The organism is Chitinivibrio alkaliphilus ACht1, from assembly GCF_000474745.1.
GTDB classification, from domain to species: domain Bacteria; phylum Fibrobacterota; class Chitinivibrionia; order Chitinivibrionales; family Chitinivibrionaceae; genus Chitinivibrio; species Chitinivibrio alkaliphilus.
In genome coordinates, this window is the sequence record NZ_ASJR01000001.1 from 115343 (window position 1) to 230685 (window position 115343).

The following is a 115343-nucleotide window of genomic DNA, read 5'->3' on the forward strand; positions in this document are numbered from 1 at the left end:
GGAAATTTGACAGTGATGAGACGGTACAGGAAGCAAAGAAGCGTTTAGAAGAGCTTCCCGCGCAGATCCCTGAGATTTGCAAATTTGAAGCGGGGGTTAATATTAGTTCCCGTCCTGCAGCCCTGGATCTTGTTCTTTACTCATCCTTTAAAAATCGTGATGATCTTGCCACCTATGCAGAACATCCTGCCCATGTTGCTGTGGCCTCATTTATAAAAGCCCATGCACAGGAAACACGTGTTGTAGACTATGAAATCCCCGAGATGTGAGATAAGGAGAAACAATGGGACAGAATGTTGTTCAAAAGATTATTGACGCACATATTGTAGAAGGGGTTCCTCAGGCGGGAACCGAAGTTGGTATTACCATAGACCAGACCCTTACACAGGATGCAACGGGCACCATGGCCTATTTGCAGTTTGAAGCCATGGGCTTTGACCGCGTTCAGACAGAGGTCTCTGTATCCTATGTAGATCACAATACTATTCAGGAGGGGTTTGAGAATGCCGATGATCACGCCTATCTCCAGAGTATTGCAAAAAAATACGGAATCTACTATTCAAAACCAGGTAACGGTATCTGCCACCAGGTCCATGTGGAGCGATTCGGGGTGCCGGGAAAAACCCTCCTAGGATCCGATTCTCATACGCCCACGGGGGGAGGGATCGGAATGATTGCCATTGGTGCCGGCGGCCTTGATGTTGCTGTTGCCATGGGGGGCGGAGCCTTTCGTCTCACCTATCCGCGGGTGGTGAAGGTGAATCTCACCGGGAAACTTCAGCCCTGGGTGAGCGCCAAGGATGTTATTCTGAAGGTGCTTGAAGAGGTTTCCACCCATGGAAACGTGGGCACCATTATTGAATACGGCGGTGAAGGGATTGCCAATCTCTCTGTTCCCGAGCGGGCCACCATTACAAATATGGGTGCTGAGACCGGTGCCACCACCTCTGTTTTTCCTTCCGATGAGGTGACTCGCCTCTTTCTTGAGGCACAGGAGCGGGGCAGTGACTGGTGTGAGATTACCGCCGATGCCGATGCAGAGTATGACCGCATTATTGATCTTGATCTCTCCACCCTGGAGCCCATGGTGGCATGTCCCCATTCTCCGGGAAATATTAAACGTGTTGCCGATATCGCTGGTACCCCCGTGGATCAGGTATTGGTGGGTTCCTGTACCAATGGATCCCTGCGGGATATCTATGTTACGGCAGAAGCCGTTGCAGGAAAACATATCGCAGAGAATATCTCCTTTGGTATTGCCGCCGGTTCAAAGCAGGTGATGGAGATGACGGCAAAGGATGGTTCCCTGGCAAAACTTATTGCCGGGGGGGGGCGGGTCCTTGAAACAGCCTGCGGTTTTTGTATTGGAAACTCACAGGCTCCCAGGACAGACGCCGTTTCCTTTCGTACTTCAAACCGTAATTTTTATGGTCGAAGCGGAACCAACAGTGCCGATATCTATCTTGTATCCCCCGAAACTGCTGCGGCTATTGCCTTGGCTGGTACAGTGGTTGATCCCCGGGAATATTTTGCCCAAGAGGAGTATCCCCGCTTCAGTCTTCCTGAAAAGTTTGATATTGATGACTCCATGATTGTTGCCCCTGCTGAGGATGGTTCCTCCATTACAGTACAACGCGGCCCCAATATCGGAAATCCCCCTGATAAGGCCCCCCTTGATGAATCCCTGTGCGGTGAAGCGACTATCGTGGTGGGAGATAAGATCACCACGGATCATATTATGCCCGCGGGAAGCAGGCTCAAATACCGTTCAAATATTCCGAAATATTCGGAGTTTGTCTTTGAACGCAATGATCCCGATTTTTTCAAAAAATGTATGAAGAATAAGAAGGCCGGTGTGGATAATGTCATCATTGCCGGTGATTCCTATGGACAGGGGTCATCGCGGGAACATGCGGCTATCTGTCCCATGTACCTTGGGGTAAAGCTTGTTGTGGCCCGCTCCATGGAGCGGATTCACAAGGCAAACCTTATCAACTTTGGCATTGTGCCCGCAGTTTTTGAAAATCCTGCTGACTATGATACCATTTCACAGGGGAACACCCTCTCTGTGGAGCATATCCGTGATGCCGTGGAATCGGGATCAGAGCGTGTGTCCATGAAAGTGGGGGATCGGGAAATAGTCCTGAAACTCGAACTGACCGATATGGACAGAAAGCTTCTCCGTGCGGGGGGAAAGATTAATGCTGTCCGTGAGGGTATTTTATCATAACAATTCTTCGGGTACCTCAGCGTACCCGAATGCGAGTTTCAACGGTTCCGCGTGTAGTGTGAAATCGAAGAAAAAGTATTTGCGGCGAAATATGCGCTAAAGAAAGAAGTCTCCTCGGGGAGACTTCTTTCTTCATAATTCTTCTCCCTTTGACTGTGTACACTTCTACGGAGTGTATCTCCTTACTCGTGGTAAATAATTGATTATTATACCACAATATCTCATCTAAAAGGAGGAGCGGCTCATCCCGTGATCCATCTTTTCGAGCTGCGGCTTCCATAATAGCCTTTGCTACATCTATTTTGCCAGCTCCCCATGAATCATATGATGCATTCCGTGCTGGACCGGTATACTCATCTCGACGAGCACTTTCATACAGTATTTCGAGGATGGTTTCTCGCGAAAGGGTTGCGTCTATTTCCAAAAGAAGAGCTGCGGCTCCGCTCACAAAGGGCGTTGCCATGGAGGTTCCAGACTTTACCCCGTAGGAGTATGTTCGGGATTCATACGGTATACGTGCAACAACCTGCGAGCTGTCTGTATGGGTTGTATTAAAGGAGTTGTATGCCGATACAACGCCATGCCCAGGAGCTGTTATTTCAGGTTTGTTTCGCCCATCTATGGTTGGGCCAATACTGGTAAAGTGTGCCTTATCAAAGAGACGTTCGGGATGATTTACCTCCTGCTTTTTCCCAGCAGTATTTATAAAGGAATCTTTGGAAACCCACGCACCTACGGTAAGTGCTCCCGGACTGGTACCACCGCCGTCAATCAGGGTATGCACAGTATCACCTCTTTGATACCCCTCTTTACCAAGAGAGAGAAAAGAAGAGTAGTAGGCGTTCCATCCCATAATAGAACCGGCAGCACCCGTAATTGTGACGCCAAAATAATAGCGGGTATAGAGAGAGCTTTCATTATTCCGCAATAAAAATAGATAGTTCATCTTTTGATTAAAGGGGTTTTCCTTTTCATATCCTCCGAATATCTGCAGAGTATCATCCCCAGAAACAAGGGTGTCAGCGTAGGGGATACCCGGGGTAAACGGTTTAAGAGTATGTTTTCGTACACCATCCATAGTATACAAAGAGGGGGTTACTTCAATATTTGCACCCTCTTCAATCCAGAAATCAACATATTTACTCCTCCAGGGAAGTGGGGTTACGGTTTTAAAGGGGGTATCTTCCTTGACTCGCCCCTGCACAAAACGGCGATGATGCCCACTGTTTCCCGCAGCCGACACAATAATTCGTCCCGGTCCATTATATTTTTTATGCATCCGGTCAACAAAGGATGTTCCATCGTGGGGGCCAAAGGAAGAGCCAAGACTCAAATTTACCACCGCAGGAAGATTGAGACGTTCTGCCTCTGCAAAAATATACTCTACCGCATCTACAATACCTACTTCTGAAAAGTCTGTGGTAACAAAAACAAAGCCACCCTCCGGTGCAACACCTTGGTACGATTCTGCCCCTTTTACGAGAGAGCCTCCCATAATTGCAGCTACATGAGTGCCATGGGAACTTTCCCGTTGTGAATCGTGCTTGGCCGCACGTATTTCTCGTTCCCCACGGTATTCACTCCCGTATTCCCACGGGCTTGGGGTGGGGCCCTCGGTGCTTTGCTGGTCCCAAGCAGCAAGAATTCGCAGCTGGCCGGTTGTATCACGAAAGGCAGGGTGAGTGTAGTCAAAGCCCACATCGACAACACCAAGGACAACTCCCTTTCCCCCTAGGGGAGATTCTTTGTATAGCGGGGGCGTAGAAAGTTGTGTTTGGGCACGGGCAGAGTCGAGCAGCGGTTCCAAAAACCGTGCTGCTTCAAAATAGCTTTGGGGATGTATCGACCGTAGAGACGTTGTTGAAAACCACCCTGAAAGAGTTGAGTCATTTCTTCTACGTACGCGGGAATAATTCTCCTGCCGCAACGCGGGCGTCCTATGCAAAATGCCGGGCATGGGGTCTATTCCCATAGCTTCATACACTGCTGTCAGAGCAGATTTGCCAGCAAAGACATACAAAGAAATGAGTAGTATAATACAGACAGGTTTCATAGAATAGATCCTCCTTTAATAAAGTACGTTACGAATCATCATGAGTGTAACAAAAAGAGCCTATTACATTTTTCTGTGCAGAAGTATATTTTAGGGGGCAAAGGAGGTGTTATGAATAGGCAGGCACGGTGCTTGGTTCTTTTTTCCGGAGGACTCGATTCAGTCGTTGCAGCACAGGTAATGAAAGAACAGGGAGTCGAAGTTGAATTACTCCATTTTGTACTTCCCTTTGACTCGTACGCGGGAAATACCCATGAGTCTGTACGGACCTACGCGGAACAGTTACATCTTCCCCTTCATATTCTCATGGAGGGAGCTGAATTTCTCACCATGGTTCGGGAAAATCATTATGGCACGGGAAGCGCGGTAAATCCCTGCATAGACTGCCGGATCTTCCGGTTACGCCGGGCAAAGCAGTACATGAAAGAACACGGTTTTGACTTCCTAGTAACTGGCGAAGTTGTTGGCCAGCGTCCCATGTCTCAACGTCTTGAACTCATGCCACTAATTGAAGAACAGGCCGACTTACACGGATTGCTTCTGCGTCCGCTCTCTGCCCAGTATCTTGAGCCGACCATTCCCGAAAAAGAAGGCTGGGTAGATCGGAAAAGTCTTTTTGCTATCTCAGGACGCTCCCGCAAAATGCAACAGGAACTTCTCCGGAAATATGACCTTCGCTCTCAAACCCCCGGTGGTGGATGTATATTAACAGAGAAAGAATTTGCTCGTCGATATCATTATATTGAAAAGAACTTTGGTATGAACCTTCTTTTGTTTCAGCTACTCTCTGTGGGACGCTATGTTCTTGTATCGAAAGAGGTTTGTTGTATCGTTGGACGGGATGACCGTGATAATCAGCGAATTCTTGCCTACCTAGAAAGAAATGACGCCTCGTATCCGACACTTCGTATGGCTCACACGGAAGGACCCTTGGGGGTATTGATTTCTCAGATACCGCTTACAAAGAAGCTCTACGAGGAGGCTGGGGCCATTCTTGCACGGTATTCCAAAGAACGACAAAATACACAAACAGAGGTGTTAGTAGACACTCCTGAAGGTTCCTCAATGTCCTGTGTGGTCACCCCTGCCTCATCTCAGTTTTGCCAAGAGCGGTTGCTTTAATGGCACAGGAACGCACCCCCGAAAAAGTATTACTCTTTATGGGAGTTATGTATACCGATGCTTCCTGTTTACAGGACGGATTGGAAACATTAGAGTATCGCTTTGGAAAAATAAAATCATCCTGTGGCCCCGTCCGTTTTAGTAGCATTTCCCCGTATTATGATACAGAAATGGGGGGAGAGGTGTGGAAACGCTATTTCTTTTTTAATCACCTCATTGATCGTGATCAACTTCCTGATATTAAGGTTTACACTAATGAGATCGAGGGACAAATGAGCGTGAAGGGAAAACGAAGAATTAATCTTGATCCTGGATATCTCGCCACGGAAAAATTTGTCTTGGCATCAGCAAAGAATTTTTTTCACCGAATCTACCTTCGACGGGGCATTTTTGCAGAAGTTACCTTACATTTTCGCAATAAACGAGTGAAAGAATTTTCATGGACCTATCAAGACTACGTACTTCCGGAAGTACAAAATTTGATTCTTACGGAACGAAACAGCTTGTTGCAGAAGTAAACTCTTTTGTTCTCCCTTCTCTGTGCCCTCGTATTTCATACACCGTAAAGCCCGCTTCTTTTCTCACGATAGAACAGGTGGTAAAATACTGAAGGGCATATTCTTCATAGGGGAGAAAACTATTTGCCACCACATAGGCTGTACCCTCAAGGTCTAACAGGCGTTTCACCGCTCTCATCCACGGAGCAGCCATGGTATGTACGCAGGTTTTTCCCGTATGAAAGGGTGGGTTGGTCAAAATAACCGTGAAGGTTGTATCAATGGTGTTTCCCATGGTCGAAGGAGATGTTGTCATGGCAGCAGAGTGGGGAGAGACGTTTTTCTGCGTCATATCCAAGGCTACGGCGGAGATATCTGTCGCCCACACAGAGGCGGCATTTTTAATGAGGGCCGCACGGGAGAGAACACCGGAGCCGCATCCCAAATCAAGCACATATTTTCCTGTAAGTGTAATATCTTCAAGCACGGAGAGCAGTAGTTGCGTGCCTCGATCTACTTTCCCGTGAGAAAATAGCCCGGGACAGGTGACTACCTCTATGGATCTTCCAAGAAAAGAGTACGAAGTATGTGCATACTCTCGACAGAGGGCTGTGGGGGGCTCTTGAAGGGGAGCAAGGATTCTACCACCGCCACCAACAGCATGAGATTGACAGTTGAACTGTTTCGCAAAAGACTTTACTCCCCGGTTTGTTTCACCGACAACCCAGAGCTGAGATACAGGTCCGATTTCACAGAGGGAGGAATAGAGCTCTTTGTTGCGTCTGCTACACGGCGAAAGTATCAGGAGGCATGGTTCGGGAGAAGAGGGGCACGGAAAGTGGGAAAAAGAGGTTTCTACGTTGTGCTCTTGGGCATGGCATGATAAGGCAAAATTGCTTGTTTTGAGATTTATATGGGGAAAGATTTCCAGAAGCGCATTAAAAAGTTCGGGACGGTACTCTTCCATTATCAGGGTGTGTATATCCACATGGGGAAGCGCGTTTTTTCTCAGAAATCGAATAAATTTATCTTGAGCCACCTATGCTTCTCCTGAAAAATGATCCCAAGGTGATTCTTGCCAGGGAGTCCCATCTATTTGAAAGATACCGGGAGTATCGATAATATGGCCAATCTGCATGCAAGAGACTTCTGGCGGAGGTATAAATCCCGGAGCGGTTGCAAAAAGAAGCTCATAATCTTCACCTCCTGAAAGAAAGTAGTGTTCCGGTGCCTGCAGAGATTCCGGGTGCTGTAATTTCTTCTTGATGGTTGATGGCACATAGATACACGCACCTTTCCCACAGGAATTAGAGAGCAGACGTGCTTCCTTGGCAATACCGTCAGATACATCAATCATGGCATGAACATCATGGCACGCCGCAAGCAATTGCCCTGCTTTCACCTGGGGAGATGGAGAAACGTGAGCTCTCACCGCATGAGGAGCCAGTTTTTCTGCTTTTATGCGCCCGTGTCGCTGAAGAATATCAAAGCCGAGGCTGCTTAACCCCGGAGTACCTGTTACCCATAGTTCATCGCCGATTGTTGCCCCTTCACGATATACCACACGGGTGTTTTGCGTACCTACAATTGAGCAGGCAATAACCCAACAGGGGCCTCTGGAAAGATCTCCACCGGCAAGGGTGATTTGGTATGTTTCGCATAACTCATGAATTCCGGAATAGAGCTCTTTAATGGCGTCGGCAAGATTTTCAATGGGAGGGCAGACAAGCTGTATAGTAAGAGAGTCCGGTATTCCTCCCATGGCCGCAATATCGCTGATATTGACAGCAGCGGTTTTTCGCCCAATCTCGAAAAGAGTCATGTATGAGTGTGAAAAGTGCACATTCTCAACAAGTACATCAGCACTGTATAAGTGATACCCCCCGTCAACGGAACGTACAGCGCAATCATCACCGATCCGTTGAAGGAAAGGGGCTGAACCGGTGTCTGCAAATTGTGCAGATATTTGATCGATTACTTTCTTTTCATCTATCATGTAGTTTATATTAGGATAAATAGATTTTTTGTAATATATAAAAGGACCACAGACATGGGAATGGATCTCTCGGGAAAGTCAGAGGATATACAGGCTATTACAGGCGTCGGCGCAGCTCTTATGGACTATATCAGTGCAGAGTCTGAAGCATTTATTGAACATCACCGTATTACTCGGGGAGGAATGACCCTTGTGTCAAATGAAAGAATAGCTGAGCTCCTCGCTGCTACAGAGGGAACGGTACAAAAAAGTCCTGGCGGATCAGCATGCAATACCATAACGGGATATGCAAAACTAGGGGGAGCAGCTTCGTTTGTTGGATCAATTGGAAAAGACTCCACGGGAAGATTACTCACAGAGCATCTCTGCCTCCGTGGTGTTTCACCATGCCTCTTGGAGAAAGATACTCCCACGGGAAGAGTGCTTTCCATAGTAACCCCGGACGGTGAACGGTCTATGCAAACCTTCCTTGGGGCTTCAGCCGATACAGCCCCTGCTGATATTACAGAAAAGATGTTTAGCTCTTGTGGACTTGTACATATCGAAGGGTATCTCTTTTTTAACCGAGATCTCATTATTTCCGTAGCAGAAGCAGCCCGTCGGAAAAATCGACTTATTTCACTTGATCTAGCAAGTTTTACCGTTGTAGAATCAGATAGAGAGGCCTTCCAATACTTTGTTCGTACCTATGTTGATATTGTCTTTGCCAATGAAGAAGAAGCACGTGCCTACACTGGCGCAAAAGATGACGAAGCAGCCGTACGATCCCTATCAGAAGACACCACCATCGCAGTAGTAAAGCAGGGAAGCCGAGGGAGTCTCATTTTCACTCAGGAAACCCTCTACGATATTCCTCCTGTTACGATGTCACACGCTCCGGTTGATACCACCGGTGCAGGAGATCTCTGGGCTGCCGGTTTTCTCTATGCGTATTTGCATGGGGCATCAATTGATACAGCGGGAAGGCTTGGTTCTCTCTGTGGATATGAAGTATGTCAAGTACAAGGGGCGCAAATTCCTGAAGAGAAATGGGAGTACATTCGTCGAGAGTGGCGCGCTCTTCAAGGCGCTTAAGTATCTCCGTTCTCTTCAAGCATGGTAAGGTTCTCCTTCATGAGACGGATCACCGTACTAAACTTCTTCTCGTTCTCTGGGTCAATTTCTAAGAGCTTCTCATGAGAGTCTATCATAAGCTTTGCCATGTTAAGCTCGTTTTGCACCCCCGTATTTTCAACAGTGGTGAAATTCTCCGTAGAAACTTCAAGAGTATTTACCATTTTGAATACACGAGAAAACCCAATATCCTCAAGTATCTTTTGTATATCGCTTCCTTGTTTATACACAATAACCGGCTGGGGAGAGTCTTTTTTATTAATCTGATACAGAGCAATTCGTGCAAGCAAGCCGAGATCAGTGCTGTCAATGTAGGTACAATCACGCATATCAATCACGATATTATTAACTTCAGTTTTCGTTGAAAGTTCATCAATAAACTGTTCAAAGCTTGGTGCAACCGTGGCATACTTAATTGCACCGGAAAGCTTTATGACACATCCGGTTTTATCAAGAAAGGCATAGGAGATATTGGCTTCACTCATGGTGAGTACCCTTTCACTTCATCTTCTGTAATAGTATACGTTTTTTTGCAATATTCGCATTGAATTTCTACACAAGTATCACGATCAAAGATATCCGCAATTTCTGAAGATGGGAGTTGAGCAATTCGTTTAATCGATTTCTTTCTGTTACAAAGACATGAGTAGGTAACAGGTCTGGCTCCAAGTATGGTATACGGAACGGTTCCAAATATTTGACTGGTAAGCTCTTCCACTCCTGCACCTTGTCGTAACAGCTCTGTTACAGGAGGAAGTTTTTCTATAAACTCACTGATACTTTCTATTTCATCAGGGGCAACACGTCCTCCCTCGTTGGGAAGTGCTTGTACAAGGAACCCACCTGCTGCCTCCAAAGAAACTCCATCCACATCGGGTATTACCCCAACGGATACTGCCGATGGAATCTGTTCCGACTCTGTTAGATAGTGCGCAAGATCATCCCCAATCTCACCGGACTGAAGGGCTACACTACCCCGGTATGGTGTTTTAAGTCCCATGTCTTTTACCACAGAGAGTATTCCAGGAACGCCCAAGGAGGTACGAATCTGTTCATCCACGGCCGTCATGGAATTAAAGTCAAGGGAGTCGTTGTGAACAACCCCTCTGATATGCCCCTGTGCATCACCCTCTGTAACTATTTTACCGAGTGGCCCAGCACCTTCAAAAACCAGCCCCACTCGCTGTCCCGTTTTCATGGTACTTCCCATAAGGGCTGCAGCTGTGAGGGCCCTTCCCAGCATTATTCCTGAGAGAGTCGCAGGTTTTTGTTCCGCAAAGAGAGTGGTAATAGGGTCTGTTGTGTTTGCCACAATACAACGAACACCCCCCGATTGAGAGATGCTCGTAAGAAGTGTTCCTGCCATTTTAGAGATAATCCTGAGGAAGTTTTCTTACTGCTCCCATATCGGCAGATTGCGCGAAATATCCGTAGAGTTTTAAGGAGTCAGAGATCTTCCGTTCGCGCACCGGACGAAACGCTTCATCTCCCTTGGCGTCCTCTTCAGTACGGCGTTTTTGAAGCTCCTCCGCTGAAACATCAAGGGAGATGCGTCTCTCTTCAATGGATATTGAAATAGTATCTCCATCACGAATAAGAGCAATCGCACCACCTGAAACCGCTTCGGGAGAAATATGGCCAATAGAAAGTCCAGATGTACCGCCGGAAAAGCGTCCATCAGTTATGAGTGCACATTTCGACCCAAGCTGTTTTCCCTTTAAAAAAGAAGTGGGATAGAGCATCTCCTGCATACCGGGCCCCCCAGCAGGTCCTTCATACCGAATAACAACCACATCTCCTGCAGACACCTTGTCATCAAGAATAGCCTCACAAGCAAGATCTTGGGAGTCAAAGACACGAGCTGTCCCAGAAAAGGTATAGATGGATTCATCCACACCGGCAGTTTTAACAACACATCCCTTTTCTGCAATATTGCCGAAAAGAACCGCTAAGCCACCTTCTTTTGTATACGCATGCTCTACACTCCGAATACATCCATTTTCGCGGTCTTTATCAAGGCTTTCATAATAGGAATCTTGTGATGCCATGGTCCGGGAAACGGCTCCAGCAGGAGCTGCACTATATATTGCAAGGGCCTCATCAGAAACGGTATCACGCATAATATCGTAGGCATCTAAGGCTTCTGACAAGCTCATGCGATCTACTCGGGATGTGGTTCCATCTATAAGGCCGGCACGATCCAGCTCACCTAAAATACCCATGATACCTCCGGCTCGATTCACATCTTCCATATGATATATGGGAGAATTGGGAGCTACTTTACTCAGACATGGCACCTTTCGTGAAAGACGATCCATATCTTTCATGGTATAATCAACCCCAGCACTTTGGGCCATGGCAAGAAGATGTAGAACCGTATTTGTCGATCCTCCCATGGCAATATCGAGGGCCATGGCATTTTCAAAAGAAGTACGTGTCGCAATATTTCGTGGTAATACACTGGTATCACCTTCAAAATAGTATGCCTTGGCATTTTCAACAATTTGCCGAGCGCCCTTGTCGAGATACTCTCTTCTTTTTTTATGAGTTGCCACTACCGTTGCCTGTCCAGGCAGGGCAAGTCCGATAGCTTCTGTAAGGGAATTCATTGAATTCGCTGTAAACATACCAGAGCAGGACCCGCACGTAGGGCAGGCATTGGCTTCAATCTCTTTGAGCTCTTCTTCAGATACTGAAGCATCAGCACCACTGACAATTGCATCCACGAGATCAAGCTTTCGTTCTCCTGAACGCCCCGCCTCCATGGGACCACCGGATACAAAGATGGTAGGAATATTTAATCGCATGGCTGCCATCAGCATTCCCGGCACGATCTTGTCACAATTGGGAATACAGATAAGAGCATCTGCGCAATGAGCATTTGCCATGTACTCAACGGAGTCGGCGATAAGCTCTCGAGAAGGCAGGGAGTACAGCATTCCGCCATGCCCCATGGAAATGCCATCATCCACAGCAATGGTGTTAAATTCTGCGGCAAAACAACCAAGTTTTTCAATCTCTTTTTTTACATATTGCCCAACCTCATGCAAGTGAACATGGCCAGGCACAAATTGTGTAAAGGAGTTTGCTATGGCAATAACCGGTTTCCCCATTTGAGAATCTTTCATCCCGTTTGCACGCATAAGACTACGCGCCCCGGCCATTTTTCGTCCTTTCAAAATGGTATCGCTTCGTAATGTAAAGCCCATAAAAGCTCCTTGTTTTCGTAGATATTCGTTGTAGAGTAATATAATTATTTATTCAGTAAACCTGTTTATTAGCCAAGAAAAAGATAGATTGCCAAGATAAGCATAACTGCTGCAATAAGAAACTTTAAGAGCACCATATTTCCCTGGGTTCGTTGTGCAAGACTGCTCCAGGTCATTCCTTTGTATGTGGCGATCATAACCAGCTGTAAGGGGACAATAAACAGGAAGTTGTAGTAGGCGAGATACGCATACCCCTGTACACGATATTCCTCATGCGTCGGTAGGGCGCGCAGTATGGGAAGATAGGTTTGCGCTGTACACATGGTTTCGAAAAGGGTTACAAAGAAACCTGTTAAGGCAGCACCGATAAACAAATTGCGTCCTTGCAGATGCTTTTTGATAGCTCGGTGAATTTTCTGTTTGAGTGAGTTTGAAAGTTGTAATTTTATCTGGCCAATATCCCTCGTTCGGTGAAATACCATCCCATCCCGAATAGAAAGAGCAGCAATTGTGAGGCATAACACGATGGCTGTCCAACGAATCATCTCTGATATGAGATGAAATTGGTCAAAAAAACGAAGTGCATGAAATGCTCCTAAGCCTATAAAAAAGTATGTAATATAGACAGCCAGTACATAGGTTTGTCCCACAAGGAACATCTGTTTGAAAGAAAGCTTTTGCGTTGCAAGAAATGAAATAAGAAAGATCATTGTGGCAATAGCACAGGGGTTTACACCGTCAGCAAGCCCGGCAAGGGTTACAAGCCAAAAGGAGAGCCCCCGATACGCATCACCAAGTACATCATCCCTGGAGGAGAAAGATATGCCCTGGTGATTTGTAAGGAAGTGGTGAGTTTCAGGCTGTTCTATTTTTTCGGAAATAAGCTGAGCTGCTTTTATTTCAACATCCTGAAAACCGAGGAGAAAGGTATCTGCCACAAAAAGCGCAATGGGATGTCCCTCGTCAATAGCATGAATCCTTTCAAATCGCAGAAGTGTCTGTAGGGCGGTGTCCCTCTGGAGATCATGGTCTATAAAATGAATATCTTCATCATGTTTTTTCACAAGGGGGAGAAGTACGGTTTGTTTAATGCGATGACAATCCCTACAAGTGGCATCTCCAAAGAAGTGAACCGGCATTTTATCCTGCGGTACCTCTTCACCTATCAAGGAAGGAGAAAAAAACATGAAAAGGAAGAGTAGTAAGACGGAGATTTTCATGGGAGACCTCGTATTTCTTTCATAGAAACAGCATTGGTAATATATATTGTGCAGGCATGCTATTTCTCTCGATCATGCAGGGAATTTGCATTTTGCTTAAAACGGGTACTATTTTTGTCATAGAAAAGTAAGTTTCATAACAGTCGGAGGAAAAAATGTTGAAAGCCTGTATACTTCTATTGCTTTGTTCCACCCTTGCCTTTGCAAGTCGTCGTCAGCAGATCCGAACCTTGCAAACACGAGTGAGTGAACAAGAAGATACGATCTCAAAATTGCGACGGGAGAATGCCGATCTTACAGCTGATCTTGAGGAATACAAGCAATCTGCCGAAGAAGCCCGACGGTTACGTGAAGCAAAATTGACTCTTGAAAGCGAACTTGAAATACTGCAAGATGATAAGGAAGACAGCATACGCTATTACAGCCGTCTTACAGATAGCCTTCAGCAGATGCTGATGCGTTCATCGGGGGAAACCTCGCGTCCTCGAGAGTCTACGGAGACCCCACGGGAGACCTTTCCCATCACGGCAAATCTTCTGAGCAAACGTCACCACGATGATCAAAATATTGCTGCCAATATTGTATTTACCAATAACTCAGCAACTCATTTAGAACGTTTTACAGCGAATGTTGTTTTTTATGATAATTCACGACGACTTCACGAAGTTGTGATTGACGTGAACCAGTCAGTTCGTGCCGGTGAAAACGTGTCGTGGTTTGGTGCAATACCCTATGACCGAAATGATTCTGACCAAGCTCGTTTCTACAATGCAGACCATCGTGATATTGACGTAAAAGTTGAGGTCCGTGAAACCGTTGATAGCCAAGGTCGTGAGCGAAGTTACCGATAAGGAATAAAAAAACATGAGTAATATACGTACAATAACAAGAGCTCTAATTAGTGTTTCAGATAAACGCGATGTGCACACCCTTGCCGCCTTTTTACAGAGCAACGGTGTGGAAATCCTTTCTACCGGGGGCACTTCGCGTGTCTTAGGCGAAGAAGGTATCCCAGTACGTTCTGTAGACTCTTATACAGGACATCCTGAAATCATGGATGGGCGTGTGAAAACATTACATCCTAAAATTCATGGGGGCATCTTGGCAAACCGTGATATTCCCGCTCACCAGGAAGATATGCGCGCGAATTGCATAGAACCTATTGATTTAGTAGTGGTGAATCTCTACCCCTTTGAAAAAACCGTAGCACAAAGAGACGTTTCTTTCGTTGATGCAATTGAAAATATTGATATTGGTGGACCGACAATGGTCCGCAGTTCAGCAAAAAACCATGCCTTTGTGACCATTGTTGTCGATCCTGATGATTACTCCCTCGTGATGGACGAGCTCTCGAAGCATGGAGGCATTACCGAAAAGACCCGACAATACCTTGCTGTAAAAGCCTTTGCCCATACGGCCGCATATGATCGGGCTATTACAGACTATCTTCAGACAGTTATTGAAAAATAAAGGATTACCCTATGGCGTCAAATCTGGTTATTGTGGAGTCCCCAACAAAATGTAAAACCATAGGCCGATACTTGGGAAAAGAGTTTACGGTTATGGCAACCATGGGGCATATCGCCGACTTACCTGTAAAAAAGCTCGGTGTTGATATTGAGAATGATTTTACTCCTGAGTATGTTGTATCCCGAGACAAGAAAAAGGTCGTAAAAGAACTTAAGGAAGAAGTTGCCCATGCTGATACGGTGTTTCTTGCACCGGACCCCGACCGTGAGGGGGAAGCAATTGCTTGGCATGTAGCTCGTGTGTTAAAGTGTGATCCTGAAAAAATAAAACGGATTCAATTTAACGAAATAACGAAAAATGCCATTACCGATGCCATCTCTAATCCACGAACCATCGATATAAACCGGGTAAATGCGCAACAGGCACGGCGCATCTTAGATCGAGTTGTGGGGTATAAAATATCTCCGCTGCTGTGGAAGGTGCTTTATCGGGGGCTTAGTGCTGGACGGGTTCAGTCTGTTGCCTTACGAATTATTTGTGAACGAGAAGATGAGATTCGAGCCTTTGTCCCAGAAGAATATTGGACAATCACCGCACACTGCAGTTTCGATTCAAAAGACTTTCAAGCCCAGCTTCATTCAATAGATGGAAAAAAAGCGTCTTTAAAGAATGAGGAGGAAGCCAAGGCAGTTCTCTCAAGCATAGAGGGCAAATCTCTCTTTGTTGACAAAATTACCAAAAAGGAAAAGCGAAGAAATCCTTATCCTCCATTTATAACAAGTACCTTACAACAAGATGCTGCACGTAAGTATCGCTTTTCTGCATCAAAAACAATGATGGTAGCACAACAACTGTACGAAGGTCTTAGTTTAGGGAAAAAGGGGACCATTGGTCTGATTACGTATATGAGAACTGACTCTGTGCGTATCTCAAACGAAGCTTTGCAACGGGCCAAAGAATTTGTTGATGAGAAATATCCCACGGCGTATCACCTTAAAAAACCACGGCAATTTGGCACCTCAAAAAAGGCACAGGATGCACACGAGGCAATTCGTCCAGCACATATCGCCGGGGACTATTCACCTGAAGCTCTTGAGAAATACCTCAATGCTGACCAGTTAAAACTCTATACGTTGATATGGAACCGTTTTATTGCCTCACAGATGGCTCCTGCGCGAATTAATTCCACCAAAATAGATCTGACAGTTGATAACAAACTCTTTCGTGCCACTGGATCTGTCATCGCCTTTGATGGCTTTCTGCGCATCTATGAGGAGAGCAAAGACTCTGATGGAGATAGTGGGCAGGGTGGTCTTTTACCCGACCTTGTGGAGAAAACGTCCTTACCCCCTAAATCGATAGAGAGTAACCAACATTTTACCAAACCTCCGGCACGATATTCTGAGGCGCTGTTAGTCAATCAGCTTGAAAAATTAGGTATTGGCCGTCCTTCGACATATGCCCAAATTATTAAAACATTGAGTGATAGAAAATATGTTGAGCTTGACAAGCGACGCTTTTTTCCCACAGAGTTGGGGTATAAAGTAAAAGAAATTCTTACAGGAGAGTTTGAGAATATTTTTAATGTTTCTTTCACGGCAGAGATGGAAGAGCGGTTGGATACCGTTGAAACGGGTGAAGTTGACTGGGTCGAGTTGCTGAAATCCTTTTATTCAACCTTTTCAAAGCAGTTGGACAGCGTTCAGGAACATCTCACAGAATTGAAGAAAATGAATCAGGAAGAGACAGACCGCCTTTGTCCACAATGCAAAGAGCATAATTTAATCATTCGCTGGAGCAGAAATGGAAAATTTCTGGCTTGTCCGGGATTTCCTTCTTGTAAATATGCAGAATCCCTTGAACAGGACTATGAGGAAAGTGATGAAATATGTGACAAGTGTGGGTCTCCCATGCGAATTATTAAGCGTGGAGCCGGCCGTTTCCTTGGATGCAGTAACTATCCAACGTGTAAAAATATAAAATCATTCTCCACGGGTGTTCCCTGTCCGGAAGAAGGATGTGATGGTGATGTTGTCGAACGATCTTCCCGTCGGGGGAAAATATTCTACGGGTGTAGCAAATATCCAGACTGCAAATATGTCTTATGGGATAAACCAGTTGCAAAACCTTGTGAGACCTGTGGATTTGAGCATCTTGTAGAAAAAAACTCGAAGAAAAAAGGAACCTTTTGGCAATGCCCAAAGTGTAAAGCGGAGTATGCAACACATGACGGCGAGTGATGCAAGGGTTGCAATTATAGGGGCGGGGCTTGCAGGAAGTGAAGCCGCCCTTGTTTTAGCCGAGTATGGAATCTCTGTAGATCTTTTTGAAATGCGCCCTCATACCATGACAGAGGCTCATACCAGTAGTAAGCCGGCTGAGTTGGTTTGCTCTAACTCTCTCAAGTCAATGGAGCTTCCTTCGGCCCACGCCTTGTTAAAGGAGGAGCTATCTCTTCTGGAAAGTCCTCTCTTAGAGATAGCGAAGATGTCTGCTGTTCCTGCGGGATCGGCCCTCGCAGTTGATCGGTCTCTCTTTAGCGCTCGTGTGGAAGAGCGAATTCGAGCATCCTCAAAAATTACTCTTCATAGGAAAGAAATACAACGGCTTCCGAAGGGGTATGACTATACACTGATCGCAACGGGCCCCCTTACATCGTCTTCATTCTCAGACTATTTACAAGAGCTCTTTGCCAGAGATAACTTTAATTTTTATGATGCCATCGCTCCCATAATAGATGCTGAATCAATCGACATGTCGAAAGCCTTTTCGGCTTCGCGCTGGAGTGATGGACCGGGTGATTATATAAATTGTCCCTTTACAAAAAAAGAGTATGACCAATTTTATTCAGCACTCTTAGAGGCTGACGAGGTAAAACGCCATAGCTTTGAAGATGCGGCCTTCTTTGAAGCCTGTCTCCCCATAGAGGTGGTTGCACGACGTGGCTATGATACGCTTCGTTTTGGAATGATGAAACCTGTTGGTCTTGATCACCCCAAAACCGGAGAAAAGTTTTTTGCCGTGTGTCAACTGCGACAAGAAAATGTGCATGGAACAGCCTATAATATGGTGGGGTTTCAGACGCGCATGACCTTTGGCGAACAGGACCGTGTTCTTCGGATGATACCTGGATTAGAAGAAGCTGAATTTCTTCGGCATGGAACGATTCATCGTAACAGCTACCTCAATTCCCCAGATTTGCTTCAAAGAGATCTCTCATTCTTGGAATATCCGAATCTCTTCTTGGCTGGCCAATTAACGGGGAATGAGGGCTATACAGAAAGTATTTGCACGGGGCACTGCGCGGCGCAATCCATTGCAGGACGTATACATAACTATTCCCTTGATTTTCCTGGTAATGTAACTGCCATAGGAGGGGTGCTGGATCATATCACAACACCACCCTTGAAAGGTCGATACACTCCAACAAATATCAATTTTTCTCTCTTGGCTCCTCCAGGAAAAAAAATGAGAAAAGCGCAACGAAAAGCCTTTTATTGTGACCGTTCTCTCAAAGAGATGACTGTATGGAAACATGAACATGGATCTTTTTTCAAATTACGAAACCACCGATGAACTTACTTGTTACAGCATATACGGTATGATATAATAGTACTAACCGTAGAGATTACTAAATGAGGCAATGATATGAAACGACTTCTTCCTCTTGCGCTGCTCTGTATGTTTTCTGGTTCCTTGTTAGCATCCTTTGACATGGATAAATTACAGCAGCCACCACGTAGTGTTTCTCAAGATTCTGCCCCTGTAGATGCCACTTCTACTGTATCAGATACCCCGGAAGAGATCCCCATGCCAATTCTTATGGGCCGGATACTCTTTTCCCTGTCCCTTATCACGATTCTTATTGTTCTCCTTGTGTGGGGCCTTAAAAAAAGTCAACTATTTCAAAAAAGGGGTAATGAACAAACACCCAGTTTTGAAATTCTTGAGCAGATAAAAACAGGATCACAGGGACAGTCGGTGCTTCTTCTTCGATTCGAGCAGGAGGTGTTTCTTTTAGGGCAAACAGAGGGAAGTATGCATGTTTTACAGCATAAAAGCGGGGATACAGCCAAAGAAATTATTGCAGATAAGCGGGGAAGTGATACGGTTGGTCAATTTCAAACAAGCCTGAATCGTTTTGTAGATTCTCTGAGGAGCAATACACCCAATGAAGGCTAAAACCCTATTCCTATTCACTCTTATCATAAGTATCCCCCTTGGTGTGGTATGTGCTAATCCGACGCTACCATCACTCTCACTTTCCATGGGTACAACAGAGAATCCTCAAGATGTGGCTGATGTTTTACAGGTTGTCTTTCTCATCACAATACTTTCTATTGCCCCCTCTATTCTTATCATGACTACCTCCTTTGTACGAATTATTATCGTCTTCTCTTTTATTCGGCGAGCCCTTGGGCTTAATACCATGCCTCCCGATCAAATCCTCGTTGGACTTGCGCTTTTCCTCACTTTTTTTATTATGGCTCCGGTTTTCACCGAAATGAACGACTCTGCTTTGCAACCATATCTTGCAGAGGAAATATCGTGGGAAGACGGCCTTGATCGCGCCGCAGAACCTCTGAAAGCCTTTATGCTCCGACAAGTAAACGAACAGGATGTTGCTCTTCTTTTACATATTTCTGAAACTGAGATACCTGAACAGGCCGAAGATCTCAGTCTCACTATTCTAATTCCAGCTTTTATGATAAGTGAGCTAAAAACAGCATTTATTATTGGATTTATTATCTTTATACCCTTTCTTGTTATTGACATGATTGTTGCTTCGGTACTCATGTCCATGGGTATGATGATGCTTCCGCCGGTTATGATATCTCTTCCATTTAAGGTGATTCTATTTGTGTTAATTGATGGCTGGAATCTCATTGTACGAGAGTTGGTAATTTCATTTTTCTGAAAAGGTGTAAACAATGACTGTTACACAGGTAATACAAGTTGGTGTGGAAGCCGTTATCCTCGTGCTCCTCGTTACAGGTCCTCTTCTTATGGCTGCCTTAGTAGTTGGTATTATGGTTGGGGTTTTCCAGGCTGTTACTCAAATTAATGAAATGACCCTCACCTTTGTACCTAAAATTGTGGCAGTTTTCGGTATACTTATTCTTTTATTACCTTGGATGATTACCAAAATTGTTGAATTTGTCTATCAGCTTTTTAGTCGTATTCCAGAGTTTATCGCGTAGGTACATGGTATGCCCGAACTCACCATTATGGAGATTCAGGTATTTCTCTTAGCCTTTATTCGCATCACCATTTTTTTACACTTTATGCCCCTCTTTGACCAAAGCTTTATTCCCGTACAAGTTCGAGCTGGTCTCGCCTTTTTTCTCGTTGTTATTCTTTTTAACTCAATATACACCGTTGCTGATCTCCCCCTTGTGTCTTCCCTGTGGGAATTTGCCGGTATTGTTATTCGAGAAATGATTCTCGGTATGTTGGTGGGCTACCTGTTCCGTTCTCTCTTTGCAGCGGTAAGTTTTGCCGGTAGAGTCGTTGATATGCAGCTCGGTTTTGCCATGCTGCAAATTCCCGATCCTATTTTAGAAGGAGAGCAGACCTCCGCTACGGGAATGCTCCAGCTACTGGTTTTTGCCCTCGTTTTTCTGATTTCTCAAGGGCACTACTACCTTTTTCTTGCCATAGAACACTCCTTTCATATTATTCCTCCAGGGGAGATTGTCATGGCTGGAGACACCCTGTTTCAAATAGCTCTATTTACCATTGTTGCCCTTACCGAAATGGCGTTACGCTTAGCGCTTCCCCTTATGGCTATTCTCATGATCACCTCTATGACCCTTGGGGTTGTTGCCAAAACAATGCCTCAAATGAATGTATTTTTCGTGGGAATGCCCTTAAAAATTCTCATAGGCTTTTCAGTTCTTGTGGTATTACTTCCCATATTGACACAAATATTTCAACAGCTGTATATGCAGTTGTATCGTGATATTTGGGGGCTATTAAATCAACTGGGAGGGAGGTAAGCTGTGCCAAAAGAAGGTGAAGGCGGCGAAAAGACGGAAACCCCGAGTGCAAAGAAACGTCGAGAAACCCGAGAAGAAGGCAATGTTGCAAAAAGTCAAGAGATAGGCCACGTATTTGTCTTACTTGCCGGGACCGTTTTTCTCCGGCTGTATCTGCCAGAGGTATACACGCTGATCACAAACTTTATGCACCATACCTTTTCACAGGTACATGCGTATACGATCTCTTCGGTATTACGCGAAGCAAATTATATTCCTCTCTTTATTGAATCACTCTATGTATTTTTTCGAGCAGCCCTTCCTATTGCACTCATCATACTCGTAAGCGGTGTTATTTCAAATCTCATACAAGTGGGATTTCTCTTTACACTAAAACCACTTCAACCAAAGCTTTCGAAGATCAACCCTCTTAAGGGGCTTGCAAAGTTTTTCTCTCCTCGATCTCTCGTGGATACGGCAAAGAATATTTTAAAATTAATAATTATTACCAGCGTTGCCGTTAGTACCATTCGTGGAGTTTTTGATACCTTTTATTCACTCTCGTATGCATCTTTTGGCGATGCTTTAACTGAAATTCTTCTTATAGCATATACTGTAACGATCCGCATTGTCATTACCTTAATTATTATTGCACTCATTGACTATGCCTATCAGCGATATGAGCACGAACAAAACATAAAAATGACAAAACAGGAGGTGAAAGAAGAGAATAAGCAACAGGAGGGTGATCCCGAAGTAAAAAAACGAATCCGCCGACTACAACAAGAAGCTGCCAGCCGCCGTATGATGGATGCTGTACCTGAGGCTACAGTGGTCGTTACCAACCCCACCCATATCTCTGTAGCATTGAAATATAACGATCAAATGGAAATACCAATTGTCGTAGCCTCTGGAGCAGATCATATGGCACTTAAGATTAGAGAAATTGCGCGTGAGCATTCCATCCCTCTTGTGGAAGATGTTCCCCTTGCGCGGGGGCTCTATGGAACAACTGAGCCGGGGCAGGAAATCCCCGTTGAGTTTTTTGATGCCGTGGCAGAAACCTTGGCCTATGTATATAAACTACAAGGAACGATATAGATGATTATTGATACGTATGAAACCTTTCTATGGGATTTCAACGGAACGATTATTGATGACGTATGGCTCTGTTATGAAATTTACCAGGTCCAGCAAAGAAAATATAACCTCCGTCTGCTTTCACTTGAGGAATACCGATTTTATTTTACTTTTCCGGTGCAAGATTTTTATACATTCGCCGGCTTTACAGGTACAAAGAAAACCTTTACTCGCTTAGCAGGGGAGTTCATTGCGCTCTACAGAGAAAAACGCACAGAGTGTCAGCTTCATGAAGGTGTTCAATCTGTATTGCAGGAAATTCAAAACCAGCAGAAAACATCACGTATTATTTCAGCATACAACAGGAAAGAGCTAGAGGCTACCTTAGAAGAGTTTGGTATTCGGCAATACTTTTCCACCGTTCATGGGCTTGAATCTCAGACATCAGGATCTAAAATTGAAATGGCACGCGAGCTTTGTGACGTACACAATTGTGCACCAGAGAAAACCGTATTACTGGGAGATACGGTGCACGACTATGAAGTTGCTTGTGACTTAGGTATCTCTGCGGTATTAACGACAAAGGGGCATAATAGTCGTGAACGACTTATCCGCGATTGTCCAAAAGCCCGTATTGTGGAAAGTATATGTCACATGGATTAAAGGACCATTTTTACGGAGGGATGCTCCTTGAGGAGGTCGAAGTAGGCATACCGCTCTTTTTCACTGGCTACAATGAGCGTAATCTTAAGAGCTGCATATTTTGAAGTTGTGTTAGTCTCTTCAAGGGTGTAATTTGTATTGCCCAGTAATTGTTCTATCTCAGTTGCAAGAGATGCGCCTTTTTTTCCAATAATTCTATATTGCCATGATGTGGGATAGTGTATATCCGGTTTTTCCATTACTCCTCCATAAAAAAAGGAGAGAGTAGTGTACTCTCTCCACGGTGTTCATAGTGAGAACGTTTTAGCGATACGATCTAAGCTTACGACGCTCTTCACGTAGTCTTTTTCGCTCACGGGCATTCTTTTTTCTCTTAAGTTCCGCGCTTGGTTTTTCGTAGCGACGGTGACGCTTTACGTCGGAGAGTACACCGGCACGTTCACAAATTTTAGTGAATCGCTTTACTGCCTTTTCAAACTTTTCGTTATCCCGTACAACAATTCCGTTCATTATCTTTTACACCCACTTTCTCATGCTTTAAATTCTCAGTGGCTGTAAAATATATTGAGATCGGTTTCTTATGCAAACTTTATTAGAGAATACCCAAGGATCGTAGCGACTGCTTGCTCAACCCGTAAAATCCGTTCCCCTAATGAAACTCCTAAGAGATCGGCGTTTCCCAACAGCTCATACTCAAAATCAGTAAAACCACCCTCAGGGCCAACCATATATAAAACGGGTATTTGAGAGGGGGAGAGGGTATGGACAGTGTCGCGTGGATGAAAGAGGAACCCCTCTTTTCCTTTTAAGAGCCGAGGCAGCACATCCTCAGCAAAGGGGCGAAAACGGGGATAAGTGGAAATACGGGGAGGTACGGTATCTCCTGCTTGCGATAACGCATCACGGAGCAATTTTCCTGTTTTTTCTTCACCCAAAACAGGGCTGTGCCAGTAACTTTTTTCAACCTTCCGTGAGTGAAAAAAAACAAGCTCAGATACACCGAGAACAGTTGCATCATAGACAACTTTCTTATATGTTTGTGGGCGTGGCAAAGCAACGCAGAGAGTAATTGGCAATTTACGTGGTAAGGGCTTTTCTTGTTCCATCACTGTTAAAATAATTTCCTGATCGGAACAGACTGCTACCACTCCTGTATGACGCTTTCCATGGAGTACGCCTACGCGTAAGGTGTCTCCTACTGAAACACGCAATACATGACGCATGTGCTTGTACCGGTAATCTCCGCGAGGAATAGAAACAGTATTACGTGAGCAATAGTCTTGATTTGTCAGTAGAATAATATTCATGGATATAAAAGTGGCGGAGAGGAAAGGATTCGAACCTTCGGTAGGGAAAGAACCCTACAATGGTTTAGCAAACCACCGCCTTCAGCCACTCGGCCACCTCTCCGCAGTATCAAAGTCGTCACAAATATATATAAGGAGCGATAAAAGAGCAAGGGTAATTTATAACTTAATACTTTCGTCGATAAGAAGAATCGGTATATCTTTACGTATCGGGTAGAGTACGGTTCCGTCTTTGCGAATAAGCCCGCCATCAATTCGCTCTTTCACCGTCTCACCTCCACGGTTTTTTATTGCACCGTCACGGATAGAGCGGTTAATTTTACGAACCACATCTCGCTCTGCCAGGAGAAGCTCCTGCTTTGTCTCCGGGCAACAGATAATTTCCAAGAGCTCACTATTCATTTTCGTAATCCTTTCAAAAAAGTCATAGGAAAGATATATCATTGCACCGCGAAGAGCGGAGGGGAAATTCTCTTCGGTATTCTCTAAGCAGAGAAAGAGAAAGGCACGCGCGGACACACTCTGTATTTTCGGAACTTTCTTGTAAAATTTCTCCGCGAGGAGAGAGTATCATGCTCTGCCCTCCAAAATGATAGTTTTGCAAAACTCCGTTCTGATTAGCAGCCACAACATATACTTGATTTTCTATTGCTCGTGCAACGAGAAGACTCCTCCAATGATCAATGCGTTTTGCGGGCCACGCAGCAGATACAAAGAGAATATCACCACTGTAAGAAAAGAGGGTTCGTGTAAGCTCGGGGTACCGAATGTCGTAACAGAGGTGATACCCATATACCGCAGAAGCAGAGGAGTAAAGAGAGATGAAATCTCCCTGTCGGAAAAGGCGTTCTTCACCGGGAAATAGATGAGTTTTACGGTATCGAGGAACAATAGACGTCGCTGAAATCTCGAAAATGGTATTATAAATACCACCGTTTAGGTGCTCAGCTAATCCAAGAGAAACTACAGTGTTGCTACCGCTCAAAATATCCTGAAGGGGAGCAAAAACAGTTTGGCGACAATACGGTTTAACCTGGTCTGCCTGTAGGGTATACCCCGTGTCACTCAATTCAGGGAAAAGTATGAAATCATGGGCTCGTTCTTGTGTAACAATTTCAACGATACGAGAAATATTTTCCTCTATTCGCCCAGGGATAGGGGAAAAGGATACCGCACAAACACGCATCATTAGCTCTCCTGATTACTCAAAATTTCTTCAAAAACTGGATCTACTAATCGGATATCACAGGATACATCGAAGTAATACAAAAGTGAATCCGGCTCTTGTTCTTTGGGAGGTGATTTGCAGAAAACAAAGACTGGTAACTCTGTGGAATACCTATCCTGAAATCGTTTACGGCGTTTCTCAATAGAGGCATGATCTGAAGACTGATACTCACCAGTAGTACAGTAGATACAGAGATGTTCTATACACTCAGCATCCTCAAGGTCATCGGTCGAGTGTAAGATATTCAGCAGTATCCCACGGGAGTGCAGATACGGAAAAATAGGGAAGTATGCCTCCGTTGTCGCAGAACAAACAGAAACCGTTATATCTGATTGTACTGCGGGTGATTTGGTAATCTTTGTATTAAAAAATGAACTATAGAGGGATATTTTACGTTGCACCTCATCAAAAAACTCTTTCCCCAATGCCTGAGGAGAAAACCGAATATACGATAAAAGATCGTGAGGGAGGGGAGTAGTGAAGTGGTCACACTCACTTCCAAACCCACACGCCTTTGCAAGTTTTTCTGCCACAAAGAGAAGTACAGCAAAGGCTTGCTCTTCTGTAAGTTCCCCAGGTTTTGCCTCCCAAAGCGATGCATTATCCGCAAATTCTTTGTTCACCGTCACAGAGAGAGGGATTCCTTCAGTAATATCTGAGGGGAACTTCCACTGTTCAAAGAGTTTTTTGGTAATATCTAAATGGGTTATTAAGGTAAGGCGTCGTTCACTGTCCCAAAAAAGCCCCATCTTTTTTGAGGTCTCTTTTAGGTAGGTAATAAAGAGATCTGGAAAGCATTCATCAAGAAGTATAATACCAAAGCTGTGGAGCAAGCCAGCAAGAAATGCTTCTGACTTGTCAAGATGAGCCATTTTTTTTGCAAGCATGCTGGTTAATATTCCCATGCTAATACAATAGATCCAATATTTCTTACGATCAAACCCAAGGGAATTGGCATCACTTGATAAGGATTTCATAACTTGGATAGACATGGCGATGTTCTTGGTTTCGGAAAAACCGATTCGTACAATCGCATCTTTAATACTATTAATCCGCTGATTATTTCGATTTGCAAAAAAAACCGTATTAGCCATTTTAAGAATATTACTGGCAATTACAGGATCTGCCTCAATCACTTTTGAAAGATCTGCCGCACCACTTTGGGGGTCATTCGATATTTTTAACACGCGCATCACCGTGAAGGGGAATGCCATGATAGTATTAATTTCTTCTAGCATACGGCTAATCTTTTTTGTTGGCAATACTTTTTTATCCAAGAGCATGTCAAGATAGGATGATTCTTCCTTTCCTTCTTTTTTCCACACCAGTTTTTCTGAATTATTCTGTTGGAAAAAATTTTCTATGTACTTCATGGCAAGGGAAAATCGTATGGGGGTTAACAAATATTGCTGTACACCATTTTGGTGTAATGCGCCTACTTCAGGATCAGACAACTTTTTTCCATAGCCAATAATTAAAGTTTTTAGATTTTTAATATTACTGATATTTTTACAAAAATTGATGTGATCGTGGTAGTATCGGGGAAAACGAATCAGAACAATATCAGGTTTAAATTGAACCGCATTGATGTAGGAGCTTCGGTCCGGCTCTGCGTCAACGGTATCAAAACCGAGTTGCTCAAAGGCCATTAGAAGAATCCGTTTTTCGCGCTCATTATCAGATATTATAAGAATGGATGGCATGGCACACCTTTAAGTTTACATAATATATATTATGCGACATTCTATGTTGTATTCTATCTTCATTATACCATAGATGTATCATGAATACCACACTTACAGTAATAACAAGGAACTTCGCACAATATCAGCACCAAGGAGCAGTTCAAAGATTGATTCAATTGTAATGAGTGCGGGATTATTCAGCACATTTTTTTTAAAGCGCATGGAGATAATATAAATTCCAAGAAATATGTAACCATAGATGTTGAATCGTTCGACCGGAGAAAAAATTAAAAGCGGAAGAAGGGCCAACTGCGAAGAAGAAAAAAGAAGATATCTTTTCTCAAGAGGCGTCAAGGTCTGGACAATTTTTTCTTTCTCCGCATCTTCTTCCTGCTCTTCCATACGGCTCATTTTATTTGCAAAGGCGGATATTTTGGCAGGAAAAGTAATTACAATAGCTGAGGAGATCATTGAAAAAATACTAAAAAGTATCAGTAGATATAACATAATCTCCCCCTTTATCCTACAATGCTCGATGTCCAATGTCTGTACGATACTGCATGCCAGAAAACTTAATTTCAGAAACCCCTGCATAGGCACGATCTACTGCTTCTTGAAGCGTTTTGCCCGTGCCTGTGACGGTTAATACGCGCCCTCCGTTTGTGATAAATCGTCCTTCCGCATCGGTGGTTATTCCTGCAAAATAGACCTGGACATTATCCTGTGCATTCGCTCTTTCAATTCCATCGATAACCTGCCCTGGATCAGAGCTTTCCGGGTACCCCTTGGAAGCAACTACAACGGTAGCACAATACTCTGCACGTATGGAAAAAGAGACCTCTTCTACCCCACCAGTGGCGGCGGTATGAAAAAGGGTATACCAGTCGCAGTCTACAAGAGGAAGTACCGCTTCTGTTTCGGGATCTCCAAAGCGACAGTTATACTCAACCACCTGTGGACCATCTTCTGTAAGCATCAGACCAACATATAGTAACCCAGTGTAGGGACAACCTTCTGCAGTCATAGCTGAAAGTGTTGGTGCAATGATCTTTTTTTCTATATCAGCAAGCATATCCGAAGAGATTAGCTCTGCCGGGGCATAGGCCCCCATCCCTCCAGTGTTCGGCCCTGTATCGCCATCAAATATGCGCTTATGATCTTGCGACACAGGAAGGATCTTATAAGAATCACCATCTGTTATCACAAATACTGATGCTTCTTCACCATACATCATATCTTCTATAACCACTGTTTCACCGGCAGAACCAAAGGCGTTTGTATCAAAAACCACCGTGAGGGCCTGCTCAATCTCTTCCATGGTATCACAAACCATGGCCCCCTTTCCCGCTGCAAGGCCACTTACTTTTACTACGAGAGGAGCCCCTTTTTTTTGTACATACGAAAGAGCGCTTTGTTTATCGGAAAAAGCCTTCCAGGGTGCGGTGGGGATATGGTATTTTTCCATGAGCTCCTTGGAGAACAACTTGCTCCCCTCAAGACGTGCAGCTGCTTTAGAAGGACCAAATACAGGGATATTTTTACCGACAAAAAGATCTTTGATCCCCTCAACCAAGGGTTGTTCTGGGCCGATTATTGCGAGACCTATTCCTTTTTTTTGCGACCACTCTGCAAGTTCCTCCCAGTTTCGAACCTCCTTTGGTACGGCCAAAGCTCCTTCACGCACCGCCCCTTCATTACGAGGATAAATATAGACATCAGGTGCTGTATCTGATTTAAGAAGTGCTGTGCAGAGCGCATGCTCCCTGCCACCATTGCCAACAACAAGAACAGAGGCTGTATTCATTATGTCTCCTTACTACTCAAATGATCTCGAAGCAATTGTTTCATAAGCATTTCATACTCAATATTTTGTTCTACCTGTTCGGCATCACACGAAATACTTGATACAATATATGTTTTTCCACGTAAGGCCTCCGACTTGATTCGTTCGTACACAGTATAAAGACTGCGTGAATCAGTCATGGGGAGTATAAACAGGGTAATCTCCTTATTTCGTACCATTATCCGTCCAAGAATATCTAAGGTACGGAGACGGTCGCGTAGTTCCTCCACCAGCTGTTGTGCAGAAACAACTTCCGCATGATCGGAAACCGCAATAATTGAAAAAGGATGAGCATATCGTTGATACTCATCGATGTAACGCTTAATAAAAAAAATGGTGAGCCGGGGAGAAAGAAGATCGGGCTGTTGTGACATGGCGGAAGGCTTGCTTTGTGCCCCAACCTTTTGGAGAGCTTTCTCTACTTCTTCAACACTCATATTCCACTTCTGAGCATAGGTGGCTATTCCTTTTTTATACCGCTCTACATCTTGGGTTTTATCAAGGACCATGAGAAGTTTCTCAGAAAGATCTTCAACGCTCATGGAATCGGTTTGTGAAATGGTTGAAACAAGCCACTCCTCACGCATTTTTCTCAGAGTTTCAGGATATCGCTTTTTCATTTTTTCAGCCACACTCGAATAGAGCTTTGTGTCGTGTATATCATTCTTCAACTGACCCAGAAGACGATTTTCTATAGTAGATACAACCGTATCAAGAGAGCCGGGGCCATCTTTTGGGGATACCTCTTGCGCAACCATTTTCTCACCAGCTGCTTCAATGATATTTGCAATATATTCCGAAAGATGTTCTGAGTTGGTCATTGAGTCAAGCTCTGCTGATTGCACAAGAAGCTTCAGAGATTCCTCAGGATTTTGCGCAATTGCTTGTGCTAACTCATCTCGGTCAACACCAAATTCTTCAGCCGTTTTAAACAACTCCTCAGCCCCCTGTTCACCACGGGTATGACTCTCAATGTGTTCAAGCACAGAGGCATAAAAGGTTGGTGAAATATCATCCTGAGAAAGTTCGTTTTTTAAGAACGGAACCAATCGCTTAACCTCTGTTGCCGATGATGTCAAACGCTTTAGAAGAAAGGCCACCTGTTGTGGTGTATTGCTACCACTGCGATATTCATCACGCAGTAATTGAGCCATGGTTTGTAGGGTCTGCTTTTCTTGTGGAGTTAGGGGCTCATCTTTAAGCGTGTTTATTCCGGAAATCGCCTGCTCTTCCTGCTGCTTTCGTGCCGACATCTCCACAATATGGCTGAAGGCAGAATCTTCTTCTTGAGATGAAAGAGGGGGCTCCGACGCAGAATTAGGTACGGTATTCACTTGGGTAAAAAGAGAGTTTGCACCGAGGATAAACTGTTTTTCGAGTTCCGCATCATCAATGCCCTGAGAAGCCCCCTCCTCTACCACTGCTTGGTCTGCCCGTACTTCTTGTAGTGTCACATAATTAATAAGCATTGAAGAAATGTGTGCTTGTTCTAAAAGCGTAATCAAGTGGTTTGCCTCTTGGCCTTCCAAAACGGCAGTTTGATATAGTTTACCAAAATAGGCAACCTGCTTTGCCGTAACTCCCCTGCAGAATGAAAGCGACTCAATATGACATTTCGTAAACTGCTGTATTGTCCGTTTAGTATTTAAGTGTGAATCAACACAGACGCGATTAATATAAAAGGACTCCCCATTCTTAAGCAGGGTCACGGTTTCAGACACGTCACTACTGTTTATTAATTCAGCAACTTCAGTAGCGGCTTTCATTAAAGACGGATGTTCCGCACCAAAAAGGACGAGATTATTAAAGAGCAGATTGATTTTTACTGCCACCTGTATTGAAAACTGCTCCATCTCCATTAGGCGTGCTCAGAAAAAGGCGTTAAAAGTTGACAGAACTGATCAGAAGATTCAATTCTCTGGTCAGGGTCAGCGGCAATCGCTTTCAAGAGAACACCTTCGAGTTCTTTGGGTATATCAGTTCGTAACCGAGACAAATGGGGATAAATAAAACTGTCTGGTGACGCTATTTTGCATCGAACCACCTCTTCCGGAGATTTGAGTTGCGTTGGTATCAGCCCAAGAAGTAAGTAGACAAGAGTCATGGCAGTACTGTAAATATCACTTCGATGATCAACATCACCACCCCGCGCCTGTTCCGGAGAAAGATAGAGTGGGCTTCCCACAATAATTGATTCGTGCATACTGTCAACAAGCCCCGGTGCTTTGGCGATACCGAAATCAACAACAAAAAGACGATCGTGCTTTTTCTCAATAATAATATTTGCCGGTTTTATATCTCGATGAACCACGAACTCTTCGTGGGCATAGGAGAGAGCTTTCAGAACGTCACAGATGAGGGCTACAGCTCTTGAAACGGGAATAAAGCGCTTTTGTTTTATAGGATGACGCTTTCTTTTCTGCACCATGGAAACCAGATTGTCCCCTTCAACTAAGTGCATGACTTGGTAATAAAACTCATCTTCCTCCCCCATTTTATATATGGGAATGATATTGGGATGAGTAAGCCCCGCAACAATTTGTGCTTCCATGGAGAAACTATCAATTTCAGATTGCCGTGTCTTAATTTTTGGGAGTATTTTGACAGCCACCCGGCGTTTCAAATCTTCCTGAAAGCCACTAAACACCACCCCTTTTCCACCAGAACCAATAACATCTAAGAGGGTTATCGTGTCAAGTTTTCTGCCGATAAAATCGGTGTAATCAATACTGATATAATCAAATATAGACTTCATACGTTGTACTACCCTTTTGTTGCGTGTATAAAATATATATCACGTCATCGCGCCGAGGACAACGACAGAAAGAAAAAAAACATTCTCACAACGAATGGAGTATCACCCTCTCAACTTAAAAGAGACGACGTGCAATCCACTGCCATATTTCACAACTTTTAGACATAATGGGGGCACCCGTAAAGGGTGACTGAAGTGCACCAATCTCTTGGTAAAACAGTTCTGGATTGATACTATCTTCGTGCAATCTGATACCCTGTCCATACTGAAAGAGGTCTTTTTCAAGAGCGTCCTGTTCTACAAAATGGGTCCGCGGAAAGTAAAGTAAGGGTTTTTGTGCCGATAACGCTTCACAGACAAGGGAGTATCCCAATTTTGAGATAATGTAATCACATGAATATGAGTAATCTTGCAAAGAGTACGCGCCCTTTTGAATGGGGATAAAGTTTGGGGGAACGTCACTACTTGGTGGGTAATACCCCAAAAACGTACAATTTTTAAATGAGGAAAGAAGCTGATACGAAAGAGTGGAAATTCCATATTTTCCGGTGTATATGAGTATGAGTTTGTGAGAGAATGGGATAGAATATTTCTGCATGAGATGAGTTCGGATATTTTTTCCAGGACGAAACAAAGAGCATCCTTGTAATGACTCTTCCCCGGAAAAAGTGGAAACTGTCCCCGGCCACAGTTGCACCCAATAGGTGATTTGTGAGTAGTCTTCATACAAGAGGTTTAAAAGCCAGCTATATTGTTTATATACAGATACATAAGGAAGAAATATGTCATACCACGTAAAGTTTCCTATGCAGAAAGAAGGAAGACCGAGACGAAGAGCAATACGGCCGGGAAAAGAAGCTGAATCCGTAATAATTGCTACCGGCGAGAGTTTTTCAATACGACGACACTCTTGATGAAAGAGTTTTCTGTTTTTTCCTCTTGGCGGGCAGATTTTTCAAGAGTTGCCGTACGATCTATTTTTAGTGCATCAATCTGATGACAACCATAGTCAAAACTTCTTTGGTAATAGGTAAAGGGACGCTGTATTTCTTCTAAAAAAACGTTTTTCCACCAAAGAAGTTATGTGGACAGGGATGTGCGCAGGTATTTCATTAATTAAGATACTCTGACGCACCGCATGGCCGTGACCATGACCGGAAATATAAAATACAATGGTGCCCTTCATCAAATACTTTCAATAGATATACGATCAAGAAATGTTTCTAAATGATCATGACTCACTTCCCCAGGACCTCGATGAAGCGCATTAGAGACGCCGCAGGCAACAGATTTACGACACACTGTCTCAAAGTCATCGTGTCGTAACACAGATACTACGGCACCAGCAAGAAAGGCATCACCAGAGCCAACCGAATCGAAGGATTCAACCACGGGAGGAGTACAGAGATAGCATCGATCATCATGCAGAGCAATCACCCCATCTTTTCCTAAGGTGATAAACACATACTCCATGCCTTCATCAATCAGACGTTTTCCCCGGAGGGCGATATGACGAATTCCTTCAATTTTTTCGGCAAGGGTTTTTTCAAGTTCTGCAATATTTGGACTAATAATACAGGGTTTATACTGCATCGCATATTTAAGAGGAGTTCCCGTAGCATCAACAGCGCAGCTGCTGCCGTGAGAAGAACAAAGCTCCATGAGTTCTCCATAAGTACTATCAGCATACCCCGGTGCTAAACTGCCTGTAAAAACCCAGAAATTTCCGGCATATTTCAGTTTATTACGCACCATTGAAAGGACCTCTTCACATGCTTCGCGACTCACCACTCCCCCGGTACTACTAATATGGGTAACCATTTTCTTTTCCCGTTCAAGGAGGGTTGTATTAATGCGGGTTTCTCCGGATATGGGGATGAGGGTTGCCGTAATGCCACGACGTTTACAATATTCCTCAAATAAGGGAATATTGTTGCGTGCCACTCCGCCAACAAGCTCTACATCTTCTCCAAGAACACGGGCAACCTTCGCAAAATTCATCCCCTTTCCAGCAGGATAGGTGCGAGCGGAAACAGAGGTATACGTCTCTCCAAGAAGCAGCTCATCTAGCTCATAGAGTACATCAATGGAAGGGTTAAAAAGAGTCACGTAAATCATATTGCCTGCCTTGTAAGAATACGTAATATAGTATTTCCTCGATGACAAAGACAGATATTTACCGAAAAATTTCACGGAAAGAAGCCCCAATATTTCGAAACTCTGAGCGAATGACTCGACCATATATACCGCGTTCAGGGACCAGCTCCTGGTGAAGCGGAGTACCAAAGAGCTTTGCACGGAAATGACCGTAAGTATCTGCACTTTCTGCATTCAAGGCCATTCGGGTTAGGCGTGGAAGTTGGTCTGCAACATCATGGACAACTTCACCCTCCATTTCAAAATAAAATCTTCCGTAACGATTCAAATTGCCCCACCCTGTAAATTCAAGCAGAGGACCGTGAGCCGCTACGGAGCGCATGTGTAAACGTCCTCCGTCATGCAAGTCAAGAGGATTCAAGACAATGCGATCAAAATACACCTGTGAAAAAGACGGAGCAAAACGCTGAATCGTTTCCCCTTTTTGGATAGGAAGATTCTCGACACGTACATTATGCAATTGCAACGAGAGGCGTTCTCCTTGGAAGGTTGTAAAATCGGCCATATCACCTTTCAGACGTCCCCGAAAATAGCCGCCCCCGCGAAGACGAACATCACTCTCAGGAAAATAGAGCCGTTCTATTTGCGAAAGTTTGAAATTTTGTACTTCCAGAAATAGTTTTGCAGAAAAGGGCGGTGAAAGAGCAATTTCTCCTTCATACAGAAAGAGACGGGTGTTTTCATCTGTTACAGCCCGCAGGTCTGTTACGATAATATGGGAATCACTCCACCGCAATTGGCCCGATATCTCTGCAAGATCGTAGGTGAATTCTACCCCTATATCACGGGCTGAAAACGAGTAATCACGATCTTCCCTTTGTACGGAAAGGTGGCGCAGTATGGGCTGTTCAGGAGCACGCAAGAGGGTTGCAATCTCGACTAAGGCAGTATTGGCAGTATAGGCATCTGCGTTCTTGACATACTGATCTATTTCATGATTGAGGAACGGCATAATATCTTCAACCGAAGGAGAGGGTAATTGTGCAAAACGTGTGCTGTCCAAAACAAGACGTGCAACACGAGCTGAATGAATCTGATGAGATGTATCTATGCGTAGATATGCCTCTTCAATAACTGCATGATTTTTCCATTCTAAGAAATCCAAGGTTATCTCCGGCAGGGCAGTGGCACGGTTTAGTTCCACACCTGCACCACGCAGATTCTCCCCCTCTGAAAAACTGATATCCACATCCTCCAAAAAGAGAGATTTTGCCGGAAAAGACTGGGCACGAGTAGCGGCGGATGAGCTCATAGCGAAGGGAAGCATTGCCGAAAACGAACCGAGATGCAAATCTCTAAATACGTACTCCTCTTCAGCATCGAGAGTGCCCATACCATGGTACAGAGAAATGCTGTCTCCATAGGAAAAGTGATGAAAGGATACGGTTGATCCGGAAGAATTCTTTTCATGAAGGTCGAGAGAATCTACCGCCCATGCCCGATCTGTTCCTTCATTAACACGTATACGGCCTATTGAAACGGCAGCGGGCAAAGAGATTGTCTGTAACACCCCCGTATCCGTTGTATCCGTGAAAAAAGAATATGGAGAAAGCGTTTCCATTTCATAGGGAAGGGAAGCGAGCACCATATTCTCACCATGTACTTTCGAAATATGCCACAGTGAGTCTGCGTCTCCACGCAGGGATACCTGCATACCGATCAGTGTATCTCCACCCGTTGTATTCAGAGTATCAAGGGTGCAAAAAAGAGTGTTCTCATCTTTTTCATAATACACATTCTTTACTTGCACAAGAGGCTTTCCTTCTCTATCGTGTAATTGAGCATGGGTAATTTTTAACTCACGCCTTGGAAGGATGGGTCGTATACGTTTAAGGGTAAGAGAATCTCTATATACGTCAGCAGGAGCAGTAGTATGTGCAATAAGCGTGTCAGCAACAAAATGAGATAGAACCGTGGTTGAGCACTCTTTTTCTGATGTCTTGTTTTTTGGGGAGGATGCATCTTTTCCCAGAGAGTCTTTTTCGATCCAACTTTTCATACGCATAAAGAGGTTTCTCCCCGTAAGCATCCATGGTGAATCGCCATGGGTGAAGGAGAGGTTCTCAATACGACCCAGATGCAGTTCTTTTTCAGGAAAAGAGATGCGGATATCATCCACGGGAATATCAGGGCGAAGTGGGGGTATGACAGATGTGTCAAGCACAGAGTTCTCCAGGGAGAATGAAAGAACAGAATCTCTATACACCACAGAATCCATCCGAAGAGAATCTATGGATATAACATCGGGAAACAACGCGGTATAGGAGCCGAATATGTTTTCAGAAGGAAGCCCTGCAATAACATTTCCCCCTCCACTGCACCGGAAAAGAACCCCTCGAGCGGACGATTCCAATACCCCGCAAACCGCCCTATTATTCCATACTCTCCTTGCACTGAAAAACCAGATGTCGGAAGTAGTTGCGGCACCAGTTCTTTCACAGTGGTAGGGCAGACATTTGAAACAACAAGGGAACAGCGGGATGGATATGTATTAAAGAGGGAGACATCGCCGTCAACCCGGAGAGTTCCCTTGGTCGGCACGGTTGCCTGAAGCACTTGCAGAGAAATGTCGGAAGCGTCCTTTTTCTGCAAGGCAATTTCCCCATCTTCCAGAGTATGTTCATGCCAAGAAAAACGGGAGACCGTTCCCTGAAACGAGAATGGTTCAGTGTACTCAAGTGTGGCAGCAGAGTTTTTTACCTCAATGTCTGCAGTTTTCAAATAACCAATTTTGATAGAAGCATGCTCAAACAGGGATAGTTTTTGTAATTTCTCAAAAAGTGCTTTTCTATCCCCCCCATACTCTTTCGAAAATAACGGAGCAATAAATGATGATGTTGCAGAAAGAATATCTTCTCTGTATTCGTGTATTTCCGCAACAAAATAGGTACACCGTCCCCGCCCTGCAAACTCCCCGTGGTAAAAACTAAGACGAAGGTGTTCGTAGCCGTCTCGCTTCACAGAAAGAGGTGAAAAAGTATATGCTTCAGAATTTTTATCACGGATAACCAGGTGTGAGAAAGAAAGGCGTAACTGCTCTGTAAAGAGCATTCTTGTTGCAGCTGTCTGCATGATGTGTTCTGCAATCTTGGCTATATCCCCTTCCCACATAGACGCACGAGTGAGAGGAAGATCCAAAATCACGGTGTCTACGTGAAGAGATGTTATGTGTAACTCCCCCGTAAAAATAAAGTTGAGAAGATCGAGGGATGCATCAAGGCCTACCGCTTCAACATGAGCAGTCTGCTCCGCTATACTTTCTGTAAGAAGGGTCACCTTTCCAATTTCGATACCATTCAAGTAGGAAAATCCCACATGTCTCACCTCACTTTCCAAAGAAATATCAGGGAAGAGCCTTCGCACTTCCCGCTCTATTCTCCGACGCAGAATGGATCCGGAAAAAAGCACCGCCCCACAGACAGACAAGATGAGAACAAGAAAGAAACAGAGAGAAATAGTTCGTTTTTTCATCAATACGCCACATATGTCGCTACTGAAGGCGACCCTATTTTATTTTACTTCATAGTATATGCATAAATATAACTGATATGTGAAAGGAGTTATAATTTGCAAAAAAAACGTGTAATTATAACAATTCTGGTATTGGTATTTTCTCTGAGCGCAGTAAGCCTTGACATCATTGAACATCGTTTGGACAATGGACTTAAGATCCTTCTCGTTCCGGACACGACTGTTTCTGTGGCGTCATGTCGTCTATACTACTTTAGCGGCTCCTACTATGAAACGAGCGGTACCACGGGGCTTTCTCATATGTATGAGCATATGATGTTTAAAGGAACCACCCGTCTTGGCACACGTAATTTCGAAGCTGAAATTCCAATTATGGAAGAAAAAGATCGCTATATTGATTCTATTATCTCTTTAAAGAACCGGGGCTATACCCCTGATGATTCAATCATTATAGCATATGACAGGAAGATCAGAACACTTCTTGACCAACAACGAGAGTATATCATTAAAGATGAGATTTGGGAACTCTATAACAATGCCGGTGCAACGGGATTGAATGCATGGACCAGCAGCGATATCACAGCGTATATTGTCACCTTGCCGGCCCATAAAACGGAACTCTTTTTTAATATCGAAGCTGATCGTATGGAGAATCTTGTCCTGCGTGAGTTTTACAGCGAACGAGATGTTGTTACAGAAGAACGACGACAAGTGTACGAAAACAATGGAAAAAACCACTATCTTCTTAAGCTCAATGCTCTTTTTTATACCGCCTCACCATACCGCTACCCTACGATCGGTTGGTACAGCGATATCCGCAGCTATACCCGTGAAAAACTACGGAAACATATTGGGCGATTCTACCGCCCGGATAATGCAATGATCGTTATTGCGGGAAATATTGATCCAGAACAAACCTATGATACAATAAAAAGATATTTTGGAGATATTAAAACTCCCGACACCCCTCTCCCAATGGTCGTAACTCGTGAACCAGCCCCCCTTGGAGTCCGTCGTTTTGAAGTTCTTGATGATTCTGAAACACCCCGAGTAGACATACTTTTTCATACCCCGGGCCATGGTGATTCCTCTCGCTATGCCCTTGATCTTCTTCAGAACATGCTCTCCGGTACGAGTGGGCGACTGCACCGTCGTCTGATTACAGAAGAGAACCTGGCTGTCTCTGTAGGAGCCTCAAATCGTTGGGCCATTGCCGATGGACGATTTCATATTTGGGCGGAGCTGCTCCCCGATGCGTGTCATAGAAGTGTTGAAGAAATTATTCTTGAGGAAATAGACGCTCTTGCTCAGCATGAACCCTCATCCTTTGAATTAGAGAAAACCCAGAATCAACTGGAGTTCTTTTTTATCAAGGAACTTCGTAATTTAGAGCGACTCTCTGATAACCTTGCCTATTTTCAAAAGTTTGGAGACTGGCGGGAACTTCTCAACTATACGGAAAATATTTCCGCCGTAACATCTACAAAATCAGCAGCACAAAAACACTTAAATAAAGACTTTAGAACTGTTGGGTATTTAATTAATAAGAAAGGAGATACCGAATGAAAATATCATTACCAACTCTGATGGGAGCTCTCCTGTTGTGCTTACAAATCACAGCCTATGCACATGTCACACCCCACCCAACAGAAATCTCATTTCCCGACATTACCTGGGATATACCTGAGGGAGACTCTTATTTTCACCGGTTTTCTCCCGAGGTTGTGTTGTTTTTAAAAGAAGACTCAACACTTCCCATATTCTCACTACAACTGACCTTTCAAGGCGGATCTTCGTCGGCAGCTGCTGGGTGGGAACCATATTTTTATGATGCGCTCTTATTTCGCGGGGGGGCGCACGACCACTCCCCGGAACAGGTTGATTCCCTTTTGGAACTCTATGCGCTTGATGTTTCTGTACGCTCAAGCACTGTGGCAACACGGATAACCATACGTGGGCTTTCACGATATTGGGATGAATCCTTGCATCTACTTGAGTCGGTATTACAAAAACCCCTCTTTGATTCTACCGAAATAGAACGGACACGGCGTCAAATACACCAGAAGATTTCCACACAGTTTTCCACACCGCACGCACTCTTGCAAGCAGCATGGAAGCATCGCATGTATCCCGATTCTCCCCTCTCGCTTCTGTTTACTCCTGATGAAATCGCGGAACCCAGTACGGAGGTTATTCGAGAAAAACTCGCGTATCATCATACGTTTTTACGAGATTCCACTGCCCTTATCTTTGCCCTTGCCGGAGATATGTCGAAAGAGGCGATCTCTCCTCTTGCTGTATCTATGGCAGAAAAGGGGGAACGAAGAAGAGCCACTAATCTCTCGATAGACACACCATCACCGACAATATCCGTGGTGCATCGGCCAGGAGCAAATCAAGCCTTTGTCCGGTTAGGTCATCAAACATTTCCCCGACCTCATAAAGACTTTTATCCTCTCACGATTTATAACGACCTCCTTGGTGGCGGTGGGTTTCACTCACGACTTGTACAGGAAATTCGTTCAAACAGAGGGCTCACCTATTCCATCCGGTCTGGATTATCAAGCAGTTATTTTTATCCAGGAACTTTTCATGTGACCTTCTCTACCCAAAATAGCCGTGTCAATGAAGCCCTTTTTGTTACAAAACAGATGATTACTGAATCATTGCAAAAGAAAGAAGATACGCAGGCAGTCGAGCAGGCAAAATCACGATTTATCTCCTCTCTCCCTTCACATTTTCGTACAAGCGAAGACCTCGTTTTTACCTACGCAGAAAACTACCTCAATACTCGTCCCTTTGATCATTTTACACGGTATGGAGAAATCCTCTCGCATATCACCCTTGAGGATATTCAGGAATCAAAAACACGAAATATTCATCCTGAAGAGTTTTCCATCGTAATTGTTGGAGATACAACGGCTCTGTTTTCCGCGCCGTCCTACGATGAGCAGCATATCAGAGATTTGCCCTACCAAACTCTTTCTCCGGAGGAGTTATAAAATGGACAGTGCGTGCACGGTGAGGAAATCGTATGGATAAAAATTTACGAAATGTACTTCTCTTTTTCTTCGTATGCATCACAATAATTCTTTCAGGCGTGGTGGGATACATCTCCCTTGAAGGCTATTCCTTTCTTGATGCCTTGTACATGACAATCATTACAATTTCCACAGTGGGATATCAAGAGGTGTACCCCCTCTCTCAGACCGGAAAAATATTCACCATTATTCTTATTATTTTTGGGATCACCTTGGCACTGTATGGACTGAGTGCTATTACGGTTTTCTTTGTCGAGGGAGAACTGAAGAAGTATCTGAAAGGAGTAAAAATGAAAAAAGAAATTAAAAACATAGCAAACCACTACATAATTTGCGGGGCAGGGAAAACAGGGCAAAAAATCATGGCAGAATTCCTGCATTTGGGAGAACCCTTTATTGTTGTTGAGGAGTCTGATGGAGTTGCCGATGCCTTGGAAGCAAAATTTCCGGAAACATCTCTACTCTTACTTCGGGGAGATGCAACCCGTGATGAAATTCTTATCTCAGCAGGTATCTCACGTGCAAAAGCCCTCATTGGAGTACTGGCAAATGATGCAGAAAATGTCTTTTTAACCCTCACCGCCAAATCCTTAAACCAAGATATTCGTGTTATTACCAGAGCCATAGAAACAAGCAGTGAGAAGAAATTAAAAAAAGCGGGCGCGGATACGGTTGTTTCTCAAATTGATATTGCTGCGCAGCGAATCTCAACAACCGCTCTTAATCCCAATATTGAGAGTTTCCTGGATATTATAACCCGTGTGGGGGATGAAAATTTCCGGATTGATTTTGTAAAGGTTTCTAAGAAAAGTGATTTTTCCGGAATACTTCTTCGAGATGCACAAATACCGCAAAAAACAAATTTAATAGTGATCGGCATAAAAAAGGGAGAAAACATTATGATTAATCCCATGTCAATGACCTCCATTGAGCAGAGTGATGAGTTAATTATCCTTGGTAAGGAAGAACAGATAAAGACAATTCGAAAAATTGCACGGGGCCTTATCAGCCTCACTGATATATAGGAGAATCATGTCTCAATTTTCAATAAAACCAGAAATACATACCGCAGTAAAGAGCAGGGAAGAACATCTACTCAAGGCCGGCATAGAAATACGTACAGAAAAAGAAATACCCTACGGTACAATTTATACTGTTGAAGGCCCACGAGAAACCGGAAAAATAACCCTCTACTACTCCCGAAAAAAAGGTCTTTCCCTTGTACGAAACACCAAAAATGAAGTAGCACAAAAGGCTGAGGATATTATCTTTGATCGACAGCCGGTACAATTTCATCCGAGAATTGGCACAGATGAAGCCGGAAAGGGTGATCTCTTCGGCCCCTTAGTATGTTGTGCTTTCTATATTGAAACAGCGCAGATGGAGCAAGAACTTCGTCAAATTGGTATTCGTGATAGTAAACGACTCAAAGATTCGGCAATCCATGCCATGGCACATACTATTATGACCCGATGGCCTGATCATTACGTCCTTGTCGCACCTCGAATGAAAACTTACAACAACCTCTATGACAGTATCGGAAATCTGAATAAGCTCTTGGGATGGATGCATGGCCGAGCCATGGCAGACCTTGCAGCACGATGGAACGAACGAGGTGCTCCGGTTACTCATGCCGTGGCAGACAAATTTGGGCCATCACAACATATTACAAACTCCGTAGGCGGTCTTGAAGAACTTACGATAGAAGCTGTAACAAAGGGAGAAGAGAAAGAACTGGCCATTGCAGCTGCCTCAATTATCGCCCGGAGCAGTTTTGTGCAAGCGCTTTCAAAACTGCAGAAAACCTATGATATTGACTTTCCTCTGGGGTGTGCAAATCGCGTCATCCCCGTGGCAAAAAAATTTTTCCATATCCATGGAAAAGAGCGTGGCGCAGAAGTTATGAAAATGCATTTCAAGACAGTAAAAAACATGTAAAGGAGTCATCATGATTAAAGTATCCATTGGTCAAGATTCACACCGTTTTTGCCAAGATCCCAACAGCAGTCGCCCCCTTATTCTTGGTGGCGTACCCCTCCCCGGAGAACGTGGGCTTGCTGGCAATAGTGATGCAGATGTGGTGTTACACGCTCTCACTAACGCAATATCAGGTATCACCGGAACCCCTGTGTTGGGAAAACAAGCGGACATTCTCTGTTTAGAACAAAATATCACCGATAGCGCGGTCTATCTTGAATATGCCCTGAAACAAATGAGCTCATATGAAATATCACATCTCTCATTCTCCATTGAAGCGAAGACACCCAAACTCCTGCCCCATTTTCCTGCGATGAAAGAAAATATCGCCCGGCTTTGTGGCATGTCTCCTTCTGATATCGGAATCACGGCTACTACCGGGGAAGGCTTAAGCGGATGCGGTAAAGGACGGGGTATTCAGGTATTTGTTGTCCTCACGGCAGTACAAAAATGACAGTGGAATAGTTTCTTAGATGGAGATGCCGCGTAGAGAGCTTTTTAAGGTTATCCAGTAATCAAGAACCTCTTGAAGCACCACCGGCTTTACCGGCTTAGAGATATAATCATCCATACCGGACTCCATACAGATTTGTTTATCTTCCACCATGGCGTTGGCTGTCATGGCGATAATCGGTGTAGCTATTCCATTTTCTCGCATCATTTTTGTGGCTGTTAATCCATCAAGACGAGGCATTTGTATATCCATAAGAATAGCATCGTAGGTGGTTTCAAGAGCCATTCGTATAGCACTGTTTCCGTTGTTTGTAACAACTGCGCGATACCCCAATTTTTCCAGCTGTTTCATGGCTACTTTTTGATTTACCGGATTATCCTCTACCAAGAGTATTAAAGGAGCTGATGACGGTACTTCTTTCACAGAAGGAGATCCTTGCTGTTTTGCAACAAAGGAATCCGTAGGTGGTTGAAATAGCTGCAACATAAGGCGCCGCACCTTAGATGGACGTAAGGGGAGAGACAGAAACTGTTCTTCCTGTATGTCTTTTGATACAATACCATAGCGTTGCAAAACAACCCGTGGAATAGGGGGCATATTAGATAGGTTATGAAGATGTGTATACTCTTTTTCTCCAAGAATAATAAGATCTACCTGTTTTTCTTCCGTAGCTTTTGAAATATGAGATATGTCGGAACATTCTTCTACATTTTCTACAAAGGAAGAGAAGAATCTCTCTAATACAGCTTTTTCACTTGCAACCAAGTCCTGTGCTGCATATAACACCCTTTTATGGGGAGACACGGTAATATTCTTTTCTGTATTCTCATGCTGTTCAATTCGTACCCGCACGGAGAACGAGAATGTTGCTCCCTTTCCGGGAGTACTTTCAACGCTGATATCTCCCCCAAGAAGCTCACATATTCGTTTTGATATGGCCAAACCAAGTCCTGTTCCCCCATATTTTCGAGAGACAGAACTGTCTACCTGGGTAAACTGATCAAAGAGATGTGCCTGCTTTTCAGGAGCAATACCGATACCCGTATCGGATATGGAAAATTGCAAGGACACGTCCTTATCAGAAGAAACATCAGCCATACCGACGTGTACACGAATGTGTCCCTCATCGGTGAATTTAATCGCATTTCCCACAAGATTCGTTAAAATCTGCTTAATCTTATGTGGATCCCCTCGATAATACTGCGGCATCTGCGGATCTTCATCGCAGATAAAACGAATACCTTTTTGATGTATTTTTACGGATGTCATATGAGAGAAATCATCCAAAAGCGCTGCAAGGCTAAAACTAATATCTTCAACACCCATTTGTCCTGCTTCTATTTTTGAAAAATCAAGGATATCATTTACAATCTGCAAGAGGGAGTTACTACTCCGATGCACTGTTTCTGCATAATCTCTTTGTTCTTCATTGAGAGGGGTATGTAACATGAGGTCTGTCATACCAATAATACCATTTATGGGAGTGCGTATTTCATGAGACATGTTTGCAAGAAACATTGATTTTGCATTATTCGCGAGCTGTTCTTCCTCCTTTGCCTTTTTTAGATTATTCTCTACTTTTTTTCGCTCAGTAATATCAACAATGAGTGAAGAAAGGCCACATATTTTTTTATTCTTTAAAAGCGGAGTACTGTACACAAGGGCAGGAAAGGTCGTTCCATTTTTACGAATAAAGCGATATTCATCTACATTACTTTTTTCCATAGTTGAAGTTTTACGTTTAATATTTTGGGAAAGTTTGTGCCAATCATCACGATGGATAAAATGACGCACCTCCATACCAAGGGTTTCCTCAGCTGTATAGCCCAGATCTGTCAGCATTCTTTTATTGGCAAAAGTAAGCACTCCCTGTGTATCAACTTCGCTGTAAAATTGGGGCAGCAAATCGGTCATTCGTTTAAAATTATTGCGATTATCTTCTAAGCTCCGCTGTGCCTCTTCATGCTTTTCCTGAGCAAGAGTAAGATCGGTGATATCCCGAAGAATAATCAATATTTTCTGCTGTCGTTCATTCTCCACGGGGATGTAAAGGTTACTATAATAGTTATCCCCAATGGAAAGGGTATCTTCTTCCACAATTCGTTTTTCTTTCAAACAGCTGCATATCATGTCTTTGTGGTTGTGAAAAAAAGGCTCTTCAAAGAGATTCCGTTTTTTTGAAGTAGGATAAAAGGAGAGTCCGAGAGCTTCTTGGGCAGACTGATTAATCTCCAAGACCTGCCCGCTACTGTTGATGTAGATAATTGGATCAGTAATGGTATTAAATAGGTTTTTATATTTATCTTCCACATATTTAAGCTGGTATTTTACACTGGGGAGAATTTTATGTCGGCGTATTGCCACGGCAATAATAAGCGCCATAAATGCTGTGGAAAAGGTCGTTAAGGGCACCCTTGGCATATGTGAAACCACAGGAATAACCTCGCTGATTATCCCTGCAAACAGAGGTATTGCAATAGCGATAAGAAGGTAGAATGCCTGCATTCGCTCGGCCCTATTCCGCGCACGTAAGAGATATTCAAACACCGAGATCAAAGAGAGGCCTACAAGGGATATGACAAGAACAATATAATGCAGAAAGTACGGCCCCAAAGTTGGATAGAAGCCCCATGATGAATGAATCGGCATACCAAGGAAAGCATCTGTAAAGAGATTAATTAATCCCAATACCCCAGCAAAAATATACAAAAAGACCACAAGCATACGAGTGTGTTCTGAATAGGTACGCCGAGTAAACACGATATAGCTTTCAAATATTGCTACTGAAGAAAGGGCGGCAAAGAGCACAACAAAGCGAAACCAAAACCACGCGGCATCAACGCTATGAGCAGAAAATATGAGAAATTCTGTTAATCCCCACAAGGCGAGAAACAGAGCCATTTTAAAGAAACATCGATTTGAAACTTTATTGGGAGCACTGTTGAAAATATTAAAACTGAGAAATAAATTAACTATAAACCCGGAAAACGGAAGCAGTGCGTACCAATTCATGGAGGACCTCCCACGCAGCAAGACATAGTCTAATATACATTATCCGAAGCCGCCATGGGAGGCAGAGGGAAAGAAACCCCTTCCCGTCCTCCCTGTTACGTATGTTTTAAAGAAATTCGTCGTAACCCCAAGGAGTTAAGTACAACCGTAAGAGAACTCATGGCCATGGCGGCAGCACCGATCATTGGATGGAGCAAACCAAGAAAAGCAGCAGGTATGGCGACACCATTGTACACCCATGCCCAAAAATAATTTTGCCGAATTTTACGAAAAGTGGCACGGGAAAGAATAACAGCTGATACAACTGCCGTGACATCCCCCCGAACCAAGGTAATATCCCCCGCTTCAATGGCAATATCTGTGCCCGTTCCCAAGGCAATACCCACATTTGCCTGCTTGAGGGCTGGCGCATCGTTAATGCCGTCACCCACCATGGCAACTGTTTTATGTACTTCTTGTAATCGCTCTATCTCTGAGACTTTTCCTCCGGGAAGCACTTCCGCTATGACATGAGAAATTCCAAGCTGGTCGGCAACTGCTCGGGCTGTTTTCTCATTATCTCCTGTTATCATCGCTGTAGATATACCATGACGTGCAAGTGCTTCAACCGCATCTTTCGCATCATCTTTTATGGCATCTGATATGGCAAGAATCCCTATAACACGGGAATCACGTGAAACAAATACAACAGTCTTTGCTTCGTCTTCAAGAGAGGCCGCCCGTATACGAAGATTTTCAGGGAGATTCTCAAAATTAATGATCTTTCGATTTCCCACACTAATTTGATGCCCCGCAACTTCTCCTGTTACCCCTTTGCCCACCTGTGCAGAGAACGATGTAGGCGCTACCAGCTCAATTTCATGCTCCTTTGCTGCTGCCAGAATTGCACCTGCCAAGGGGTGTTCTGAAGAGCGTTCAACACTTGCCGCAGCAAAGAGTATTTCCTGAGAAGTTACTTCATCAGTGGAGATTACCTCTGTTACTTCTGGGGTGCCACGTGTAAGGGTTCCTGTTTTATCAAAGGCAATGAGATTGACATCTTTCATGGTTTGAATCGCCTCTCCATTTCGTATTAAAATACCGCGTTGGGCTCCCATACCGCTTCCCACCATAAGAGAGGTAGGAGTGGCAAGACCCAAGGCGCAGGGGCAGGAAATTACCAATACAGCTGTCATGGCAAGAATTGCTAAGGTAAGCGGAGCTACCTCAGTGGTACTCCAGGGAAAATCAAAAAAACGAACAATGGAAAGATGAAACTCTGGAAATAGAAGCCATGAGAAAAACGCTGTTACAGCAATGATCATAACCGCAGGCACAAAATAGCCCGTAATGCGATCGGCAAATTCTTGAATGGGAACCTTTGATCCCTGCGCCTCTTCTACCATGCGAATTACCCGTGAGAGAAATGTTTCACTGCGCTCATGGGTTACGCGGATATCTAAAGCCCCTGTTTGATTTATGGTAGAGCCAATTACGGTATCGCCGGTAATACGATGAACAGGAAGAGATTCGCCTGTCGCCATGGACTCATCAATTCGTGTCTCACCAGAAATAATTTCTCCATCTGTGGGAATTTTTTCTCCCGGCTTAATGCGTACAATGTCACCCAGACGTACCTCTTCAACAGGAATTTCCTGTTCGACGTCTTCTCGTACAACACGAGCAGTTTTGGCTTCCATGGCAAGCAGCTTTTCAATAGCCTGTGAAGCCCGTCCCTTTGCCTTTGCTTCGAGATACCGTCCAACAAGATGCAAGGCCATTATTGAAGCAGCCATTTCGACAAAGGTAGTTATATCAAACCAAAACCCAATCATACTGAGCAGGTAAGGAATAAGCGATCCCATGGTAATTAAGGTATCCATATTAACCGATTTTCTGGTAAGTCCATTCCACGTTGCTCGATGCGTTTCTGCCCCCGCAATGAAGACTGCGGGAATAGCAAGTACAGCTGTAATAAGAAAATATCCCGGTATGGAAATAAACATGTGCACCACCATGAGAGCCATAATGATCCCCGCAGAAACAGAGGCCAGGAGCATTCGCTGAAAAATAGCTTGAGTGTGATCATGCTGCTCTTCATCTGTATCTGCAAGGACCAAGGTGTACCCCTGTCCAGCAAGGTGATCCGCAATTTCCCGCTGAGACACAGAGACAGGGTCATACGTAAGGGTAATCTTTTCTGCAGCAAAATTCACACGGACTTCTTCAACCCCTGAAAGAGCCGTAAGACTTTTTTCTATGGTGTTAGCACAACTTGCACAACTCATTCCGGATATTTTTCCAGAAATTTGTCGATACTTGCTCTGTATCTGTTCTGCTCTATATCCCAAGGTTGTGATCAGAGTACGAAGCTGATCGGGGCTTGTCTGTTGCGGATCATATTCAACGACAACTCTTTCAGCGGGAAAATTAACCCCCGCCGACATAACTCCAGGAGCATTCTCTAACTCTTTTTCTATTGTTCGTGCGCATCCCGCACAACTCATTCCTGTTATAGAAAACAGTGTTTTTTTCATACAACCTCCAACGTGTTCAAGCCATAGTATTAATGTATATCATTTTTGTAAACTTTTCAACTCTTATTTTTTAATACCTTGTTGACACAGAATGTAAACATAATTATATTAGTCGTCTAAAACTTTATTTGAGATATGTTTTATGAAGCCATCCACCCTAAGTATTTTCTTATTAGTTCTTCTTGCAGGTATTCTACTATTACAGCGAGTTTCTTCTGATGCAGACTCTCCCCATGTTGTGGTATACACAACGCGACACTACGATGTGGACGATGAGCTCTTTGCACAATTTGAGGAACAAACAGGTATCCGTGTAAAAACACTCAAGGGAGGAGCCGACGAACTAACTGAGCGCATTGTTCGCGAGGGTGAAAACACCCCTGCAGATATGCTTATTACGGTTGATGCAGGAAGACTTCACCGTGCACAGGAACGGGGAATCTTTACTCCCGTACACTCCCAGGTACTCAGCGAAAACATCCCTTCGCGGTATCGAGAAAGTGGAAATCACTGGTTTGGCTTAACCAAACGAGCGCGGGTAATTGTCTACGATACAAAACGAACATCCCCGGAAGAATTCTCTACATATGAAGCTTTGGCTGAAGATTCTTGGAAAGGACGAGTGGTCGTTCGCAGCTCAGAAAACATCTACAATCTATCCCTTTTAGCCTCTTTTATAGAAACCCTGGGCGAAGAAGACGCCTATAGATGGGCCAAGGGTATGGTACGTAATATGGCGCGATCTCCCCGGGGTAATGATCGTGACCAAGCAAAGGCGGTCATTGCCGGTGAAGCAGACGCAGCTATTTTAAATACTTACTACATTGGACGTATGCACTATTCTGCAGATCCTGAAGAGGTTACTGTGGCTAAACGAGCCGGGATCTTTTTTCCGAATCAGGAATCAACGGGTACCCATATTAACATAAGTGGTGCAGGTATTGTGCGTCATGGAAAAAACCAGGACGAGGCAATACAACTTCTTGAGTATCTCTCCAAAAAAAAAGCTCAGCAATTTTTTGCCAGTGCAAACTTTGAATACCCGGTTCACCCTGAAGCGACCCCCTCAGAACTTGTGCAGAGTTGGGGTGATTTTGTTGCCCAGGATATCCCCCTTGAAAAGCTGGGCAAGTACAATAATCGTGCGGCACGAATTTTTGACAAAGTGACGTGGAGATAGCATGATGAACCGAGTGCTTCGAGAAATACGTAAGCGAAAACTCACAGGGTGGGTCTGGTGCAGTCTCGCCTTGACCTCCCTAATACTCCTGCCCAATTTGAGCATCCTCTCTCCTCTTTTTACTCCTGCAACAGAAAACTGGTTTCATATACAGGAATATCTTTTAGCTGACTATTTGAAAAACACCTTCGCAATTGTAGGAGGAACTGCCATATTTTCAGCCCTTCTTGGAACACTCCTCGCATACATCATTACCTTTTATGAAATTCGTGGATCGAAGCTCCTTCATCTACTCTTAATACTCCCCCTTGCCATTCCTCCCTACATTGGTGCCTATGTCTATGCCGAAATGCTGAGTTATACCGGTACAGTACAACGCTTTGTTCGGTACGGCTTGGGTATTTCAGCTCCGCAATCCATGTATAATATCATGCACATTCCCGGTGCAGTAGCTATGTACACCCTCTTTCTGTATCCCTATGTATACCTTTTGGTAAAATCTTTTTTCTCAAAACAGTCTGCTGCAGTTGTAGAAACTGCTCAGAGTTTAGGTAAATCGCAAAAAGAGATATTCCTCTTCTTACTCATCCCCCTTGCTCGGGGAGCAATTGTGGGCGGTACAACCTTGGTCATCCTTGAAGTACTGAATGACTACGGTGTGGTACGATATTTTGGTATTCCCACATTTACCACCGCCATATTTCGCGTTTGGTTTTCCCTGGGGGATATTGATACAGCGATTCGTCTTTCCGGGGTTCTCATGCTCACTGTGCTTGTCTTTGTGGCAGCGGAAAAACTCCTTCGAGGGCGACGAAAATATCAGTATGCAACAGCACAAATTCGGCCCATACGAAAACGCCCCTTAACTGGTTTCTACCGGCTCTTTGCGTGGGGAACCATCGGAACTTGTCTTGCCCTTGCCTTGGGTATTCCCGTGCTACAACTGGTGTATTGGGCCATCCTCAGTTTTGATAGAATTGCCTCCATGGATCTCTTTTCTATCACCCTAAACACCCTTGAAATTAGTACCGTTGCATCGATTTTTATAATCGTTTCGGCCGTAATTCTTGCCAATACAGCACGTCTGCAATCCTCATGGATTTCCACCTTTCTGTCCAAAATATCAACCATTGGCTATGCCATACCGGGAGCAGTTATTGCCATGGGGGTTCTTCTTTTTATTCTATCATTGGAAAACGAGTTGACTTCCCGCCTTCCCATCAAAAACACCGCCTTTTTATCAAGTTCCATGGCCATGCTTATTTTTGCGTATTTTGTTCGATTTCTTACAATAGCCTATAATTCAGTAGAAACAGGGTTTGATAAAATCGGTCTTCGATTTTATGAGGCATCTATCTCCTTGGGAAAGGGTAATCTACGCACTCTCTTTACGGTTGATCTACCCATGATTACCCCAGCCCTTGTCAGCGGGTTTATTCTTGTTTTTGTAGATATCCTCAAAGAGCTTCCTCTCACAATGATACTACGCCCCTTTAACTATGATACCTTAGCAGCAAAATCTTTTGAGTATGCCAATGATGAAATGATACATGAGACTGCCATGACGTCCCTTGTAATCATTGCTCTTGCCGCCGGCTCCATCATTCTACTCTATGTTCTAAATCGACGGAATACCTAAAAGGAGCCCCCCATGTATCTTACCTTTGATCATGTTAACTTTGCCTATGCGACAAATGAGCTTTTGATTCTTCGTGATATTTCATTTTCCGTTGAACGTGACGAAATTATGGCGATCCTCGGAGAATCTGGATGTGGTAAAAGCACTCTTCTGCGTCTAATTAGCGGTTTTGAAATGCCTCTTGCGGGCTCTATCTATTTAAATGGACGCTGCCTTGCCCATGGAAGTAAACATTTTGTTCCTGCTGAACACCGCGGTATTGGGATGGTGTTTCAAGATTACGCACTTTTTCCCCATATGACGGTATTTGAGAATATCCGTTTTGGCTTAAAAGGAATCCGAAAAGAGCAGGATCTCCGTGTTACCCATGTGCTTTCCTTGGTTCGTATGGAGGAGTACGGAGCACGATTTCCTCATGAGCTTTCGGGAGGACAACAGCAGCGTGTGGCCTTGGCCCGTTCGATCGCTCCGAATCCTTCTCTTATTTTACTTGATGAACCATTCAGTAATCTTGATGCTCACTTACAAGAAGAGATTCGCCGGGAAATTCGATATATTGTTGCCGCTGCAGATATGACAACCCTGTTTGTCACTCACGATAAGGCTGATGTACACGCCATTGCAGACACGGTAATTCACTTGGAAGGTGGAACTATTGATACGTGGGAGAGAGTCTCTTAGAAACTCTTCCCCCTGTATCTCTCTGCAGTACAGAGTTACATCACCACAAGATCGCCATGAAGAGCCCCTGCTTCACGTATAGCCTGAAAGATGGATATAACATCCCGTGGTGATACCCCCATAGAGTTGAGAGCCTGTGAGAGCTCTGTTACGGAAGTATTTTGATCAAGTACCACCATGTCCATATCACGCTCTTCCACCACCTGTTCTGGATTGGGTACAGTCACGGCTTGACCGAAGGTAAAGGGTTGGGGCATGACCGCCTCGGGACGATTTGTTATCTCTACTTTTATACCTCCATGAGTAACAGCAACTTCAGAGATACGAACATCACTTCCTGCCACAACTGTGCCTGTGCGTTCATTCATAACAACCCGCGCTGGCATGGAAATTGTAAAGGTTAGATTTTCTACCAAAGAAATAAATTCGGCAAACTCCATGGACTCATCTGCCAAGAGCTCCTGCACTCGAGGATAATCAAGAGTAACCGTTGCAGCATCACGTGTACGTGCAATAGGTTCGTCAATGCCTAAGTCTGCGAGGGCAAAAGCATTGATTGAGGTTGTCATGGCAACAGCAGAAGAAAAGTCTGGCTTACTTAAGGAGATTGATAAATTGGTTTCACTGAAGGTATGCAGGTCATATTCATTTTGTACTATTGCCCCGTGAGGAATTCGCCCCACCACAACATGATTTTGACGTGAGCGGTTAAACCGTTCATTTTCTACTTGATATCCCCCCGTGGAAAGAGGCCCCTGGGCAGATGCATACACTTCTCCATCACTCCCTTGAAGAGCTGTAATTAAAAGAGTACCCCCTTCTATACTCCGAGCATCACCAATTGAAGCAACATTTACATCAATACGGGTTCCACGCTTGGTAAAGGGAGAAACCGTGCCGGTAACCATTACGGCAGCAACATTTCGAAGATTAATCTCACGCTCCGGCAACTCAATGCCCATATTCGTAAGCATATTTTTCATTGTTTGGTTCGTAAATACTGTGCTGCTTCTATCTCCTGTTCCAGCAAGCCCCACAACTAAACCATACCCGTATACCTGCATTTCTTGGAGTCCATCAATGTTTGAGACGTCACGGATACGTACTTCCTGCGTAAACACACTAGTAGTTAGGAGAACGACTATTACTATCCCTATTTTCATCACGTGCCCCCTTCTAAAATAACCAGTTAAAAAAACGGGTGATAAATCCGGGACGCTGTGCATCGGCATTTGAGCCCTGTCCGGAGTAGGTAATTTTTGCATCAGCGATATTTGAGGAGTATACGGTATTCTTAGGTGAAATAGTACTCGGATGAATCACACCGCTTAAATCGATGAGTTGCTCCTCCTCATTTATCTTTACCCGTTTACTTCCCTGTATCATAAGGTTTCCATTCTGGAGGACCTCCTCCACGCGCACAGAGATAGTAGTTCTAAAATCTCCTCTGCGTTTTGTGTCACCGCTGCCATCATACTCAGCGCCAAATTCACCACTTGTGCCAAATCGTGGAATAAACCCCAATAGCCCAGAGCCTCCCCCACCATTCACATTTACTCCGCCTTGATTACGAGTCTTGGTGTTGGCACTGGTACCTGCTTCAGCATTCTCCTGAACTAAGACTGTAAGGATATCACCTTCACGCAGGGCACGATGGTTGGTATACATGCTTTGGACTCGCATTGCCGTAAGAGGAAATACGGTACAAAACAGCATGAGAAGAGATATAACATGTTTCATGAGCGGCCTCCTTGGGTAAGCTCTACCCGCCCGGTATCAGTAATCCGAGCAGAGATGATTTTTTGACTTTGCATATTTTCTACCTGAATAATATCCCCCACATACCCGTTTTGGCGGGCTCGTGCGCGCATGGTAAGTTGTAACGCTTGCCCACCATAAACCAGCTCAACAACATCGCCACGTCGAACGTGCGGAGCTGCACGAACCCGTCCCTCCGTGAGAACGCTTCCCGAAGATATACGACTACGACTTTCCAGTCCGCGAGAGAAATCGCTCTGCAATACCGGAGACGATGAAAGGGAAGACACCTTCTTTCGTTGCCATGTCACAGCATCAGGGGTAATTGTCTCTCCTGGTGAAAAATCTCGATCAGCCACAGCCACCGTATCCCATCTCACGATTCCAAACTGAACAGAAAAATCTTCTGTATACTCCCCCGAGACGCTGGTAAAAGTGACACGACGACGTTCTCCCTGCCCAGTCGAAGGTATCTGGCGTATAGATAGGGAGTATTCAGACCCTTTACTTATTAAAAAATATGACCTTACATGATTTTCCTCAACAACTACTTCATACTCTCCTGAGCCACTTCTTGTAAGAGAATCTTGCAGTATTTCCGTAAGAACCGGGAGTATCTCCTGCGCATAAATCGTATCGGCTCTATGGGAAAGGCGAACCCGTGATGATCCGGAGAAAATGATCGAATCATGAAGATCCTTCGGCAGAAACAGATCTGCAATGATGGAAGAGGTATCGCGGTAATGGGACCGCCCGGGCAAGGGGGCTGCTCCCAAGGGGAGTTTCATAAGCGTATCACCCTGGGGACCCGTGATACGAGCAATATCTCCTAAATACACAGTCTCATGCGTCACCGAAGCATGCTCAAGAAACTGTACGCGTGACATGGCCTCAAGAGTACTGCTCAAAGAAATACAAAACAGAACAAATGCAACAGCACTCATATTTCTCTCCTACCGTTTCAACCCTGTGGCAGTCTGAAGCATATCCTCAGAGGTGGTTATGGCCTTTGAAACAATTTCATAGGCTCTTTGTGCAGATATCATACCCACCATCTCATCAACCATATCAACATTTGACCCTTCCACATGTTGATGCGCAAGTTCTCCCATGCCATCTCTTCCAGGAGTAGATAAGAGGGGCATCCCCGATCCCTCTGTTTCAAGATACAGATTATTTCCAATACTGTTTAATCCTGATGGATTAATAAACTGAGCAAGTTCAAACTGTCCAAGTTCAATATTTCGTGAATCATCTGCATCATCACTAACAGCAATGACATGTCCTTCAGCGGATATTTCGATGCTGCTGTATCCCTCAGGAATAATAATTTCCGGATAGACCGGGTGTCCCTCACTGGTTCTGAGAACTCCGTCGCTGGAACGGTGAAACTGCCCATCCCGAGTATACGCAACGCCCCCTCCGGGAAGAGCTACCTGAAAAAATCCTTCACCCTTTATGGCAACATCTGTATCGTTACCGGTGTTTTTTAAAGACCCCTGCTCAAAATTGCGCGTGATTGCACCAGTACGTACCCCAAGCCCTACTTGAATCCCTGCCGGAGCAACACTTCCTTCTGGGTTTCGTGTTCCAGGCTCTTTTATGGTTTGATACATTAAATCCTTAAATTGAATATTCTGCCGTTTATACGTATTGGTATTCACATTTGAAAGATTATTGGAGATTGTATCCATATAGAGCTGCTGCCCTTTCATCCCCGTTGCTGCTGTATACATAGATCGCATCATATCTCTACTCCTTTTCTATTGTACCCTGCCAACAGTATTAACTGCCTTATCAAGGGTTTCATCCTGTGACTGCATAGCCTTTGCCGTAGCCTCATAGACTCTATGGGAAGAGATCATTCCGGTCATTTCATGCACAGGATTCACATTGGATCGTTCTAAATATCCTTGCTGAATCTCAAAGCCACTCCGAAGAGGACTAGACACATTTTTTCCTGTTCCATCAGCCTCAGGGCGATAGTAGTTGTCACCCACCCCCAGCATTTTGTAGGGACGGGGAAAGTCGGAAATACGAAGACGATCTATTTCAACATTATCCTGAAGCACCGTACCGTCTTGTAAGACGTTAAGCTCGCCCCCTTCGGGATCTACTTTAATAAATCCGCTATCTCCAAATACCCGATCTCCCGATCCCGTAATAAGAAACCCTTCCTGATCCAGTGAAAAAGAACCATCCCGTGTATATGCCACCCCACTTGGACGCATCACAGAAAAGAACCCCTCCCCCTGTATGGCAAAGTCGAGGGGGTTCCCAGTCTGCTCTACAACACCATCTGAAAAATCAGTATAGGTTTCATCGGCTCGAAGTACCCGCTGGCCTGAAACTCTTCCGCGGTCATCTTGAAGATGCTTTTCGATAGAACTGGCAAAAAGATCGCGTCGTTTGTAGCCGGTCGTGTTCACATTGGCTAAATTATTTGCAATTTGATCCTGCCGTTGTGTCTGCAAGGTCATCCCCTGCACCGCATGCTGTATTCCTGATACCATAGCTTTTCCTCCGTTTCATTGGTATAAAGCACAAACTATGCCAACAACAGATAAAAGCATTCATACGATCTCACTTAAACAGGAGAGGAAATAAATGAAAGGAAGAAGGAAAAAATTGCCTATCGCTGCCATTGCGAGTAAATAAAGGAAAGAAGAAAAAGAAATAGATTTACCATAACTATGGTTGCGCCCGTGGGAAGACTTCTACCATCATGCAGTACATAGTAATAGGAAATACAGATTCCTGAAATTACAGAGATAAGTGCGGCCGTAACGGAAAGCAAAAGTGTGGCCGTAAAACTTCGTTTTACCTGTATCGCCGTCAGAGCAGGGATGATTATAAGACTTGATACTAACATTGTTCCCACAACCCTAATACTAAGGACAACATTTATGGATGTGAGAAGCACCAAGAGTTTATTATACCACTCTGCACGGATGCCCAAAGCACGGGCGAATTCCTCATCATAGGTTATAAGAAACAGTTTTCTATACACAAGGATAACCGTAAGAATTACAGCCAGGGAGAGTATTAGAGAAAGGATCATCTCTGACTGGCGTACCGTAAGAATCGAACCAAAGAGATAGCTGAGAATATCGACATTGAAACCATCTGAAATTGAGGCGATAATAACGCCGGCAGCAATGGCGGCCGAAGATAATAACCCAATGGAAGAATCGTTGTCAAAGCCCCTGTTTTGAGCCAAATAAAGAATAAAAAGGGACATGATCATTACAATTGGTATAGAGATATAGAGCGGGGACACCCCCACCAACATGGCCACGGCAACACTGGTAAAACTAATATGTCCCAAGCCGTGCCCAATGAGTGAAAGGCGTTTCAATACGAGAAAGACACCAAGAAGAGAACAACTAATACCGATAAAAATACCCGAAAGAAGCGCTCTCTGCATAAAGTCATACTGAAAAATCACTCCAAACCTCCATGGGTGCAAGGTGTTGTCTGTGCATGATTAAAATAGTGATTTTTCTCTTGGGCAGAGTAGTCAGCTGCAGGGCCGATAAAAAGAGGTCGTCGATCAAGCGCAAGGACCCGGGTTACATACGACTCAATATGAATTGCATCATGAGTCACCATAATAATTGTTTTTCTCTCTTTTTTATTCAGACTTTGCAAGGTTTCGTAAAAACAGTTCCGTGTCCGTTGATCAAGCGCTCCCGTAGGCTCATCAAGAATAAGTACCGAGGGATTTAAGGAGAAGGCACGGGCAAGAAAGACACGCTGACGTTGTCCCCCTGAAAGCTCATCAATACGTCGATTTCGCAAAGATTCTATAGAAAGCAACCCTAAGGCAGACTCAATCTGATCTTTTTCTCTGTGAGACAGCTTTTTAAACACCTTTGTTTGTGCACGGATAGCAGAGGCGACAACCTCATACACAGTAGCAGGAAACCCTCCAAGACTTCCCGTGCGACTTTGCGGCATATACCCGATTTTTCCACGCAATGATGCATGTCGTTCTAAGGTTCCTGACACTGGTGTAATAATTCCCATGAGTGCTTTAATCAGAGTTGACTTTCCTCCTCCATTGGGCCCAACAATGGCAAAGAAATCACCTTCGGAAACGGAAAAAGAGAGATCTTCAACAACCTTCTCTGCGCCATAGGAAAGAGATAGGTTCTTTGCCCGAATATACCACGTCATAAACCATCTGCCAATTTTTGTATATTGTTTTTCATAATAGAGAGATAGGTGGCTCTCTCTCCCACTTCATCACGACGAATATTATGTAACCCATGTAGTAAGGCGATCTCGGTGCCAGTCTCTTCACTGATCATTTCTGCCAGAGCAGGGTTCAGCATCTCTTCAAAAAAAATTGTTCGTGCCTCTTCTTCCTCCACACGCTGTATAATCCTCTCTACAGCCCGTGGTGATGGCTCTGCATTTGGCGAAAACCCTCGAAAGGGAGAAGTATGCGCAAGATTATACCGACGAGAAAAATAGCCAAAGGCAAAATGCCCCGCATAGAGAATAGTCTTTCCCTCATGAGACGCAAGTTTCTCTTGAGCCATACGATGAAGCTCTTCCAGCTCTGAAATATAATTTTTCGAGCGATTTTCATAGTATTCTCTCCCCGCAGGGTCCTTTTGTATAAAGGCTTCCGTAATGGTTTCTACCATGGTGATTGCATGAATTGGGTCAAGCCAGACATGGGGATCATACTTGCCATGGGAATGGTCGTGATCTCCATGGGAATGGTCGTGATCTCCATGGGAATGGTCGTGATCTCCATGAGAATGGTCGTGATCTCCATGAGAATGGTCGTGATCTCCATGAGAATGGTCGTGATCTCCATGAGAATGGTCGTGATCCCCATGGGAATGGTCGTGATCCCCATGGGAATGGTCTGAACGTGTATCGAGAAGAGAGAGGTTTGTGCTGACAGCAAGGGCTTTCTCCTGTCTTTGCTCGGAGAGCAGTCGTTCAACCCATGGATCAAGGGAGCGCCCCAGATAGAGTAAAAGATCTGCCTGATCTATGGCAACCATATCCCGGGGAGATGGTTCATAGGAGTGTGGAGATACTCCCGGAGGGAGAAGTAGGTTTACCTGTACCCGCTCTCCTCCTATGTTTCGTGCAAAATCGTACAGTGGGAACAGCGTTGTCTGTACGGTCAATCCAGCCTCATTTGATTGATCTCCAGAAGGAGAACACCCCCACAACAGTATGGCTACGAAGATACCGAAAAAAAGAAGTTTTTTCATATGGTCATGTTCCTGTAAAAGTTATACCAATCTAAATATATATTACCCTTACGAGTGAAATGAGGTGTCTATGAAATTTACGTTAAAAGCTCCGTACACACCACGGGGGGATCAACCCACTGCCATAGAATCATTGCGTGCAGGTATTGAAGCCGGTGAAAAAGAGCAAACTCTTTTAGGAGTAACCGGTTCTGGAAAAACCTTTACCATGGCAAATGTCATTGCCCAAACCAACCTTCCAACCTTAATAATCTCCCACAACAAGACCCTTGCTGCACAGCTTTACGAGGAATTTAAAGAATTTTTTCCGTACAATGCCGTAGAATATTTTGTGAGTTTCTATGATTACTATCAACCCGAGGCCTATCTTCCATCTACGGATACCTACATAGAAAAAACAGCAGACATAAATGATGAAATAGACCGATTACGCTTAAAAGCAACGGCTTCGGTGCTTTCACGCAAGGATGTCATTATTGTTGCCTCCGTTTCCAGTATCTACAATATCGGTTCTCCCGATATCTATCGTGAATCAACCTTTCCCATCTCCCGAGGAATGAGTATTGATCAAGCAGACCTGTTTCAACGCTTGGTTTCCATGCAATATATACGAAACGACATAGCCTTTGAACGAGGGACTTTCCGTGTCCGCGGAGATGTTGTTGATATATTTCCTGCCTATGAAGAAGATGCCGTACGAATCTCTTTTTTTGGCGATGAGGTCGACTCCATTTCTGTCATATCTCCCCTTACAGGAAAAATGCAGTATGAACTTGAAGAATTCCTTCTCTTTCCGGCAAAACACTACGTATCATCCAGGGTTCCACTTCCTACGGCCATCAAAGAAATTGAGCAGGAGATGGAAGAACAGATGCTTCGATTTGAGCATCAGGGAAAATTAATTGAGGCTCAACGGCTACGTGAGCGAACACGATATGATATGGAGATGCTTGAACAGGTTGGCTATATTAACGGTATTGAAAACTATTCCCGTATTCTTGACGGCCGAGCTCCGGGAAGCCGCCCCTCATCACTTCTTGATTTTTTTGAGGCACCCTTTCTTACGATTATTGATGAATCCCATATCACGATTCCCCAGATTGGCGGGATGTATAATGGAGACCGTGCACGAAAACAGACCTTGGTTGACCATGGGTTCCGCATCCCCTCAGCCTTAGACAACCGTCCTCTCCGTTTTGAGGAATTTGAGGGACTAACAGACTATGTACTATACTCATCGGCAACCCCAGCTGACTACGAACTTGAAAAGTGTCAAGGGGTGGTAGTAGAACAAATTATTCGTCCCACAGGGCTGGTAGACCCACCTATTGAAATACGCCCTGCCCAAACCCAGGTTGATGATCTAATCCATCAACTACGAGAAGTGGTACGCCATAAACAGCGCGCTCTTGTAACAACCCTTACTAAACAGATGTCTGAGGATTTAACCGAGTATCTCGATGAACTCGGATTTTCTGTACGATATCTTCATTCTGAAATTGATACCTTGGAACGCCCCCGTATTCTTTCCGCCCTGCGAAAAGGGGAGTTTGATATACTTGTGGGTATAAACCTACTTCGGGAAGGCCTTGACTTACCTGAAGTAGCCTTGGTTGCAATTCTTGATGCCGACCGTGAGGGTTTTTTGCGCTCCAGCAGATCCCTCATACAAATTGCCGGTCGAGCAGCTCGCAACCGAGATGGACGCATTATCTTTTACGCAGATAGGGAAACAAAATCTATTACGACCACCGTAGAAGAGTGTAATCGACGGCGAACTATCCAATTAGAGTATAATACACAACACGGTATAACCCCGGAAAGTACGGTGCGCCGTATAGACGACACCTTTGATAAATATGAGGATGTCCCCGCCTACCCTGCCGCTGCTGAAACAGGGAATAACTATGCCGTAGAAGAGTCGATAGACAGTGGTGCGATCTCCACAGATGAGTATATTGCAGCACTGACAAGTGAAATGGAAGCAGCAGCTGCAAAGCTTGAGTTTGAACGTGCTGCCCGACTACGCGATATGATCGCTGATATAGAAAAAAAGCAGAGTGATTAGGACTGACTCCATGATTTTGTAAAAAACGTTGTAAGCTCTGTAAGGGTGTCAATTCTCTTCGTAATGGATGTCACCATATGATCTATCTCGCCGAATCTGTCTTCTCCCGTTCTCTCTGCAACTCCATGAAGATGATCTGCGAGGGTTGTCAGAGACGTTATTTGTTCTGACACAACCGATTCGGTACTCTCCACCTGTTCAGCAAGCTCTTCCAAGTTAAAATTTATCTCCTCAAAACTGCTTTCAATATCCCCCACAATCTTTCCGCCCAAGGTGATATTATGCAACGCCTCTTCCACCATGTGAGCTGTATTTTCAACGGACTCAGAACTGCGTGTTGCTAAGGCCCGAACTTCATTTGCCACAACGGCAAACCCCTTTCCATGAGTTCCGGCACGGGCTGCTTCCACAGCAGCATTAAGTGCAAGAAGGCTTGTTTGAAAAGAGATATCCTCAATCGTTTTTAAGACACGACTGATATCTTTACTTGAATTACTAATACTGTGCATGGCATCAGTCATTTTTACCATACAACCAGAACCCTCTTCTGCAGCGTTAACCATATCGCCAACCTGTTCATTTGACTCCTGTATTACAGATTTACTTTTCGTAAATGACTCTTGCATCGTCTGTACCATATCATGAAAACGAACCAAATCTTTCTCGTACGACCCATAGTAGGAGATACACTCCTTCTCTCTTTCAGAAAGCTCCACAACCATCTCTTGTACTTCCTTGGTTGCTGTTGCAGCTTTGGAAAACTGGTCTTGTAAATGTTGTGTACATTCACTCAATCTTCGAGTAAGAATATTAGATGAATCGCCTGCAGGAGGAGCAGCCTTTCCAAAACAGACATCTGTAAGCATATCAGCATGTTCTATATAAGAAATTCGCACAGTAACAAGATGATGCATCAAAAGATCAAAATCATGAAAAAAGAGAGACTCCGTTTCAGAAGATGTATCCCCGTGGGAAATCAACTCCGCTTCTTCACAAAGTCGTTTCCATAGAAAAGAGACCATTTGGAAATGGGCAACCCCTGTCCAAAGACACACTATAACGTACAGTCCCCACACCATCCATGAAGCGGACAAAAAGAGAGGAGATGCGACAAAAAGTGGAGCTGCAAGCAATGCAATATGCACCATTGCCCAGAGACGATAAGTTCCTCCTATACCCTGAAGGGGAAGCTGACTCTGTGCAATCCTCTTACGCGAATATACTACAACATATATCTCCATAAGAGCGGATATACAAAAGAGCTGACCAGCAAAAAGAAATGCCGTTATACTAAGCCTGAACAAAAGACCAATATGTGCAATAGGAGAAAGATACGCAAGTATACTGAGGGCAACAAGACTGCCCACCCCCCATGATAAAAAAAGACATACCGCTATATGAACAAGTATGCTATGAATCGTATTTTCCCGCTGCGAGGCAAAAAGAGGACTCTTTTTCTTGTATGCCCACCGAAACGCAATAAGCAGACACAATACTGGACAGAGAAAGATCAAGGACCCAGTAAGAAGGGGGGGCGTGGCAAACGCTGAGGCTGTTATCACCGAAAAGAGTGAGGTAAAAATCCCCCAAAATAGAATAAGGATTCCTGCTCGTCTTTTCCATGATAGGGGATATACGTTGATTCTCTGTTGCATAGCTCTCTCTTTCTCAAAACATCATAAGAGAAATTGTACGGTGATTGTACTGTTCTGTCAACAGAAAATACTACGAGGTACCTTCTCTATACATCTCTTTTATCTGTCTCTGTTGAGAGAATGACCGGAAAAGGCGTTCAATCCGTTTTTCCCGCTGCACCTTCTTTCGGTGGGTTACTGCTGAAAGGAGAAGTTCTTCATACGTTATTTTACCATGCATATCATACCTCCTGTTACATATATTTCTAATATAGAGTAATGATGTGTCATCTAATGACAAGGACATCTGTTCAAAGGAGAAATATGGAAACAGTAGCAGTACTTGGGGCAAGTGCCAAGACAGATAGGTATTCATATAAAGCATTTCACGCCTTACGAGAGAAAGGGCACACCGTCCATGCAGTTCACCCCGGACGCATATCTCTGGGAGATATCGTTGCGTGGGGCTCGCTGAAAGAAATTCCCGATTCTCTTGACACCGTGACCATATATGTAAATCCGCAACGTCTTGAGCGTGTGCTGGATGAGATTATCGCAGTACAACCACGGCGGGTCATACTCAACCCGGGGACAGAATCTTCTGAAGCTGAGCGTGTACTCACAGAAGCAGGTATTACCGTGCAAAAGGCATGTACCCTTGTTCTTTTACGAACAAATCAATATTAAAAACGGCTGGCTCATATTGAGCCAGCCTCGTGTATTATCTTTTTAAAACACTATTTTATTTCGTAATGGCCTTCATATCTTCCATATATGTACGCAGGGTTCGGCCAATTTTCTCTACGGGATGCGTACGAATACGTCCGTTTACCTCAATTAAGGTTTTATTATCAACATCCGTGGTGTCAAAATCAAAGCCTTCACCAACGAGTTTTGAATCAACTTTCTCCATAAACCGATCTTGCAAAAGAGGTACACAGGCATTAGCAAAAAGGTAGTTTCCATATTCAGCCGTATCAGAAATAACCACATTCATTTCATGCAACTTTTTCCGTGCAATGGTATTTGCAATCAAAGGTACCTCATGGAGAGATTCATAATATGCTGATTCAGGATAGATTCCCGCATCGGTCATGGCTTCAAAGGCAAGTTCCACCCCAGCCTTTACCATGGCAACCATGAGAGGCGCTCTTTCAAAGAACTCTTGCTCACTCATTTCAACCCCTTCAGAAGAAGACTTCTCAAAGGCAGTTTCTCCAGTTTCTGCACGCCATCTCAGCAAATTTGCGTCATCCTGTGCCCAGTCTTCCATCATGGTTTTTGAAAATTCACCAGAGAGAATATCGTCCATATGTTTTTCGAAGAGAGGACGCATAAGACTCTTCAGCTCTTCAGCCACTTCAAACACCTGTATTTTTGCAGGATTTGAAAGGCGGTCCATCATATTGGTAATACCACCGTGTTTTAAGGCTTCCGTAATGGTTTCCCATCCATACTGTACAAGATATGAGGCTTCATCAGAAGAAATACCCTCGGCGATCATTTTATCATAGCAGAGAATCGAACCAGTTTGCAACATTCCGCACAGTATGGTTTGCTCTCCCATGAGATCAGACTTCACTTCAGCCACAAAGGATGACTGTAATACTCCTGCACGATCGCCCCCGGTACCACAACAGTACGCTTTTGCAATCTCAAGTCCTTCACCGGATGGGTCGTTATCTTTATGATCGGCGATAAGAGTGGGAACACCAAAGCCACGCTTATACTCTTCACGTACTTCTGAACCAGGAGATTTTGGCGCAACCATAACAACAGTGATATCATCACGAACCTTCATTCCCTCTTCTACAATATTAAAGCCGTGAGAATAAAGCAGGGTTGCCCCTTTCTTCATAAGAGGCATTAAGCCCTCAACCACGGGAGTATGAAACTTATCAGGAGTGAGGTTTGCCACAAGATCGGCCTGAGGGATGAGTTCTTCCATGGTTCCAACGGGGAAGTTGTTCTCCGTTGCATTTTTCCATGACTGCCGTTGAGAATCAATGGCAGACTGCCGCAGCGCGTAGGAAACATCCAAGCCGGAATCACGAAGATTTAACCCTTGATTTAACCCTTGGGCACCACAACCGACAATGACAATTTTCTTTCCCCGAAGTTTTTCCACACCAGAAAATTCACTTCTGTCCATAAACCGGCACTGTCCCAACTCTTGTACCTTACGGGCAAAGGGAAGGGCATTAAAATAGTTTTTACTCATACCTACGATTCCTTATGTTAAAACAATCTGTTCAAAAATATACTATGTCTATTTCAAGAGCAACGGTACACCGACCTTAGGAAAACACAACCGTGCGATTATTGTGAGAAATCACTTTCTTGTCAATATGATTTTGGACCGCTCGTGATAACACCTTTCGCTCTACATCCTGGCCGATACGGACAAAATCAGCAACGCAAAATTTATGATCCACCCGTTCCACGTCTTGATCGATAATGGGCCCGGCATCTAATTCTTCTGTCACATAATGCGCTGTTGCTCCAATAATTTTCACCCCCCGCTCATAGGCTTGATGATACGGCTTTGCTCCAGGAAAGGAGGGTAAAAAAGAGTGATGAATATTAATAATGGCATCGGTATAGTTATCAATAACTCGAGGATGTACAATTTGCATGTAGCGAGCAAGAACAACAAAGTCTATCTCATGCTCAGAAAGGAGACGAAGATGCTCCTCTGCAGCTTCAATCCGGGATTTCTTTGAAACAGGAACATGCATAAATGTAATACCAAACCCTTCCGTTTCTTCCCTAAGATCCTCATGATTGCTTATCACTAAGGGAATATCCACAGGGAGCTCTCCTGCTTTCCAGCGACTGAGTAAATCAAAGTAACAGTGGGTATATCTTGATACAAAAATCGCCATGCGTTCACGTTTTGCCCGTTCATGTATTTCCCAAGAGAGGTTATATTTATTTGCAACTTCATGAAGGAATATCACACGAAAATCATCGAGGGATATGCTAAAGTCATTCAAAGACCACTCTACGCGCATATAAAAGTGAGCATGCTCACGATCAACATGCTGATCAAGATAGAGGATATTTGCTCCAAGACGTGATAGTTGTGCCGTAATAGCCGAGATCAACCCTTCACGATCGGCACAGCGAATAAGCAGAATTGCGGTATTATCTGTCTGCATATAGCGGTAAAACCTTTTCTTTTAAAAAATATAGCCGCTGTAAAATATATTATGATTTGTATAAAATAGGAAAGGAGGAGGAATGTTTCCGATTACCTCTCTTCAATACTGGATTTTTGATATGGATGGAACCTTAACGGTCCCTTTGCATAATTTTGAGAAGATTCGTCTTCAGCTTGGTGTTCCCGCAGGCATGGATATTATCTCTTTTATGGAAAAACAAACAGAAACAGAAGCCCGGGAAACCAAGAAAAAACTAGAAGATATTGAGCTCTGGTATGCAGAACGTGCTGAAATACAACCAGATCTTATTCCTTTTCTTGAACAATTACTTACGCGCGGGTGCCGCCTTGGTGTTATTACCCGGAATAATAGAAAGCATACGGATATTACCATGGAGAAGACTGGTCTTATGAGATATTTCGATACCATATTGACCAGAGAGTTTGAGCCGGCAAAACCGCATCCGGCTTCGGTTGAATATTTTCTAACAAAGTGGAACGCTCCTCAAGATACCACGGTAATGATTGGTGATTACGTACACGATATTGAAGCGGGTCGTGCTGCAGGAGTACACACCATTTATTTTGATTCTCGTAAGGATTGTGCATGGAACTCTCTGGCAGAACGAACAGCACACTCCTGGGGAGAGCTTCTGGAGGAACTACCCTAAGTGAAATACCCGTTCTATTGTATCAGCCTGGGCATATTTTTAAGTTTTTTCTTGGTTTCTTTTCTCACCGCAGATGAATTACACGAAGATTCCATGCGTCCCATACTTCTTGAACGACTTGCAGAAGAGATGCGCCCCTTCTTTTCCCCCCCGAAACCATGGATGATCATTTTCCCCGACGAAACATTTCATTCTACCAACAGTTCCGCACAGACCGATATGACGTTACAGAACTCCTGGCTCATTCTCACCAGTATACACCTGTCTACTACACCCCCCGTTCCCACCTCAATCGCCCCATGTTTCATGGTCGTCCACTCTTTTTTCATCCGCCAGGAGAGCTTCGAGGGATACAAAACCCAACTCTCCCCCAACCACACACCAATACCCTTGAACCGGGAAAACTCTCTCTTGCTCCATGGAATCAGACTCCTGCGCGAAAAAATGCCTTTACCACGTCGCCCGTGACAACCCAAGTCTTCTTTCATACCGAAACAGGGCTCTTCTCAGGTAATACCCTTAATGCAACCGTGAGACGCAATATATCCCCCGATGTGGTATTTTCCGTCTCTACGGCATACTCGTTTTTAGACAGTACTGAATTTGATCATAATAGCGGAAATATGTATCGATTTTACCGTAATCTTGGCTTTTCTGAAAAACATCTCTCCGATACCGGAACTAACCCATATTCCCAAGCACACCAAACGACTCTCGGGCTTACCAACATACAAGATAATGCACAGCTTCGTGTGACCTATGGAGATTTTCAGCATGATCTTCGCCCCATGCATCCTGTGGTTGATAACGACACAACGTATTGGGTGCGAAATCGTGATTATTACACATCGATCTCGGCAAAACGTCCGCTCTTCACATCCCATGGCTCCCTAGTAGTTTCAGGACGTGCTGAAATAAATCGAAACAGACAAAATCTTACAACTCCGGCCATACAGATACGTAATGCCGGTGAAAAGACCTATGTGGGGGGAAAGGCATCATATGAATTCCTTCAAACGGGGGGCCATCATCTTCTGCTTACAGCTACGGGAGAATATGAACAAACCGAAGACTATGGAAAGCATACCGACTCACACAAACGTACAGCTCTTATTCTTGGCGATTCCATCTCTACCGAAAATATGAAATTGGTCGTGCACGGCGGTCTTGCCTACACCACCAATGATAACAATGACAAAGATTTTTTTCCTCTTGTACGCAGTCACGTATCCCATACAAGAGATCCTTTGCATCTTTCCGCATGGCTAAGGGCAGACTCCTACCGAGGTATACACCCCTTTGCTACAACCAATCACGAACTACTCCCCGAGAGATCCTCTACCCCATACCCTATCACTTCTGGAGGAATTACAGGAGAACTGCTCTTTGATAATATTCAGCTTCGATCCTCCTATGCTGCAGCACAAGAAATACCGGAAGAGGAAATCCCCTATTATTTTCCTGGTAATACAGGACCATCTAAGCTACCTACCCAAAGTATCGGAGTCGGAACAACCCTTCAGCCATCTTCCCAGATTGCCCTTATTCATGATACACATCTGCGAAATGCTCGCCCCTTTTGGACGAGTAGAAACGCCATGCGTATCCTGATAAGCCCCCAAGAGGCCGAACGCACCGTTTCACTTGACCTTCACTCAATTTACTACAGTGCCAGAGGCAAAACGGAGTACATCCTAGACACGCGACAGGTGGATGAGGTGCTTGACATCGGGGCAAAAGTTGCTGCCGAGATAAAAACCTTTCGATTCTATCTTCGCGCGGACAATCTGCTCAACCGAGCTCATGCATATGCACCGGGCTACACCATGCCGGGGGTTACTTTTCGATGGGGGTTTTCGTGGAATATTCGAGGATGAAATTATTGATCCGAATCTTTTGACGGGCGGTTATTTTTAAGAATATCAGCAAGATTTTTAATTGTTTTTTCTGCCTTAGAACCAGCCTCATGTAAGGCTTGACGGTTTTCTTCCTGTATGCGTTGATAAACTTCTTCACGATTAATTGAAACTGACCGCGGTGCCTCAATACCTATTTTTACTGAATTATTATTGGCTTGTACTATCTTTATAACAATATCATCGCCAATACGTATTGCTTCATCAATTTTTCGTGTTAATACAAGCATAATTAATCCCGTACCAAGGGCTCTTTTGTACTATATCTATCAGAATCAAGCACAACCTGCCTTGCCATTCCAGTGTGTTTATTGATAACAACGGGGCCGGAGAGATTAGCCGTTGTCTTCTTCATATCATCATTAATCGTAACAATCACGTACAATAGAACATCTTCGGGGGAAGTAACGCCAAGATCACGGAGATAGGCGTCAGAAATCTCCGGTTCGTAATTTGGATACACAAAAACCGGATTGAGTATGGCAAAGCGAAGTTCTAAATTATTTTCACCAACGCTTAACAACCACTCAAAGGGAGAAATATCCTCTTCCTGCACAATAACAAATTGTGTTCTTTCGGGAAATCCCGGAAGACCCTCTCGAAAGCGAATTATATCACTGGCAAGGTATGTTTGCTTCTGCACTGGTTGTTTTACCACAATCGACCCATCCTTCTCTGTACATGTAAGTATATATTATTCACTTCTTCTAAGAAAAGGTGAATTGTATCTTTTTAAAATTGTAACAGTTGCAAAATATCCTGGGGAAATGAATTGGCCTGTGCCAAAACACTTACACCGGCATTGTGAAGCACCGTAAGCTGCGAACGCTTTGCCGTTTCTTCTGCCATATCCGTATCACGAATAATTGAGTCTGCTGCAATAATATTCTGAGTCATACTAGCCTGATTTCGCGCTGCATGATTAAGACGATTTCCAAAGGCTCCCACATTGGCAAGCTCTCCGGTTATGGTGCTTGAAGCTTGGTCAAGTCTTCCAATTGCTTCCTGAGCAGTATCGGGATTTGAAAGATCAATATCTGCAATATCAAGTCCATCTTCATGAACTTGCATATCATGCAATCGAATATAAAAGATGTCCGTATTGCTATCGAAGCCGGAACCGATATGCAGTTTTCCCCCACGTCCTTCCCCCCATGGAGCATCACCGTTGATTAAGGCGTTTCCATTAAACTCCGTACTATTCGATATACGATCTATCTCTTCTAACAGTTGATCCGTTTCTTTCTGGATATACTCTCTATCATCGGGAGTTAAGGTTCCATTGGCAGAGTTTACGGCGAGCTCCCGCAGGCGATTCACAATATCTTGAATCTCTTTTAACCCTCCGTCAACAATATCAAGTAAGGAGCGGCCGTTTTCAATGTTTTGACTCCCCATTTGTAGATTTTTGGTCTCCATACGCATTTGCTCAGAAACACTGTATCCTGCAGCATCATCGTACGCAAAATTGATTTTCTGCCCTGTGGAAAGACGCTCAATTGATTTTGAAAGTTGTCGCTCTGTCCGCATAAGCGTATTTGCTGCAACCATGGCGGGAATATTATGATTTATACGTGGCATATTTCCTCCTTGAAATACATCCTTATATGTAGTTTACAAGAGACTGCTGCATAATTTGAGCAGTCGATTGCAATGCCGTATTAAAAACTGTCTGGGCGACAGAAAAATCAGCAACAATCTCAGCATAATCAGCATCTTCCAACTTCGAGATCTGATCTATGGTTTCCTCGTGTTGGCGAGTATTACGTTCCATGGTTGTTTCAACAAAATTAATCCGAGCACCATTTCTTGCTTGGGCATTTAAAATACGATTTGATGATTGCTGAATTGAATCCATGGATTCCTGTATTGCGTCGGTATCATTGGCTTTGAGGGCAGAGCCAAATTCAATAAGAGATTTAAGAGGGTCTACGGAATTGTTTACTTGCAAATCAAAAAAAGTGGTATTTACGGGGACAGAAATACCCGATTCAATCTCCCGTTTCACTCGAGAATTTGTACTAATAGTAGACCCATATTTGTCCACGCTCTCTCCCACATATTCAAAGTTCATTTGAATATCACCGGGAGAATAATTCCCCTCCCCCGGGGCAAAATTGCGATCTGCACCATGTGTCGCTGCATCGGGAATAAAGGTTATGGTTCCCGCCATATAATCAATGGAGTAGTCTTCTCCCTCACGAAGTTCTTCACCGTCAACAACAAGGGAAAAAGAGGCCGGTATCACTTGATCAATAGCACGGTGGTTGTTTTCATTTTGAGACCCCTCAGGAGAGATAAACCGAAAGGTATTCGGCTCACCGGGATCAACCGGATTTGTACCATCAAAATAGGCCATCTCATTTCGTTCATAATCAACAGAATTAATACCGACAGAACTATTCATAGGGCGCGCTGGCAAATCAGTATGAGAACCGGAGAACATGTAATTCCCCTTATACCGGGTATTCGTTAGAGAGGCCATGTGGACGGTCAATTGTCCCACCTCTTCCGCAATTTGGTTTCGTTCTTGATCAGAAAGGGTGTCGTTATCCGCCTGGATAGCAAGCTCATTTGCCCGTTTCATAACATCATGCATACTCGCCATGGCCGTATCGGTTACTTTCATCCAGCCTTCCGCGTCTTCCATATTTTTTTTATACTGTTCCAGACGATACCGTTGCGAACGAAACCGCAAGGTATTTGTTGTATCAACAGGACTGTCGGAGGGACGTTCGAGCTTTTTCCCCGTGGCAAGTTGCCGCTGTAATCGGGCAAGATCTGAATAGCGATCCTGAATTACATATTTTGTATGACGATTCACCGTATTGAATGTTGTTCTCATCCCATCCCCCTGATTAGAGATTTAGAAGAATATCAAGCATGTCTCGAGAGGTAGTTATAATCCTCGCAGCAGCTTGATATGTTCGTTGATATCGTATAAGATTAGACATCTCTTCATCAAGAGACACCCCGGCGATGGAATCCTGTCGCTCCTCATACTCTTGAATAAGGACAGTACGTGTTTTTAGATTCGAAGAAGCCTCATCACGGTCAATGCCCAACTCTCCAATAAATGATCCATAATAATCACCAAAGCTCATGCTCTTACGAGAGCCCTCACCCATGGTAAGAGAGTCTCTAAGCTGCCCGATACGAACAGCATTTTCGTTATTTCCCGGCCCGGGAAAATTACCGGACATATAATCAAAATCAACTGTTTTATCATTCCCATCATAGCCACTATTTAACATTTGGATACGGCCACTGCGGTAATCCACGGCATAATCAACGCCCTCTTCAAGAACAACCTCATCACCACCGGTGAGGCTTACCGTAACTGTCACAGAACCATTCACAATATTTGTTGCATCTTGTGTGACGCCATCACGAGTGAGATTTACCCATCCTTCACCAGAGCTCAATTCACCCACGGAAAACTCATTGGTTCCAGCACGATCGATGGAACCGCCCCGCGCTGCGGCAATATTATCAGTATTTGATTGAATTGTATCTGCAACAGCAAAATCAGAAGCACCTGTTACTGCCGGGTTGAAAAAATCAAATCCTGTATATCCATTAAGATTATACCCTTGACGATGTTGCTCATTTATTGTTTCAGTCAAGCTAATGGCAAGGGTATCAATTTTATCACGATATTCGGGAATATAGGAATCACGGGTATCCATTAAGCCTTTTATGCGTCCCCCCGTAATATTCATTTCACGACGACTCGCCTTGACTCGAACCGACAAGGTGGTAGTATCACCCTGTCGAGCTCCGGGTTTTTCGTATACTTCAAGCTCATTTACAGTCGTGGGAGATAGAAGAATATTTCCTCCAGAGGTAATGCTAATAGCACCGCTCTCATTTTCACGGACATCATAATCAATACGTTCAGCAAGATCTTTTAACAATTGGTCACGTCTGTCGCGGCTGTCATTCGCATTTTGTCCAGCCAATTCTACGGAAACAATCTCCTTATTCAAGGTATCAATCTCACGAAGAATCTTATTGGTTTCGTTCACTTCTGCAGATATTTGAGCATTTTGTCCACTCTGCAACTCTCGTAATTCCTTATCAGCATTTTGAAAAACACTGGTTAAGGTGTCAGCTTGAGTACGAAGCATGGCACGCGCAGCCTGATCATCAGGATTATTTGCGAGGTTATCCCATGCATCAAAATATTTTTCCATGTAGTGCTGAATACCATAATCACTCGGCTCTTTTAAAATGCCTTCCACGGTATGAAGTGCACTGTCAACGGCTTCATAATTACCTTTTTCCATTAACTGTCCACGAATCTGCGCATCCAGATGAGTATCACGTACACGCTCAATGGAGATAACATTTACACCGAATCCCATTTGGCCATGGGCAGTATCGCGGCGATAATCTGCTCCGAGAGATAAACGTTTGCGAGAATAGCCCTGTACATCAGCATTGGCGATATTATGACCGGTAACATTGAGCCCCATCTGCGAAGCATGCAGGGCTCTATTACCGATATTTAATGAAGAAAAACCGCCCATGATGTGCCTCCTTAGGCCTTTCTATTTATCATATTCTTCGCGCTGATATTTTTTTTCGGCGCTGCGTATAGCCGGAATCACTCTCAGAAAGTCCCGCAATCATTTCGACATCTTTCTGTATCGCGCCGAGATTTGCTTCTATAATCCGACTGTTCTCTGTGCTAATAGATCGGTTTTTCTGAACCGCATCTTTAAGCTTTTTTCGAAGACTGAGTATTTTTCTAGCCTCTTCTGGTGGAGCCACCGCTGCTACAGCTCGTAAACTATACTCCCGTGGGGGAATTCCCTTGATTTTCTCCACACACACTTTTCGCCGACGTTCTAACTCATCTGAAGCGTGAATAAGACCATTTTGTTGCTGCACAGAAACAGAAAGACCAGTTACATCTTTCTCTAAAGCAGTATCCTGTACCATCTTTGCAACATGATATATTTCTTCCTGTACGGAAAGCTGCTTCGTAAGAAGTTGACGCAATTCCTTAAAAGATGTTGTATCACTCATATCCTGCCAATCCTTTCACCGTGTCTATGTACCGGAGTGTTTCCCCAAAGGGAGGAACCCCCCCATATCGATCAACATTTCCAGGCCCGGCATTATATGCTGCTAAGGCTAAGGAAAGATCTCCTTCGTACCGTTCATACATTTTCTTAAAATACCGAGTTCCTCCACGAATATTATCGACAGGATCAAAGCTATCCTGAACCCCCATATCGCGGGCAGTTCCATCCATGAGCTGCATAAGTCCCTTCGCCCCTGCAGGCGACTGAGCCCGAGGCCGCCCAGAGGATTCCGCATGAATAATTGCAGCAATTATATTTTTATCAACAGCAAACTCCTGAGATGCCATGCCAATAATATGTTCATAGGCTGCTGTGGTTTGTGCCGCCACAGAACTCAACCGTTTTTCAGGAGAAGACGGTCTTTCTACTCCTGCTTCATTGGTATCACCGGAAGACACCTGTGATTTTTCAGGCCCATCGATCCTCTCTATGGAAGGGCGAGGCCGCCCCTCACTCTTTAAGCGCGATAGAGCCGACAACGTATTCTCATGGTTTTGAGCCAGTTCCGGCGATACTTGGCGAATAATACCTTGTGAAAGAGAAGAGTCACCTTGCTCGCTCATCAGGCGGGCAATTTCAGAATCAAGCATTTGTTGATACATATCTTCAGCGAGACTCTGAGGAACAAGGGAATTTTGCGGTACGGTGGCACGCATGGAACGCACCATAATATCGGTAAATATCTGCTGAAACTCTCCAGCAACAGCCTTAAGGCGTGCATCATGAGCCAAGTCGGCTCCTTGCATCATACGGTATCGTTCGACAGAACCAATCATAGCACCTCCATTTACATTGACAAGCAACCTTTATACCAATAATCACATCTTCTGGAAAAGAGCGTACCACACAAAAAGGAGGAAAATTTTTCCCTCCTTTCGGAATAAATAGACCTATGAGAAGCAATGCTTATTTAATTACGGGGATCATTCCCTGCACACGAACCGGTGCCTCCACTCCGGGCCAACGGGTGACTGCCATCACCTTATATGAACGGGTATGCACCTCGCGCCCATTTCTATTTGTGCCATCCCACGCAACACCAAGAACATATCGACCATTGTATAACAGGGGAAAAACAGCAATATTATTTCGATCGTCCTGTCGTCCCGACGTTGAAATAACAATATTTCCCACCTCATCAAAAATCGTTAACTGGCCATCAAAATCTAAGGAACGGGCCTGTTCCTCCGTAAAAGGAACCTGTGGATCAATCACTATCATCCCTCCAAGGGAGACAGCACTACCTGTTCCATCTATGGGAGTACCCACATCTTCGTAGGAGGTTATGGGAGAAAAGGCGGGTACATCGGCAATCCAAAATGCATCCATACGAACATTTACGCGCAACTCTTCCACATCCATTGGCACGCGACGATTGGCCGGATTATCCTGAATGTTTCCTGCATAATCAGCCACATCTGTAGCAGCAGAAACTCGTACCCAAATACTATCTCCACGATGCGGATACATACGCCCAGTAAGATTCTCTACGAGAAAACGGAACGTAGAATCTCCCGGTTGATCATAATACGTAAATTCTCCCGTATACGGCTGGGAACTACTTCCAAGATAAAAAAGCCCTTCATTATCAGGACGTCCCGGCAAAATAGAGGATATTTCTTCACTAAAACGTACCTCCAAAGTATCCTCACTTCGTTCCCCATCAAGAAGTTGCTCTCCAGACACATACCATGCTTGTGCAATAACCGGAGCAATAGAATCTGCAACAGAAACATTCCCAATATACTGATCTCCAATTAATTGAATATACTCTCCCGTGGGAAAACCGGTGAGGATATCTTCAAACCCTGAAACGGGAAATACAATACGTCGGTTATCCATATTATGGGGCTCTTCCCACGCAATATCATGGCGTACCTGAACCGTTTGTTCACTCCCTGGAAATTGACATACTATCTCATCAGGCAGAGAAAGCCCCTCCCATCGAGCTGCAAGCTCCACCACGGCAGAGTCAATAACGCCGTCGGCAGAGGCATCAAAATACGCACTCCCATCCTGTGCTCCCGAAACAACACGATCATACTGGCGTTCTTCCACAGGGGAAGGCAACCACCCTCCCACACCATTTTCAGAAACGACCGCAGGGTCTACAATTGATTGTGCATACACCGCCCCATCAAGAGGAAGAAAAAAGCTTCCCGTATACTCCTGGAGATGCTCAGAAACAGGTTGGGTGGTGGCATAATAGATTTGTGTACTGTCCGGTGATGCAAAGCTCTGTATCTGTATAGCCAATTCCTCATCAGCATAGTCACCACTCTCCGGAGAAATTGCGACAGCGGGGAGACGACGACGATAATACGTTCGTTCTTCGTGCGTACCAATAACAATATCGTCCCCATCAACCCATACTTCTACCTGCACGGCACTGCTATCTCCAGGCTGAGGATCTCCCCTTGACACCGAAAATGCCCCCTCCGTATGATCTATGGATTGCGTTTCTCCGCCATCAATTCGATAGAAAATGGGAGACACGTTTGATGAAACCTGAACAAGAAGAGCCTCTCCAAAGGCACTCCCCTGCTCTGGTGAGATATCTAAGACAGCAACTTGCTGTTGAACAAAAGTATCACTCTCTTCTTCCCGTGAGTGCAAATACCCCTCTTTGGCAGAAAAGGCTCTAATCCGTCCTGCTTGACGCAGGATGTATTCATGGGGAGAAGTACCGCGCTCTTCTGTGGGAGCAACAACATCTACGAAAACATCCCCCACAACGGGATCTCCATCAATATCATTTTCAGGAGATCGGAGATTAACAAGAAGCTCTTGCTCAAATTCACCTGAAGGCGGTGTGAACTGTGGAGGCTGTAATTTTCGATACACCAATCCCACGGAGGCAGCCCCCTCAAGAAATCTCTGCGATGTGGGTTCTACCTCTGCAGAGAGGTGCAAACGACGTTGCTCATCCTGATTCGCCGAAGGATCAACCTTAAACTGCTCCCGTAAAGAAAAGGTAAAGGTATCCACGGGAACATTGGGCTTCCGTGTTACACTTTTTCGCCATTCATACGGGGTACCATTATACTCAGCCGTAAGAACCATATCGTAAGTTGAACTGCGGATATCCGGCCCTTTTACCGTAAAATCAACAATAACTTTAACTGTATCGAGGGTCGTAAAAACACGTTCATCTTCCTGGGCAATTGTTGTATTCCCATGGTGACGAAGATGAATTGACGGATCTGGGTATCGCCAGTCATCCACGGCAATCCATTTAGTAATATCCTGTAACAGAAGATGCGCCAAATCCACATCTGCAAGGTAGGATGGCTGGAATCCAAGCATGCCTAAACGGCGACGCCCAGTCTGCACCACCGATATGGTATTATATATTTTACCATCGGCATCATAGCCCAAGAGATCTTGGCGCTTGTTGTTAAAGAGATCGACAAATTCATCCTGATTTTCAGCAGGGCGGGTAAAATGCAAAACCCCGTCTCTTCCGGCAACCTGCTTTCCCAAATAGTTCACATAGTATGCCTCCGTATCAAAATCACCACCATCTAAAAGATCTTCGAAACTTCGGAGACGCAATTGTTCATTAAAAGCCCAAATATCAGCTGAAGCCCGCAACCGCCCCGTACGCTCCCCGGTATGCTCCCAATCACGAAAAGGAAGTTCCCTCACTCCGGCCAAGGAGGGAAATACATTTTCAAAAATTGATTCCGTTTCCCCTTCAGGGAACAGGAGTATTTTCATATCCTCATACCCACCTGCGGCAAACTGCGGAACATAGTTACGTGGTGTACCTTCAGGGGCCGTACTGACCAACTCTTCCCCCGGTCCTCCCTGGGGTGGAAAGGCTTTTATTCGAGTACCTGCAGAAATAATCAAGTACTCACGCCCATTATGGGTCACTGTATAATCTTGGTCAAAACGGAAACTCTCCGTATCTGTCTCATACTCTCCCAGACTATTCCAGCCTCCCACAGGTGTGGGGAGCGGGTCGCCGGGATCGGCAAGAATTTCATCTTCTATCATAAAAGATGAGCCCCAGTACACATCTCCAGCAAACTGATTCTGCCAGAGAACTGATTCAATCAGACGAATTGAGTTGCTTGCTTGATCCCATCCAACAACGAGCTCCGTGTTCAGATGAACCCCTGCGCGCATGGCGGGGCCGTAAATATCTTCTGTAATAATTTCCACAGCCTTCGCATCGATCGACCAGTGACCGGAGTTTCCGTGGTTTATGGTAATGTCAAGATCATTCATGTCAAGTTCATTTACCCTTGCAGGTCCATCAAAGGGTTGCCGGTCAAGCCATGTTCCTGCAGCATCATACCCTTCTGTATCTACACGACGCTCATACAAAAGACGCCCCGTATCATCCTCTCCTTCATATATACGATAGATATGAGGATAGCCTCCTCCGGGAGATTGCTCATACTGAAGGTATACCTCGTTTCCCCGCTCCCAATCTGCATCATCATTTTCTGTCAAAAGATTAAAATCGGTAATTACCGATCCGGAATATGTGGTAAAACGATACCAATTCTGAACTCCCATGACCGGAAAAGAGGTTTTCTCAGGATCGATATTTACTGCTTCTGTGGCAGATATATCTCCAATTTGCAGAATACCAATTCCTTCTTCTGCCGCATCAAGAAGCAACTGATACATCCCATCAGTATGACTTCCCCATTCGTACCCTCCATTAATGTAGATAATGGCATCGGGGCTTTCTCCCTGAAAATCACTAATCAATCGATCAAGGCTCAGATTATCGGACTGGAAGTGATCGTTGTTGTATATGGCAATCGTATTCAAAATTGTCCCATGTCCAGCCACAGGTATCCCTTCACCAAAGGAGAGTTCAGTTACAACTCCCGCTGTATCCAGGGAGTTATTTTCATCCACGGGGATACGCCCACCGGAGATGGCTGAAATAAAAAAATGTAATTGCGCCATACCAACTTCAGGAGCTTCTCGCCATCCCTGTTCTTCTTCTGGATCGGTAAGGTCCACTAGGCTTCTCCAAAGAGTATAGGGGGTATTGGTTTGATCCATCCGCGTATTTCTATTCCATATTATGGCAAGATTCAAATCTTCTATATCCACATCAGAGGAACTGTTTTCTGAAAATGCCAACACCTCACCGGGTATACTGACACAGAGAAGAAGAAAAAAACAATCCGTCTATACCACACCATGATAGACCCCCAAACTAATACTGTTTTTAACAAAGCTATTTCACATAAACGCAAGGGAAACCTTTGCATAATGCTTGGGATCAATATAGAGAAAAAAAAGAAATCAACTGCCTTTTGTAATTTTGTCAACAAAAAAACGCTTTTTTGTTAAGAAACAAACGACAATGAAGCTTGTGTTTTATTGTGTAGTATAGAAACGAAAATTGGGATTCTGTAGAAAAGAATACCCAGGGCCGGACTTGAACCGGCACGGCTGTTTAATAGCCAAGGGATTTTAAGTCCCCAGTGTCTACCAATTCCACCACCTGGGCTTGTACGAACGCCCTTAATATATAAGGATGCACGTGCAAAGAGTCAGTTTTTTTATTTTCCAATTAAACGAAGGAATTCATCCCGCACTTTTTGATCTTCCCGAAATGACCCGAGCATGGCTGAGGTTGTCATAACAGAATTTTGTTTACCCACACCGCGCATCATCATACAAAGATGTTTTGCCTCTACGACAACCCCAACCCCTTCTGCACCAATGGGCGCCATGATGGTATCGGCTATCTGTTGGGTCATGCGCTCCTGCACCTGAAGGCGCCGAGCAAAGGCATCTGCCACACGGGCAAGCTTGCTCACTCCGTAGACCCGGTTTTCAGAAATATAGCCAATATGTACTTTCCCAAAAAAAGGCAACATGTGATGTTCACACATGGAATAGATCTCAATATCGCGCACGATAATCATGTGATTCACGTCTTCGGTAAAGATTGCATTACGCAACAATTCCTCCGGAGATATTTGATATCCTCCCAAGATATGCTCGTAGGCTTTCCGAACCCGACGAGGGGTATCTATTAAACCTTCCCTATCTGGGTTTTCTCCCACCGCTGTAAGGATAGAACGAATACTTTCATCAATCATGGCTGTTCCACAGTTAAATTATATCTGACTGAAAATACGTGAAATTATATATATTTTCAACATATCTTTCTACTTCATGGAGTTTCATATGTTCTTTAAAGAAGCCGACTCTGCGGCAGGATCTAAAAATGCTCTCATAGTACTCCTGATATTGGTGGTACTTTTTCTCTTTCGCTCTCAGATAGCACATGGCATAAGCTCCCTTTTTGAAGGGCTTGCCACAGCAGAAGCTCGAAGAGAACGACACGAATACACCGAAACTGAGCAGGACTCACTCCTTAAAGAACATCATGGGTTCTGGGTGTTAGACACATATTCGCGGGGACATTTCTCCATGCGTGAACATCTTGAGATCAAAGAAAACGGATATATATACCGTCACGCAGAGAAAAACTATGCTCTTCCTTATGGCGACACCCTCACTATCGAGTGGATTCGTGAAGAGTTTATGACGCCGCTCTACAGAGAAGAGGATGATTCCCATATTTTTCATATAAGCGATCTCGCCATCCTAAAAGAAGGATTTATTACCCCTGGTGATTCCTGTCTCTTTCAAAATCCCGAAGGGTTTCGCGAAGGGGTCAGTGCTCGCATAGATACGGCAACTCTCTCCTTTCAAGGACGTACATATCAACCATATGAAGGAGACTTAGGAGAATTTTTTCCCCTTGGTGCATATAACATGATACGACGCACTCGTGATTATCCTCCCTGTCTCTCCTCTGACACTCCTGCCAACACTCTTCGAAAGGCCTTGCTGAACTCTCTGGAAAAAGCTACAGAAGACCTTGACAATAAAACACTCATGAAAGAGTATTTTATCCCCTTCCTTTTAAAATCAGAAACTCTCTCCCTTGATACCTACTTTACCGATGAGCCCTATGTAGACCTTACCTTCTCTATTACAGCGCAAGGCGAAATTGATTCTATTTCTATAGAAGGCCCCCTCGGCAGATCTCGCCATAATCGTCTCTCCATTTTTGAGGAAATGGATTTGTGGCGCGGTCTTCCCGACGATCCCATAACCCTTTCCGTACGGTGGGAGTATCAGTAATGGGGCACGCCTTTGCTATTGTTGCACCAAACACGGATACAGGTAAAACCCAGGTCGTTGCTGCCCTCTTTCATCACTTACAACGGCAAAAACGCAGTTCTGCCGTAATGAAACCAGTGCAGACCGGTGCCTCTAAAAATATAAATGGGGAGTGGCTGGCAGAAGATTTGGCTGCCTGTTATGCTCGGGCTAACCAACCAACACCACCGATTCCGGGAGATCATGTTCCCTACGTGTTTGCCCCCCCCTGTTCTCCCCATTTGGCAGCGCAAAAGGCTCAAACCCCCATTGACATCTCTTATATAGCAGAATGTTTTCAGCGTCTGCGCAGCAAATATGACATGGTACTTCTTGAAACTGCCGGAGGAATCTTATCTCCCTTGTCTGAAACAGAGACCATGGCTGACATGATAGGTGCTTTGGGGATACCCGCAGTACTACTACTTCCCAATACTCTCGGAGCCATATCTCAAACTCTTTCAGCGGTGGAATCACTCTCCCACCGTGCAATCCCCATAGCAGGAATTATTGTAAAGGAAGGAGATCAACAGCAAGATGCTCTCAATGTTGAAATATCCAAGGACAATATGCGCTATATACACAGTACAACAAAACTCCCCCTGCTAGGACATATGGGATATACCCCGCGTCCCGAGGAGCTTCCTCACACCTATGCCTCTGAATGTAAGACTATTATAGAAAGATTATATGCGTATGATGACTGATAGAGAACTTCTTGCGTACGATCGTACCCATCTGTGGCACCCGTACACCTCTACAACAGCACCGCAGCCAGTGCTTCCTGTGGCAGGTGCAGAAGGCTCAACCCTTATTCTCCGTGATGGAACCCGCCTGATAGACGGCATGTCATCATGGTGGGCTGCTATACACGGATATGGCCATCCCGTACTTGATAAAGCACTTCATGAGCAGGCCGATGCCATGAGCCATGTTATGTTTGGAGGATTAACCCACGAACCGGCTGTTGAACTTGCCAAGGAGCTGGTGGAAATCACCCCACAGGGATTAGAGTGGGTGTTTTTGGCTGATTCCGGCTCCGTCTCCATGGAAGTGGCCATGAAAATGGCCGTGCAATATTGGTACGGCACGGGGCGGCCGGAAAAACACCGTTTCATATCTCTTCGTAAGGGATATCATGGAGATACTACGGGAGCAATGTCTCTTTGCGATCCTGAAACAGGTATGCACTCCCTCTTTATGGGGATTCTCCCCAAACAAATTTCCATTCCTGCTCCGGTAACTCCCTTTTCTGAGGAAACCCTCTACCAAAATGACGTAGATGCCTTAAAAAAAGCCTTTGAGACCTATCATGGAGAATGTGCCGCCTTTGTTCTTGAACCGATTATTCAAGGCGCAGGCGGTATGAACATCTACAGTCCGGCATACCTGCGGGAAGTACGACGTCTTTGCTCAGAATATGATGTGCTCCTCATTGCCGATGAAATCGCCACGGGGTTTGGCAGAACAGGAGAGCTTTTTGCATGTAATCATGGCGGTATATCCCCTGATATCTGCTGTGTGGGAAAAGCCCTGACGGGAGGATACCTTACCTTAGCAGCAACCCTCGCAACAGAAGAAGTGGCCCATGGGGCATGTCATCAGGGACAACCGCTCATGCACGGACCAACCTTTATGGCAAATCCTCTCGCCTGTGCTGTGGCCAGAGCATCCCTGAACCTGCTCCGTACCGAGCCATGGAAAGAGCGCGTTATCCGTATAGAACAGCAGATGCACACACAACTTTCGAAACTTGCACTTCTTCCTTCAGTGGCTGATGTCCGATGTCTTGGAGCCATTGCGGTCATAGAAATGACCGCCCCTGTTGACCCGGTTACGATACAAGAACGGTTTGTCGCAGAAGGGGTATGGGTTCGTCCCTTTGGAACCCTGGTCTATCTCATGCCACCTTTTATTATAACTCCGGAAGAGCTTACATCTCTTTGTTCAGCTGTGGTACGAGTACTTTCTGAGTGATGGATACTCTTTTTTTACGGTGGCAAAGCTTTTTTGGGCCCTCGCCGCCCCCGATACACTCTTGTATCTTCTACTCTGTTGTACCGTACTACTTCTGCTTCGAAAACGATACCATGCAGCTCGCTATTGCGGTCTCTTCTTAGCATTCTGTGCAACGTTTATACTCATATTCCCCCTTGGCGTATGGCTTATCGCCCCCTTGGAAAACCACCACCCCCGTCCAGCAAAACTTCCCGAACATATCGATGGGGTGATACTCCTGGGAGGAAGTGAACGTCCCGTTCATACGGAGTATCGGGGGGCACCACAGCTGAATGAAGCCGGAGAACGGCTTATCACCTTTGCCAGCCTGGCAAACCACTACCCCCACGCACAACTCATCTACTCCGGGGGAAGTGGTTCTCTTACTCGTCAAGCCTATGGAGAATCGGAGGTTGGACGCATGGTTATGGAAAAACTCGGAGTAGACCTCAAGCGCATTCATTTTGAAAATGAGAGCAGAAACACCTATGAAAACATTCGCAACAGTGTGGAGAAACACCCGGAAATTCTCCAGGGAGAGTGGCTCTTAGTTACAAGTGCGGCACACATGGTTCGTGCTATGAAAGTATGTGCTGCCTTTAATTTCTCCCCCACTCCTTACCCAACAGATTACCGTAGCAGTGGTGAAAATCTTGAAATTATCACCTGGAATTTTGCCCAGAATCTCTCTCTGCTTCGCCATGCGTGGCGGGAGTGGCTCGGCCTTTTTGCATACTTCCTGAGTGGAAAAACAGAAAGTTTTCTCCCTTCACGAAACCCCCTGTAGTATTTTGAATTAGAACAATTTTTACGAAGTAGTAGCATTTACAAAAATCTATGGTATAGTATGTACCATTTACTTCTTCAGGAAAAAAGGAGGCCCTCTTATGGGTAAAAAACGAGCAGTAAAAAATCTCTCTCCCAAAACAGAAAATTGGGAATTTACATCAAAGGACATGGATGCGGAAGGCATCAAGAATAGTTTTCTTAACAAGATTAAGTATAATCTCGCAAAGGACTCAGAAACAGCAACCCTCGTTGACAGTTTTAATGGGCTCTCCTTTGCAATTCGAGACCGCTTGGTTGAGCGATGGATTCAAACCCAAAAGACCTACGCATCTGAAAACCCCAAACGGTGTTATTACCTCTCCCTGGAATTTCTCATGGGCCGTCTTTTAGGAAATAACATCTCGAACCTTGGTATTACCTATGAATCGAAGGATGCCATGGAAAAGCTCGGTTTAAGCCTTGAGGAATTAGAAGATGAAGAGATTGATGCAGGACTGGGAAATGGTGGTCTTGGTCGTCTCGCTGCATGCTTTCTCGACTCAATGGCAACCCTTGAACTGCCTGCTATTGGCTATGGGATTCGCTATGAATATGGGATTTTTATGCAGAAAATCATTAACGGCTATCAGCAGGAGATCCCCGAGCAATGGCTTATTAATGGTAATCCCTGGGAAATAGAGCGACCAGAATATCAATATCGGATTCGCTTTTACGGACATGCTGGCACCTATAAAGATTATGATGGCACGGAACGACGCACCCTCTACGACACAAAAGATATTATGGCTTTGGCCTACGATGTCCCCATTCCGGGATACAAAAATAACACCGTAAACACCTTGCGTCTTTGGTCAAGTAAAGCCATTGATGAGTTTGATCTTGCCGATTTCAATCAGGGTGACTACATCGGCTCATGTGAAGATAAAATCAACAGTGAAAACATTTCCAAAGTACTCTATCCCAATGATAATAATCATAGTGGAAAAGAACTGCGTCTCAAGCAGCAATTCTTCTTCACCTCTGCATCCCTGCAAGATATTATTCGCAGACATTTCAAAGCCAATGATTCCTTGGATAATTTTGCAGAGAAAAATGCAATACAGCTGAATGATACGCACCCAGCCATTGCCGTGGTAGAACTCATGCGCCTCTTTGTTGATGAGTACAAACTGAAATGGGATCATGCATGGGGAATTGTCCAGAAGACCTTTGCCTACACAAACCATACACTTCTTCCGGAAGCTCTCGAAAAGTGGTCTGTTGCCCTTATGCACAACCTACTTCCCCGCCATATGGAAATAATTTATGAGATAAACAGTCGCTTTCTTCGTCAAGTATCCTTCCGGTTTATCGGTGATGATGATCGTCTGCGTCGTATGTCTATTATTGAAGAGGGACCGGAAAAAATGGTGCGTATGGCCTATCTTGCCATCGTTGGAAGTCATAGTGTAAACGGAGTAGCGGCACTACATACAAAGCTTTTAAAAGAGGGGCTTGTTCGTGATTTCTATGAAATGTGGCCAGAGAAATTCAATAACAAAACCAATGGTATAACCCCCCGCAGATGGCTTCACCAGGCAAACAGACCTCTCTCGGACTTTATCTCTGAAAAGATCGGTACGGAGTGGCGCAAAGATCTTTCTCAGCTGAAAAAACTTGAGCCCTTTGCAGATGATCCTGCCTTTCAGAAACAATGGATGGAGTATAAGTTTGGTGCCAAGAAGCGCCTTGCTGCGAAACTGAAAAAATGGGATAATATTGACCTCGATCCATCCATGTTTTTTGATGTGGAAATAAAACGTATTCATGAGTACAAGCGTCAACTGCTCAAGGTGCTTCATACGATCCATCTCTATTTAAAAATTAAGGATGGGCATACCGAGGGCTTTGTACCGCAAACAATCATGATTGGCGGAAAGGCTGCTCCCGGCTATTATATGGCGAAACAAATTATAAAACTGATTAACAATGTTTCCCGTATAATAAATGAAGATCCTGATACTGATGGACTGCTTCGTCTCTACTTTGTACCGAACTATCGTGTATCAGCCGCACAATACCTTATCCCGGCGGCAGATTTATCGCAACAGATTTCTACAGCGGGGAAAGAAGCTTCCGGTACGGGGAATATGAAGTTTGCTCTCAATGGAGCCCTTACCATAGGAACCATGGACGGTGCAAACGTTGAGATGGCTGAAGAAATTGGAGAGGAACATATGTTTATTTTTGGACTGCGCAATGAAGATGTCCAGAAAGTTTATGAAGAAGGACATAATCCTTTTCACTATTATGAGACGTCTCCTCGCTTAAAACGGGTTATCGACTTAATTAGTCATAACTATTTCTCTCAGGATGAGGGAGATATATTCCGTGATATTGTTAATAACCTTCTTTACGAGGACAACTTCCTCGTGACGGCTGATTTTGATGCGTACATCGATACGCAAGAGAAGGTACATGAACTCTATCGAGATAACCCTGATGAGTGGGCACGAAAATCAATACTTAATGCTGCGCGGATTGGAAAATTCTCTTCCGATCGGACAATTTCGCAGTATGCTGAAGAAATTTGGGATGTTACTCCCCTACCAGTGAAAGATGTTGAAGCGTAAGGAGCACAGCGGGGGAGAACCCCCCGCTTCTCCCGATCAAAAGGAGTTACCACATGGATGAAAACAACACTCAAGACCGAGCCCCGCGCAAAAAGCTTGATCGTCCCGTTGAATTTATTATTGATGCTGATGTCATTGCCGCACAGGGGCTCAATATATCAGAGACAGGTATCAGCTTTGAAACTGAAGAGCCGATCACCATTGTAATGCGCCTCAAGGATCGTGATAAAAGCGAGTACCGTGCAGAGCTTATCTGGGCGCAAAAAAATGAAGCAGGCGCCATGTCATACGGCCTTCGATTTTTAGGGAGTGAACCGGACTATACTGAGTCGTAAGGACGACGTCCTACGGCGTAATATCCTTGTTCCACCGTGTAGAATGATCCCATAACCAGAATTTTGGAGCAGTTACTAAGATACGCTGATGCATCTTGAAAGGTATCGCAACAGTGAGCACGGGGTATCTGCTGTTGTAGTAATGCCGGTGAAAGGCTGCGAGGAGTAGTAAGCCGAATGGCTGCTATGTCTTTAAAGGTTCTTTCTACGATGGAAAGAACCCCCGTATAATCCTTGTCTTTCATCATGCCAATGATACACCCCCAGTCATTGCTGTCTGAAACGAGACGGCATACATTCTCAACCGCCTCCGGTGTATGACACGTATCAAAAAGATACTCCTTCCCTCCGTGCATAAACCGTTCTATACGTGCTGGAATATAAACATCTTGTATGCCTGTACGAATAATCTCCGAGGAAATACCTACCTGTTTCAAAGCCGGAATAATCGTTCCTAAATTCGAAGCTTGTACCTCCCCCAACAAAGGAAGCATATACTCCTCGCCATATTCATACGTAATATATTGCACTGCCCCTTCAAACCGTACATGAAGTGGCCGCATCCCCGGAATATACGTAGCTCCTATTTCGTGGGCTCGCCTTTTTCCCTGCTCATGCACAGCAGTACTATTGAGCGCACTTACCACCACGGGCACGCCCGGTTTGACGATACCCAATTTCTCCTCGGCAATTTCTGTTAGAGTGTTTCCCAGATACTCCATATGATCCATGGAGATTGAAGTGATACAGGCAACCTCTGGGATAAGACAGTTTGTCGCATCAAGGCGTCCCCCCATACCTGTTTCAAGAACAACCCATTCACACCTATGGGCTGCAAAAAGCAGGAGGGCAAGGAGGGTTGATATTTCAAAAAAAGTTAGCTCTTCACGATCACACAGGGGCCGTACTTCTTCCCATAGAGTCATCCACTCTGTATCTGCAACAGGCGTACCATTAATACAAAAACGTTCTCGAAAATCACAGATGTGGGGTGAAGTAAACAGCCCCGTGTGAAACCCTGCTGCCCGAAGAACCGCCGCAGCCATAGCTGAAGAGGAGCCTTTCCCGTTGGTACCGGCAATATGAATCACCCCATATCGTTTCTGAGGATCTCCCACAGCATGAAGAACTCGTTTCATTCGTTCCAACCCGGGACGTATGCCACGGCGACGACGGAGAAAGATATCTTTCAGAACAGCCTCTTTATTCATTTGTGGTCTTTTCCTCTTTGTTCATATCCCAACATAATATATTTTTTCACACCAATATAATACATTGGAGACGCCATGCTGCCCTACATTTCCATCCTCCTTACGATTATCCTCTTTAGCACCATTGAGGTAACAGTAAAGCTTCTCCCCCATGATGCCATTGACCCCTACTTTCTTGCATCTCTCCGTTTTCTTATTCCTGGAGTTCTTATCACTGCAGGAACCCTTTCTACCTGCAAAACCATCTCCCTGCGACATTATGGCCGCTTTATACTTGCCGGAACCATCGGCATTGGTGCAACCTTCGGAGTATATCACTATCTACTAACAACCAGTGTACGTGCCGAAGAGCTTGCCCTGGTGTTCAGCTCTAACCCTCTTTTTGCAAGTATTTTTGCTGCGTGTATGCTCCGTGAAAAGCTTCCCAAGGCAGCCCTCTTTGCCATGGCCATGGCCCTTGTGGGCGTCTACATTGTGCACAACGGCTTTGCCCCGCTTACCACAGATCGCCTCTCTACAATTCTCCTTATGGTTTTCACCGCCCTTTCCTTTGGCTTTTATACCACTCTCAGCAAAAGCCTTGTAGCACATTACGGAACTCTTGCAACCACGGGTATGACTTTTCTTATCGGCGGCCTCACCCTTCTTCCCATAAGCCAAAGTTTTCATATTACTGACCTTGGAACCACACTTCCCACTCTGGCATATCTCATTTTTGGAGCAACCTTGGCAGGGTATCTCTTTTTCTTCTACGGCCTACACCGGGTTTCAATTCATGCAGGAACTTCCCTGTTTTATGCAAAGCCAGTTTTTGCCACAATCTTTGCGACCCTCCTCCTTGAGACAGCACCGCCAAATGCCTCATTTTATGTAGGAATGCTCTGTATTTTTGCGGCCCTCACCATTCTGATAACCCCTTGGAGCCTGTATGCAGTCAAATACTAAACCGGTCACCGTACAAACCATCACCTACAGCGTTATTCTAGTTGCTCTCACGGTATACCTCCTCATGATCACACGATCATTTCTTATCCCTTTAGTTATAGCAGGTATCTTGTTTTTATTTTTACGAATACCTCTCGGGGAATTGCGAAACTCCTGCAAAGAAAAGAGAGGGCCTCACTCCTTAATAAAGCCGCGACCCCCGTGGCAAATATCGCCACGATTATTCTTCTTTCCTTTGTGATTATCGGGTTTGCCTCAATTATCAATACGAATGCCCGGGCGATTCGTCGAAATATTCCCAAATATGAACGAACCCTCCGTGAGAAGATTGATCATTTCAACCAGATTCTTGGTACAAATATTCATATCAGTACGGGCTTTGAAGAAGCCGAGGAGAGCGCTCCCTTTGTCCCCCAAAGAGACCTTGCCTTGGATGAACCCTTCCATCGCCCTGTGCGAAGACTCTCTCAGCTTACAGAAGCGTATCAACATACCCCCGAAACGGAAGAGGACGAACAAGGCGAGGAAAATCTCCTTACCCGGCTTATGGCGCATAGCCCTGAGTGGCTTCAGGGGCATCTCCAGAACATACAAATACCGAGTTTAGTACAACTAACCTTCAGTACCATCGATCTCAGCTTTCTTCAAAGCCTCGGCGGTTTTTTCACTGACATGGCCCGATCCACCACCTTTACCTTTATCTACCTCCTTCTTCTTATACTTGAGCGTAAGAGCCTCCGCCAAAAGCTCGAAAAATTAACACGTATTCGCGGGGCCTCGCATATGATGGATGTGGGAAATAAAATTAACCGTGATATTTTAGGCTATTTAAAAATTAAAACCCTGGCCTCCCTGCTTACTGGCCTGGTAAGCTTTGCCATTCTTACCATTTTTGGCGTTGACTTTGCCTCCTTTTGGGCAGTCCTTATTTTTACCCTCAACTACATACCAACCATCGGCTCCATCATTGCGGTTATTTTCCCCATATTACTCTCCATTGTACAATTTGATTCGCTTATCACCGTGGCTGTTCTTGCCACAGCTCTCACATCGGTACAGCTTGCTGTGGGAAATGTTATCGAGCCACGCTTCTTGGGAAAAACCCTGAACCTCAGCCCCATAGCAATATTCCTTTTCTTAATTATCTGGGGACAAATCTGGGGTGTGGTTGGTATGTTTTTGGCTGTTCCCATTATGGTAGTAATTAATATAGTGCTTTCAAATTTCCCCCAAACACGTGCCTTGGCGGTTATTCTTTCTGGTGACGGCACACTCACTACTACTTCTAACCTGACAATTCTCTCACCTGAAGAAGAAGAGGAGCAAACAAGAGACACACAATCCGATCCTTCCTCTTCATAAGGTGAGGCCTTATTGAAAAATGAGTATGAGGGACGATTCTTAGCATATCTACAAGTGAGATGAAAAGAGCTTTTTTTTTCAAACCATCCAGACGCATATTTTGAAAAATAACAATAAATAATCCATGAATTGTTAATTATTAAGCCTAAAAAAAAGAAGTACCCCTCTCTGCAACCATCCTTTTTGTGCGGTACATATTTTCTTCCTCAGCAATTGAACTATAGGAGATATGTGTGACCCTTGCCACCCTCTTTGATCCGGCATTTTTTAAACGAATCCTTCCCGTAGCCCTGCCTCTGGCTCTGCGCCACTTCCTTATCTCATCTCTGAGTCTCATTGATACAGTAATGATCTCCAATGTGAGCGAAACATCCATTGCAGCTGTTGACCTAGCAAACCAAATCACCTTTCTTTTTATTGTAACAATGATTGGAATTACAGGCGGTGCGTCTATATATACCTCTCAATACTGGGGCAACAAGGATCACCGCGGTATAAAGCGAACCCTGGGATTAACCCTAATGGTGGCCCTTGTTTTTGGGGGGGCAACCAGTCTCTTCGCGTTTTTCTTCCCTGAGCAAATTCTCTCATTCTATACTGACACTCCTGCAATTATCAGTGAAGGTTCACTCTACTTGCAAATTGTGGCCTTTTCCTATGTTCTTTCAGGGATCAGCCTTTCCTACGGCGCAGCCCTACAGAGTATTCGCCGACCAAAACTCCCGGTGCTTATTAGTGTGGTGGCCCTCTCTCTCAATACTCTCTTGAACTATATTTTTATCTTCGGAAATTTTGGAGCTCCAGAAATGGGCATTGCCGGGGCAGCCATGGCAACCTTACTATCTCGTATTGTGGAAGTACTTCTCTTGGTGTACATTGCGTATCGATTAAAAACCCCCGTGGCGGCAACAGTAAAAGAGCTTACTGCCTTTACAGGGGAGTATGTAACCCGCGTTTTCAAAACGTCCCTTCCCATTGTTATAAACCAGTTTATGTGGGCAGGGGGAACCTCAATCTACAAACGATATTACGCCCAGCTGGGAAGAGATGCTATTACAGCTGTGAGTATCTCAGAAAAAACTATCAGTATGTTTATTATTATCTTTTTTGGGACAGCCACGGCGGCATCGGTAATTATCGGTAACTCCATTGGAGAGAACAATATGGAGCAGGCTAAACAAGACGGACACCGTATTTTAATCCTTGCCCCCATGGCGGGTATCATTGTGGCTCTTTTGTTCTACGCAATCTCTCCGGTTGTCCCGACCATTTTTTCTGTAACCGGAGAAATGCGTGACACAACCTTGGTGGTTCTTTCAGTCTTTGCTGTAACCCTTCCCTTTAAGATGTACAATATGCATCTTGTTGATGGTGTTTTACGCAGTGGTGGGGATACCAAAGTGGGCATGCTTCTTGATGTTTGCGGGGTGTGGCTTATCGGTATTCCCGTTGCCCATATTTCTACCACTTATTTTAATTTTCCCATTGAAGTGGTCTATCTCCTTATTGCATCAGAAGAGCTGATAAAAGCAGTAGTGGGGACCATGCGTATTGCAAGCGGTAAATGGATACGACGGCTTATCAGCGATAATGAAAAATATGAGTAATTGTTGTCAAAAGCTATACAAAAATACATTTCCACAATCTATTTTGAAATTTGTCCTAGTTTATGAACAAATAATAAACCAAAAGGAGTGAGTTTGCTAAAGTCACTTGTTTATATCACCCTTATATTGTCTTTATTCAGTTGTACTGGAGAGGAGCAGGAACCTATGGGCTATTTTGGAGAAGAGTCTCCCCTTGATTTATCAATTCTTCCCGAATCACCGCACGAGTATCGTCTCACACCAGAACGGGAAAGTATCGACCGGGCGCCATCACAAAATCCGCCAAACGGCCTCTCAGCGGAAGAAGTACCCCAGTTTATTATTATCGGTTCTGATGACAACACCTGCGCCCAGGGAATGAACTGGCTTCTTGATCTTATTGAGGGACAGAAAAACCCCGCAGGAAACAATAATCCTGCAACCTTTGACGGAACCCCCCTAACTCTTAGCCTCTACTGGAACAGTGATAACTCAGGCTACACCTACGATTCTGCACAAATCAAGGCATTACACCGTGCTGTTGCCATGAACTGTGAAGTAGCAAATCATACAGCACACCATCGCCATGGTGCTGAGCTCAGCAAAGAAGAGTGGATGCAGGAAATGGCCCGTGTTAATAAGGTACTCCTTGAAGCAGGCGTTATTCGCCCAGACACCCCCATGGGGTTTCGTACCCCCTTTCTTGAGTTTAATAAATACACCTTTGCTGCTGCCGCAGAAATGGGCGCACTTTACGACTGCAGTACCGTTGAGGGCGGCAGTGCCGATCAAGTATCCCTAGAGCCCGGCAGCTACCACTGGCCCTATACCATGAACCATCCCATACCGGGATATCCGAGCTCGTGGTGGGAAGGACAGCTGCAGAAAAACACGCCGGACTATGCCCTTGATGGATCGGAAAAAACTGAAAATCTTTGGCAGCTTCCCTGTTACTCCTTTCTTGCTCCTCACGACAGTGTTCTGGGAGAATATGGCATTACGGAGAGTATCCGCGACTATATGAAGGGTGTTGTATCCTGGGATCCTCAAGGGAAAGTAACTGGTCTTGACTACAACCTCTGGGCGCCGGGAGATCATGGCGGCTTTGAAATGAACAAAGAGCAATCCTTGGCAACGCTTAAATATACTCTTGATAGAAAATATGCGGGGAATCGTGCCCCCTTGACTTTGGGAATGCACTCTCAATTCTATTTTGAAGAAGATAAGTTTGCTAACATTACCAATGAAGAACAGCGGGAAGTACTGGCTGAATTTATCGCCTACGCCCTCACCAAGGAGGATGTACGAATTGTATCAGCCATTGATTTTTTCACTTGGTATAAAGATCCAAGGGCCCTCTAATGTCCAATCTACGGGGGTTTGAAAAAATACGAGTTGACCTCGCCCTCCCCCTGCTCATGTTGCGGGGACGGCGCGGTATTCTTGCCTGCGCCTACCTCAATCATCACACAGCGGAGGTAACGGGCGAAGCAATTGCCCTGGTACGCGGGGTACACTCTTTTGAAGAAATGTGCTCTGCCACAGTATTTGCCTGCTCCACGGAGGCGCAGAAACAGGGCGTTTTTGTAGGGATGACGGGGGCAGAAGCCCTTGCCTGTTTACGCTAATACCTTTCTGCCAACACTAGAATGTATATTATCTCCTTCTAAGGAGGTACTGTGTTTGTTTTAGATGACGTCACCTATGGGGATATTCTGACCATACCACACATGGAGATTCATGCGGGCTGTCTCACCTGCATTATTGGAGCAAGCGGGAGCGGCAAAACAACCCTCTTAGGCCTTCTTAATAATATGAAAAGCCCTGACACCGGACGAATACTTTTTCAGGGAGAAAACTTAGAGACCTTCCCGCCGGAACAACTTCGCCGACGAGTCATGATGCTACCACAAACCCCCGCGGTTTTTCCCAATACAATTGAGGATAACTTCACTTCCGCTCTCTACTACACCGAACATGACAGCATTCCTAACCGATCTGTCTTTCAAGACCTTCTTCGGGAAACGGGCCTGAATCATCCCCTTGATACGCCTGCACACCAGCTCTCGGGAGGAGAAAAACAACGTCTGGCCCTTGCCCGAATACTCTTGCTCAAACCGGAGGTTCTCCTCCTTGATGAACCCTCCTCTGCCCTTGACCGGCGCACGGAGCATGAGATTATTGAGATGATCATCCAAACCGTTCGTCGGCATAGCGGCACCATTATAATGGTAACCCATTCTGAAGAGGTAGCACACACCTACGGCGATCGACGAATTATTCTTGAAAAGGGTGTCATTGTAGGCAATGAAGAAGAGGAGGCCTGCCGTGGAAAACATGATTAGTATTTCCCTGCCCCGTTTAGCTGCTGCCTACGTATTTGTACTACTTCTGATACTTCTGGTACAGATACAGCGCATCGGTGCAACAGGACAAATACTTCTTGCAAATATCCGCATGACTATCCAACTGGTCTGTGTGGGGTATCTTCTCACAATTCTCTTTGAAAACCCCTCGCCGATTTTTAGTACCATGGTGCTTCTCTGCATGCTCGCCTTTGCGGTGCATACCGTGTTGGGACGTATTCAACATCAGCTTCCCCTGGGTATCGGAAAAACCATTCCTATTGCGCTTGTCATGGGGTCTTTCACGAGTCTTTTCTTCTTTATTGTTGTGGTTCTCAACCTTGATCCCTGGTATGACCCCCATTATATTATCCCCTTGGCAGGAATGATAATCGGTAACTCCATGACGGGAATTTCCCTAACTATTACGGGGCTATTTACGGGGGTACGTGATAATCGCTCCCATATAGAAACCGCCCTTATGCTTGGAGCAAAACCGGAACGAGTTATGGAATCCATCACTGCCCAAGCCTTTTTCAATGCAATTCTCCCCACAATAAACTCCATGATGGGCATGGGTATTGTTTTTCTTCCCGGTATGATGACCGGACAGATTCTTGCCGGAGCCCCTCCCATGCTGGCCATAAAATATCAAATAGCAATTATGCTAGCCATCCTGGGAAGCGTGACTCTCACCGTATTTGTCATGGTCCGCTTGGGGGGTAAAAGCTTTTTTAATGAACGGGCACAACTGGTCATTCCTGAGCAGGGATCGGGACGAAAAAACCAGTGAAACACACCATGCTTTGATAAAGCAGATCCTTGATATATTTTCCGCCCGTACAGGAGAAGCCCCGCCCAAAGGAGAGTTTCATGAAACGGGATATTCTATTTCGCTCCCCACAGAACGAGATTGCGGAATTTACCTTCAATGCAGAGGTAACGGAGGTGTTTGATGATATGCTCACCCGCTCCGTACCGGGCTATGGAACGCTCATATCACTTATCGCGCTCTGGGCAAAGGAGTACGTACAGGAAGGAAGTAATGTCTACGACCTCGGTGCCTCCCTAGGCACAGCCACGCAGGCCATAGCGCATAATGCCCGCGAGACCTCCTGTACCATCTACGCTGTGGATACCAGCACAGCCATGGTAGAAGCCCTCACCAAAAACGTGGCCGGTGCCTACGGTTTAGCACAGGTTGTGCCCCGATGTGAAGACATCTGCACCATTTCCTTAGAGCAAGCCTCTCTTACCGTACTGAACCTCACTCTCCAATTCATCCCCCCGGAACAACGGCTTCCTCTCTTGCAGCGCATTTATGCCCACACCCTCCCGGGGGGCGTGGTTTTTCTTGCGGAAAAATGTGATGACACCGAAGAGATGACCGAACTCTACTACGCCTTTAAACGGGCAAACGGGTATAACAATCTTGAAATCAGTCAGAAACGTACCGCCTTGGAGCAAGTGCTCATACCTGATACAGACACATGTCACCGTGACCGCCTTCACCGGGCGGGGTTTTCCCGGGTGGAATGTATTTTTCAAGCTCTGCAATTTCGAGGATATGCCGCATGGAAATAGGACACTTCTACGACGACCTGTTCAAGCATCACGCCCACTCCCGTTTCGGCCGATGGCTCCGGGATATTGAACCGGAGATCACCCGTCGCCTCTCTCCCGATAAAAATAAACTCACAGCCCACCTTCTCCAAGCGTATGCGGCCCTTCCTGCGGGAAATCCGCACCCTATTACCATTAAGGAAGGCATTGTTACAACAGGCGCTATGGACACCACCACGGCAAGCCATGAGGCCTTACAGCAGGCAAAACCCTGGAGAAAAGGTCCGTGGAATCTCAACGGTGTCTCCATAGACAGTGAATGGGACTCCCGGGTAAAATGGAACCGCCTTGGTGACATCTCTCATCTTCACGGCAAACGTATTCTTGATATCGGCTGCGGTAACGGCTACTACGGCTTTCGAATGCTTGATGCGGGTGCACGGGAAGTTATTGGTATTGATCCGGGTCTCTCTCAAGTATTCCAGCAACTTATGGTGCGAAAACTTGCAGAGCCTGTACCTTTTTGGATACTCCCCGTCGGGGCTGAAGCCCTTCCAGCCCAGCTGGACTACTTCGACACGGTGTTTTCCATGGGAGTTCTCTATCACCGAAAGTCCCCCGTGGAACACCTCCAACAAATACGATCGCTCTTGCGCCCGGGGGGTGAACTCATTGTGGAAACCCTCGTGGTGGATGACTCCTACGGTGAGGTCTTAATTCCGGAAGACCGCTATGCTCAAATGCCCAATGTCTGGTTTATTCCATCTGTGGGGCTTTTAAAAAAATGGTTGCGTCGTTTAAAATATGTGGATATTCATCTCTGCGATATTTCCCTAACCACGGAAAAGGAACAGCGAAAAACCTCGTGGGTGGATACACTCTCCTTACGTGATTTTATCACTGAGGACAGAACCGTGGAAGGCTATCCCCGTCCAAAACGAGCGATTGTGCGCGCCCGACGACGCGCCTAGGCTAAGGGGAGTCTGTGGATGGGGAGATATGTTCTGCCACCATGGCGGCGAGATCCCGTGTGCGAAACGGTTTATTGAGAAACCCATTTACACCATCTTGTTCCAGTTCTCCTAAATACTCCTCCTTGGCAAACCCTGAGGCTACGATAATGGGAATATGAGGGACTATTTTTCGCAATTTCTGAAAGGTCTCCCGCCCCCCCATGACCGGCATAATCATGTCGAGGATAATCAGATCAATCTCTTTCTGTTTCTCTTCAAAAAGCGTTACCCCGTCCCGCCCATTTTTTGCGGTGAGCACATGATATCCCAAGGAACCAAGGAGGGCCGAGGCGGTTTTTCGAATAAGCTCTTCATCATCAATTACTAAAATTGTCCCCGTACCCTGAGGCAGCTCTTCCTCCTGCTCTATGCCGGGGTCTATTTCAGAAAGCACGGGGAGATATATATGGAACACCGACCCCGTTCCCACTTCAGAGTACACAGAAATAGCACCACCATGTTTCTGTACCGCTCCATACACCGCCGACATACCGAGTCCCGTCCCTTTCCCCGTTTTCTTTGTGGTGAAAAAGGGCTCAAAGATACGAGACATAGTTTCAGAATCCATGCCACAGCCCGTGTCACGAATAGAAATTTTCAAATACTCCCCGGGGGTGAGATCAAAGGAAGATATGGCACAGTACTCTCTATTAAGAATACAGTTTTCCAGCAAAAAATGGAGTTCTCCTCCCTCGGGCATGGCATGACTTGCATTTATGCCGATATTCATAAAAGCATTTTGCAGCATGGAGGCATCTCCCACAAGGGTGGTCTTTTCAGCCCTATTTTCTTGTATAATTGTAATGTTTTTATTTACCGAATGCCGCAGGAGGCTAATAGTGTCATTAATGCTTGTTGCACAATCAAGGGTGGTTTTTTCTGCATTGCCTTTTCGTGAAAAGAGCAGGAGCTTCCGCGTTACATCTCCGGCACGATCTGCCGCAGTGAGAATCATTTCACAGCACTCCTTTTGCTCTTGCGTAAGCTCACTTGTTTCCGTAAGCAGCTCTGCGGCCCCCGTAATTCCAGCAATAATATTATTAAAGTCATGGGCCACCCCACCCGCAAGCTGACCAATAGCCTCCATTTTATTACTTTGATGAAGCTGTCTGGTTAATTCTGCCTGCCGTTCATCCGATTGATGCTTTTCCGTCATATCAATATGTGTTCCCACGGTTACATCGGTACAACTACCGTCATCACGGCGCAGCGTCTGCCCCCGAGATAAAATCCAGACAATACTCCCATCTCTATGTATCATACGAAAATAATCTTCATACATACCCGGCGATCCCTCCGCCAAATAGCGGGAAAAATTTGAAAAAGCACGGGATCGATCCTCAGGGTGGATCAGTTCCGTCCACACGGTGGAAAGATCAGCCTCCCCCGCAAGAGCTTCCTCCTGGGGTACCCTGCCCAGCATGGTAAAATATTCCGGACTGCACCAAAGCTTCTCAGTCTCGCCATGATACTCCCAGGCACCAGTATTAGAAACCGCTATAATCGATTTAAACCGTGCTTCACTATCACGAAGCGCCTCTTCTGTCTCCTTTCGTTCCTTTTCTGTAAAAGAGATTGAGAGCAAGGCCGCCATATGAGTGGCCAATCGTTCATCCTCCGAGGTCCATACGCGATGTCTTCCTGTATGCTCAAAGCTTAAAAGGGCTGCCAAGCGATCACGCACATAAATTGGCACATCCAGCAGGGAGGTAATACCGTTTCCGTGATAGTAGGAGACAGTGCTGTCTTTGGTACGCGGATCTGTGAAAATATCATCTACGGCAATAACATTACCCTTTTTATGGCTCTCTGTATACGTTTGAAATTCTTTACAGGGGAGGGTTTCCCCCGATGAATGGCCCCCCTTTTTCTGCTCATAGAGATCACTACAAATAATTACGGAGTACTCATTTTCATAGAGCCAGACACTCACCCGTTCCGTGGCAAGAAGGGTTGCTCCAACCTCCGTTACCTGTTGTACGGCCTTGCGGAAATTGCTTTGAAAAAGCGTCCCCCGTGACATAAGCCGAAGAATAGCATCATTTTGCTGTTTCAACCGCTGTTCATTTTCACGTAAATCCTGCTCTGCTTGTTTCCGGTCGGTGATATCTAGAAGAATACCCTCATAGCCAATTACCGCTCCGGCATCATTGCGAATTACCGTAGTGCGATCATCAATCCACCGTATGTCCCCATCTTTTGTCACAAGGCGATACTCCTGGCGATACCGATCCTGATACGCCTCCGTGTTACGGGCAATCTCTCGATCCATGACGGATATATCATCGGGGTGCACCATGTCTGAATGTCTCACCTGCCCAGAAAGAAGCTCCTTCTGGGAGTAGCCAAACTGCTCAATATTTCGGGATACCATGAGCACGGGCCACCCCTCGGCGTGCTTCCATTTTATAACCACGGCGGGACTGTTTTCCACAACCAGATTTGCCTGGTGAAGCTCCTCGGCGGTTTTTCGCTCCCGTCGTAAGCTTTGAAAGAGCCACAGGATGAGAACTCCAAGGATCCCCGCAAAAATAAGGGCTCCGGTTAAAAACAGAATGGTCCGGTGCACCAGATTTTCCTGGAGGGATTGCTGCTCAAGGGCAGCCTCTTTCATGGGGGTAATATCCTGAACGGTAAAAATAACTCCCCGGGAAAGATCTCCCGGGGCAAGGGGCGTAGAAGAGAGAAGCACATGACGCAGGCTTCCATCTTTATGCTGCCAAATAGTTTCCACCGACCCTGTGCCTTTTTCGGCAATCTGCCGATATTTTTCATCCCCCACATAGGCAGACTCCTCCGGTGAAGGATAGAGCATATCCGCCTTCTGACCAAGAAGCTCCTTTTCTGTGTAACCTGTCACATCACAAATATATTCATTTACCTGAACAATGACCCGATCCTCAACCATGCCAATTCCCGCTGGGGCAATGCGCATAATGGTTTCCAAAAGGGCCCGACTTAAGCCGTGATCACGGTCAAACACCCCAAACCACCGATGGTAGATACGATCATATTCACCGCTTTGCTGTATCCGGCGAAACCCCTCATTGATACGAGCTAAAAGCGAGTCATTACCCCATGCAACGGCCATGGCGTACTCTTTTTGTAAAATCGGCTCTCCCACAGGGCGAAGAGAGGTAAGATTTTCTTCCGCAATAAAACGATTCGCCTGCAGAGACGCAACAATGGCCGCATCCCCCCTGCCCCGCAGCAAGATCACGAAGCACATCACCCATATCCTGTCGGAGAATAACCGTGTCGGCCATACTTTTTTCTTCCACAACATCATGAACCACATCTCCTTCTTGAATAAGAATGGCCCGACCGGCAAGATCATCAATACCCGTAATGGGGGAACCAGAGCGAATATATACGGCATGGGAGATGCTAATTGTGGGGGGAGAAAAATGAACATCCTCAGCCCGGGCTGGAGTGATAAACATGCCGAGCAACAGATCTATCTCACCCTCTTCTATTTCACGACGCACCGTGCTCCACGGACCCAGGGAAATATTTACATCAAGATCGATCTCCTCGGCAATTGCCGTAATAAGATCAACCGTAAAGCCATCGGGATTCCCCATTCTATTAATATATTCAAAGGGGGGATAGGCATGATCCCCCCGGGCAATAATGGTCTGCTCTGTTTCATGGGAATTTCCAAGAATGGAGGCACAAAGTACCAGAGCAATACAGAGAGTACAAAGCAATAGCGGTATTTCTCTTCGTGTTGCTTGGTGAGAATGGCTCCCCCATCGCCAAAACCAGTGCATAAAGCCCCCCTTTACTCAGCCCGTACAGAGCTATATCATAGTATATCATACGGTGCAGAAAGTGCAATTATATTATTGCCTTGAGGGAAAGCCCCAAAAGCTGGGCACTCTTTTTCTCAAAGCCGTACTATTTCACGTGATACCAGATACAGTGGCGTGAATGCAGGGTGAGAGAAAAATGGAGAGATTGATCGGCAGAGACCCTTGTAATCACCCCCTTCCGCAAACTATCTTAGAACAAAGACAGGGTAAACAGGATATATAACACAAGGCAGGTGGCATGAAGACAGTAAACATGGGACAATCGGGACTTCTTGGATCTAACATCATTATGGGATGTATGCGCATAGACTCCTTAAATACGAAGGAACTGGAGCAGCTCGTATATACAGCCCTTGATGCAGGAATCAATCTCTTTGACCATGCCGATATCTACGGTGGCGGCGTTTGTGAAGAACTATTCGGATCCTTTCTTCGTGCCAACCCACACCTGCGAAAGGACCTTCTGCTCCAAAGCAAATGTGGTATCCGCGATGGCTATTACGATCTCTCAAAGGAGCATATTGTTCGTTCCGTAAATGAGAGCCTTCAACGGCTCAACACGGACTATCTCGATCTCTTCATACTGCACCGTCCCGACACGCTCATGGAACCGCAGGAAGTGGCCGAAGCCCTTGATACGGTAATTACGGCTGGCAAGGTGACCCATGTCGGGGTCAGCAATATGAACAGTGCCCAGATAGAGCTCTTATTAAAATACATGAAACATCCACTCATTGTAAATCAGCTTCAGCTAAGCCCTACCAACGCAGGCATTTTTACCACGGGTATTCAGGCAAACACTGCCTTTGACGGGGCCCCCGATCGCCACGGCCATATTCTTGAATACAGTAGACTCACTGAAATGACCATTCAGGCATGGTCTCCCCTGCAGTTTGGTTTTTTTGACGGGGTGTATATCGATAATCCCGATTTTGCTGAGCTCAACACTGTCTTGGTTCGTCTCGCTGAAGAGAATAGGGTAACCACCTCGGCTATTGCCCTTGCGTGGATACTTTCCCATCCGGCACAGATGCAAGCGGTAGTTGGTACTACGAGGGTAGATCGACTTAGAGAGCTCTGTGCTGCCTCTTCACTCTCTCTTTCACGGCAGGAATGGTATGAAATATACCGCGCAGCGGGGCATCCACTGCCATAACCCCCGTTACACGGGGCATACTCCCAATTACGAACGGCTCCTGTCACCAAACAGGGGCCGCTGTTTATTGTATGGCAGGGAACCAGAAACCTCCCCTTGCCCTTGGTATTTGTAAAAAGAACTTATTCTCTTATTTCTGAGGACATGGCCGTAATAATTTTTTCTTCAAGTTCCTTGGCGCCATAGGGCTTAGAAAGAAATTCGTTTGCTCCTAAGGATATGGTTTGTACTACGCGGTCATCACGGGAATACCCCGAGGTCAAAACAACCGGAATAGATATCCCACGAGCATGAATTTCTTCATATACTTCCTGGCCGGTCATCTCAGGCATCACCATATCAAGAAGGATACAATCAACATGATCCTGTTTTTCCTCTAAATACGCAAGCGCCTCCGGACCACTATAAAAGGATGTTACGGTAAATCCACTATACATAAGTATTTTTCTTCCTAAGCGAACCACGAGGGGATCATCATCAATAATCAGGACATGCCCCGTTCCCTGGGGAATACTTGGGGTATTGTTTGATACGAAAGCCCCTTCTTCCCGCTCTGTTTCACCACACTCCGTAAAATAGAGTGACACCGTAGTGCCCACACCGGGCTGCGAAGTTACATCAACCCATCCTTCATTATGTTGTACAATATTTAATACCATAGAAAGACCAAGACCTGTACCGGCTCCGTTCTTTTTGGTTGTGTAAAATGGATCAAAAATACGGGAAATATGTTCCGGCTTAATACCAACCCCCTTATCTGTGATATGTATGCAACAGTATACCCCCGGAGGAATCTCTCCGGATAGTACAGAATGGGATACAGAGAACGTACGCCCTTCTATGACAACCGTCACTTCTCCTCCCTGCTGCTCATGGGGAGCCCGCATAATTGTCATGGCATGCCCAGCATTGATACAGAGATTCAACAATACCTGTTCAAGCTGAGATGGATCGACAAAAATATGTGGAACAGTATCATCACTCTCAATACGGCATGAAACAACCTTACCAATACCCGTATTATACAATCGCTTAACCCTCTTCATAAGGAGCAACGGGGCGACCCGTTTTTTAGAAGAATCCTGTTTCTGTGAGAGAGTCAGGAGCTGACGAATGAGATCCTCTGCCCGGGAAGAAGCCTCCTCCATAATGGTTATATTTTCTTCTTGCTCTTGTAAGCTTCCTCCTTCAGCCATGTTAAGACGCAGCAAGGAAAGGGTACCCACAATACCATTCAAGGCATTATTGAAATCATGAGCCAATCCTCCTGCAAGAGTTCCCACGGTCTCCATCTTCTGCATTTGCATTAATTGCGCATCCTTTTGTGTAACCGCTGTTACATCGGTAATAAACAGAGCCACATCACCTTCAGAATGTTCATGCAGGGGAAAGAGCGTCACATCGGCATAGGCAATGGAGCCAAGCTGTAATTCATATCTTCGTAATTTTCGGGGATGGAATTTTTCACGAAGCCTTTTCAGCTCCTGCGTAAGAAATGAAAAAGCCGGCACGAGCGTATCAAGGGGAGCTTCTTCCGGGGTCTCTGTAGGAATATACCTTGCAGCGGCACTATTCCATAGAAGGGTGCGGTTTTGTCGATCAAGCACAAAAACAAGGGTGGGCATGGCATCAACAAGATCATGCAAAAGATGATAGGTTTTCTCTATCTGTACCTCTCCATACTGAATACGTTCCAACATGGTATTTATGCTCTCTGCCAAGATTTCTACCTCACGACAACTATCCACAACTGGTGATATTCTACTATGAAGCCGGTCTCGATTGGTCCGTCGCGCCATATTCGCAATTCGCATAAGGGGTGCTGAAATGCGATACTCCATTCGTTTTCCCCAATACAGTATCAACACAAACAGAGGTATGGCGATGGCAAAAAGAAACATGGTCAGTTGGCGCAAACTGGCTTGCAACTCTTCCGTGGAGACACGCAAGGATAAGACGCCCAGGGTAAGTCCATCATCCTTAACAGCCACGGCTGCATAGAGGGCATTCTTATGAAACAGAGGCTCAAACACTGTATCAGAGGGAAAAGAATTGGCATGATTACTTCTTTGATACTGTGCAAATACTTCGCCCGTGTGATCACGCAAAACAGCGTGGGTTACGGTGGGAATTTTTTCAAACCGTGATAACACCCGCTGTGCTGCGGGACGATCAAGAAACAACAAGGGAGCCACACAATGATCTGCAGAAAAAGAGATAGTACTGGCAACATAGGATTCCATCTGTGAACGAAAACTCTCCCTGAAATGAAGAAAGAATGCCGTGGATAATACCACCATAACAACACTTATAGAGAGAATGAGCAGTCCTGAAATATGCTGTCTGATTGATGCACCCTGTTTCACTTATCCTCCTCGGAGAACCTGATAATCTCAGCCATGGAAAGCAGAAAGGAACTAACCTGAAAGCCGAGAGCATTCATATGCTGCTGATTTATAATAAAACGAAGGCGTTTTTCCTCAACAAAAAAAGATATCATGGCCCCTTTTTTAGAAAAGCTCGGCTGATCTCCGATAAGAAGAAGCGGTGCACCTTCTTTTCCGGAACACCCCGTATATGTGTCCAGATATTTTGCATCAATCACAAAGAGAATTTGCCCACAAAAATACTCCGTTGTATCTGTCACATGACGTACTTGGGCAGTTTTGTTTTGAATACGGGGCTGACGAGAGAAAAAATCATACACCTCCCTATAAACATCGTAATCTCCGGCAACACCAATATGAAAAGTACTATCCTGAGACATTTTGGGCCATATAATATACCGGGTAAATCGCTCGATAAAAGCACTCTTCAAATGATACTCAGAAATATCTCTTTCAGCCCACACAAAAGAAACAAGACAAAGAAAAAGAACGATCCCCTTCTGAACCATCGCCCCTCGTAGCCTCCATACACCTAATCTATTCATAAGGTAAGGCTCATTCCTGCATACCATCTACGTCCCTGCACAGGAACAGTATATTCCTGTACTCCCTGTGAACCGGAGATGAGCGGCGTCGTATCATCAAAGATGTTTTTTCCCTGCAACTCAACAGAAAGATGTCTGCTCACCGCCCCAGAGAGAAAGAAAGAGGTCTCCCCCCGTCCTAAGCCCGTACTCCTGTCACCCATAACATATCCGGCAGTGTAGGAATTCAGTACTGATACGGTGAGTGGAACGGGGAGTAAAAAGCGATGACGCCCACCAAGGGAAAATTTATGCGTTGGCATTCCAACAATGCGTTTTCCTGCTGCATCTTCCGATCGAGCCCAGGCATAATTTGCAAACAAACGTGACTCAGTACCGGGAGAAATAATAGTCTCAACTTCTCCACCGTAAGCATCAATACTCCCGCGAGCATTACGAAATGCATTCAGATTCATGCCACCTTCCGTTGTATCGGGGGTATAGTTTTCTATGGTATTATCGGTGGAGTTATAAAACAACGCACCGCTTATATAGACCACATCGCCCGCATAGCTAACTCCCGTTTCAAGGGAGTAGAGATACTCTTCTTCAAGGTCGGCAATACGAATAGGAACCTCCTCCGCATCAAACCGCCGTTGTGCTTCATCATTCAGGCTCAGCTCCTTTTGTCCCGGTGCCCGAAGGGCCGTGCCGAAAAGGAGGCGACCACTAAAGCGCGGAGAAAACCCTTGCACAAGAGCAAGACGAGGAGATATTCGGCGAAAGGAGTGATCACGATACGTACCGAAGTCTTCACGAAACCCCGCGGTTACATGAAGGCCTGACAACACAGGAAAACGACCTTGATACTGGGCATATCCCGAAAGGGTATATGTAGGCTCTGTTTCTGCTTCAAAGGCTGTATCTGCATCCCATACAATACCCGTATCAGAGGCTGAGACAAACCAGTGCCGTGTTCCTCCGTTGCGGCCCAGACCGCTATGGCTATATAGGTTGAGGCCGGTTTTCACCGTATGGAACGAGTCTATCTCATACTGAAACTCCGTGACATAATCAAGAGATCTTAAACGTTCATCATACTCACCGATAATATCTTGAGGAATAGCAGTATTATACTGATTATTCACCCGTAATCCCCGTTCCGCAGACTCAGTTACGGTCAGATATGATTCCAGGGAAAGCCGTTCTGAAATATCGGTTTCATACCGCACATAGGGCATAAGGGTGGTCCACACGACGCGATTTCCCTTATGGGTTGAACTCCCCCAAAACTCTCCAATCCCTCCCTCTTTCTCGCTATAGAGAACCCCTATGCCAAGCCCATGGGCTCTCCCCGTGGAAAAGGCATGAGAAAATCTCGCATAGGAAGCATAGGTATGATCTCGATAGAGTCGCCGGGAATCTCCCATTACAGGGGTACGGGATGCTTCGCGGGTATAGCGGGCTGCTTCTACATGGCTCACCCCTGCAGATCCATGATGGGAAAGAGCGGCAAAGTTTCCTCGGGTGGACCGTTCATTTCCCGCAAAAATCCGGGCAAAGCCCCGTGTACTTCCGGGAGGAGGATCATCATACACCACATTTAAAACACCATAAAAAGCCCCCACCCCATACAAGGCTGAAGCTGGTCCGCGAAGGAATTCAACTTGAGATGCGCCCAAGACAGGCATATTCTCTTCAATAAACACCTTATTTGCCCGTACATGGCGCACGGGAATACCATCCACCAAGAGGAGATGTTTGTTATTGTTCCACCCATCAAAACCTTGTCCACGAGTTTCAAGGCCACGTTCTCCAAACCGAATATTTGTGGAATATCCCGGGGTACTATTAGCAAGATCTCCGAGGGAAAAATGTCCATAAGAACGAATATCATCTGCCGTATGCACGGATACAAATCCCGGAGCACGGCTCACCGTTTCATCCATACGAGACGACACGGTTACTTGTACCTGCATTAATTCTTCAAAGGTCATGGTGAGAAGAGGATCCTCACCGGCAAAACAGAGCATACAGAGTACCGTAAGCAATAAGGGCCGCTTCATTTCATCCTCCTGCTGCGTTGGCCCTAAGTATATCCTTGCGGAAGAGATTGTGCAAGGGGTAATCTCTGTGGCGATAAAAAAAGAGGAAGAACAACTCTTCCTCTTTTCTAGTATGCTGATATGGAATACGTTATCGCTGTTGCTGTACACCCACGGGACGAATGGAGCGCCCATCCCCCTCATGAAAATCCCGGAGAGAATCCGACGGAAGGGAGTCTTCTAAAACCAAGGGACTCCCCCCCGGTGCTCCATGATTGGGCATAACAACATTCCCCGCAACAAAGAGGCCGGAAAGAAATCCTACTCCCACAATACACATGGCAACGGTGCCTTTCTTAATGAGAAAAGACAGGGGAAGTGACCAGCGATATCGCCGATCGCGCATGGCAATAATGGCACGTCGTATCTGCGCATCACGCCGCGGGTCCACAGTGGTTTCAAGACCACCATCACTGCGCACCAGAGAGAAGAAACGTTTATATTCAGCTGTCTCACGGGCACAGAAGACACACTCTTCCATATGTTCCTCGTAGGCAACACGTTCACTTTCTGTCAAATCACCCAACACGTAGAGAAACCCCTCTTCTTCATGGCGATTACACTTCATAATACCCTCGCTTTACAAACTCTTTTCGTATCTTTTCACAGGCCAATCGCATTCTCCCTAAAGCTGTGTTAATGGTACATCCCGTAATCTCTGCAATATCTTTAAAGGGAACACCTCCCATTTCTCGCATGAGGAAAACCTCTTTTTGCTCAACGGAGATATCCTCAAGTACATGGTTTACCAACTCCCTTACCCGTCCATCTGCGGTACTGCTCAAGGGGTCTTGAATCCGACTTCCCACCGCTTGAGAAGCTTCATCTTGATATTTATTCACCACCTTCTCATGGCGAATGTAATCGATGGTCTTTTTGTGAGCAATTCCAAAAAGCCAACTTAAAAAACTTCTATTTCGTTCAAACCGATCTATGGAGTTTAGAGCGGATATGAACGTATCCTGCAGCAGATCCTCTGCAACGTTTCGATCCTTTACCATGCGCAGTATTAAACTGAACACTTTATGCTTATACTCATCATAGAGCTTGGTAAAGGCCTTTACATTTTTGTTGTCAAGCCAATCCGCTACATACTCTTTTTCTGTAAAGTTTTCGTTTTTCATACGCCCCATATTACGATTTCGTTACTGAAGTAATTATTTATTTCCTAATATACATAGGGGCACATAGTATTTTAGCGAGGAATCTATGAGAAAGGAATGTATGAGCTCTTTTCAAAGAGATACCGTTTCTGTACTTCTTGGTGAACCACGTCGCGCTGTACGCATTCTTTCCATCCCCATAGCCTTTTCACTGCTTATACAAACCTTATACAATATTGTTGATGGAATATGGGTTTCGGGCATCCCTGAATATGGCGATGATGCCCTTGCCGCTGTAGGGGTGTTTTTTCCTGTTTTTATGATTCTCATGGCCTTTGCAAGCGGCATCGGTATCGGCGGAGGTGCGGCTATCTCACGAAAGATTGGCGAAAAGAAATCCGGAGATGCCGGTGGGGCGGCCGTATTGACCTACCTTCTTACCGGAGCAATACTGACCCTCCTCATTCTGGGAATACTCCCCGTCTTTCGACCAATCATGGTGGGTATTGCCGGCTGTGAGACCATTGGTGAAATGGCATATCGATACGGGAGAATACTCCTTCTGGGCTCCCCCTTTCTTGCCTTTACCATCATCTCCAATGCAATCTTAAAAGCTGAGGGAGATGCAAAACGATCCATGCTCCTCATGTCAGCAGCCTCCCTCATTAATATCGGAGCTGACCCCCTGTTTATCTATACCTTTGATCTGGGATATACGGGAGCGGCATGGGCCACGGTCTTCTCCTTTGCCTGTGCTGCTGCTCTCAGCGGGTACTGGCTGTGGATCCGTCAGGACACGCACATTACCTTCACAGTGAAAACAGAAACACCCAAAAGTACAATTATCGGGGATATACTCCGCGTGGGAATCCCCACCGCCCTTGCTCAAACTGCTATATCCGTGGCTGCCGCTGGCATTATGCGCCTCATAACCCTTGTGGGAGATGGAGCACATCTTGCAGCATATACCAGCTGTTGGCGGGTCCTCATGTTTATTAATATTCCGGCCTTCGGTCTTGCCGGAGCCACTCTTTCTGTTATTGGAGCAGCCTACGGAGAAGAAAACCCCGCAAAAATGAAGAGCGCCTACTTCTATGCCATACAAACGGGGCTCAAAATTCAAGGGGTACTCGCCCTCTGTGTGTTTCTCTTTGCAGAGCACATCGCCCTGATATTCTCCTACGCAGATGATTCTGCCCACCTGCGTCCTCTCATTGCAACAATTCTCCGCTATCTCTCTCCCGTGTTTGCCTTCTCTCCCATGGGTATTATTACCTCTGCCATGTTTCGATCCATTAAACGGGGAGGGCGCTCTCTTGTTGCCTCCCTTCTTCGCACGGTTATACTTCAGCTCTTTTTTCATGGCTCTTTGCCATACACTTTTCCCACGGTGTTACGGGAATATGGCTTGGCATTACCCTGGGAAATCTTCTGGCAATCATGATTATTTTTCTCTGGGGAAGTCTTACCATGCACTGTCTGGCAAAAACAGAAAACCTTCGTGGGGGTACAGCTCCGCCCAGCCTTTGCCATGAACCCTTCCCCACGCACCGCCCCCTGATTTCTCACGCAGAAGAAGAGTAAATTCCTTCTTCAAACAACGATCCTCTGTAATACCAGTGGGATACAGAGAAATATGTCGGTCTTGGGGTAAAAAGTTATTATTTCATAGAGATCTATGGTATACATACAGAGTGAGGATTGTGTTCCTGCAACAGGAAGCACTCCTACGCATACACAAAGGTACGTCTATGTTTTTCAAAGGGGTAAACCATGACGACAATCAAAAAAGCTGTTTTTACTGTACTCATTCTCTCAACGGGGCTGCTTCTTTCATGCGGTGACTCAACGGGGCCGTCAGACAGAAGCAATAGAGATATTCTGAAGAACAATGACTGGAGAGCCATTCGGGTTGTGGAACAGGGTGATACCACTCACTGGTATGACGATACACTCCAGATTATCGAATTTTATAATGGAACATTACGCGTTCATATGAATTTTGGTGAATACCATATCGATGAACAAAGCTATGACCATATTACGGATAGTACCATAACAGGAGAAGATATAGCAGCTGAATACGATATCATAAACAGGGATACCCTGCGGGTATTTCCCCATGAAGAGGGGGAACCCGAAGAGATAGTCTTTGTTCTCTACGATGGAGACATACCCCCTGACAGCTGGATTGATGATGACGATGATGACGATACCGGAGACAGGGATGCCCCCCGTGATATTCTCCTGGATAATCAGTGGCGTGCGTTTATGGAGATTGAAGAAAGCAGGGCTGGAGGTGTGACAACGCGTGATACCGTACATATAGATGATCCTAAAGCGATCTATCATTTTGAAAAAGATGAGACAGATAGCATATCAAATACCCACATCTATGGAGATCTATGGTCTGGAGTTGAGGAACGAGAAGAGGATGGGGAGCTCTACATTCTTGAATACACCACTGAATATACCATCGAAAGGGATACCTTAAAAATACAGACCCATGTCGATATTAAAACATCCATAAATGGGACACATACTGGTACAGGTTCTATAACCCACTCTCGCTTCTACGAACGGCATGAGCCCCAAGACCACGCAAAAATCACCAGGGTCTCACCCATACAAAGAGATGTCTTTACCATGGAATAACATTTTACAGCAAAATCGGGGGCATGGCTCCCGATTATCTCTCCAGAAAACAGAAGTTCCTCTCCTGATTTTTTAGGAATTACTTGGCACCAATCTTTGTAAAGCAAGCTCTAAATACCGCCACGAAAAATACCATTTCCGTATCATATGCGTACCCCTGTAAGTACGGCCTGCACCACCCTGGGCTAGCAGGCACAATCAACCAATTACAACCTCTGCAGTGGGCATTGGCAAAAAAACTCCCCTACTCCGGCTCCTTCTTCATAGAACAGCCCGGGCCCGTAATCCGGCTGTTTCCTCCCACGCCGGGAACAATTTCAATGCGCGGTTCAATCCCGTCTTTCAGGGCAGCCACGTGAGAAATAACCCCAATGGTTTTCCCCTCCTCATGGAGGTGTGACAGGGCATTTACTGCCGTTTCAAGGGAGTCTTCATCAAGGGTACCAAAGCCTTCATCGAGAAAGAGAGAATCCACACGCACCCTGTTACCCCCCATGTGGGACAATCCCAGGGCAAGGGCAAGACTTATCAGAAAGGACTCCCCCCCGGAAAGATTTTTGGTGGAGCGGATCTCCCCGCCCTGATACTGATCAATCACACTGAGGGTGAGGGGTTCTGCCTCATCCATGGTGAGGATATAGCGGTCGCTCATTTTTTTCAACTCACGGTTTGCCTGAGCCACCATGGTGCGAAAGGTGAGAGACTGGGCAAAGGTGCGGAATTTCTTTCCATCGGCAGACCCGATAAGACTGTGCAGGGCACTCCACCGGGCATACTCCTCCTCCTGCCGGGCTATCTCCTCTTGTTTTTGCGCACGCTCCTGTTTTTTCCGCTCCTCCTCACGCAGGGTATAGTCAAGCTCACTCACCCGGTGCTGTATCTTCTTCAGAGCAGCTTCTGTTTCCCCAATACGTGCTTCCAGGCTCTCCCGGCTTTCTTCCACGGGGTTTTCCTCTTCCCGGGCAAGATCAGCTTCCACCTGCTCCAAGCTCTTAGACAGGCCGATACGCTGTTCCGAAAGCTCTTGTTCACGCCGGGCAAGCTCCTCCCGCTCTGAGACAGTCATACGAGCGGCACAAAGGGCTTCTTCGCTCTCAAAGCCTGCCGCTTCACGGGCTTTCTGAAACTCCTTTTCCACGGCACCAAGCTCTGTATCAATATCCTGAATCTTTGATAGAATATCTTCTATCTGGGTTGTACAGCGTTGATACTCCCTTTGAGCTGTTTCCCCTTCTTTTTGTGCTGCCTCACGATCCCAGTGTATATTCCGACCCTCCTCTTCCAGAATATGCTCCTCCTCTGCCACATCCCTGGACCCAAAAAGCTCATACCGTTTTTTCCGCAAATCTTCCACAAAGGCAGTCTGCTCAGCCAGTTTTTCAGAACATTCCCGCAGCCTGGTACGAATTTCTTCACGGGAAGCATGGCGGGCCTCACGTTCCTGCTGAAGACGTATGTATTCTTTTTCTATATTCTGAGCCTCCTCCGAATATGTAAGCCAGGTATCACGAAGTCCTGTAAGCTTTGTACGCACTTGGGAAAGAGTAGTCTCCGATGAAAGGGAGATACCATAGGGCGCAAGCTTTTCACGCAGCTCTTTGCCCCATTCATCACGCTGTCCCCGAAGTTTTTTTTCCTGCGCGTCCTGCTCCTCCCGTTTCTCCCGCAGACGACGCCCCTCTGCCTCCACTTCCGTAAATGTGTTTCGACGCTGTGCCTCTTCATCACGGAGGTGCTCCTTTTTGTTTCCAAGCGTGCGCAGTTGCTCCTCCGCCGTTTCAGCCCGGGTAATACGATCTTTCAGCTCAGAAAGCTCCCGGTCTATTTCTGAAACAGAACTGCTGTACTCCGTGACAAAGGGATGCTCCCTTGCTCCACAGAGTGGACAGGGGGTATCTTTTTTGAGCTTTGTACGCTCCTCGGAAAAGGAGCGGATTTTTTCTTCATAGGTGCGCTTTTCCAGAAGGTGTTCACGCCTGCTGCGATACTCCCGCAGGAGGCGTCCTTTCAGAATCTCCTCCAAACGCTTCTCCTGAAACGCCACCTCCTTCTCACAGGCCTTCAATCCCTTTTCAGCCTCTTCACAGGCGTTTTTTTCACGGCGCCATGTCTCCCGATACTTCTTCAGGGTTGTATCCATACCCAAAAGTTCGCCCTGCGCCCGTTGTATCTCCCCGTAAAGAGCTTCATAACGCGAGAGTTCATCACACAGGTGCTCACAGGATGCCACCAGCGTTTTTGCAGAAGCATTTTGGCGAAGATAGGCCGCAACTTCCTCACGGCGTTTTTCCAGCTTTTTGAGAGCATCCTCAACCTTTGTATAACACTCATTCTCAGAGGTTTCCTTTTCACGCACCTTCTTTTTTTCCTGTGTACGGCGATCTAACTCTTTTTGAGCGGTGTCGATATCCTTATCCAGATTGCGCACCTGCAAGAAAAGCTCCTGGGCCTCTTTTTTATCCCGTTCAAAGGCCTGGATGCGGCGTTCCACCTCCTCCCTCTTTTTTTGCGCTTCTTCATACTCTTTTTGCAGGCGGGGACGCTCATTTTCCTTTTCGGCCAGCTTTTTTTCTTCCCCTTTTTTTTGTGTACGAACCGTGCTACACCGTTGAAAAAGTCCTTCAATATCGGCGGCACGGCGGGCCCATGCAAGGCGTTTTTTCTGCGGCGCAAAGGCTTCTTCGCGGTGGGTATGCTCTTCAATTTCTCTGGAAAGATCCCCCTGTTTTTTTTGCAGGGCCTCCTTGTGTATACAACGCTGTCTCAGGGCCGAATCCGCAGCAAGGCCTTTTTGAAGGGTTTCCTGTTCATCCTTTGCCGCATCACGATCTTTTTGTACGGCCTCCACCTCCTCCTTCGACATGAGGGATACGCTGTCCATGCCCCCCCGAAGCCGGTCAAGTTCAGCCTTCTGTTCTGTCGTATACTCATGCACTTTTTGGGAAATATGGGAATAGATGGTCGTCCCCGTAATCTGCTCCAGCATTTCTCCCCGATCGCCCTTTTCTGCACGGAGAAAGGAATCAAACTGTCCCTGAGCAAGAAGCATGGAGCGGGTAAAACGGTGAAAATCCATCCCCGTTATCTCCTCCATGCGTGCAGGCATATTCCGCAGGGAGTCTTCCAGTATGGTACCTTCAGGCAAAAGAGAAACCTCCCATTTGGGCGGTTGCAGATTACCGCCGCTTTTTTTACGGGCCCGTTTTTGATACCAGTGGGCGCAGTATCGCCCCTGCCGTGTCTCAAAAATCACCCGGGCACTACACTCCCCCCGGTGCCGCGACATAATATCGTTTTGCCCCGCCGTCACTTTGTCAAGACGGGGGGTTTTTCCATAGAGGGCCATACAGAGCGCATCGAGAATGGTGGATTTGCCCGCCCCCGTGGGGCCCGTGATTGCAAAAATACCGGATGATTCAAAGGCGGGATGGGTAAAATCAACCCGCCACTCACCCGTGAGGGAGTTGAGATTTTTTCCCCCGATTTCAATGATCTTCATGGTCTGCTCCCCCCCGGTCTTCTTCATATATATCACGGAGAACTTTGCTAAAACGCTGGCGCAGGGGCTCCTGCTCTTTTGGAGAAACATCGTGCCGGACAAGGCATTTTTCAAAGACATCTTCGGGGCTCATCTCCTCCAGACTTTCTGTCTCCTCAGGGGGAAGAATGCTCTGCACAAAGGTGCGGTTTTTTATCCGTATCACCCGTGGAAAGGGGCCGGAACATACCGCTTCAATCTCATCCTGCAATCTGTGAATAATCTCATCCCCCGTATACTCCACCTCCACCCAGGCCCGGCTTTTTTCTGCAGAAAGGGCCCGCAAACGCTCCTGAATATGCGATACATCGCCGCGAATACGCTCCAGTTTTTGAAACTCCGGCACAAAAACCGTGGTAATACACGGGGTTGAAGAATCTTCCGTGAAGGTGAGGCACACCACCTGTTTTTCCTGCTTCGCCTCATTAAACCCCATGGGGATGGGTGATCCGCTGTAGCGTATGTGCTCCCGCTGCTGCACCCGTTGGGGCACATGGAGATGTCCCAGGGCCACATAATCCACGGTATCGGGAAAAATATCCGCCGACACCCGGTCCAGGCTCCCCACATAGAGCTCCCGCACCCCGTCCCCATCCACGGTGGTCCCGCCGGCGGTAAAAAGATGTCCCGTCACAATGAGGGGCACATGAGAGCCGGCCTGTTGGCGCAGGGTTTCACCGCGGGAAATTACTTTGGCATAATGTGCACTTACGGCCCGGCGGCGCAGAGACTCCGTATCATCCCCTCCCTCTGCAGAGGCGGTACGAATATCCCGATCACGCAGATAGGGCACGGCACACACCACTGCCTCCACAGCGTCCTCACTATCGCGCAAACAGATAATCTCATCATCCACCTGCGAGGGGGCTGCCCCCACCACGTGAATCTGTAAACTGCGCAAAAGGGCACAGGGAGCATCGAGAAAGGTGGGGGAATCGTGGTTTCCCCCGATAATAATAATATGGCGGCACAAGGATGATATCGCGGCAAGAAAGGAGTAGTACAACTCCTGGGCACGGTTGCTCGGCGTGGGGGTATCGAAAATATCCCCGGCAATAATAATGCCGTCACAGGCCTCTTTTTTGAGGAGCTCCTTGAGCCAGAGGAGAAAGGCCTCAAACTCCTCATACCGTTTTTGTCCGTAGAGCATCCGCCCAAGATGCCAGTCTGAGGTGTGCAACAGTTTCATCCCCATATCCTTCGTTATTTTAGTATCCTTCAATATACCCTCTGTTGCGGGCCCTGTTCAAGATACTATTTTACTGATTCCCCAAAGCCCCTTGGAAAGGACAAACATGATCTATACCACAGCAATCATCGGCGCCGGCGCCGCAGGACTCATGGCCGCCGCCCATCTTCCCTCCTCCGTGGCAGTGGTGGATCACAACGGGCGCATGGGGGAAAAACTGCGCGTGACGGGGGGTGGAAAGTGCAATATCACCAATGAGACGGTGACACCGACCCATTTTCGCGGTGATACTGCCGTCGTGGAAGCGGTATTGCGGGAATTTTCCCCGGGGGATCTCAAAAAACTCCTTACCCAAAGTGGCGTGCGCAGTACCAGGAAAAATGCCGTGGTGCCGGGACAGTATTTTCTCTCCTCTGCCGACGAGGCAATCCGCTTTTTTCGCAAAAAAACATCTCACGCAACCTTCTATTTCAACAGGGCTGTGAAAAAGGTGGAGAAAAAAGATCATTTTATTATCCACACCACCCAAAAGCCCCTGTACTGCAAAAACCTCATTGTGGCAAGCGGCGGCCTTGCCTGGCCCCATCTGGGTGTCTCCCCCGTGGGATATGATATCGCCCGTGCCTTTGGACACAGAATCATCACCCCCGCACCGGCCCTCACGGGCTTTACCCTTCTGCCGCCACAAAAATGGCTCACCACCCTGAGCGGCCTCTCCCTGGAGGCGGAAATTACGGTGGGAAAAAAGATACTGCGGGGAAATATCCTCTGCGCCCATCGGGGGCTCACCGGCCCGGCAGCCATGAATGCTTCTCTCTACTGGGAAAAAGGCCCCAT

At 45.4% G+C, this 115343-nt stretch carries 100 protein-coding genes and 2 tRNA genes (2 of these 102 running past the window's edge); 47 read left to right on the plus strand and 55 right to left on the minus strand.

The features are described from left to right. On the plus strand, positions 1-269 hold the 3' portion of the coding sequence (locus CALK_RS00475) for a Dabb family protein (protein ID WP_022635669.1). The gene continues 22 nt to the left of window position 1, outside the view; the window shows 269 of its 291 coding nt (coding positions 23-291); the start codon falls outside the window, past its left edge; its stop codon occupies positions 267-269. Positions 270-283: 14 nt separating this feature from the next. Next, positions 284-2230, plus strand: a complete 1947-nt coding sequence (locus CALK_RS00480; protein ID WP_022635670.1) for an aconitate hydratase — start codon at positions 284-286, stop codon at positions 2228-2230. Positions 2231-2246: 16 nt separating this feature from the next. Here CALK_RS00480 and CALK_RS00485 read toward each other — a convergent pair whose 3' ends face one another. Next, positions 2247-4283 carry a S8 family serine peptidase gene (locus CALK_RS00485; RefSeq protein ID WP_022635671.1) on the minus strand — a complete coding sequence of 679 codons (2037 nt, stop codon included), beginning with the start codon at positions 4281-4283 and terminating at the stop codon, positions 2247-2249. Positions 4284-4394: 111 nt separating this feature from the next. On the opposite strand from CALK_RS00485, the gene CALK_RS00490 reads away from it, so the two are divergent. Continuing rightward, positions 4395-5405 (plus strand): 7-cyano-7-deazaguanine synthase, encoded by a 1011-nt coding sequence (locus tag CALK_RS00490; RefSeq protein WP_022635672.1) that lies wholly within the window; start codon positions 4395-4397, stop codon positions 5403-5405. After that, on the plus strand, positions 5405-5923 hold the full coding sequence (locus CALK_RS00495) for a DUF4416 family protein (protein ID WP_022635673.1): 519 nt from the start codon (positions 5405-5407) through the stop codon (positions 5921-5923). The genes CALK_RS00490 and CALK_RS00495 overlap by 1 nt, the downstream gene beginning before the upstream one ends. Here CALK_RS00495 and CALK_RS00500 read toward each other — a convergent pair. Both CALK_RS00500 and thiL read right to left on the minus strand, forming a co-directional pair. Beyond that, positions 5892-6941 (minus strand): class I SAM-dependent methyltransferase, encoded by a 1050-nt coding sequence (locus CALK_RS00500; protein WP_022635674.1) that lies wholly within the window; start codon positions 6939-6941, stop codon positions 5892-5894. The two genes, CALK_RS00495 and CALK_RS00500, sit on opposite strands and share 32 nt — an antisense overlap. Next, positions 6942-7898, minus strand: coding sequence for a thiamine-phosphate kinase (gene thiL / locus CALK_RS00505; protein WP_022635675.1), 957 nt, complete (start codon positions 7896-7898; stop codon positions 6942-6944). 54 nt (positions 7899-7952) lie between these two features. Between thiL and CALK_RS00510 the strand changes: the two genes are divergently transcribed. Next, entirely contained in the window at positions 7953-8972 is a 1020-nt protein-coding gene (locus CALK_RS00510) for an adenosine kinase (protein WP_022635676.1), read from the plus strand. Here CALK_RS00510 and CALK_RS00515 read toward each other — a convergent pair. The 4 genes from CALK_RS00515 to CALK_RS00530 all read right to left on the minus strand — a co-directional run bounded on the left by CALK_RS00515 (position 8969) and on the right by CALK_RS00530 (position 13440). After that, positions 8969-9496: an STAS domain-containing protein gene (locus tag CALK_RS00515; RefSeq protein ID WP_022635677.1), complete on the minus strand. Its 528-nt coding sequence runs from the start codon at positions 9494-9496 to the stop codon at positions 8969-8971. The genes CALK_RS00510 and CALK_RS00515 overlap by 4 nt on opposite strands. Next, positions 9493-10377 (minus strand): Hsp33 family molecular chaperone HslO, encoded by an 885-nt coding sequence (gene hslO / locus CALK_RS00520; protein ID WP_022635678.1) that lies wholly within the window; start codon positions 10375-10377, stop codon positions 9493-9495. Before hslO ends, CALK_RS00515 begins: the two co-directional genes overlap by 4 nt. A 1-nt stretch (position 10378) precedes the next feature. Next, complete coding sequence (gene ilvD, locus CALK_RS00525; RefSeq protein WP_022635679.1) at positions 10379-12220, minus strand: dihydroxy-acid dehydratase; 1842 nt, start codon at positions 12218-12220, stop codon at positions 10379-10381. A gap of 68 nt (positions 12221-12288) precedes the next feature. Beyond that, on the minus strand, positions 12289-13440 hold the full coding sequence (locus CALK_RS00530; protein WP_022635680.1) for a cytochrome c biogenesis CcdA family protein: 1152 nt from the start codon (positions 13438-13440) through the stop codon (positions 12289-12291). 155 nt (positions 13441-13595) lie between these two features. Here CALK_RS00530 and CALK_RS00535 point away from each other — a divergent pair, with 155 nt between their 5' ends. The 10 genes from CALK_RS00535 (at position 13596) to CALK_RS00580 (ending at position 22631) form a co-directional block, all read left to right on the plus strand. Further along, positions 13596-14291 carry a hypothetical protein gene (locus tag CALK_RS00535; RefSeq protein ID WP_022635681.1) on the plus strand — a complete coding sequence of 232 codons (696 nt, stop codon included), beginning with the start codon at positions 13596-13598 and terminating at the stop codon, positions 14289-14291. 13 nt (positions 14292-14304) lie between these two features. Then, entirely contained in the window at positions 14305-14910 is a 606-nt protein-coding gene (locus CALK_RS00540; protein WP_022635682.1) for an IMP cyclohydrolase, read from the plus strand. A gap of 11 nt (positions 14911-14921) precedes the next feature. Next, complete coding sequence (gene topA, locus CALK_RS00545; RefSeq protein ID WP_022635683.1) at positions 14922-17150, plus strand: type I DNA topoisomerase; 2229 nt, start codon at positions 14922-14924, stop codon at positions 17148-17150. Beyond that, positions 17137-18486 carry a methylenetetrahydrofolate--tRNA-(uracil(54)-C(5))-methyltransferase (FADH(2)-oxidizing) TrmFO gene (trmFO, locus tag CALK_RS00550; RefSeq protein ID WP_022635684.1) on the plus strand — a complete coding sequence of 450 codons (1350 nt, stop codon included), beginning with the start codon at positions 17137-17139 and terminating at the stop codon, positions 18484-18486. Before topA ends, trmFO begins: the two co-directional genes overlap by 14 nt. Before the next feature lie 72 nt (positions 18487-18558). Further along, the gene (locus CALK_RS00555) at positions 18559-19092 is read left to right on the plus strand and encodes a flagellar biosynthetic protein FliO (RefSeq protein WP_022635685.1); all 534 of its coding nucleotides are present in this window, start codon (positions 18559-18561) and stop codon (positions 19090-19092) included. Further along, the gene (gene fliP, locus CALK_RS00560) at positions 19082-19828 is read left to right on the plus strand and encodes a flagellar type III secretion system pore protein FliP (RefSeq protein WP_022635686.1); all 747 of its coding nucleotides are present in this window, start codon (positions 19082-19084) and stop codon (positions 19826-19828) included. Before CALK_RS00555 ends, fliP begins: the two co-directional genes overlap by 11 nt. Before the next feature lie 13 nt (positions 19829-19841). After that, entirely contained in the window at positions 19842-20111 is a 270-nt protein-coding gene (gene fliQ / locus CALK_RS00565; protein WP_022635687.1) for a flagellar biosynthesis protein FliQ, read from the plus strand. 9 nt (positions 20112-20120) lie between these two features. Further along, complete coding sequence (fliR, locus tag CALK_RS00570; protein WP_022635688.1) at positions 20121-20909, plus strand: flagellar biosynthetic protein FliR; 789 nt, start codon at positions 20121-20123, stop codon at positions 20907-20909. A 3-nt stretch (positions 20910-20912) separates the two neighbouring features. Next, a complete protein-coding gene (gene flhB / locus CALK_RS00575; protein ID WP_022635689.1) occupies positions 20913-21989 on the plus strand; it encodes a flagellar biosynthesis protein FlhB in 1077 nt (358 codons plus the stop codon). After that, positions 21990-22631, plus strand: a complete 642-nt coding sequence (locus CALK_RS00580) for an HAD family hydrolase (protein ID WP_022635690.1) — start codon at positions 21990-21992, stop codon at positions 22629-22631. Here CALK_RS00580 and CALK_RS00585 read toward each other — a convergent pair. The 14 genes from CALK_RS00585 to CALK_RS12985 form a co-directional block, all read right to left on the minus strand. Continuing rightward, positions 22628-22870, minus strand: coding sequence for an HP0495 family protein (locus tag CALK_RS00585; protein ID WP_022635691.1), 243 nt, complete (start codon positions 22868-22870; stop codon positions 22628-22630). The two genes, CALK_RS00580 and CALK_RS00585, sit on opposite strands and share 4 nt — an antisense overlap. Positions 22871-22934: 64 nt before the next feature. Continuing rightward, complete coding sequence (gene rpsU, locus CALK_RS00590; protein ID WP_022635692.1) at positions 22935-23141, minus strand: 30S ribosomal protein S21; 207 nt, start codon at positions 23139-23141, stop codon at positions 22935-22937. 68 nt (positions 23142-23209) lie between these two features. Continuing rightward, positions 23210-23938 carry a 16S rRNA (uracil(1498)-N(3))-methyltransferase gene (locus CALK_RS00595; protein WP_034636013.1) on the minus strand — a complete coding sequence of 243 codons (729 nt, stop codon included), beginning with the start codon at positions 23936-23938 and terminating at the stop codon, positions 23210-23212. 11 nt (positions 23939-23949) lie between these two features. Further along, positions 23950-24041 (minus strand) — tRNA-Ser (locus CALK_RS00600). A 56-nt stretch (positions 24042-24097) separates the two neighbouring features. Next, positions 24098-24340 (minus strand): Trm112 family protein, encoded by a 243-nt coding sequence (locus CALK_RS00605; protein WP_022635694.1) that lies wholly within the window; start codon positions 24338-24340, stop codon positions 24098-24100. A gap of 22 nt (positions 24341-24362) precedes the next feature. Beyond that, positions 24363-25127 (minus strand): nitrilase-related carbon-nitrogen hydrolase, encoded by a 765-nt coding sequence (locus tag CALK_RS00610; RefSeq protein WP_022635695.1) that lies wholly within the window; start codon positions 25125-25127, stop codon positions 24363-24365. After that, on the minus strand, positions 25127-26869 hold the full coding sequence (locus CALK_RS00615; protein ID WP_022635696.1) for a response regulator: 1743 nt from the start codon (positions 26867-26869) through the stop codon (positions 25127-25129). Before CALK_RS00615 ends, CALK_RS00610 begins: the two co-directional genes overlap by 1 nt. Before the next feature lie 93 nt (positions 26870-26962). After that, positions 26963-27358 carry a hypothetical protein gene (locus CALK_RS00620; RefSeq protein WP_022635697.1) on the minus strand — a complete coding sequence of 132 codons (396 nt, stop codon included), beginning with the start codon at positions 27356-27358 and terminating at the stop codon, positions 26963-26965. A 16-nt stretch (positions 27359-27374) separates the two neighbouring features. Continuing rightward, positions 27375-28655 carry a phosphoribosylamine--glycine ligase gene (gene purD, locus CALK_RS00625; RefSeq protein WP_022635698.1) on the minus strand — a complete coding sequence of 427 codons (1281 nt, stop codon included), beginning with the start codon at positions 28653-28655 and terminating at the stop codon, positions 27375-27377. Then, a complete protein-coding gene (locus CALK_RS00630; RefSeq protein WP_022635699.1) occupies positions 28655-30553 on the minus strand; it encodes a hypothetical protein in 1899 nt (632 codons plus the stop codon). The genes purD and CALK_RS00630 overlap by 1 nt, the downstream gene beginning before the upstream one ends. Further along, positions 30553-31449 carry a serine/threonine protein kinase gene (locus CALK_RS00635; protein ID WP_022635700.1) on the minus strand — a complete coding sequence of 299 codons (897 nt, stop codon included), beginning with the start codon at positions 31447-31449 and terminating at the stop codon, positions 30553-30555. The genes CALK_RS00630 and CALK_RS00635 overlap by 1 nt, the downstream gene beginning before the upstream one ends. A gap of 115 nt (positions 31450-31564) precedes the next feature. Further along, positions 31565-32083, minus strand: a complete 519-nt coding sequence (locus CALK_RS00640; RefSeq protein WP_022635701.1) for a hypothetical protein — start codon at positions 32081-32083, stop codon at positions 31565-31567. A gap of 551 nt (positions 32084-32634) precedes the next feature. After that, complete coding sequence (locus CALK_RS00645) at positions 32635-33567, minus strand: 1-phosphofructokinase family hexose kinase (RefSeq protein WP_022635702.1); 933 nt, start codon at positions 33565-33567, stop codon at positions 32635-32637. Positions 33568-33625: 58 nt separating this feature from the next. Further along, a complete protein-coding gene (locus CALK_RS12985) occupies positions 33626-35959 on the minus strand; it encodes a hypothetical protein (protein ID WP_162146682.1) in 2334 nt (777 codons plus the stop codon). Positions 35960-37173: 1214 nt separating this feature from the next. On the opposite strand from CALK_RS12985, the gene CALK_RS00660 reads away from it, so the two are divergent. From CALK_RS00660 to ispF, 5 genes are read left to right on the plus strand one after another with little or no spacing between them, the layout of a single operon-like run. Continuing rightward, on the plus strand, positions 37174-38643 hold the full coding sequence (locus CALK_RS00660; protein ID WP_022635705.1) for a M16 family metallopeptidase: 1470 nt from the start codon (positions 37174-37176) through the stop codon (positions 38641-38643). Then, positions 38640-40079 carry a M16 family metallopeptidase gene (locus CALK_RS00665; RefSeq protein ID WP_022635706.1) on the plus strand — a complete coding sequence of 480 codons (1440 nt, stop codon included), beginning with the start codon at positions 38640-38642 and terminating at the stop codon, positions 40077-40079. The genes CALK_RS00660 and CALK_RS00665 overlap by 4 nt, the downstream gene beginning before the upstream one ends. Before the next feature lie 32 nt (positions 40080-40111). Further along, the gene (locus CALK_RS00670; RefSeq protein WP_022635707.1) at positions 40112-41143 is read left to right on the plus strand and encodes a potassium channel family protein; all 1032 of its coding nucleotides are present in this window, start codon (positions 40112-40114) and stop codon (positions 41141-41143) included. A 7-nt stretch (positions 41144-41150) separates the two neighbouring features. Continuing rightward, a complete protein-coding gene (locus tag CALK_RS00675) occupies positions 41151-42056 on the plus strand; it encodes a ribonuclease HIII (RefSeq protein ID WP_022635708.1) in 906 nt (301 codons plus the stop codon). 13 nt (positions 42057-42069) lie between these two features. Continuing rightward, the gene (gene ispF, locus CALK_RS00680; protein ID WP_034636088.1) at positions 42070-42549 is read left to right on the plus strand and encodes a 2-C-methyl-D-erythritol 2,4-cyclodiphosphate synthase; all 480 of its coding nucleotides are present in this window, start codon (positions 42070-42072) and stop codon (positions 42547-42549) included. Positions 42550-42564: 15 nt separating this feature from the next. On the opposite strand, the gene CALK_RS11815 is transcribed toward ispF, so the two are convergent. Then, the gene (locus CALK_RS11815) at positions 42565-45561 is read right to left on the minus strand and encodes an ATP-binding protein (RefSeq protein ID WP_022635710.1); all 2997 of its coding nucleotides are present in this window, start codon (positions 45559-45561) and stop codon (positions 42565-42567) included. A gap of 95 nt (positions 45562-45656) precedes the next feature. Further along, the gene (locus CALK_RS00690) at positions 45657-48077 is read right to left on the minus strand and encodes a heavy metal translocating P-type ATPase (protein WP_022635711.1); all 2421 of its coding nucleotides are present in this window, start codon (positions 48075-48077) and stop codon (positions 45657-45659) included. A 142-nt stretch (positions 48078-48219) separates the two neighbouring features. Here CALK_RS00690 and CALK_RS00695 point away from each other — a divergent pair, with 142 nt between their 5' ends. From CALK_RS00695 to CALK_RS00705, 3 genes are read left to right on the plus strand one after another with little or no spacing between them, the layout of a single operon-like run. Beyond that, a complete protein-coding gene (locus tag CALK_RS00695; RefSeq protein WP_022635712.1) occupies positions 48220-49257 on the plus strand; it encodes a Fe(3+) ABC transporter substrate-binding protein in 1038 nt (345 codons plus the stop codon). Position 49258: 1 nt separating this feature from the next. Continuing rightward, complete coding sequence (locus tag CALK_RS00700; RefSeq protein ID WP_022635713.1) at positions 49259-50896, plus strand: ABC transporter permease; 1638 nt, start codon at positions 49259-49261, stop codon at positions 50894-50896. 12 nt (positions 50897-50908) lie between these two features. After that, positions 50909-51577, plus strand: a complete 669-nt coding sequence (locus CALK_RS00705) for an ABC transporter ATP-binding protein (RefSeq protein ID WP_022635714.1) — start codon at positions 50909-50911, stop codon at positions 51575-51577. A 35-nt stretch (positions 51578-51612) separates the two neighbouring features. On the opposite strand, the gene CALK_RS00710 is transcribed toward CALK_RS00705, so the two are convergent. From CALK_RS00710 to CALK_RS00745, 8 genes are all read right to left on the minus strand, one after another. Further along, on the minus strand, positions 51613-52740 hold the full coding sequence (locus CALK_RS00710) for a flagellar basal body P-ring protein FlgI (RefSeq protein ID WP_022635715.1): 1128 nt from the start codon (positions 52738-52740) through the stop codon (positions 51613-51615). Between the two features lie 13 nt (positions 52741-52753). Next, a complete protein-coding gene (locus CALK_RS00715; RefSeq protein ID WP_022635716.1) occupies positions 52754-53317 on the minus strand; it encodes a flagellar basal body L-ring protein FlgH in 564 nt (187 codons plus the stop codon). Further along, positions 53314-54279, minus strand: a complete 966-nt coding sequence (gene flgA / locus CALK_RS00720; RefSeq protein WP_022635717.1) for a flagellar basal body P-ring formation chaperone FlgA — start codon at positions 54277-54279, stop codon at positions 53314-53316. The genes CALK_RS00715 and flgA overlap by 4 nt, the downstream gene beginning before the upstream one ends. 9 nt (positions 54280-54288) lie before the next feature. After that, positions 54289-55083 (minus strand): flagellar basal-body rod protein FlgG, encoded by a 795-nt coding sequence (flgG, locus tag CALK_RS00725; RefSeq protein ID WP_022635718.1) that lies wholly within the window; start codon positions 55081-55083, stop codon positions 54289-54291. A gap of 15 nt (positions 55084-55098) precedes the next feature. Further along, positions 55099-55848 carry a flagellar basal-body rod protein FlgF gene (gene flgF / locus CALK_RS00730; protein ID WP_022635719.1) on the minus strand — a complete coding sequence of 250 codons (750 nt, stop codon included), beginning with the start codon at positions 55846-55848 and terminating at the stop codon, positions 55099-55101. Positions 55849-55967: 119 nt separating this feature from the next. After that, positions 55968-56783 (minus strand): metal ABC transporter permease, encoded by an 816-nt coding sequence (locus tag CALK_RS00735; protein ID WP_022635720.1) that lies wholly within the window; start codon positions 56781-56783, stop codon positions 55968-55970. After that, on the minus strand, positions 56780-57514 hold the full coding sequence (locus tag CALK_RS00740; RefSeq protein ID WP_022635721.1) for a metal ABC transporter ATP-binding protein: 735 nt from the start codon (positions 57512-57514) through the stop codon (positions 56780-56782). Before CALK_RS00740 ends, CALK_RS00735 begins: the two co-directional genes overlap by 4 nt. After that, the gene (locus CALK_RS00745) at positions 57511-58575 is read right to left on the minus strand and encodes a metal ABC transporter substrate-binding protein (RefSeq protein WP_022635722.1); all 1065 of its coding nucleotides are present in this window, start codon (positions 58573-58575) and stop codon (positions 57511-57513) included. The genes CALK_RS00740 and CALK_RS00745 overlap by 4 nt, the downstream gene beginning before the upstream one ends. A 64-nt stretch (positions 58576-58639) precedes the next feature. On the opposite strand from CALK_RS00745, the gene uvrB reads away from it, so the two are divergent. Continuing rightward, the gene (gene uvrB, locus CALK_RS00750) at positions 58640-60643 is read left to right on the plus strand and encodes an excinuclease ABC subunit UvrB (RefSeq protein ID WP_169721398.1); all 2004 of its coding nucleotides are present in this window, start codon (positions 58640-58642) and stop codon (positions 60641-60643) included. Here the strand turns inward: uvrB and CALK_RS00755 are convergent. Both CALK_RS00755 and CALK_RS12740 read right to left on the minus strand, forming a co-directional pair. Next, a complete protein-coding gene (locus tag CALK_RS00755) occupies positions 60640-62298 on the minus strand; it encodes a methyl-accepting chemotaxis protein (RefSeq protein ID WP_022635724.1) in 1659 nt (552 codons plus the stop codon). The two genes, uvrB and CALK_RS00755, sit on opposite strands and share 4 nt — an antisense overlap. Before the next feature lie 70 nt (positions 62299-62368). Further along, positions 62369-62518 carry a hypothetical protein gene (locus CALK_RS12740; protein ID WP_022635725.1) on the minus strand — a complete coding sequence of 50 codons (150 nt, stop codon included), beginning with the start codon at positions 62516-62518 and terminating at the stop codon, positions 62369-62371. Positions 62519-62601: 83 nt separating this feature from the next. On the opposite strand from CALK_RS12740, the gene CALK_RS00760 reads away from it, so the two are divergent. Beyond that, entirely contained in the window at positions 62602-62964 is a 363-nt protein-coding gene (locus CALK_RS00760) for a CoA-binding protein (protein WP_022635726.1), read from the plus strand. 55 nt (positions 62965-63019) lie between these two features. Here CALK_RS00760 and ilvC read toward each other — a convergent pair whose 3' ends face one another. Together ilvC and purU are read right to left on the minus strand one after the other, a co-directional pair. Next, positions 63020-64498, minus strand: a complete 1479-nt coding sequence (gene ilvC, locus CALK_RS00765) for a ketol-acid reductoisomerase (protein WP_022635727.1) — start codon at positions 64496-64498, stop codon at positions 63020-63022. Between the two features lie 76 nt (positions 64499-64574). Beyond that, positions 64575-65438 (minus strand): formyltetrahydrofolate deformylase, encoded by an 864-nt coding sequence (purU, locus tag CALK_RS00770; RefSeq protein ID WP_022635728.1) that lies wholly within the window; start codon positions 65436-65438, stop codon positions 64575-64577. 82 nt (positions 65439-65520) lie between these two features. On the opposite strand from purU, the gene CALK_RS00775 reads away from it, so the two are divergent. Beyond that, positions 65521-66111 carry an HAD family hydrolase gene (locus tag CALK_RS00775; protein WP_022635729.1) on the plus strand — a complete coding sequence of 197 codons (591 nt, stop codon included), beginning with the start codon at positions 65521-65523 and terminating at the stop codon, positions 66109-66111. Between the two features lie 158 nt (positions 66112-66269). Beyond that, positions 66270-67988, plus strand: a complete 1719-nt coding sequence (locus tag CALK_RS00780; protein WP_022635730.1) for a hypothetical protein — start codon at positions 66270-66272, stop codon at positions 67986-67988. A gap of 2 nt (positions 67989-67990) precedes the next feature. Here CALK_RS00780 and csrA read toward each other — a convergent pair whose 3' ends face one another. From csrA to folE, 10 genes are all read right to left on the minus strand, one after another. Then, a complete protein-coding gene (gene csrA, locus CALK_RS00785; protein ID WP_022635731.1) occupies positions 67991-68257 on the minus strand; it encodes a carbon storage regulator CsrA in 267 nt (88 codons plus the stop codon). Between the two features lie 2 nt (positions 68258-68259). After that, positions 68260-68685, minus strand: coding sequence for a flagellar assembly protein FliW (fliW, locus tag CALK_RS00790; protein WP_022635732.1), 426 nt, complete (start codon positions 68683-68685; stop codon positions 68260-68262). A 74-nt stretch (positions 68686-68759) separates the two neighbouring features. After that, complete coding sequence (locus CALK_RS00795; protein WP_022635733.1) at positions 68760-69608, minus strand: flagellin; 849 nt, start codon at positions 69606-69608, stop codon at positions 68760-68762. 22 nt (positions 69609-69630) lie between these two features. Continuing rightward, positions 69631-70872: a flagellar hook-associated protein FlgL gene (gene flgL, locus CALK_RS00800; protein ID WP_022635734.1), complete on the minus strand. Its 1242-nt coding sequence runs from the start codon at positions 70870-70872 to the stop codon at positions 69631-69633. 13 nt (positions 70873-70885) lie between these two features. Continuing rightward, positions 70886-72559, minus strand: a complete 1674-nt coding sequence (gene flgK / locus CALK_RS00805; protein ID WP_022635735.1) for a flagellar hook-associated protein FlgK — start codon at positions 72557-72559, stop codon at positions 70886-70888. Positions 72560-72587: 28 nt separating this feature from the next. Next, positions 72588-73061, minus strand: coding sequence for a flagellar export chaperone FlgN (flgN, locus tag CALK_RS00810; protein WP_022635736.1), 474 nt, complete (start codon positions 73059-73061; stop codon positions 72588-72590). After that, a complete protein-coding gene (locus tag CALK_RS11820) occupies positions 73054-73896 on the minus strand; it encodes a transglycosylase SLT domain-containing protein (RefSeq protein WP_022635737.1) in 843 nt (280 codons plus the stop codon). The genes flgN and CALK_RS11820 overlap by 8 nt, the downstream gene beginning before the upstream one ends. 130 nt (positions 73897-74026) lie before the next feature. Next, positions 74027-78232 (minus strand): hypothetical protein, encoded by a 4206-nt coding sequence (locus CALK_RS00820; protein ID WP_022635738.1) that lies wholly within the window; start codon positions 78230-78232, stop codon positions 74027-74029. A gap of 286 nt (positions 78233-78518) precedes the next feature. Then, positions 78519-78605: transfer RNA gene (locus CALK_RS00825), tRNA-Leu, on the minus strand. A 52-nt stretch (positions 78606-78657) separates the two neighbouring features. Continuing rightward, the gene (folE, locus tag CALK_RS00830; protein ID WP_022635739.1) at positions 78658-79203 is read right to left on the minus strand and encodes a GTP cyclohydrolase I FolE; all 546 of its coding nucleotides are present in this window, start codon (positions 79201-79203) and stop codon (positions 78658-78660) included. 88 nt (positions 79204-79291) lie between these two features. Between folE and CALK_RS00835 the strand changes: the two genes are divergently transcribed. The 6 genes from CALK_RS00835 to CALK_RS00860 all read left to right on the plus strand — a co-directional run bounded on the left by CALK_RS00835 (position 79292) and on the right by CALK_RS00860 (position 86009). Then, positions 79292-80257 carry a hypothetical protein gene (locus CALK_RS00835; RefSeq protein WP_022635740.1) on the plus strand — a complete coding sequence of 322 codons (966 nt, stop codon included), beginning with the start codon at positions 79292-79294 and terminating at the stop codon, positions 80255-80257. Beyond that, complete coding sequence (gene bioD / locus CALK_RS00840) at positions 80257-80982, plus strand: dethiobiotin synthase (RefSeq protein WP_022635741.1); 726 nt, start codon at positions 80257-80259, stop codon at positions 80980-80982. The genes CALK_RS00835 and bioD overlap by 1 nt, the downstream gene beginning before the upstream one ends. Then, on the plus strand, positions 80975-82252 hold the full coding sequence (gene bioA, locus CALK_RS00845) for an adenosylmethionine--8-amino-7-oxononanoate transaminase (RefSeq protein WP_034636114.1): 1278 nt from the start codon (positions 80975-80977) through the stop codon (positions 82250-82252). Before bioD ends, bioA begins: the two co-directional genes overlap by 8 nt. Before the next feature lie 19 nt (positions 82253-82271). After that, entirely contained in the window at positions 82272-83060 is a 789-nt protein-coding gene (locus tag CALK_RS00850) for a YdcF family protein (protein ID WP_022635743.1), read from the plus strand. A 100-nt stretch (positions 83061-83160) separates the two neighbouring features. Beyond that, a complete protein-coding gene (locus CALK_RS00855; protein ID WP_022635744.1) occupies positions 83161-85674 on the plus strand; it encodes a glycogen/starch/alpha-glucan phosphorylase in 2514 nt (837 codons plus the stop codon). Positions 85675-85727: 53 nt separating this feature from the next. Further along, the gene (locus CALK_RS00860) at positions 85728-86009 is read left to right on the plus strand and encodes a PilZ domain-containing protein (RefSeq protein WP_022635745.1); all 282 of its coding nucleotides are present in this window, start codon (positions 85728-85730) and stop codon (positions 86007-86009) included. On the opposite strand, the gene CALK_RS00865 is transcribed toward CALK_RS00860, so the two are convergent. Continuing rightward, positions 85994-87220, minus strand: coding sequence for a bifunctional folylpolyglutamate synthase/dihydrofolate synthase (locus tag CALK_RS00865; RefSeq protein WP_022635746.1), 1227 nt, complete (start codon positions 87218-87220; stop codon positions 85994-85996). The two genes, CALK_RS00860 and CALK_RS00865, sit on opposite strands and share 16 nt — an antisense overlap. Positions 87221-87295: 75 nt before the next feature. On the opposite strand from CALK_RS00865, the gene CALK_RS00870 reads away from it, so the two are divergent. From CALK_RS00870 to cmoB, 9 genes are all read left to right on the plus strand, one after another. Beyond that, entirely contained in the window at positions 87296-88165 is an 870-nt protein-coding gene (locus CALK_RS00870; protein ID WP_022635747.1) for a DMT family transporter, read from the plus strand. A gap of 201 nt (positions 88166-88366) precedes the next feature. Further along, positions 88367-89527, plus strand: a complete 1161-nt coding sequence (locus CALK_RS11825; protein WP_022635748.1) for an AI-2E family transporter — start codon at positions 88367-88369, stop codon at positions 89525-89527. A gap of 233 nt (positions 89528-89760) precedes the next feature. Then, on the plus strand, positions 89761-91134 hold the full coding sequence (locus CALK_RS00880) for an MATE family efflux transporter (protein WP_022635749.1): 1374 nt from the start codon (positions 89761-89763) through the stop codon (positions 91132-91134). 165 nt (positions 91135-91299) lie between these two features. After that, the gene (locus CALK_RS00885) at positions 91300-92475 is read left to right on the plus strand and encodes a polysaccharide deacetylase family protein (RefSeq protein ID WP_022635750.1); all 1176 of its coding nucleotides are present in this window, start codon (positions 91300-91302) and stop codon (positions 92473-92475) included. Beyond that, positions 92475-92741, plus strand: a complete 267-nt coding sequence (locus tag CALK_RS00890; protein WP_022635751.1) for a DUF1805 domain-containing protein — start codon at positions 92475-92477, stop codon at positions 92739-92741. Before CALK_RS00885 ends, CALK_RS00890 begins: the two co-directional genes overlap by 1 nt. Positions 92742-92792: 51 nt before the next feature. Continuing rightward, positions 92793-93458, plus strand: a complete 666-nt coding sequence (locus CALK_RS00895) for an ABC transporter ATP-binding protein (protein ID WP_022635752.1) — start codon at positions 92793-92795, stop codon at positions 93456-93458. Next, positions 93451-94251, plus strand: a complete 801-nt coding sequence (locus tag CALK_RS00900; protein WP_034636123.1) for an ABC transporter permease — start codon at positions 93451-93453, stop codon at positions 94249-94251. The genes CALK_RS00895 and CALK_RS00900 overlap by 8 nt, the downstream gene beginning before the upstream one ends. A gap of 80 nt (positions 94252-94331) precedes the next feature. Beyond that, positions 94332-95042, plus strand: coding sequence for a carboxy-S-adenosyl-L-methionine synthase CmoA (gene cmoA, locus CALK_RS00905; protein ID WP_022635754.1), 711 nt, complete (start codon positions 94332-94334; stop codon positions 95040-95042). Then, positions 95033-95992 carry a tRNA 5-methoxyuridine(34)/uridine 5-oxyacetic acid(34) synthase CmoB gene (cmoB, locus tag CALK_RS00910; protein ID WP_022635755.1) on the plus strand — a complete coding sequence of 320 codons (960 nt, stop codon included), beginning with the start codon at positions 95033-95035 and terminating at the stop codon, positions 95990-95992. The genes cmoA and cmoB overlap by 10 nt, the downstream gene beginning before the upstream one ends. 1 nt (position 95993) lies before the next feature. Here cmoB and CALK_RS11830 read toward each other — a convergent pair whose 3' ends face one another. Further along, positions 95994-99125 (minus strand): PAS domain S-box protein, encoded by a 3132-nt coding sequence (locus CALK_RS11830; RefSeq protein WP_022635756.1) that lies wholly within the window; start codon positions 99123-99125, stop codon positions 95994-95996. Next, on the minus strand, positions 99106-99807 hold the full coding sequence (locus CALK_RS13250; protein ID WP_022635757.1) for a transporter substrate-binding domain-containing protein: 702 nt from the start codon (positions 99805-99807) through the stop codon (positions 99106-99108). The genes CALK_RS11830 and CALK_RS13250 overlap by 20 nt, the downstream gene beginning before the upstream one ends. A gap of 280 nt (positions 99808-100087) precedes the next feature. On the opposite strand from CALK_RS13250, the gene CALK_RS00925 reads away from it, so the two are divergent. Then, positions 100088-101005 (plus strand): aldo/keto reductase, encoded by a 918-nt coding sequence (locus CALK_RS00925; RefSeq protein WP_022635758.1) that lies wholly within the window; start codon positions 100088-100090, stop codon positions 101003-101005. Positions 101006-101127: 122 nt separating this feature from the next. Here the strand turns inward: CALK_RS00925 and CALK_RS00930 are convergent, their stop codons facing one another. From CALK_RS00930 to CALK_RS00950, 5 genes are all read right to left on the minus strand, one after another. Next, positions 101128-103371: a response regulator gene (locus tag CALK_RS00930; protein ID WP_022635759.1), complete on the minus strand. Its 2244-nt coding sequence runs from the start codon at positions 103369-103371 to the stop codon at positions 101128-101130. Continuing rightward, positions 103368-103901: a YfiR family protein gene (locus CALK_RS00935; RefSeq protein WP_022635760.1), complete on the minus strand. Its 534-nt coding sequence runs from the start codon at positions 103899-103901 to the stop codon at positions 103368-103370. Before CALK_RS00935 ends, CALK_RS00930 begins: the two co-directional genes overlap by 4 nt. Before the next feature lie 32 nt (positions 103902-103933). Beyond that, positions 103934-105982, minus strand: a complete 2049-nt coding sequence (locus tag CALK_RS00940; protein WP_022635761.1) for a TonB-dependent receptor plug domain-containing protein — start codon at positions 105980-105982, stop codon at positions 103934-103936. Positions 105983-106112: 130 nt separating this feature from the next. Beyond that, positions 106113-106589, minus strand: coding sequence for an anti-sigma factor family protein (locus tag CALK_RS00945; protein ID WP_022635762.1), 477 nt, complete (start codon positions 106587-106589; stop codon positions 106113-106115). Continuing rightward, on the minus strand, positions 106579-107145 hold the full coding sequence (locus tag CALK_RS00950; RefSeq protein ID WP_022635763.1) for an RNA polymerase sigma factor: 567 nt from the start codon (positions 107143-107145) through the stop codon (positions 106579-106581). Before CALK_RS00950 ends, CALK_RS00945 begins: the two co-directional genes overlap by 11 nt. An 85-nt stretch (positions 107146-107230) precedes the next feature. On the opposite strand from CALK_RS00950, the gene CALK_RS00955 reads away from it, so the two are divergent. The 3 genes from CALK_RS00955 (at position 107231) to CALK_RS00960 (ending at position 109779) form a co-directional block, all read left to right on the plus strand. Further along, entirely contained in the window at positions 107231-108568 is a 1338-nt protein-coding gene (locus CALK_RS00955; RefSeq protein ID WP_081697926.1) for an MATE family efflux transporter, read from the plus strand. Beyond that, on the plus strand, positions 108565-108708 hold the full coding sequence (locus CALK_RS12745) for a hypothetical protein (protein ID WP_155851750.1): 144 nt from the start codon (positions 108565-108567) through the stop codon (positions 108706-108708). Before CALK_RS00955 ends, CALK_RS12745 begins: the two co-directional genes overlap by 4 nt. 189 nt (positions 108709-108897) lie before the next feature. Beyond that, positions 108898-109779, plus strand: coding sequence for a hypothetical protein (locus CALK_RS00960; RefSeq protein WP_022635765.1), 882 nt, complete (start codon positions 108898-108900; stop codon positions 109777-109779). Between the two features lie 244 nt (positions 109780-110023). Here CALK_RS00960 and CALK_RS11835 read toward each other — a convergent pair whose 3' ends face one another. Both CALK_RS11835 and CALK_RS00970 read right to left on the minus strand, forming a co-directional pair. Beyond that, complete coding sequence (locus CALK_RS11835) at positions 110024-113278, minus strand: AAA family ATPase (RefSeq protein WP_022635766.1); 3255 nt, start codon at positions 113276-113278, stop codon at positions 110024-110026. Further along, complete coding sequence (locus CALK_RS00970) at positions 113265-114506, minus strand: exonuclease SbcCD subunit D C-terminal domain-containing protein (RefSeq protein WP_022635767.1); 1242 nt, start codon at positions 114504-114506, stop codon at positions 113265-113267. The genes CALK_RS11835 and CALK_RS00970 overlap by 14 nt, the downstream gene beginning before the upstream one ends. 106 nt (positions 114507-114612) lie before the next feature. Between CALK_RS00970 and CALK_RS00975 the strand changes: the two genes are divergently transcribed. Beyond that, positions 114613-115343: the 5' portion of a BaiN/RdsA family NAD(P)/FAD-dependent oxidoreductase gene (locus CALK_RS00975; protein WP_022635768.1), read on the plus strand. 433 nt of this gene lie beyond the right edge of the window; 731 of the gene's 1164 nt are visible here — the first part of the coding sequence; it begins with the start codon at positions 114613-114615; its stop codon lies beyond the right edge, outside the window.

What these genes read in the sequence shown, in the direction of transcription:
- CALK_RS00480 (WP_022635670.1), top strand. Translation starts at nt 284, where the DNA reads ATGGGACAGAATGTTGTTCAAAAGATTATTGACGCACATATTGTAGAA.
- CALK_RS00485 (WP_022635671.1), bottom strand. Translation starts at nt 4,283, where the DNA reads ATGAAACCTGTCTGTATTATACTACTCATTTCTTTGTATGTCTTTGCT.
- CALK_RS00490 (WP_022635672.1), top strand. Translation starts at nt 4,395, where the DNA reads ATGAATAGGCAGGCACGGTGCTTGGTTCTTTTTTCCGGAGGACTCGAT.
- CALK_RS00495 (WP_022635673.1), top strand. Translation starts at nt 5,405, where the DNA reads ATGGCACAGGAACGCACCCCCGAAAAAGTATTACTCTTTATGGGAGTT.
- thiL (WP_022635675.1), bottom strand. Translation starts at nt 7,898, where the DNA reads ATGATAGATGAAAAGAAAGTAATCGATCAAATATCTGCACAATTTGCA.
- CALK_RS00510 (WP_022635676.1), top strand. Translation starts at nt 7,953, where the DNA reads ATGGGAATGGATCTCTCGGGAAAGTCAGAGGATATACAGGCTATTACA.
- CALK_RS00515 (WP_022635677.1), bottom strand. Translation starts at nt 9,496, where the DNA reads ATGAGTGAAGCCAATATCTCCTATGCCTTTCTTGATAAAACCGGATGT.
- hslO (WP_022635678.1), bottom strand. Translation starts at nt 10,377, where the DNA reads ATGGCAGGAACACTTCTTACGAGCATCTCTCAATCGGGGGGTGTTCGT.
- ilvD (WP_022635679.1), bottom strand. Translation starts at nt 12,220, where the DNA reads ATGGGCTTTACATTACGAAGCGATACCATTTTGAAAGGACGAAAAATG.
- CALK_RS00530 (WP_022635680.1), bottom strand. Translation starts at nt 13,440, where the DNA reads ATGAAAATCTCCGTCTTACTACTCTTCCTTTTCATGTTTTTTTCTCCT.
- CALK_RS00535 (WP_022635681.1), top strand. Translation starts at nt 13,596, where the DNA reads ATGTTGAAAGCCTGTATACTTCTATTGCTTTGTTCCACCCTTGCCTTT.
- CALK_RS00540 (WP_022635682.1), top strand. Translation starts at nt 14,305, where the DNA reads ATGAGTAATATACGTACAATAACAAGAGCTCTAATTAGTGTTTCAGAT.
- topA (WP_022635683.1), top strand. Translation starts at nt 14,922, where the DNA reads ATGGCGTCAAATCTGGTTATTGTGGAGTCCCCAACAAAATGTAAAACC.
- trmFO (WP_022635684.1), top strand. Translation starts at nt 17,137, where the DNA reads ATGACGGCGAGTGATGCAAGGGTTGCAATTATAGGGGCGGGGCTTGCA.
- CALK_RS00555 (WP_022635685.1), top strand. Translation starts at nt 18,559, where the DNA reads ATGAAACGACTTCTTCCTCTTGCGCTGCTCTGTATGTTTTCTGGTTCC.
- fliP (WP_022635686.1), top strand. Translation starts at nt 19,082, where the DNA reads ATGAAGGCTAAAACCCTATTCCTATTCACTCTTATCATAAGTATCCCC.
- fliQ (WP_022635687.1), top strand. Translation starts at nt 19,842, where the DNA reads ATGACTGTTACACAGGTAATACAAGTTGGTGTGGAAGCCGTTATCCTC.
- fliR (WP_022635688.1), top strand. Translation starts at nt 20,121, where the DNA reads ATGCCCGAACTCACCATTATGGAGATTCAGGTATTTCTCTTAGCCTTT.
- CALK_RS00580 (WP_022635690.1), top strand. Translation starts at nt 21,990, where the DNA reads ATGATTATTGATACGTATGAAACCTTTCTATGGGATTTCAACGGAACG.
- CALK_RS00585 (WP_022635691.1), bottom strand. Translation starts at nt 22,870, where the DNA reads ATGGAAAAACCGGATATACACTATCCCACATCATGGCAATATAGAATT.
- rpsU (WP_022635692.1), bottom strand. Translation starts at nt 23,141, where the DNA reads ATGAACGGAATTGTTGTACGGGATAACGAAAAGTTTGAAAAGGCAGTA.
- CALK_RS00595 (WP_034636013.1), bottom strand. Translation starts at nt 23,938, where the DNA reads ATGAATATTATTCTACTGACAAATCAAGACTATTGCTCACGTAATACT.
- CALK_RS00605 (WP_022635694.1), bottom strand. Translation starts at nt 24,340, where the DNA reads ATGAATAGTGAGCTCTTGGAAATTATCTGTTGCCCGGAGACAAAGCAG.
- CALK_RS00610 (WP_022635695.1), bottom strand. Translation starts at nt 25,127, where the DNA reads ATGATGCGTGTTTGTGCGGTATCCTTTTCCCCTATCCCTGGGCGAATA.
- CALK_RS00615 (WP_022635696.1), bottom strand. Translation starts at nt 26,869, where the DNA reads ATGCCATCCATTCTTATAATATCTGATAATGAGCGCGAAAAACGGATT.
- CALK_RS00620 (WP_022635697.1), bottom strand. Translation starts at nt 27,358, where the DNA reads ATGTTATATCTACTGATACTTTTTAGTATTTTTTCAATGATCTCCTCA.
- purD (WP_022635698.1), bottom strand. Translation starts at nt 28,655, where the DNA reads ATGAATACAGCCTCTGTTCTTGTTGTTGGCAATGGTGGCAGGGAGCAT.
- CALK_RS00630 (WP_022635699.1), bottom strand. Translation starts at nt 30,553, where the DNA reads ATGGAGATGGAGCAGTTTTCAATACAGGTGGCAGTAAAAATCAATCTG.
- CALK_RS00635 (WP_022635700.1), bottom strand. Translation starts at nt 31,449, where the DNA reads ATGAAGTCTATATTTGATTATATCAGTATTGATTACACCGATTTTATC.
- CALK_RS00645 (WP_022635702.1), bottom strand. Translation starts at nt 33,567, where the DNA reads ATGATTTACGTGACTCTTTTTAACCCTTCCATTGATGTACTCTATGAG.
- CALK_RS00665 (WP_022635706.1), top strand. Translation starts at nt 38,640, where the DNA reads ATGAAAATATCATTACCAACTCTGATGGGAGCTCTCCTGTTGTGCTTA.
- CALK_RS00670 (WP_022635707.1), top strand. Translation starts at nt 40,112, where the DNA reads ATGGATAAAAATTTACGAAATGTACTTCTCTTTTTCTTCGTATGCATC.
- CALK_RS00675 (WP_022635708.1), top strand. Translation starts at nt 41,151, where the DNA reads ATGTCTCAATTTTCAATAAAACCAGAAATACATACCGCAGTAAAGAGC.
- CALK_RS11815 (WP_022635710.1), bottom strand. Translation starts at nt 45,561, where the DNA reads ATGAATTGGTACGCACTGCTTCCGTTTTCCGGGTTTATAGTTAATTTA.
- CALK_RS00690 (WP_022635711.1), bottom strand. Translation starts at nt 48,077, where the DNA reads ATGAAAAAAACACTGTTTTCTATAACAGGAATGAGTTGTGCGGGATGC.
- CALK_RS00695 (WP_022635712.1), top strand. Translation starts at nt 48,220, where the DNA reads ATGAAGCCATCCACCCTAAGTATTTTCTTATTAGTTCTTCTTGCAGGT.
- CALK_RS00700 (WP_022635713.1), top strand. Translation starts at nt 49,259, where the DNA reads ATGATGAACCGAGTGCTTCGAGAAATACGTAAGCGAAAACTCACAGGG.
- CALK_RS00705 (WP_022635714.1), top strand. Translation starts at nt 50,909, where the DNA reads ATGTATCTTACCTTTGATCATGTTAACTTTGCCTATGCGACAAATGAG.
- CALK_RS00710 (WP_022635715.1), bottom strand. Translation starts at nt 52,740, where the DNA reads ATGAAAATAGGGATAGTAATAGTCGTTCTCCTAACTACTAGTGTGTTT.
- CALK_RS00715 (WP_022635716.1), bottom strand. Translation starts at nt 53,317, where the DNA reads ATGAAACATGTTATATCTCTTCTCATGCTGTTTTGTACCGTATTTCCT.
- flgA (WP_022635717.1), bottom strand. Translation starts at nt 54,279, where the DNA reads ATGAGTGCTGTTGCATTTGTTCTGTTTTGTATTTCTTTGAGCAGTACT.
- flgG (WP_022635718.1), bottom strand. Translation starts at nt 55,083, where the DNA reads ATGATGCGATCTATGTATACAGCAGCAACGGGGATGAAAGGGCAGCAG.
- flgF (WP_022635719.1), bottom strand. Translation starts at nt 55,848, where the DNA reads ATGGTATCAGGAATACAGCATGCGGTGCAGGGGATGACCTTGCAGACA.
- CALK_RS00740 (WP_022635721.1), bottom strand. Translation starts at nt 57,514, where the DNA reads ATGACGTGGTATATTCGGGCAAAGAACCTATCTCTTTCCTATGGCGCA.
- CALK_RS00745 (WP_022635722.1), bottom strand. Translation starts at nt 58,575, where the DNA reads ATGAAAAAACTTCTTTTTTTCGGTATCTTCGTAGCCATACTGTTGTGG.
- CALK_RS00755 (WP_022635724.1), bottom strand. Translation starts at nt 62,298, where the DNA reads ATGCAACAGAGAATCAACGTATATCCCCTATCATGGAAAAGACGAGCA.
- CALK_RS12740 (WP_022635725.1), bottom strand. Translation starts at nt 62,518, where the DNA reads ATGCATGGTAAAATAACGTATGAAGAACTTCTCCTTTCAGCAGTAACC.
- CALK_RS00760 (WP_022635726.1), top strand. Translation starts at nt 62,602, where the DNA reads ATGGAAACAGTAGCAGTACTTGGGGCAAGTGCCAAGACAGATAGGTAT.
- ilvC (WP_022635727.1), bottom strand. Translation starts at nt 64,498, where the DNA reads ATGAGTAAAAACTATTTTAATGCCCTTCCCTTTGCCCGTAAGGTACAA.
- purU (WP_022635728.1), bottom strand. Translation starts at nt 65,438, where the DNA reads ATGCAGACAGATAATACCGCAATTCTGCTTATTCGCTGTGCCGATCGT.
- CALK_RS00775 (WP_022635729.1), top strand. Translation starts at nt 65,521, where the DNA reads ATGTTTCCGATTACCTCTCTTCAATACTGGATTTTTGATATGGATGGA.
- CALK_RS00780 (WP_022635730.1), top strand. Translation starts at nt 66,270, where the DNA reads ATGGATGATCATTTTCCCCGACGAAACATTTCATTCTACCAACAGTTC.
- csrA (WP_022635731.1), bottom strand. Translation starts at nt 68,257, where the DNA reads ATGCTTGTATTAACACGAAAAATTGATGAAGCAATACGTATTGGCGAT.
- CALK_RS00795 (WP_022635733.1), bottom strand. Translation starts at nt 69,608, where the DNA reads ATGCCACGTATAAATCATAATATTCCCGCCATGGTTGCAGCAAATACG.
- flgL (WP_022635734.1), bottom strand. Translation starts at nt 70,872, where the DNA reads ATGAGAACAACATTCAATACGGTGAATCGTCATACAAAATATGTAATT.
- flgK (WP_022635735.1), bottom strand. Translation starts at nt 72,559, where the DNA reads ATGGGCGGTTTTTCTTCATTAAATATCGGTAATAGAGCCCTGCATGCT.
- flgN (WP_022635736.1), bottom strand. Translation starts at nt 73,061, where the DNA reads ATGAGTGATACAACATCTTTTAAGGAATTGCGTCAACTTCTTACGAAG.
- CALK_RS11820 (WP_022635737.1), bottom strand. Translation starts at nt 73,896, where the DNA reads ATGATTGGTTCTGTCGAACGATACCGTATGATGCAAGGAGCCGACTTG.
- folE (WP_022635739.1), bottom strand. Translation starts at nt 79,203, where the DNA reads ATGATTGATGAAAGTATTCGTTCTATCCTTACAGCGGTGGGAGAAAAC.
- CALK_RS00835 (WP_022635740.1), top strand. Translation starts at nt 79,292, where the DNA reads ATGTTCTTTAAAGAAGCCGACTCTGCGGCAGGATCTAAAAATGCTCTC.
- bioD (WP_022635741.1), top strand. Translation starts at nt 80,257, where the DNA reads ATGGGGCACGCCTTTGCTATTGTTGCACCAAACACGGATACAGGTAAA.
- bioA (WP_034636114.1), top strand. Translation starts at nt 80,975, where the DNA reads ATGACTGATAGAGAACTTCTTGCGTACGATCGTACCCATCTGTGGCAC.
- CALK_RS00855 (WP_022635744.1), top strand. Translation starts at nt 83,161, where the DNA reads ATGGGTAAAAAACGAGCAGTAAAAAATCTCTCTCCCAAAACAGAAAAT.
- CALK_RS00860 (WP_022635745.1), top strand. Translation starts at nt 85,728, where the DNA reads ATGGATGAAAACAACACTCAAGACCGAGCCCCGCGCAAAAAGCTTGAT.
- CALK_RS00865 (WP_022635746.1), bottom strand. Translation starts at nt 87,220, where the DNA reads ATGAATAAAGAGGCTGTTCTGAAAGATATCTTTCTCCGTCGTCGCCGT.
- CALK_RS00870 (WP_022635747.1), top strand. Translation starts at nt 87,296, where the DNA reads ATGCTGCCCTACATTTCCATCCTCCTTACGATTATCCTCTTTAGCACC.
- CALK_RS00885 (WP_022635750.1), top strand. Translation starts at nt 91,300, where the DNA reads ATGGGCTATTTTGGAGAAGAGTCTCCCCTTGATTTATCAATTCTTCCC.
- CALK_RS00890 (WP_022635751.1), top strand. Translation starts at nt 92,475, where the DNA reads ATGTCCAATCTACGGGGGTTTGAAAAAATACGAGTTGACCTCGCCCTC.
- CALK_RS00900 (WP_034636123.1), top strand. Translation starts at nt 93,451, where the DNA reads ATGATTAGTATTTCCCTGCCCCGTTTAGCTGCTGCCTACGTATTTGTA.
- cmoA (WP_022635754.1), top strand. Translation starts at nt 94,332, where the DNA reads ATGAAACGGGATATTCTATTTCGCTCCCCACAGAACGAGATTGCGGAA.
- cmoB (WP_022635755.1), top strand. Translation starts at nt 95,033, where the DNA reads ATGGAAATAGGACACTTCTACGACGACCTGTTCAAGCATCACGCCCAC.
- CALK_RS11830 (WP_022635756.1), bottom strand. Translation starts at nt 99,125, where the DNA reads ATGGCCGTTGCATGGGGTAATGACTCGCTTTTAGCTCGTATCAATGAG.
- CALK_RS13250 (WP_022635757.1), bottom strand. Translation starts at nt 99,807, where the DNA reads ATGCACTGGTTTTGGCGATGGGGGAGCCATTCTCACCAAGCAACACGA.
- CALK_RS00925 (WP_022635758.1), top strand. Translation starts at nt 100,088, where the DNA reads ATGAAGACAGTAAACATGGGACAATCGGGACTTCTTGGATCTAACATC.
- CALK_RS00935 (WP_022635760.1), bottom strand. Translation starts at nt 103,901, where the DNA reads ATGGTTCAGAAGGGGATCGTTCTTTTTCTTTGTCTTGTTTCTTTTGTG.
- CALK_RS00940 (WP_022635761.1), bottom strand. Translation starts at nt 105,982, where the DNA reads ATGAAGCGGCCCTTATTGCTTACGGTACTCTGTATGCTCTGTTTTGCC.
- CALK_RS00945 (WP_022635762.1), bottom strand. Translation starts at nt 106,589, where the DNA reads ATGAAGTGTAATCGCCATGAAGAAGAGGGGTTTCTCTACGTGTTGGGT.
- CALK_RS00950 (WP_022635763.1), bottom strand. Translation starts at nt 107,145, where the DNA reads ATGAAAAACGAAAACTTTACAGAAAAAGAGTATGTAGCGGATTGGCTT.
- CALK_RS00955 (WP_081697926.1), top strand. Translation starts at nt 107,231, where the DNA reads ATGAGAAAGGAATGTATGAGCTCTTTTCAAAGAGATACCGTTTCTGTA.
- CALK_RS12745 (WP_155851750.1), top strand. Translation starts at nt 108,565, where the DNA reads ATGATTATTTTTCTCTGGGGAAGTCTTACCATGCACTGTCTGGCAAAA.
- CALK_RS00960 (WP_022635765.1), top strand. Translation starts at nt 108,898, where the DNA reads ATGACGACAATCAAAAAAGCTGTTTTTACTGTACTCATTCTCTCAACG.
- CALK_RS11835 (WP_022635766.1), bottom strand. Translation starts at nt 113,278, where the DNA reads ATGAAGATCATTGAAATCGGGGGAAAAAATCTCAACTCCCTCACGGGT.
- CALK_RS00970 (WP_022635767.1), bottom strand. Translation starts at nt 114,506, where the DNA reads ATGAAACTGTTGCACACCTCAGACTGGCATCTTGGGCGGATGCTCTAC.